We start from the raw sequence: 114365 nt of genomic DNA on the forward strand, positions 1-114365 counted from the left end.
AGCACGCTGGGCATCAGTGACCGACAACGGCGGAATCTTCGGACCAGGACGACTCATACCCAAACCAACGACAAACCTCTGACTCAGGTCACTAGCCGGCGTCGCCGCCGTTGTTCCCGCCCCCGCCGAGCCGGCGGCGGCGCTTCGCGGAGCGGCGCAGCAGCTCGCCCGCGCCGAGGGTCACGGCCGCCACGGCGCGGACCCAGCCGGGGCCGCCGCGCGCCGCCCACACCACGCACACGCACCCGCCGACGGCGATCACCAGGACGCCGAGCAGTACCAGAAAAGTCATCTTCCCCGCCTTCAAGGTCGTCCCCGTCCCGGAATTCTGCCAGGTCGGGGCCATCGGGTCGGAGCGTGTCGCGGCGGCCCGGGGGGAGGCGCCGAAGAACACCGCCATCTGACCTTCCGTCAGATTGGAACGTGTTCTAGTCTGCCGCGCATGGGCATCGGAATCACGCAAGAGCAGCGGGAGTTGGCCGACGCCGTGCGCGGCTGGGTGGGGCGGGCCGTGCCGCCCGAGGAGGTGCGCAAGCTGCTCGACACCCCGCCGCGGACCGGTGAGCGGCCCGGCTACTGGGACGGGCTCGCGGCGGCCGGACTGCTGGCGCCGCACCTGGAGGGCGGGACCCTGCTGGACCTGGCCGTCGTGGTGGAGGAGGCCGCCCGGGGGGCGCTCCCCGGGCCGTTCCTGCCGAGCGCGCTGGCCTCCGTACTCCTGGACCGGGCCGGGGCCGAGCCGCTCGACGGCCGGGTCGGGGCGGTCGCCCTGGGGCCCGGCGGTGTCACCGCCGTCGCCGTCGAGGGGGGCGGGTACCTGCTGGACGGGCTCGCGCCGCCCGTGCTGGGCGCGGGCGAGGCCGACCTCGTACTGGTCGCCGCCGAGGCCGGGCACGGCACCCGCTGGTTCGCCGTGGACGCCGCCGCGCTGGACGTCCGTACCCACGAGGGCGCCGATCCGACCCGGCCCACCGCCGAGGTGCGGGCGCGCGGGGTCCTCGTCCCGGCCGGCCGGCTGCTGGAGCTGGACGCGGACCTGGTCCGGGACCTGGCCTGCGTCCTGTTCGCCGCCGACGCCTGCGGCACCGCCGCCTGGGCGGTGCGCACGGCCGCCGAGTACGCGAAGGTGCGCGAGCAGTTCGGGCGGCCCATCGGACGGTTCCAGGGCGTCAAGCACCTGTGCGCCGACATGCTGGTCCGCCTGGAACAGGCCCGCGCCCTCGCCTGGGACGCGGCGAACAGCGCGGACGAGAGCCCCCGGGTGCGTTCCCTGGTGGCCGCGCTCGCCGCCGGGACCGCCCTCGACGCCTCCTACTCCTGCGCCAAGGACTGCATCCAGATCCTCGGCGGCATCGGCTTCACCTGGGAACACGACGCCCACATCCACCTGCGCCGGGCCCTCGTCGCCCGTCAGCTCCTCGGACCCGGCGACGGCCACCGCATCCGGGCCGTCGGCCTCGCCGCGGGCGGCGCGCGCCGCGAGCTGCGGCTGGAGCTGCCCGAGGCCGCCGAGGCGTACCGGGAAGGCGCCCGCGCCGCCGCCCGGGACGCGCGCGGCCTCGGCCCGGCCGCCGCCCGCCGCGCCCTCGCCCCGACCGGCTACGCGGCCCCGTACCTGCCCCGCCCCTACGGGCTCGGCGCCGGACCCCTGCAACAGCTCGTCGTACAGCAGGAACTGAAGGCGGCCGGCGTCGTGCTCTCCGACCTCGGCATCGCCACCTGGGTCGTGCCCTCGCTGCTCGCCTACGGGACCGACGCGCAGCGCGAGGCCCACGTCCTGCCCACGCTGCGCGGGGACACGACCTGGTGCCAGCTCTTCTCCGAACCGGGCGCCGGATCCGACCTGGCCTCCCTGCGCACGAGGGCTGAACGGCTGGAGGACGGCTCCTGGAGGGTCAACGGACAGAAGGTGTGGACGAGTTCCGCGCACACCGCCGACTTCGGCATCCTCCTCGCCCGCACCGACCCGGCCGTCCCCAAGCACAAGGGCCTCGGCTACTTCGTCGTCGACATGAAGAACACCCCCGGCATCGACGTCCGCCCCCTGAAGGAGATCACCGGCGAGGCCCTCTTCAACGAGGTGTACTTCGACGACGTGCTCCTGCCCGCGGACGCCCTCGTCGGAGCCCCGGACGGGGGCTGGAAGGTCGCCCGCAACACCCTCGGCAACGAACGCGTCCACATGGCCGACCAGATGACCTTCGACACCGGCCTGGAGGCGCTCCTCGCCCGCGCCGCCGACCTCGACGGCTCCTACCGGGCCAGGATCGGCGCCCTGGCCGCCGAGGCGCACGCCCTCGCCTGCATCGGCCTGCGCACCACCCTCCAGCAGGTGTCCGGGCTGGAGCCGGGCGCGGGCGCATCCGTACGCAAACTCGTCCAGACCCCCCACCAGCAGCGGACCGCCGAGCTCGCGCTCGAACTGCTGGGCCCGGCGGGCGCGGTGCGGGAGGGGGCGGGGGAGCGGGCCGTGCACGGCATGCTCATGTCCCGCTGCCTGACCATCGCCGGGGGCACCACACAGGTCCAGCTCAACGTCGTCGCCGAGCGCATCCTCGGCCTCCCGCGGGACTGAAGGGGAAGGGAAGGCACCACATGAAGGCCTACATCGTCGGCGTCGGCATGACGAAGTTCGAGAAGCCGGAATCGCGCGACTGGCAGTACTGGGACATGGTGCGGGAGGCGGGCGCGGCGGCGCTGGCCGACGCGGGCGTGGACTACGGGCTCGTCGAGCAGGTGCCCGTCGGCTACTGCTTCCAGGCCTCCACCGCGGGCCAGCGGGCCGCGTACGAACTGGGCCTGACCGGGGTGCCCGTCTACAACGTCAACAACAACTGCGCCACCGGCTCCACGGCCCTGATGATGGCCCGCCAGTTCGTCGAGGGCGGGCTGAACGACTGCGTCCTGGCCCTCGGCTTCGAGAAGATGAAGCGCGGCGCCCTCGGCGGCGGCGCCGACGGCGGCGACTTCAAGACGTCCCCGGTCGCCCGCCACTACGGGATCATGGCGGCCGGGCACGGCTTCGAGATGTCCCCGCCCACCGCGCAGATCTTCGGGAACGCCGCCCGCGAGCACATGGAGCGCTACGGGACCACGGCCGCGCAGCTCGCGGCGGTGGGCGCCAAGAACCACCGGCACTCCGCGGACAACCCGAACGCCCAGTTCCAGGACGTGTACACGGTGGAGGAGATCCTCGCCGCGAAGACCATCCACGACCCGCTGACCAAACTCCAGTGCTCGCCCACCTCCGACGGCGCGGCGGCCGCCCTGGTCGTCTCGGAGCGGTTCGTCGTCCGGCACGGGCTGCACGACAGGGCGGTGGAGATCGTCGCCCAGGCCATGACCACCGACACCGCGGACAGCTTCGGCGGATCCTGCATCGACGTCGTCGGCAAGCCCATGACCGCCGCCGCGGCCCGGCGGGTCTACGAGGCCTCCGGTCTGGGCATCGAGGACGTCGACGTCATCGAGCTGCACGACTGCTTCTCCGTCAACGAACTCCTCACCTACGAGGCGCTCGGCATGTGCGCCGACGGGGCCTCCGGCAAGCTCGTCGAGAGCGGCGCCACCACCTACGGCGGCCGCTGGGTCGTCAACCCGTCGGGCGGCCTGATCTCCAAGGGGCACCCGCTGGGCGCCACGGGCCTCGCGCAGGCCGCCGAGCTGGTCTGGCAGCTGCGCGGCGAGGCCGGGGCCCGGCAGGTCCCCGGAGCCGGGGTCGGGCTGGCGCACAACATCGGGCTGGGCGGCGCGGCGGTGGTCACCCTGCTGCGCCGCTGACGGGCCGGGGCCGCCCGGCCCGCCCCGCTCGGCCTTGCCCTGCCCGCCCCGCCCGCCCTGCCCCGCTCGACCTGCCCGCCCCGGCGAGCGGCGGGGGCGGGCAGGGCGGGCGGGGCGTCCCGCGGGGGCGGCGTGTCAGACGCGCACCAGGGCCGGCATCAGGCGCAGCGCGTTCTCCCGGTTCACGGCCCGGCGCAGCGCCGGGGTGAACGCCGGGTCGGCGGCCAGCGCGGGCACCGCGACGTCCGTGACCACGGAGGCCGGGCAGGCCGGCCAGTCGCTGCCGAAGAGGATCCGGTCCGGGGACACCGTGGCCAGCAGGGTGCCCGCCGGGGACAGCGGGCCGGCGGTGTCGTAGTAGAAGCGGTGCAGGTGGTCCCGTACGGCGGCGGGTTCCACGGGCGGGTCGAAGGAGTGCGCGAAGGCCTCCAGCCGGGCCGCGATGTGCGGGAGGAAGCCGCCGCCGTGGGGCAGGATCACCGACAGGTTCGGGAAGCGGTCCAGCGTCCGGTTGCGGATCATGTTCGCGGCGGCGCGGGTGGTGTCGAGGAGGAAGTCGCACAGGAAGTTCGGCAGCCCCGGCACGGTCGCCGCGCCGGGCGGGGCGCCGGGCGGGCCGCCGGGCAGGTTGTGCGGGTGGGTGTCGACGACCGCCGACCGCTCGTCGAGTTCGGCGAAGATCCCGTCGTAGGAGGGGTCGCCGAGGTAGACGCCGCCGTGGTTGGCGGTCACGTTCACGCCGACCGCGCCCAGCTCGTCCAGGCCGTACCGCAGCGCCCACGAGGACACCTCGGGGTCCTCCAGGAACAGCGGGGTGTGGAAGACGAACCGCCCCGGATGTGCCTGGACCACCTCCACCGCCGCCCGCAGGGTGACCTTCGTCGCCTCGCGCAGTTGCGCGGAGCTCTCGTAGCGGGCGTACATCATCGGCTTGAGCACGGCGGTGGCGATTCCCGCCCGGTCCATCAGCCCCAGCGCGGTCTCCGCGTCCCAGCGCGCCCACGGGGCCATCGCCTTCGGGTTCACCAGCCCCCGCCGCTCGGCCCACTCGCGCCAGGCGGGCGCGCAGAAGTGGTGGTGGACGTCGATCACGGCCCGGCTGCCGTCGTCCTCACCGCCCGCCGGGTCCGCCGCGTCCGGCCGTGCCGTTCCGCCGGCGGTGATACCGATCGCTCCGTATTCCGGCATGCGCGCATTCCCTTTCATCGGGCGCGAAAATGGGGATCACCGCACACCCTAGGGCGGGCTCCGGCCGCTTTCCGCCGGACATTCCCCGGAGGGAGCTTTAGGCTCCGAACGGGTCAACGCGGTTTCGTCCACGACGCGCCCGGGGAAAGGAGCCGACTGTCCGTTCCGGGAAAAGCGAAAGGTTTCTGCGCGTGACGACTGAACCGACTGCGGCGGTGAACGACGGCCTCGCGCTGGGCGAAGCGGTGAAGGCGGCGACCCTGAGTACGCCGGAGTACCGGCAGTGCCCCCATCCGGTCTACAAGGTCCTGCGCGAACAGGCCCCCGTCGCCCGGCTCACCCCCCGCCACGGGGTGGACACCTACCTCATCACCCGCTACGAGGACGCCCACGCGGCCCTCGCCGATCCCCGCATCGGCAAGGACATGCACGAGGCCATCGACCTCTACCACGCGCTCTTCGGGGACGCCTGCGAGACGCTCGACGACAACCTCCTCTTCGCGGACCCGCCCCGGCACACCCGGCTGCGCCACATCGCGAAGACCGCGTTCACGCCGCGCCACGTCAAGGACCTGCGCCCGCACATCGAGGAACTCGCGAACGAGCTCCTGGACCGGTGCCCGACGGACGAGCCCGTCGACCTCATGAAGGCCTTCGCGCTGCCGCTGCCCGTCATGGTCATCTGCGAACTGCTCGGCATCGTCGGGGTCGAGCGCACCGAGGTCCTGAAGTGGTTCTCGGTCGTGACGCGCTCCCGGTTCAGCAAGGACATGAAGGAAGACCTCGTAGAGGCCGAACACTGGCTGCGGGACTACTTCACCGAACACATCCGGTGCACCCGCGCGAATCCCACGGACGACTTCCTGACCGTCCTGGTGCAGACGCGGCACGAGGAAGAACCGCTGACCGACGACGAACTCGTCTCGATGATCTGGGTGCTGCTCTTCGCCGGGCACAAGACGACCACCCTGCAGATCGGCAATTCCGTCTTCAATCTGCTCACCCATCCCGAACAGCTGAGGGCGCTGCAGGAGAACCGCGAACTCCTGCCGCAGGCCATCGAAGAACTCCTCCGCTTCGAAGGCTCCGTGGAAACCTCCACCTTCCGGTACGCATTGGAGGACGTGGAAATCGGCGGAACGCTCATTCCGCAGGGCGCGATCGTGCAGATCGCCCTGACGGCCGCCAACCGCGACCCGGAGAAGTTCCCCGCGCCGGACACCCTGGACATCACCCGCGAACACCTCCAGCGCGAACACCTCGGCTTCGGCTTCGGCCCCCACTTCTGCCTGGGCGCCCCGCTGGCCCGGCTGGAGCTGGAGATCTGCCTCACCGCACTGCTCGACCGCTTCCCCGACATGGTCCTGGCGCTGCCGGACTCCGAGGCCGGGGACTGGCTCAAGGGGCCGTTCCCGGCCTTCCGGGGGCTGGAGAAGCTGCCCGTGGCGCTGGACCCCTCGCGGACGGTCGACGACTGGACCGCCCCGGCTCCCGGGCGGGGCGCCTGACACCGGGGCCCCCGCCCCGTAGGGGAAGGCCCTCCGCCTCAGCCGCCGGCGGAGTGCCTTCCCCTACGCGCGCCACGGCAGGCCGTGCGCCACGGTCCGCGCTGCGGACCCGGGCCACGGACCCGGGCCACGGACCCGGGCCACGGACCCGGGCCACGGACCCGGGCCACGGACCCGGGCCACGGACCCGGGCCACGGACCCGGGCCACGGTCCGCGCTACGGTCCGCGCTACGGGCCCGCGAGGGACGGGTCCACCACCGTTTCGCCCGTGGCCGCGCGGCGCATGCACTCCGCCAGCTCCGCGACCGGCCCGTCCCGCAGGACCAGCCCCGCGGCGCCCGCCGCCAGGGCCGCTTCCCGCAGCCCGGGGTGCGCCGAGCCCGTGGCGACCAGGACCCGGCACTCCGGATCGTCCTCCAGCAGGGCCGTCACCGAGGCGAGGTCCTCCACCAGCGCCACCGCCGGCCGGGCCGTCGCGGAGGTGACCACCTCGATGTCCGGCTGGAGGCCGAGATGGACCGCGAGGGCCGGGTCCGGCGGGTCGAGCAGGACGCGCAGGGAGCGGGCGGGCCGGTGCGTCACGGGCATTTCGTCCACCGGCGCAGCGTAACGCCCCCCACCTGGGGCAGGCGGCAACACGCCACCCCGCCGCCCAATCTGACGTGAAGTCAGGAGTCTTCCCAAGTGATCGGGCGTGCGTTATACATTCCTTCAACCGGCGCTAGAACGCGTTCTAGAACGGTTCCGCGTACGACCTCGGTGCGGCTGACGGTGCGGACGGCCGCGCCGAGGTCTTCCAAGGCAGCGGTGCTCGCGCGAGATCGCGGCGCCCCGACCCAGGGAGCAGCATCCCCATGCCGATCGATGCCGCCAAGGCCCTCGCCGCCGAACCCCGCCAGGGGGACATCGGCTGGGACCACAAGGACATCCAGCTCTACCACCTCGGCCTCGGTGCCGGGCTCCCGGCCACCGACCCCGACGAGCTGCGCTACACCCTGGAGTCCAAGCTCCACGTGCTGCCCAGCTTCGCGACCGTCGCCGGCGCCGGCATGGCCATGCTGGGCGGCCTCGCGGCCCCCGGCATCGACGTGAACCTCGCCGCCGTCCTGCACGGCGGGCACTCCATCGAGCTGCACCGCCCGATCCCCGTCAAGGGGCGGGCCACCTCCACCTCCAAGGTCGCCGCCGTCTACGACAAGGGCAAGGCGGCCGTGATCGTCCTGCGCTCCGAGGTCGCGGACGCCGACGGGCCGCTGTGGACCAGCGACGCGCAGCTCTTCGTCCGGGGAGAAGGCGGCTTCGGCGGCGAGCGCGGGCCCTCCGTCAGGGCCGGACAGCCCGAGCGGGCCCCCGACCGCACCGAGGAGCGCACCATCCGCGAGGAGCAGGCCCTGCTCTACCGGCTCTCCGGTGACTGGAACCCCCTGCACGCCGACCCGGAGTTCGCCAAGCTGGCCGGCTTCGACCGGCCGATCCTGCACGGGCTCTGCTCGTACGGGATGGCCCTCAAGGCCGTCGTCGACACCGTCCTCGGCGGCGACGTCTCCCGGGTCCGCGCCTACCGCACGCGCTTCGCCGGGATCGTCTTCCCCGGCGAGACGCTGCGCATCCGGATGTGGCAGGAGACCGGCCGGGTCCTGGTCTCGGTGACCGCCGTCGACCGGGACGACGCCCCGGTCCTCGCCGACACCGTCGTCGAACACGCGTAAGACCGTCCGACCTGCGACCACAGAAGGAGCCGCACCGTGCGCGCAGCACTGCAGAGCGAGATAGGCCAGGACAAGCTGGAGGTCGTCGACGACATCGAGGCCGTGGGCCTGGGCCCCGGCAAGGTGAAGATCCGCATCAGGGCCACCGGCCTGTGCCACTCCGACCTCTCCGCGATGAGTGGCGTACTGCCGCAGCCGGCCCCCTTCATCCCCGGCCACGAGGGCTCCGGGGTGATCGCCGACGTGGGTGACGGGGTCACCCACCTCAAGCAGGGCGACCGGGTCCTGGTCTGCTGGCTGCCGCCGTGCGGGCACTGCGCGGCCTGCAAGCGCGGGCAGGGCCACCTCTGCCTGGAGAGCCTCGTCAACGCGGGCACCCCCAACTTCCGGCGCGCGGGCGGGGACGTCTTCGGCTTCGCCGCCACCGGCACCTTCGCCGAGGAGCTCGTCGTCGACGCCAAGTGCGCCGTCCCGATCCCCGACGACGTGCCCTTCGACATCGCCGCCCTCATCGGCTGCGGCGTCACCACCGGGCTGGGCGCCGCCATCAACACCGCCAAGGTGGAGGCCGGTTCCTCGGTCGCCGTCATCGGCTGCGGAGGCGTCGGCATCTCCGTCATCCAGGGCGCCAAGCTGCAGGGCGCCGCGCAGATCGTCGCCGTCGACCCCGTCGCCTCCCGGCGCGAGGCGGCCCTGCGCTTCGGCGCGACGGAGGCCGTGGCCCCCGATGCCCTGGACGACGCCAAGAACCGGATCACCTCCGGGGAGGGCTTCGACTACGTCTTCGAGGTCGTCGGCAAGTCCGCCACCGCGCAGACCGCCTACAAGACGACCCGCCGCGGCGGCAGCGTCGTCATCGTCGGCGCCGGCGCCCTCGACGACACCTTCCAGGTCGACATGTTCTCGCTGTTCTTCGACGAGAAGAAGATCCTCCCGTCGATGTACGGGGGCGGGGACGTGCTCCGCTCCTACGAGCGCACCATCGCCCTGTGGCGGGCCGGCCGGGTCGACCTGGAGAGCCTGATCACCCACCGGGTCCGGCTCGCCGAGATCAACGACGCCCTCGACCAGATGCGCACCGGCGTCGCGCTGCGCACCTGCATCGAACTCTGACCCGCTCTGAGAGGAATCCGGTAGATGTCACTGCCACTTGAGGGGCTCAGCGCCGTCGTCACCGGCGCCGGCCGCGGTCTCGGCCGGGCCGAGGCGATCGAACTGGCCCGCCTCGGCGCGAGCGTGGTCGTCAACGACTTCGGCCAGAGCGGCCGGGACGGTTCGGGGGAGGCGTCCGCCGCCCCGGCCGAGGAGGTGGCCGCCGAGATCCGTGCGGCGGGCGGACGGGCGGTGGCGCACCTCGGTGACGTGGCCGACTTCGAGCAGGCCCGGGACCTGGTGGAACTGGCCGTCTCCCGGTTCGGCAGGCTGGACGTCCTCGTCAACAACGCGGGCATCCTGCGGGACCGGATGATCTTCTCCATGTCGGAGGAGGAGTGGGACTCGGTGATCCGGGTCCACCTCAAGGGTCACTTCAACACCACCCACTTCGCCGCCGCGCACTGGCGGGAACGCTCCAAGGCGGCGGGCGGCCCGGTCTACGGCCGGATCGTCAACACCTCCTCCGAGGCCTTCCTCGGCGGCTCGGCGGGCCAGCCCAACTACGCGGCCGCCAAGGGCGGCATCGTGGGCCTGACCACCTCGACCGCACTGGCCCTGGCCAAGTACGGGGTGACGGCCAACGCCATCTGCCCGCGCGCCCGCACCCGGATGACCGAGGACGTCTTCGCGGGCTTCCAGGAGCCGGAGGAGGGCAAACTCGACGCCCTCGCCCCCGAGCACGTCGCCCCGCTGGTCGGCTACCTGGCCTCGCCGGCCTCGGCGAAGGCCAACGGGCAGCTGTTCGTCGTGCACGGCGGGATCGTGGTCGTGATGGAACGCCCCAGGGTGGCGGCCAAGTTCGACACCGCCAAGGAGTCCTTCTCCTACGAGGAGCTCGACGGGCTCCTCACCCCGCACTACGACTCCCGCCCGCCGAACGAGACCTTCGCGGCCGCCGAGGTCCTGGGCCTCAAGCACGGCTAGACGGCCGGGGCCGACGGGGGCGCTTCGTCCCCGTCGGTGAGGAAACACACCCGGCGCAGATCGGCGGGCGCCAGGGGGCCGAGACCGAGGAGGTCCGGGTCGTCCCGGACCTCCTCCCAGAACTGCGCCTCGGTCGGCGCGGTCCCCAGGACCATCCACGGCGCGCCGTACCCGGTGCGCGCCACCCACACCCCGAGCCGACGGCGGCCGGAGCCGTACAGCTCCTCCCCGACGGGCGCCTCCTGCATCTCGGCGACCAGGCTCGGCGTGTGCCGGTGGGGGCATCCGGACTGCAGGTGCTCCCGCTCCCACCGGGCGGTGAGCCGCCGCGTCGCCGCGTCGGCCGCGGCGTCGGCGGCGTCCAGCGCCCCTTGGTCGGCGTTCGCGGCGGCGGGCCGGACCACGCGCACCAGCAGGTCCTGCCCGCAAGGCCGGTAGCTGAAGAGTCTGAAGACGTCGGTCTGGCTGCTCACGCGGCCATTGTGCCCGTACGGCGCCCCCGGGCTCAGCCCAGAGGCGCCTGCTGGAGGGGGACCGGGCGCAGGGGCGGGGCCGGGGCGGGGTCCAGACGGACCGGTGGGGGCGGGGACGCGGGCTGGCTGAGGCCGACGATCCCGCAGGGGACCTCCGGGGTGGCGTACGGGAGGTGCAGCCGGCCCTGCGGGGTCCACAGGCCGGTGCCGAGCCAGCCCACCGGGGCGCCGAGCCGGAAGACGCCGCGGTCGGCTGGCCGCCACAGCGCGAGCTCCGACCCTCCGATCCGCAGCGCGACCCCGCAGGTCTCCGGCATCAGGGCCTGGCCCGGCTGCACGGCGAAGGGGTGCGCGTCCGCGATGCGCAGGCACTCCGGGAAGCGGACCGGGCGGGCACTGCCCAGCACTCCCCAGCCGAGCCGGGGTTCGCCCGGGGCGTCGGAGCGGATCAGCAGCAGCCCGCTGTCGGGCGCCGCGAGCAGGAGCCGGTCGTCGCTGTCCTCGGCGATCTGGAGCAGCGGGCTGACCTCGCCGCCCCGCTCCAGGTCCACGGCGACGGCCTTGGTCCGGCCGTCCAGCTCGCGGTCCAGGGCCAGCAGGCGGCCGACCCGGTCCAGCCACACCCCGCCGGAGCAGCGCCCCGGCAGGACGGCGGCCCGGCGCGGCCCGCCGGGGGCTCCGGCGACCTGCCAGACGGTGCTCCGCGCGGGCCCCACCGCCAGGGCGTAGGCCCCGTGTCCGTCGGGGGAGGGCGGCAGCAGGCGGACCCGTACGCCCTCCTCGGCGGGCACCGCGCCGAGCTGGAGCTCCCCCGTGCGCGGCCCGGTCGCGGCGCCCGACGGGTAGAGCAGCGCGAACGCGTGCCGGTCGGCGACACGACGGTGGATCAGCACCCGCCCGTCGGTCAGTGCCAGCACCTCGCTGTCGGCCTCCTCCGGCTGCGCGAGCGGCAACGGCACCGCGTACGGCTCGGGTCCCCCCAGCGTCCACCGCTCCGGGTAGCGCGCCTGCCCCTCCCCGGCCAGCCGCGCGGCATACGCCCCGTCGGCGGCGATCGTGAACGGGGCGGTCGTCGTGATCTCGATGGCGCAGACAGTCATCCGGGCCGTCACCTCCGGATCAGGAAGCTAGTTTTCGAGGCTCCCGGGGTCGCGCACGACTCGGCGGGCTTCACACGTACGGGTGGCCGCGAGCCGATTCGCCGGTGGCGGGGGGTGTGGCTGTGCTGTTCCATATCGGGGCGTTTGGGGTCAGAGAGCACCCGGCCCCGCCCGACGCCCCCGCGCACCGCCACCGCCCTCCCCGTCCCGCAGCCCCCGCCGGGGGAGGAAGCCCGAAAAGATGGAGACGGTAACCTTGGCCTGTGCCTCGTCTCTCTGAAGTCATCGCCGCGCTGGACGCTCTCTGGCCCCCCTCGCGGGCCGAGCAGTGGGACGCCGTCGGCACCGTCTGCGGCGACCCCGATGCCGAGGTCACCCGGGTGCTCTTCGCCGTCGACCCCCTGCAGGACATCGTCGACGAGGCGGTGGAGCTGGGCGCCGACCTGCTCGTCACCCACCACCCCCTCTACCTGCGCGGCACCACCACCGTCGAGGCCGGCACCTTCAAGGGCCGCGTCGTGCACACGCTGATCAAGAACGACATCGCGCTGCACGTCGCCCACACCAACGCCGACACCGCCGACCCCGGTGTCTCCGACGCCCTCGCCGGCGCCCTCGACCTGCGCGTCACCGGCCCGCTCGTGCCCGACCCCACCGACCCGGACGGCCGCCGCGGCCTCGGCCGGATCTGCGAGCTGGACCACCCCGAGACCCTCCGCGAGTTCGCGGCCCGCGCCGCGTCCCGGCTGCCGTCGACCACGCAGGGCATCCGCGCCGCGGGCGACCCGGACGCGCTCATCCGTACCGTCGCCGTCAGCGGCGGCTCCGGCGACAGCCTCTTCGAGCAGGTCCGCGCCGCCGGCGTGGACGCCTTCCTCACCGCCGACCTGCGCCACCACCCGGCGTCCGAGGCCCGCGAGCAGAGCCCGCTCGCCCTCGTCGACGCCGCCCACTGGGCCACCGAGTGGCCCTGGTGCGAGCAGGCCGCCGCGCAGCTCGACGCGATCTCCGAGCGCCACGGCTGGGGTCTGCGGACCCACGTCTCGCGCACGGTCACCGACCCGTGGACGGCGCACGCGCCGTCCGTCACCTCCCCCTCTATCTCTGGAGCCCCCAACTGAACGCCGAGCCCGCCGACCAGATCCGACTTCTCGACGTCCAGGCCCTGGACGTCCGGCTGTCTCAGCTCGCCCACAAGCGCAAGTCGCTCCCGGAGCACACCGAGGTCGACTCCCTGACCAAGGACCTCAGCCAGCAGCGCGACCTGCTCGTCGCCGCGCAGACCCAGGCCAGCGACGCCGCCCGCGAGCAGACCAAGGCGGAGCAGGACGTCGACCAGGTCCGCCAGCGCGCGGTCCGCGACCAGCAGCGGCTGGACTCCGGCGTCGGCATCTCGGCCCGGGACCTGGCGAACCTCCAGAGCGAGGTCGTCTCCCTCGCCAAGCGGCAGGGCGACCTGGAGGACGTGGTCCTGGAGGTCATGGAGCGCCTGGAGGCCGCGCAGGAGCGCGTCACCGAGCTGAAGGAGCGGGTCGCCGCCCTGGAGGCCAAGCTCGTCGACGCCACCGCGCGCCGCGACGCCGCCACCGGCGAGATCGACACCGAGGTCGCGAAGATCGGCAAGGACCGCGAGGTCATCGTCGGCTCGATGCCCGCCGACCTGATGGCCCTGTACGAGAAGATCCGCGTCAAGCAGGGCGGCGTCGGTGCGGCCCGCCTGTACCAGCGCCGCTGCGAGGGCTGCCGCCTGGAGCTGGACATGGCCGAGGTCAACGAGATCAAGGCCGCGGCCCGCGACCAGGTCGTCCGGCACGAGAACTGCGGCCGCATCCTCGTCCGTGCGGCGGACTCGGGCATCTGATGCCGCGTTTCGTCGTGGAGGCGGACGGCGGTTCCCGGGGCAACCCGGGTCCCGCCGGCTACGGCGCGGTCGTCCTCGACCCGGCGACGGGGGAGACCCTGGCCGAACGCGCCGAGTTCATCGGCGTCGCGACGAACAACGTCGCCGAGTACAAGGGCCTGATCGCCGGACTGAGGGCGGCGCGTGAGCTGGCGCCGGACGCGACGGTCCTGGTCCGGATGGACTCCAAGCTCGTCGTCGAGCAGATGTCGGGCCGCTGGAAGATCAAGCACCCCGACATGAAGCCGCTCGCGGCGGAGGCCGCGAAGGTCCTTCCGCGCGCGCAGGTCACCTACGAGTGGATCCCGCGCGAGCGCAACAAGCACGCCGACCGGCTCGCCAACGAGGCGATGGACGCGGGCAAGCGCGGCGCGCAGTGGGAACCGTCCCGCTCCACGGCCTTCGCCGCCGCCCCGCCGTCCGGTCCCCCCGGCGACGCGACGAAGGGCGCGGCGGCCGTCCGCGCCGCGATGGCCTCCGGCGGTGCGCAGGGATCCCGCGCGGTGGCCGGGGCAGCCGGGGCGGACACCCTGTTCGGCGACCTCACCGAGCACGAACCCCGGCCCGACGCCGCCGCAGCAGCCGCGCAGGCTCGCGCGGCGGAGGCGGAAGCCGCCGCCGTCCGCGCCGCCGCCGTGGTGGCGCGCGACACCGACACGCTGTTCGGCGGGGCCGGCGCTGGGGCTGGGGCTGGGGCTCGCGTGCCCGCCGGCGCGCCCGCCACCGCCGGCACCGGCCCGCGCCCCGCGGCGGGGTCCGACGCCGAGCCGCCGCAGACCGCCGCAGGCACCGGCACCGGATGGGGCCCCGACATGGGCGCGCCCGCCACCTTCGTGCTGCTGCGGCACGGCGAGACCGCCCTCACCCCGCAGAAGCGCTTCTCCGGCAGCGGCGGCACCGACCCGGAGCTGTCCCCGGCCGGCCGCCGCCAGGCCGCGGCCGTCGCCGAGGCGCTGGCCGCGCGGGGCACCGTACAGGCCGTCGTCAGCTCCCCGCTGCGCCGCTGCCGGGAGACCGCCCAGGCCGTCGCCGACCGCCTCGGGCTGCCGGTCACGGTCGAGGAGGGCCTGCGCGAGACGGACTTCGGGGCCTGGGAGGGCCTGACCTTCGCCGAGGTGCGCGAGCGCTTCCCGGACGACCTCCAGGCCTGGCTGGACTCCCCGAAGGCGGCCCCGACCGGCGGCGGCGAGAGCTTCACGGCCGTCACCCGCCGCGTCTCGGCGGCCCGCGACCGGCTGCTGTCCGCCCACGCGGGCCGCACCGTGCTGCTGGTGACCCACGTGACCCCGGTCAAGACGCTCGTCCGCCTCGCGCTGGGCGCGCCGCCGGAGTCCCTGTTCAAGATGGAGCTGTCCGCGGCCTCCCTGTCGGCGGTCGCCTACTACGCCGACGGCAACGCCTCGGTCCGCCTCCTGAACGACACCTCGCACCTGCGGTAGCGGAGCGTCACGCGAGGCCCCCGCCCCACCGGGCGGGGGCCTCGCGCCGTGTCCGGCCGCAGCCGCCGCGACGGTCGTCAGTCCGCGCATGCTCCGGAGGAGCCCCAGAGCAGGAACTCGTCGCCGGCGGTGGGGTCCTCGACGAGGACCGCGTACCTGGCGTAGGGCCAGTCCGCCGCGTCCGCCGCCGCGGAGGCCAGGTCCCCGCAGGACTGCCGCGCGGCCTTCTGCGCCCAGTCGTCCCGGGTGGCCCCGTCCCATGCGGGCTTGGTCGCCCATACGTACATCACCCGGTTCCCGGGGTCGAACCCGACGCTCAGGTTGTCGTGGCCGAGCCGGTGGTAGCCGTCGTCGGGGGTGCCGGCGTTCCACGCCCGGATGATCGACGTGGCGATCCGGTCGGCGATGCGGATCTCGTCCGGGTCGCTGGAGGGCACCTGCGCGGTGGCGAGGCCTCCCGCGTCGGGGTACCAGCCGGTTGCCCGCCCCGCCCCGGGGGCGGTGGTGCGGTCGGTCATGGAGGTCGAGCAGGCGGTGTTGGTGCGGAAGTCGTCGGACCAGACGACGGCGGGACCTCCCCGGCGCCCGGTGTCGACGATCACGTAGGTGCGGTACGGGAGGTCCGGGTAGGCGGTACGGAGGTCCCGCAGCCCCAGGCAGGCGGTCCTGGCGACCTCGTGGATCGAACCGAAATCGAGTTCCCGGCCGCCGGAGGTGATGTACACCTCCCCCCGGGGCTGGTGGAAGGTGAGGGAAAAGTCCTGGTCGGGGTGGGTGGTGGCGTCGAGCCAGGCACCGGTGCCCATGGATCCCCGGGCGTCGTTCTCGGCCGGTGTCTGCGCGGCGCGGGCCTGTCGCCAGGTCGCGAGGGTCGGCGCGGTGTCCGTCGCGCCGGCGCCCGCGCCCGCGGCCGACGGGCTGCCGCTGCCGCCGCCGGCGGGGACGGGGGCGGCCGGGGTGCCGGTCGTGCGCGCCGCTCCGGCGGGGGCGGCGGTGGCGTCGGCCGGGGGACGGGCCGCCTGCTCGGCACGGGTGGCGGGCAGGGCGAGGAGTCCTCCGACGAGCCCGCCCACCGCGGCCGCACCGACGGCGACGCCGAGCAACAGACGCCCGCGGCGCCGGGCCGGCGCGCCGGGCCAGGCGGGGTCGTGGAGGGCGGGCACCTGCCATGCGGCGCGGACGGGATCGGCGGCCAGGGTCGGGGCGGTGCCGGGCACGAGGACCTGTGTCGCATGGGCGCAGAGCAGGTCCGTGCACCGTTCGGCGGCCCGCGCGGCCGTCGGCCGGTCGTCCGGCTCCTTCGCGAGGGCCTCCTCCAGGACCTCCCGCAGGGCTGCGGGCACGCCGCCGAGGTCGGCCTCGCCGGACAGGATGCGGAAGGCGACCACGTCGGGCGCGCCGGAGCCGAAGGGGAGCCGGCCGGTCGCCGCGTGGGCGACGAGGGCCCCCCAGGCGAACACGTCACCGGCCGGGCCCGCGGTGCCCGTGCGGTAGTGCTCCGGGCTGATCCAGCCCGGCGTACCGGTCATCACACCGGTCCGGGTGACGGAGGTGCCGTCGGCGGCGTGGGCGATGCCGAAGTCCAGGACCCTCGGCCCCGCCGGACTGAGGATGACGTTCTGCGGTTTCACGTCCCGGTGGACCACGTCCGCGCGGTGGATCGCGGCGAGGGCCTGCGCGGTGCCGGCCGCGAAGGCGTGCAGCGTGCCGCCCGCGAGCGGCCCGTACGCGTGCAGGTACTGGGCGAGGGTCGGTCCGGGCACGTACGCGGTCGCCAGCCACGGGGACCCCGTCTCCGTGTCGGCGGCCAGCAGGGGGACCAGGCAGGGCCCCTGGACGCGCGAGGACAGGGCGACCTCACGGCGGAACCGGGCCCGGAACTCCGGGTCCTGGGCCTGCGCCCGGTGCACGGCCTTGACCGCGACCCGTACGCCCCGGGGATCCAGACCGGCGTGGACGGTGCCCATGCCGCCCGTGCCGAGACGGCCGATGATCCGGTAGGGGCCGATCGTCGCCGGATCACCGGGGTGGGCGGGGTCGACCCGCCCGCCGGGGCCATGGGTGCTCACGGGTGCTTCCTTCTGTCCGCGCGGGCTCGCAGGCGGAGCGTCTCATTTCCGGGAGTTCCGATGGCGCGCTTTGGCGTTTTGTCCAGGCTGATCACCACCGAGCTCGGGGCCGCCGGGGATCGGATCGACGCGGTCACGCTCGCCAGGGGCGAGAAGGTCACCGGGGCCGTCACCGTCAAGGGGAAGATCACCGCGAAGACGGTCCGCTTCACGAACGGGCTGCTCGGGAGGAGCCGCAGCACCTCGGTGAAGCAGCCGCGGGCCCTGTTCCGGAAGCCGGGGAGGGATACGGCAGACGAGCCGGCCTGTACGCCGGGTTCTGTCGCCCGGAGACCTCGCGGTCGCCGGGGAGACGGCCATCCATCTAGGACCGGCGTTGCCGCCGGCCTCGTGCGGTCTACCCGCGAACATCGGGCGGGCAGCCCTCAAGCGTTCGCGCAGACCCGTCCGGGGACGGATCCTCTTGACCTTGCTCCAGGTGGGGTTTACCTAGCCGCCTGAGTCACCTCAGGCGCTGGTGGTCTCTTACACCACCGTTTCACCCTTACCGGGGACCGAAGTCCCCGGCGGTCTGTTTTCTGTGGCACTGTCCCGCGGGTCACCCCGGGTGGGCGTTACCCACCACCCTGCCCTGTGGAGCCCGGACGTTCCTCGGCGGGATCCTGGGACCCCGACGCGGCCGCCCGGCCGACTCGTCTGTCGTGTCGACCATGCTACCGGCTGTCCACGGCGGCTTGACCTTGACGCAGCGGCAGGGTTTCTACTGGGCGCCATGCGGATCGGAGAGATCGCCGCGCTCGTCGGGCTCACCACCCGCGCGATCCGGCACTACCACCATGTCGGGCTGCTTCCGGAACCGGAGCGGCGCCCCAACGGATACCGGACCTACACCGTGCGCGACGCCGTCCTGCTCGCACGGGTGCGCCGGCTCACCGAGCTCGGCCTCGGCCTCGACGAGGTGCGCGACGTGCTCGCCGACGACGCGGGGCGCGAGCCGGCCGAGGTACTCGCCGAACTCGACGCCGACCTCGCCCGCCAGGAGGCCGAACTGGGCTCGCGCCGCCGCAGGCTCGCGGAGCTGCTCGCGGCCGGGCCCGGGGAGGGGGATCCCGTCTCGCCCGCCCTCGACGCGCTGCTCGCACGGGCCCCGGCCACCACCTCCCCGTCCGCCGCCAAGGACCGCGAGCACCTCACCCTGCTCGACGTCACCGGAGCGGCCGGCGAGGAGATGTACGCCGCGCTCGCCCCGCTGGCCGCCGACCCGGGCGTCCTCGCCCTCTACGAGCGGCTCGACGAGCTGGCCGGGGCCCCCGTCGACGACCCCCGCGTCGGCCCCCTCGCCGACGCGCTCGTCGCGGCCGTCCCCGCCGGGCTGCTGGACGCGGTCCCGGCCGACGGACCGGTCGTGCCCGGCCTCCGGGAGGCGCTGCTCGCCGAGTACGCGCCTGCCCAGGCGGAGGTCGTCCGTCGCGTGATGGCGGCGTTCGTGGAACGGGGCCGGACGTGAGCGCCCTGCGTGCGGCGCGGATCGCGGCCGCCGCCGTGCTCCCGGGCGAGCTGCTCCTCGCCGCCTGCCTCGCCGCCGGGCTGCGGCCCCCCGGCTGGCTCCCGCCGGCCGCCGAGCTGCTGGTGTGCGCCGTACTGCTGCTGGAGGCGTGGGTGCTGCGGTCGCTGTACGCGGCGGCCCGCGCGCGGGGCCGGACCCCGCGCGAAGCCCGCCGGGACGCGGTCCGCGCCGCGGTCCCCGAGTCCGTGCGCCGCCTGCTGCTGCACGAGCTGCGGGCCATCGCCTCCCTCGGCCGCTGGGTGGTGCGCCGCACCCACGGGGTGCGTCCCGGGGACCTCGCCGCCGCGTACACCGGACCGCAGACGGCGATGATGTACGGACTGCTCTTCGTGTCGGTGATCGAGACCGTCGGGCTGGCCGTGCTGATCCCCTGGCCCGCGGTCCACCGGGTGGTGCTCGTCCTCGACGTGTACGGGGTGCTGCTGGTGCTCGCCCTGCACGCCGCCTGCGTGACCCGGCCGCACGTGGTGCGGCCCGACGGGTCGCTGCGGATCCGCTACGGAGCCCTGTTCGACCTGGCCGTCCCGCCGGACGCGGTGGCCTCCGTACGGGTGGAGCGGCGCTACCCGGAGGGCCGGCTCGTCACCCTCTCCGGGGACGGGGTGCTCGACCTGATCGTGGGCAGCCAGACCACGGTGACCCTGGAGCTGAACCGGCCGCTGGAGTTCCGCAGGCCGCTCGGCGCCCGCGCGTCGGCCCGTACGATCCGCTTCCACGCCGACGACCCGCGCGCCGTGGTCGGGGCGCTACGGCGACCCGCGCTCCCGTGACGGGCCCGGGTCCCTACACCGGGGCGAAGAGGATCTTCGAGGTGCCCGGGTCGGCCTGGGTGAGGCGGACCCGGATGCGGTCGCCGAGGGGCAGCGGTGCCGCCGGGGACTCGACGCGGCCCACCACCGCCGGGTCCTCCAGGTGGACGGTGCCCACCCGCGGCTCCTGCTCCTTGACGTCGATCACCGTCGCCTCGAAGGTCTCCCCGATCCGGTCCTTGAGCAGGGCCGCCTCCACCAGGTCCACGGACTCCCGCTCCACGGAGTTCGCCAGCCGGCTGCCCTCCGCCATCTCGTGCGGCAGCGCCTCCAGCGCCTCGACGGTCCACGACGGGGGCTCGGCCCCGGCCGACGCGGCCACGCACAGCTCGCCGGTGTACCGGTCGACCAGGCGGCGCAGCGGGGCGGTGCAGTGCGCGTACGGGGCCGCGACCGCGGCGTGCAGGGCCGGGTCAGGGGTCCGCCCGCCGGTGAACACCGTGTACCCGGCGCCGCGCAGCAGGGCCGTGCACTCCTGGAGGAAGGCGGCGTGCGCGGGCAGGCGCGGGTCGAGGGAGCGCACGAGCGCCGCGTACGGGACGTGGTGCGGCCAGTCGATGCGCAGGGCCTTCGCGGCCCGCCGCAGCCGGCCGACCGCGCCGTCGGGGGCGGCGGGGAGGGTGCGCAGGATGCCGGTGCCGGTGGCGATCATGAGGTCGGCCGCGGCCATGCCGGTCATCAGGGAGATCTGGGCGTTCCAGCCGTCGGCGGGCAGCGGGGCGCGGTAGGTCAGGGAGTACGAGCCGTCGGGCCCTTCGACGACCTCCTGCTCCGGGACGTTCAGGGAGATCCCGCCGCGCTCGGTCTCCAGGGCCTCCCGCAGCGTTCCGACGACCTTCAGCAGGGCCAGGGCGGGCTCCGCGGTGCCGGAGTCGATGGCCTTCTGGACGCCGTCGTAGTCGAGCCGGGCCCGGCTGCGGACCAGGGCCCGGCGCACCTCGGTGGTCTCGACGCGGCCGTCGGCGTCCAGGTCGAGGCGCCAGAGCAGGGCCGGGCGGGTCCGGCCGGGCAGCAGGCTGGCCGCGTCCTCCGAGAGGACGGCCGGGTGCAGCGGGATCCGCTCGTCGGGGAAGTAGAGGGTGTTGACCCGGCGGTGTGCCTCGGCGTCGAGGGCGCCGCCCGGGGTGACGAAGGCGGCGACGTCGGCGATGGCGTAGTGCACGCGGTAGCCGCCGGCCGGCCGCAGTGCCAGGTGCATGGCCTGGTCGAGGTCGACCGAGCCCGGGGGGTCGATGGTGAACACCGGCAGGTCGGTGGCGTCCTCGGCCGGCAGCCGCGGGGCGGCGGCGGCCCCTTCGGCCTCGGCGAGCACCTCGGCCGGGAAGGCGGCGGGCACCTCCAGCCGCGTGCGCAGGTCGCGCAGCGCGGCCCGCAGGGCAGCCCCCTCTGCGCCGGTCATGTGCAGGTGACGGCGTGGCATGGGTCGAGCGTAGGGCCGACGGGCCGGGGCGGCGCGGCGAGCGGTCTACCCTGGCTCGGGGGCCGCACCCCCTCGCGCCGCGTCTTGTCGAAGGAGAACCACCGTGCTCGTGCTGCTGCCGCCCTCCGAGGGAAAGGCCGCCGGCGGCTCCGGCGCACCGCTGGAGCCCGGTTCCCTGTCGCTGCCGGGGCTCGCGGGGGCGCGGGCGGCCGTCCTGGAGGAACTCGTCGGACTGTGCTCCGGGGACGAGCTGAAGGCGCGCGAGGTCCTGGGGCTGAGCGAGGGGCTGCGCGGCGAGGTCGCGAAGAACGCCGGGCTGCTCGACGCGCCGGCCCGGCCGGCCGGGGAGATCTACACCGGGGTGCTCTACGACGCGCTCGGCCTGGCCGGTCTGCCCGCCCCGGCGCGGGAGCTCGCGGAGCGGTCGCTGCTGGTGTTCTCCGGGCTGTGGGGCGCCGTGCGGGTGACCGACCGGATCCCGTCCTACCGCTGCTCGATGGGGGTCAAGCTGCCCGCGCTGGGCGCGCTGGGCGCGTACTGGCGCACCCCGATGGCCTCGGTGATGCCGGAGGCGGCGGGCGACGGGCTGGTGCTCGACCTGCGGTCCGCGGCGTACGGGGCGGCGTGGAAGCCGAAGGGGGAGACGGCGGGGCGGACGGCCACGGTACGGGTGCTGCACGCGCAGGTCGTGGACGGCGTGGAGAAGCGGTCGGTGGTGAGCCACTTCAACAAGGCCACCAAGGGGCGGCTGGTACGGGACCTGCTGCTGGCCGGGTCCGTCCCCGGGTCTCCGGCGGAACTCGTCACCGCTCTGCGGGACCTGGGGTACGCGGTCGAGGCGGAGGCGCCGGCGAAGCCGCTGAAGCCGTGGTCCCTCGACGTGGTCGTGAGCCAGATCCACTGAGGCCGGGGCCCCGGCCCGGCCGTGGACCCGCAGGCCGGAGCCCGGCCCCGTCGGCGGGCCGGGCGTGCGGTCGGGGGCGGCGGCCCCGGGGTCAGCGCCCCAGGGGCCAGGCGACGGTGGCGGGGGTCTGGTCGGCGGTGCCCGCGTACTGGGCGCAGGCGTCCGTGAGGGTTTCCAGGAGGGTCAGCGGGTCCGGGAGCGGGTGCCCCATGTCGCGCAGCCAGCCGACCGAGAAGTCCCCGGGGAGGGTGGCCGGGGGGAGGAGGACGTAGCTGCCGCGGCAGTGCCAGCGCAGGCCGGGGTGTTCGTCCATGGTCTCGGGGTGGCAGTCCAGTTCGCAGGGCCACCATTCGTCCTCGTCCTCCGGCGTCCCGCGGGTCGCCGTGAAGAAGAGCATCCGGGCCTGGTCCCCCGTGCCGCCCGATTCGGCGACCGGTCCGACCTCGATGCCGGCGGCCAGCAGGCGTTCCAGGGCGCTGCGTCCGGCTTCCAGCGGGACGTCGAGGACGTCGTGGACCATGCCGGTGGCGGTGATGAAGTTGGCCTGCGGCTGGTTGCGGGCCCAGCGTTCGATCTGCGCGCGGTCGGTGGTCGACTGGGTCTGCCAGGCGAAGGAGACCGGGTGCCGCGCGGGAGTGGGACAGCCGATGCGGTCGCAGGAACATCGGTAGCCGGCGGGATGCGCGGCCGGGGCGACCGGCAGTCCGGCGTCGGCGACGGCCAGGAGGAGGGCCTCGCGGGCACCCGCGGGGTCTTCGGTCGGGGCGGGTTTGCGGCGCCGGCGCAGCCACTGGGACATCCTGCTCTGCTCGCCGCGTTTGACGCGGCCGGACTCGGACCCCATCTATCCCCTCACCTCAACGTTGCCCCGGAAGACCATCCCATCGTCCCACCATCCTGAGTCCCGGGTGACCGCACCCCCCGATCGAGGTCCTCCCATAACCGCAGAATTCGGCCATATATTCTCCGCCGCCGGGTCAGGCCCCGGCGGCGGCCGGGCGGGTGGTGACGTATCCCACCCCGCGCAGCGCCGCGTCCACCAGCGCGTCCGTGTGCGCGTGCGTGAGCGGCGCGGTCCTCAGCAGCCACCGGTACGTCAGCGGTCCCACCAGCATCTCCACCAACAGGCGCAGGTCGGTGTCCGCAGGAAGCAGTCCGCCGTCCACGGCCGTGCGCAACCGGGCTTCGTACAGTGCGAGCTGGGGTTCGAGGAGCTGCCCGGTGAAGCGGGCTCCCAGCTCGGGGTCGGTCGCACCGGCGGCGGTGAGGGCGCGGGTGGGTGCCTCGTACCGCTCGTCGAGGAACTGGTCCACCGTGGCCCGCAGGACCGTCTTGAGGTCGGCCGCCAGGTCTCCGGTGTCCGGGAAGCCGGCCCACTCGCTCTCCGCCGCCGCCTCCCCGGACAGCGCCAGCGAGGCGTCCAGCAGGACGGCGGCCTTCGAGGGCCACCAGCGGTAGATGGTCTGCTTGCCGACGCCGGCCCGGGCGGCGATGGCCTCGATGGTCAGCTTGTTGTAGCCGGTCTCGCCCACCAGTGCGAGTGCGGCGTCGAGGATGGCGCGCCGCGAGCGTTCGCTGCGGCGGGAGGCGTCGGGGGACTTGCTCATGGCGCCCAACGTATCAATGCGAGACGTCTCGTCTTTCATCCATTCCGTAAACCACCCAATCAGTTCACTGCGCGGCCCCCGTTGAGGAGAGACGATTCTTTCCACAGACGCACGCACGTGAGTCCGCAGTCGTGAGGAGCCTTCTTTGCGCAGAGACGCCACACCCCGGCGCTACCTGATGTGCCCACCCGCACACTTCAAGGTCACGTACTCCATCAACCCGTGGATGGATCCCACGAAACCGGTGGACCTGCCCCTCGCACACGCCCAGTGGGAAGACCTGAGGGACCGCTACCGCTCCCTCGGCCACACCGTCGAGATCCTCGAACCGCAGCCCGGCCTGCCCGACATGGTCTACGCCGCGAACGGCGCCCTCGTCGTCGACGGCCGGGTGCTCGGCGCCCGGTTCGCCTACCCCGAGCGCGCCGCCGAGGCGGAGATCCACCTCGACTGGTTCCGGGCGAACGGCTTCACCGAGGTCCACGAGCCGTCCCACGTCAACGAGGGCGAGGGCGACTTCGCCGTCACCGCCACCTACATCCTGGCGGGCCGCGGCTTCCGCAGCAGTCCGCTCTCGCACGACGAGGCGCAGGAGTTCTTCGGCCGCCCCGTCATCGGACTCGACCTGGTGGACCCGCGCTACTACCACCTGGACACGGCGCTGTGCGTCCTCGACGGCGACGAGATCATGTACCACCCGCCGGCGTTCTCGCCGGGCAGCCGGGCCGTACTGCGGCGGCTCTTCCCGGACGCCCTGATCGTGGACTCCGAGGACGCGGCGGCCTTCGGCCTGAACTCGGTCTCCGACGGGCGCCACGTGCTGCTCCCGCAGGCCGCGGCCGGGCTGCTCGCACCGCTGCGCGAGCGCGGCTTCGAGCCGGTGCCGATGGACCTGGGCGAGCTGCTCAAGGGCGGCGGCAGCGTGAAGTGCTGCACCCAGGAACTGAGGCCCCGGGAGCAGTGACCCCGCCGGACTACGGGGCCTCGGTGGGCGGCGGCCACTCCTGACCCCAGTCGGCGTCGCGCGCCGCCTTGTAGAGGTCGCCGTGGCGCTTGGTGACGGTGGCCCGGGTCAGGCCGGCCGCCTCGCCGCTCTCCGGACCGCACAGGTCCAGCAGGACGAGCCCCTTCCGGATCTGCGGCCTCCGCGTGATCCGGAAGGGGACCGGGGTGACCGGGAAGCGGGTCGCGGCGACGTAGCTGAACTTCTCGTCCTCGTACGGGAGGGAGCCGCCCTTGATCTGCCGGTGCAGGGAGGAGCGGCTGACCCGCGCCGAGAAGTGGCACCAGTCCCGGCCCACCTCGATGGGGCAGGCGCCGTCGTGGGGGCAGGGCGCGGCGACCCTCATCCCGGCCTCGATCAGCTGCTCGCGCGCCTCGCGGACGCGCAGGTAGCCCTCGGGGGTGCCCGGCTCGATCAGTACCACGGCCTGCCCCGCGCGGGCCGCCTCGGCGACGACCGCCCGGCGGGCCTCGGGGGTGAGTTCGCCGAGCACGTACGACACCGTCACCAGGTCCGCGTCGGGGAGGCCGATGCCGCTGCCGATGACGGCCCGGCGCCAGTCGGCCCCGCGCAGCGCCTCGGAGGAGGAGCGCCCGGCCAGTTCCCTGCCGAGGGCGAGCGCGGGCTCCGCCCAGTCCAGCACCGAGGTGGTGCGGGGGCCGTCCCAGGTGGCGTCCACCGCCCAGGTCGCGGCGCCCGTACCGCCGCCGACGTCCACGTGCGAGCCCGGGACCCACTGGGGTGCGGCCTCCGCCAGCCCGTCCAGGGCGGCCCGTACGGCCTCGAAGGTGGCCGGCATCCGGTAGGCCGCGTACGCCGCAACGTCGGAGCGGTCGCGCAGGACGGGGGCGTCGGTGGGGGTGGTGCCCCGGTAGTTGGCGATCAGCCGCTCGACGGCGGCCGCGGCCTGCTTCGGCGGGAGTCCGTCGAGCAGCCCGGCGAGGGCGCTGCGGAGGGTCTCGGCGGTGGTGGGGGCGGAGGCGTTCACCAGCGAAGTTTACGGCGCCGGGCCCCGCGTCCGCTCACGCGGTCAGCGGCTCCCGCGGCTGCCAGGGGCGGCACATGCCGAGGAAGCAGCCCACCGAGAGCAGCGAGCAGCTCAGCTGGACCAATGCCATGGGCACCGCCGTGTGCTCGCCCGCGATCCCGACCAGCGGGGAGGCGGCCGCGCCGACGAGGAAGGAGGAGGTGCCCAGCAGGGCGGACGCCGAGCCGGCGGCGTGCGGGGTGCGCATCAGCGCCTGCGCGTTGGTGTTCGGCAGCACCAGGCCCATCGCCGACATCAGCACGAACAGGGCGGCGGCGACGGGCACCAGCCCGACCTCCCCGAACACCCCGGTGGACATCAGCAGCAGCGCCACCGAGGCCACCGTGATGGTCGCGATCCCGGCACCCAGGGCCTTGTCCAGGCTGACCCGGCCGACCAGCAGCTTGCCGTTGATCTGGCCGACCACGATCAGCCCGACGGAGTTGAGGCCGAACAGCAGGCTGAAGGCCTGCGGGGAGGCCCCGTAGATCTCCTGGATCACGAAGGGCGAGGCGGATATGTAGGAGAAGAGGACGGCGAAGGCGAAGCCGCCCGCCAGGGTGTACCCGGCGAAGACCCGGTCGCCGAGCAGCCCGCGCATGGTCCGCAGCGCCGAACCCACGCCGCCGGTCTGGCGCCGCTCGGGCGGCAGGGTCTCCTCCAGACTGCGCCAGACCACCACGGTCAGGGCCAGGCCGACGACCGTGAGCACGACGAAGACCCCGCGCCAGTCGGCGAAGCGCAGCACCTGGCCGCCGATGAGCGGTGCGACGATCGGGGCGGCCCCGGATATGAGCATCAGGGTGGAGAAGAACCGGGCCATCTCGACCCCGTCGTACAGGTCGCGCACGACGGCGCGGGCGATGACGACTCCGGCGGCGCCGGCCAGGCCCTGGACCAGGCGGAAGCCGATCAGCAGCTCGGTGGTCGGGGCGAGGGCGCAGACCGCGGTGGCGAGGACGTAGAGGACCATGCCCGCGAGCAGGGGCCTGCGGCGGCCCCACTTGTCGCTCATCGGGCCGATGACCAGCTGGCCCAGCGCCATGCCGGCGAGGCAGGCCGTGAGGGTGAGCTGGACGGTCGAGGCCGGGCTGCCGAGCGCGTCGGTGACCTCCGGAAGCGCCGGCAGGTACATGTCCATGGACAGCGGGGGGAGCGCGGTGAGCCCGCCCAGGACGAAGGTGACCAGCAGACCGGTGCGGCGCGCGGCCGTCAGGGGGACGGCCGCTGCGGGCGAGGGGGGCGGGGATCCGGGGGCGGCGCCCTGCGTGGGGGCCGCCGAGGGGCCTCTCTCCGACATGCCGAACTCCAGTCTTCTCATCCGATGTACGCACCCCTGACCGACCCATGCTCTCAGCTGTCGGAACGTCCCGAGCCGGACGTGCGGTGTGACGTACCCTGCGGCCCCATGAACGCACCGCTGAAGAAGACCGCCGTCGTGACGGGTGCCGGCTCCGGGATCGGCCGCTCCGTCGCCCTCGCCCTGGCCGGGGCGGGCTGGTCGGTGGCCGCGGCCGGGCGCCGGACCGGGCCCCTGGAGGACACGGCCGCCGCCGCCGGGCCGGGCGCGGACGTCCTGCCCGTACGGGCGGACGTGAGCGACCCGGCCGACGTGGCCGCGCTCTTCGCCGCGGTCCGCGACCACTACGGGCGCCTCGACCTGCTCTTCAACAACGCGGGCACCTTCGGCCCGTCCGGGGTCGCGCTGGAGGACATCTCCTACGAGGCCTGGCGCCAGGTCGTCGACGTCAACCTCACCGGCTCCTTCCTCTGCGCCCAGGCCGCCTTCCGGGCGATGAAGGAGCAGGACCCGCAGGGCGGCCGGATCATCAACAACGGATCCATCTCCGCCCACGTGCCCCGCCCGAACTCCGTCGCCTACACCGCGACCAAGCACGCCATGACGGGCCTGACCAAGTCCCTGTCCCTGGACGGGCGCCCGTACCGGATCGCCTGCGGTCAGATCGACATCGGCAACGCGGCCACCGAGATGACCGAGCGCATGCAGACCGGCATCCTCCAGGCGGACGGCCGACTGGCCGTGGAACCGGTGATGGACGCCGCCGACGTGGCCCGTACGGTCCTGCACATGGCGGAGCTGCCGCTGGAGGCCAACGTCCAGTTCGCGACGGTGATGGCGACGGCGATGCCGTACATCGGCCGCGGCTGACGGCCTGACGGCCTGACGGCCCGGCTGCACGGCCGTACGGCTGTACGGGAACGGCGGCGGGGCCGCAGCCGGCAGGGGCTGCGGCCCCGCGGCACCGCTCCCGGGGTCAGACGGGGTCGACCTGCCAGATGAAGCAGTCGGCCACCCTCTGCGGCTCCTTGCCGAGCAACGAGGTGAGGGTGCCGCGCAGTTCGGGGGTGCGCTCCTGCTCGACGGGGAGGACGATCAGACCGGCCTTCCAGTGGGCGAGGTCCCCGCGGGCCTCGTCGCGCATCTGCGGGGTGACCTCCGGCGGCGGGACGGCGCCCCAGCGCATGTCGCGCAGCAGGGTGGACAGCATCCGGGGCCTGGCACCGTAGATCCCGACGCGGTCGGGCCCGTCGGGCCCGTTGAAGTAGCCGCCGGCCAGCTTGAACCCGAAGCCGGTGCCGCTCTGCCAGCGCAGGGAGGCCGCGTAGCGGGGGTCGGGCAGCGGCACCGGGACCAGGGACCGGCCGTCCTTGAGGTAGTCCTCGTACAGGCCCCGGGCGATGAAGGCCGGTACGGGGTCGCGCTCCTCGGTGACCAGCGGCAGCGGCAGGACCGGCACCAGCGCGGCGGCCACGGCCAGGTACCCGACCACGCGGTGCTCGCGGGCGCGGAAGCCCACGATCCGGTCGAGGGCGAGGGCCAGCAGGATGCCGAAGACGGGCGCGCACACCATGGCGACCCGGCTCTCGATGACCGATTCGAGCAGCGGCAGGTGCCGCAGGACCCGCCAGGGCGCGGGAACGGTGAGGCCGAACTTGTCGATCTCCACCCGGGGACCCAGGGAGAGCACGGCGGTGGCCAGGGCGGTGATGCCGAGGGCGCGCACCACGGGCAGCCGCCACAGCCAGAGGGTGATCCCGGTAGCCAGGGCGAGCAGGGGCCAGCCGTAGAAGGCGTTCTGCTCGGTGGTGTTCAGCGAGAGCCTGCCCGCGGTCTCGGCGTTGCCGAACAGCGAGCGGGCCGAGTACTCGGTCAGGGCGCGCAGCGGGTTGCCGGCCCCGCCCTCGCCGTGCAGCACCGAGTGGTAGCTCTGCGGGCCGAAGAACTGCCAGTACAGGGGGAAGGCGACGAGCGGTACGGAGACGGCCGCCGTGATCGCCAGCCCCTTGGCCAGCGGCCGCAGCGCCGCGCGGGCGGTCGCGCGGTCGAAGTACGCGTGGACGAGGGCGAAGATCAGCATGCCCATCGCGGCCAGCAGGAACGGCTCCTCGCCGAGGAAGATCTGGTAGGCGGAGAACAGCCCGAGCAGCACGCCGTCGCGGACGACGTTCTTGCCCTCGCACAGCCGCAGCGCCCGGTCGATGATGACCGGGATCATGAAGAGCACGACGAAGTTCGGGTGGGCGTTGGCGTGCGAGACCATCGGCGGCGCGAAGGCGGCCAGGGCCCCGCCGACGGCGGCCGCCCAGCGGCTCTCCGTGAGGCGGCGGTGGATCAGCCAGTACCAGGACCAGGCGGTCACGGCGATGCCGAGGGTGAACACCAGGGCCAGCGTGACGGTCGGGCCGAAGAGCAGCGTGACCGGGGTGAACGGGACCGAAAGTCCGAGCATCACCGTGTTCCCCATCAGATTCACGCCGTCCGGCATGTTCTGGAAGTCGGTGAACAGGGGGTTCCGCAGGTGCGCGACATTGTCGGCGGTGACCCCGAAGAACCATTCCCACTGATTCTGGTCCTGGAGGGAATGGGCGAGGATCGACCCGTCCAGATCCCCCCACCACCCCTTGTAGAGGTAGAGGGAGGCCAGCAGGTACAGCGCGGCCACGACGATGCCGCCGGCATTCAGGCGCATCAGTTCGCCGAGCGTGCGCAGGTAGTCCAGGAGCTGGACCTTGGAACCGTCCTGGTGCGCCCAGCGGACCGGGACCTCGGCGACCGGCCACCCCTTGCGGCGGAAGTACTGGAGGATCTCCACGTCGATGGCCCAGCCGTCGAGCTTGGCGGCCCCGAAGGCCGCGCGGGCCTGGTCCCCGTCGAACAGCTTGAAACCGCACTGGGTGTCGCGGATCCCGCGGACGGCGACCAGCCGGATGACCCGGTTGCCGACCCAGCCGAGCACTTCGCGCAGCGCGCTCTGCTGGCGTTCCACGGCCGAGTCGCGGTGGGCGCGCGAGCCGATGGCGGCGTCGAGCTTCGGGTCGTCGGCCAGGGCCTTCTCCAGCCGGGCGAGCTCCTCCATGGGAGTCGCCAGGTCCGCGTCCATGATCAGCACGCGCCGCCCCAGCGAGGCCGCGACGCCGAGCCGCAGCGCGCTGCCCTTGCCCCGGTTCTGCTCCGACTGCACGAGCCGGATGCGGTGTTCGTCCACACCGGCCTTCAGGGCGACGGTGGCGGTCCGGTCGGGGGAGCCGTCGTCGACGACGATGACCTCCCAGTCCTCCGTACCGGTGCCGACGTGGGAGTCCAGGTAGGCCCGGACGACGTCCAGGGTGGGCCCCAGACGGTCTTCCTCCCGGTAGGCGGGGATGACCACGGACAGGCCGACGGACCCCGGTCCCTGGTCGGCGGGTTCGCCCGTGGCGGTGGCACCGTGGGCCCTGAGTATGCCGTTCTGCACGTACAAGCCATTCGTCGAGTTGTCCGGTCCGGGCCTGGAGACGCACCGCGAGGAAACAGCCGGCCGGGCCCCGTCACCAGCGCGGACACGTCGGCGGTGGAGGGGTGGAGGCGGCGGGGAATGACTCGCGAGACCCGGTCCGGGAACACGTCGTACGACGGCAGTCACGGACAGGCCCATCGAATTCGGCCATGTTCATCGCGGGGATATCGGTTCTACCCCGTGCGACCACGCATCGTTACCCCCCTCGGCGCGCGGTTCCAACTGCCCTTTTTTGTGGTCGAAAGGACAGACGGCCCGGACCAATATAGATCAACCTTGAACGGACGGTCCGTCGATCGGCCCGGAACGACGGGCCGCCGCAGGCTTCCCGGTGGTCCGGCGCCGGTTTTCGGTAACGGTGTCCGTGAATAAAGGCCGGGCAAAGCGGGGGGCGGATGGCGGTGCGTGAAATGTGTAGGGCCGCATTCCGGTTGGACCCGTCATGACGACTGGAGACACGGGCGCACATCGCGCCGGGCCGCCGCCTTCCGCACTGCGGCTGCTCGCGTACCCGGAGGCGGAGCTGCCCGGGGGGCTGGCCCGTCAGGTGGCGGGGATCGAGGGGCGGGTGTGGCCCGGGAGCCGGTTCGGGCACGACCCCGCGCTGCGGCCGAGGACGCTGCTGCTCGTGGACGGGGACGGCACGGTCGGGGCCTGCCTGACGTTGCTGTACAAGGAGGTCCCGTGCGGCGGGCGGGTCCGCCGGGCCGCCGGGCTGAGCGGTGTGGTGACCCGGCCCGAGTGGTGCGGGCGGGGGCTCGGGAGCCGGCTGGTGGCCGGGGCGCGGGCGGAGCTGGCCGCCGATCCGGCGGTGGACGTGGCCCTGTTCAGCTGCGACCGGCCGCTGGTGCCGTTCTACGAGCGGGCCGGCTTCGAGCGGCTGCCCGGCAGCGTGCTCGTCGGCGGCACCCCGGCCGAACCGCTGCCCACCGACGGGCCGGGCTTCGACAAGGAGGTGCTGGCCGCCTTCTTCGCCCCGGGGGCGGAGGGGGAAGCGGACCGGGCCGCCTGGACCGGGACCAGGATCCCGCTCCATCCGGGCACCGTCGACCGGCTCTGGTAGCGGAGAACGCGAGACGCCCGGCCGGTGGCCGGGCGTCGGGCGGGACGGCGGACGGGCGTCAGCCGCGGGCCGGGGTCGGTTCCTTCGGAGCCGGGGCCGCCTTGGCGCGGGCCGGCAGGAGGAACAGGCCCAGGACGACGACCAGGTACAGGGACCACACCACCAGCTGGTGGACCGTCGGGTCCGGCTGGAAGTTGAAGACGCCCTTGAGCAGGACCCCGTACCAGCTGTCTGGCGGGATCGCCGAGCTGATGTCGAAGGCCTTGTCGTGCAGGCCGTTCAGGAAGCCGGCCTCCTGGAGGTCGTGGACGCCGTACGCGAGCACGCCCGCGGCCACGATCACCAGCATGCCGCCGGTCCACTTGAAGAACTTCGCCAGGTTGATCTTCAGCGCGCCCCGGTAGAACAGCCAGCCCAGGAGGATCGCCGTCGCGATGCCCAGCAGCACCCCGATCAGCGGGGCCGAGGAGCCCTCGCCGCTGGCGCGGACCGAGGCCCACACGAACAGCGCCGTCTCCAGGCCCTCGCGGCCCACCGCCAGGAAGGCGGTGGCCACCAGCGCGCCGGTGCCCATCGCGAGGGCGGCGTCCAGCTTGCCCTCCAGCTCGCCCTTCAGGTGCCGTGCGGTCTTCTTCATCCAGAAGACCATCCACGTCACCAGGCCCACCGAGATGATCGAGAGGCTGCCGCCCAGGAGCTCCTGGGCCTCGAAGGTGAGTTCCTGGGTGCCGAAGGTCAGCAGTGCGCCGAACGCCAGCGAGATCGTGCAGGCGATGCCGATGCCGAGCCACACCGGACGCAGCGCGGCCCGGTTCTCCGTCTTCACCAGGTAGGCGACGAGGATGCAGACGACCAGGCTGGCCTCAAGGCCTTCGCGCAGGCCGATCAGATAGTTGCCGAACACGGCGTTTCCTCTCCGGCGGGGACTACGCGAACAGCGTCCGGCCCCACCAGTCGTCCTTGTCGCGGACGCCCGGCGGGACGGCGAAGACGGCCGAACCCACGTGCTGGATGTATTCGTTGAGCGCGTCGTTCTTCGCCAGCTGCCGCTGGATCGGGATGAAGCCCTTGCGGACGTCGCGCTGGTAGGCGAGGAAGAACAGGCCCGCGTCGAGGCGGCCCAGTCCGTCCGTGCCGTCGGTGAAGGAGTAGCCGCGGCGCAGGATCGTCGCCCCGTCGTTGGAGTCCGGGTGCGCCAGGCGCACGTGGGCCTCCGGCTTCATCGCCTTCAGGAACGGCTCGTCGCGCTCCTTGGACTTGCCGACCGGCGCGCCCTCGCCCTTGTCGCGGCCGAAGACGTCCTCCTGCTCCTGAAGGGAGGTCCGGTCCCAGGTCTCGATGTGCATCCGGATGCGGCGGGCGACCAGGTACGAACCGCCGGTCAGCCAGGCGCTGCCGTCGTTCGCGCCGACCCACACGTGCTTGTCGAGGGCGGCGGTGTCGGTGCCCGAGACGTTACGGGTGCCGTCCTTGAAGCCCATCATGTTGCGCGGGGTCTGCGCGTCCGGGGTGGTCGAGGAGGTCTTGCCGAAGCCGAGCTGCGACCAGCGGACGGCGACCTTGCCGAAGCCGATGCGGGCGAGCTGGCGGATGGCGTGCACCGCGACCTGCGGGTCGTCGGCGCAGGCCTGGACGCACAGGTCGCCGCCGGAGCGGGCCTGGTCCAGGTTGTCGCCGGGGAAGGCCTCCAGGTCCACCAGGGCCTCGGGGCGCTTGCCCTCCAGGCCGAAGCGGTCCTTGGCGAACAGGCCCGGCCCGAAGCCGATGGTCAGGGTGAGGCGGGAGGGCTTGAGGCCCAGGGCCTCGCCGGTGTCGGTCGGCGGGGCCTCGGGCAGGCCCTCGTAGGCGTCGCCGACCGGCAGGCCGGCCGTCATCAGACGGGCCGCGGCGGTCCACTCCTTGAGGAGCTGGACCAGCTCGTCGCGGCTCTTGGTCTTCACGTCGAAGGCCGCGAAGTGCAGCCGGTCCTGGACGGCGCTGGCGATGCCGGACTGGTGCTCGCCGTGGAACGGCACCGCCGCCCCCGCGGAGGCCGCCGGGGCCATGTCCGAGCCGCCGCCCAGCGCGGCGACCGTGCCGCCGGCCGCGGCGGCGCCGATCGCGAGACCGGCTCCGCCCCAGCCCAGCACGGAGCGCCGCGAGGGGGTACCCGCGCCGGTGGAGGACTCTTGCGACACCTGGTCGGTCATGCTGTTTCTCCCGCCTCTGCCTGGATCCCGGTACTACTTGGCGACCGCTGCGGCGAGCTTGGAGAGCGGCTCGGCGAGGGAGTTGACCCCGTCCGAGAGCTCCTTGCGCTCCGCGTCACCGACCTTGTCGTAGGAGGTGAACTCGTAGCCGTTCTTGTCGGCGCGGTACTTGTCCAGCAGGGTGCTCAGCGACGCGAACTGGGTGTCGAGCTGCTTGACGAGCTCGGCGTCGTTCTTCTGGGCGGTCGGCTTGAGGAGCTCGTACGCCTTCTGGGCGCCTTCGAGGTTGGCCTTGAAGTCGACCAGGTCGGTGTGGGAGTAGCGCTCCTCCTCACCCGTCACCTTGCCGGTGGCGACCTCGTCGAGCAGCTCCTTGGCGCCGTTGGCCATCGAGGTCGGGGTGATCTCGGCCTGGCCGACCTTCTTCTGCCACTCGGTGAGGTCGGTGATCAGGGTGTCGGCGAGCTTCTTGTCCTCGTCGCCGATCTTGCCGTCCTGGAAGAGGGACTTCTCCAGACGGTGCCAGCCCGTCCAGTCCTTGGCCGGGTCCTGGCCCGCCTCCAGGCCGTCCTCGCGGACGTCGACCTTCGGGTCGATGTCACCGAAGGACTCGGCGACCGGCTCGGTGCGCTCCCAGCCCAGACGGGAGAGGGCGTAGGCCTTCTTCGCGGCGTCCAGGTCGCCGGCCTTGACGGCGTCGGCGAAGACCTTGGCCTTCGGCAGCGTCTCGTCGGCCTGCTCCTGCACGTACTTGCGGTACGAGGCGACCGCGGCGTCCAGCTCGGGGCTGCGCTTGTCGCCGCCGCCCTGGCCGGTGGCCTTGACCTTGGTGCGGATGCCGTCGCCCTTCATGCCGGGCTTGCAGGCGAACTCGTAGTCGCCCGCCTTGATCTCGGCGGTGATGGTGGCCTTGGTGCCGGGGCCGATGTTCTCGCGCTCGGCGACGATGCGGTCGTCCGGGAAGAGGACGTAGAGCTCGGTGACCTTGGAGCCCTTGTTCTCGACCTCGATGGAGACCTTGCCGGCCGGGAACTCGGTCTTGGAGACCTCGCAGGCGCTGTCCGTCGCGTTGACCTTGATGGCGCCGGAGCCGCTGTCGTCGCTCTTGTCCGCGCAGCCGGTGACGGCGGTGAGTGCGACGACGACGGCGGCCGCGGAGAGGACGGTGAGACGGGCGGGGCGCATGGGGGCTCCTGGCGGGGGTGGAGGCTGGTTGAGCCTCGGCGAGGCTCGGTGAGGCGGACCTAACTTAACCGAGGCTTACCTGACCGATACCCGCTCGTCCAGTGATTCAGCTCTCACCTTCCGGTCCCGGACACGAGCCCGTCACGGCCCCTCCATGACCGTCTCAAGCGAAGGTCAAGCGCGGGTCAAGTCGCCGTCGGCGTTCAGCGGGCCGGAAAGGTTACCGGCCGGTTCTCCCTTGGCCTCCTCCCGCACGGGGACCACCAGCGGGGTCCCGGTGCGGGGGTGCGGGAAGACCTCCACCGGCTGCCGGTAGACCCGGCTCAGCAGTCCGTCCCCGAAGACCTCCGAGGGGGGCCCGGCCGCCGCGATCCGGCCGTCGTGCAGCACGGCGGCCCGGTCCGCGTACGCCGCCGCCAGCCCGAGGTCGTGCAGGACGACGACCACCGCGTCCCCGGCCGCGGCCCGCTCCCGGCAGACCCGCAGCACCAGCTCCTGGTGGCGCAGGTCCAGGGCGGCCGTGGGTTCGTCGAGCAGCATCAGCGGAGCCCGTTGGGCCAGTACGCGGGCCAGCGCGACCCGGGCCCGTTCGCCGCCGGAGAGCGCGGAGAAGGGGCGTGCGGCGAAACCGGTCACCTCGGCGGCGGCCATCGCGTCGGCCACCGCCTCCTCGTCGGCGCCGGCCAGGTCGGTGCCCGCCCAGGGGGCGCGGCCCATCCGGACCACCTCCGCGACCGGGAACGGGAAGGACAGCGCGGCCGACTGGGGCAGCACCGAGCGGCGCAGGGCCAGTTCGGGGGCCGTCCACTCGGACACCGGGCGCCCGTCGACGCGTACGGTCCCCGAGTGCGCGGGCAGATCGGCGGCCAGCGCCCCCAGCAGGGTGGACTTCCCCGCGCCGTTGGGGCCGACCAGGGCCAGCACCTCGCCCGCGTACGCGCTCAGCCCGATCCCGGCGAGCACCTCGCGCTCCCCGAGCCGCACGTGCAGGTCCTCGGCCCGGGCCAGGACCTCGCCGGCGGCGGGCCGGGCGGGCACGGTGCGCGGGCGGCGGCCGAAGAGGGCGGCCCGGCCGCGGCGGAGGGCGCTCATGCCCAGCCTCCCTGCCCGCGCCGGGTGCGGCGCAGCAGCCAGAAGAAGAACGGACTGCCGATCAGGGCGGTGAGCACGCCCAGCGGCAGCTCGGCGGGCGCGGCGACCGTACGGGCGGCCAGGTCGCCGCCGGTCAGGACCACGGCACCGGCGAGCGCGCTGCCGGGTACCAGGAAGCGGTGTCCGGGGCCGTTCGCCATCCGCAGCAGGTGCGGGACGAGCAGGCCCACGAAGGTGATGACCCCGGCCACGGCCACGGCGGCCGCCGTCAGCAGGGCGACGACCAGGATCAGGGCCAGGCGCAGCCGTTCGACGTCGATCCCGAGGTGCCGGGCCGGGCGTTCGCCGAGGGCGAGGAGGTCGAGGCGGCGCGCGTACAAGGGCGCGGCGAGCAGTCCGGCGAGCGCGCAGGGCAGGACGGCGAGCACCTTGGGCCAGGTGGCCTGGGCGAGGGAGCCGAGTTGCCAGAAGGTGATCTGGTTGACCTGGCCGCTGTCGGCGAAGAAGACGAACAGGCCGATCAGGGCGCCCGCGAAGGCGTTGACGGCGATGCCGGTCAGGATCAGGGTGACGACCTCGGTGCGGCCGCCGTTGCGGGACAGCAGGTAGACGGCGCCGACCGTGACCAGCCCCGCGACGAAGGCGCATGCGGTGACGGTCCAGTTCCCGAGGAAGCCGAGGCCCAGTCCGATCGCGGCGACCGCGCCCACGGCGGAGCCCGCCGAGATGCCGATCACGCCGGGTTCGGCGAGCGGGTTGCCGAACACCCCCTGCATCAGGGCGCCCGCGCAGCCGAGGGCGGCGCCCACGAGCACCGCGAGCGCGACGCGGGGGAGGCGTACGTTCCACAGCACGCTCTCCCCGACACGGTCGAGGGGCGCGCCGCCGAGGCCCAGGTGGTGCTGGACGGAGGCGAGTACGTCGGTGGTGGGGATGCGGTACGCGCCCACGCCGGCGGAGACGAGGGCGAGGAGCAGCAGGACGAGCGCCAGCGCGCCGGTCAGCACCGGCGTCCTGCGCGAACGCGGCCGGTCCGGCTCCCCGGGGGCGGAGCCGGGGGCCGGGCCGGCCCCGGCGGTGCGCGGGGGATCGCAGGAGAGGGCCACCTCAGGCGCCCTTGCCGTAGAGCTGGGCGACCAGGGAGGAGAGCACCTGGTCGGTGCGGGGGCCGTAGTTGAGGAGGACGCCGTCGTCGACGGTGACCACGCGGCGGTCCGTCCCGGCCGGGGTCTGGGCCACGCCCGGGATCCTGACCAGGCCGTCGACGCCGCCTACGGATTCGAGGCCCTTGGTCATGACGAGGATCGCGTCGGGTGCGGCGGCGGCCAGCGCCTCGCTGGTGATCGGGGTGAAGTCCTTGCCGAGTCCGGACTCCTTGCCGGTGTCCACCGCGCCCGCCGCCTCCAGCAGCGGGGCCGCGCCGGAGTCGGAGCCGCCGAGGAGGTAGACGGACGCGGTGCCGCGCAGGTAGAGGAAGGCGACCCGGGGCTTCTTCGCCGATCCGGCGGGAACGCCCTTGCGGGCGGCGGCGATCCGGTCGGCGGTGCGTCCGTTCAGCCGCGTGCCCGCGTCGCCCACGCCGAGCGCGGCGGCCACCGCGTCGATCCGCTTCGGTACGTCCTCCAGCGATGTGGCGGGAGCGAGCACCAGGACGGGGACGCCGGCGTCACGGATCTGCCGGACGGCTTCCGCGGGGCCGGTGGTGGTCTCGGCGAGCACCAGTGTGGGACGCAGCGACAGGACGCTCTCGGCGGAGACGTCGTGGCCACGCGTCACCACGGGCAGGGCTGCGGCCTGTTCGAAGGTGGCGGTGATGTCCCGGGCGACGACCTGCCCGCCGAGGCCGAGGGTCTGGACGATCTCGTTGAGGCCGCCGGTCAGCGGGATGATCCGGTCCGCGGAGGTGACGGTGACCTGCGTCCCGTCGGCGGAGGGGACCGTCACCGGCAGCGCGGGCCGCGGAGTGCCGGCCAGCGGTTCCACCCGGTCCGGGAGGGCGGCGGCGGGACGGGCCGGGGAGTCCGCGGGGGCGGCCGTCCCCGCGCAGCCGGTCACGGCCAGTGCCAGGGCGGCCACGGCGCCGGCGAGGCGGGGGAAGCGGAGTGGCGTGGCGGGCGTGGGCACGGAGGCACCGTCCTGATCGTCCGGCTGGGGCGGGGAGGGAAGTGAGGTCGCGTCGACGACGGGGTTCCCCGCTCGACCGAGATAGCTTAGGTTAGCCTAACCTTACTTTCCGGGCCCTGGAAGGGGACGTCCATGTCCGCACGACCCACCCGCGCGTTCACCGTGGCCCTGCTGGCGGCCCTGCTCGGGGCGCTGCTCCCGGCCTCCGCCGCCCACGCGGCGAGCCGTACGGTGCAGGGGGGGGCGGCCCTGCTCGGGGCGCTGCTCCCGGCCTCCGCCGCCCACGCGGCGAGCCGTACGGTGCAGGGGGGCCGGCTCGACTGGGGCATCAAATCCTCGTTCCAGAGTTACGTCACGGGGCCGGTGGCGAAAGGCGGTTTCCAGCTGAAGAGCGGAGCCGCCACCGTGGGCGGCAGCCTGTTCCGCTTCCATTCGGCGGCCGGCTCCTACGACCCCGACTCCGGCGAGTTCAACGCCGCCTTCTCCGGCGGCGTGAGCTTCCAGGGCCACCGGAAGCCCGACGGCGCGTACGAGCTCGACATGACCGTCAGCCGTCCGTCCGTACGGATATCCGGCGGCACCGGCACCCTCTACCTCGACGTGGCCGGCAAGGCCAAGGACACCGGCGCGGTCACCGAGGAGTCCCAGGTGCCCTTCGCCACGCTTTCCCTCGGCGGCATCGACATGTTGGGGGGCGGCACCCCGATCGCCCTGACCAACGTGCCCACGACCCTCACGGCCCAGGGCGCCAAGGCCTTCGCCGGCTACTACCCGGCCGGCGCTCCGCTCGACCCCGTCTCGCTCTCCGCCGACGTCGTCACCGCCGCGCAGGGCGCCCCGTCCGGCCCGCCCCAGGCGCCCGCGCAGACCCCCGGCGCTCCGTCCGGATCCCCGCGGGGGCAGGGCGCGTTCGCCGACGCCGCCGTGGACTGGGGAGTGCGCCGCACCTTCCGCGAGTACGTCACCGGTTCGACGGGCCAGGGCGGGTGGACGCTCGCCGAGGGTGCCCAGGACGGCGGCGCGCTGTTCCGCTTCCCGCAGGGCACGGGGACGTACGACGGCCAAAAGGGAGCGCTCGACGCGGCGTTCGCCGGTACGGTCCACTTCACGGGGGCCCATCTCGACCTCATGCTCGGCAAGGTGAACGTCAAGGTCGAGAACGGCAAGGGGGTCCTGACCGCCGACGTGACCACCGGCGGCGAAACGAAGAGTGCCGTGGCGCTCGTCGAGTTCGACGCCAAGGGCCTGAAGACCGAGGGGAAGCTCGCCACCTTGACCGAAGCCCCGGCCACCCTCACCGAGGGCGGCGCCCAGGCCTTCAACTCCATGTACCGGCCCGGCACCGAGATGGACCCCGTCTCGCTGGCCGTCGCCCTCGACGGCGGCGCCACCCTGCCCGCCCTGCCCGACCTGGGCTCCACGGCCGCCCCGTCGCCCGCGCCGCAGACCGCCTCGGCCCCCGCCCCCGCCTCCCCGGCCCCGGGCGCCGCGCGCGACCGGTCCTCCCCGGCCGGGCCGTACCTCGGCCTCGCCGCCGCGGTCCTGGTCCTGGCCGGCGCCGGCGGGTTCCTGGTGCTGCGCAAGCGCCGGGCGGCGGCGGCCGACCCGGCGCCCGCCGATGCTCCGTAACGCCCCCGTCCCGCTTCGCGCCACCCGGCCCGACCCCGCCCGATCCTCCATCCCGCTCCGCCCGCCCCTCCATCCGCCCCGTGCACCCAGGGAGTTCCCGCCCATGTCGTCCCACCGCCGCCCGGCCGTCCTCGCGGCCGCCGTCCTCACCGCCGCGACCCTCGGCACCGCCGCCTTCGTCATACCCGCCACGGCGGCGGACGGCGCGCCGGCCGCCGGGGCGTCGGCCGCCGCCGCGCCGGTCCCGTTGACGGGCGGCACCCTCGACTGGGGCGTGCTGGGCAGCCTGCGCGCCTACGTCAAGGGCATCGGCTCGATCACCACGCACGACGGGGCCTCCGAGGTGCCGGGCGGCTTCCGCTTCGGCCAGGCGACCGGGCAGTACGACGAGACCGGAGGCCGCGTCGTGACCGCGGCCTTCAAGGGACGGGTCGTCTTCGACGGAACCGCCCACGGCTTCGTCGTCGCGATGGAGAACTTCCGCATCGACACCGGTACGAAGAAGCTGACGGCGGACGTCACCAGGAACAACGTCCTGACCCGCGACGTCCCGCTGGCGGACGTGGCCTTCACCGGAATGAACATGACCGGGCTCACCACCACCCTCACCCGCGAGTTCGCCGCGCAGTTCGACCGCCCGGCCTACGCGGGACAGGAGGCCGACAAACTGTCGGTGGCACTGGAGTTCCCGAAGCCCCCGGCCCCGAGCGACCCCCCGGGCACCTCGCCGTCACCGTCGGCCGGCAGCACCGCGCCGACGACGCCGAGCACCACCGTCAAGCCTTCCACGAAGGCCCCGACGAAGGCCCCGACGACGGCTCCGGCCGACGGTCCGCAGAAGATCCTGCGCGGCAAGCTGACCTGGGGGCTGAAGCAGTCCCTCCACGACTACGTCGGCGACCAGGGCGTCACGGCGTCCGGTGGCGCCACCAAGAACGGCAAGACCTTCGACTTCTCCTTCGGCAAGGGCGAGCTCGACGTCAAGAACCAGAAGCTGAACGCCTCCTTCGAGGGGGCCGTGCGCTTCGAGCTCCCCGCCCACCACCTCGACCTCGCCTTCGGCAACGTCCGGATCGCCGCCACGGGCAAGACGGGCACCCTGCTCCTCGACGCGAAGACGGCGCAGGGCACCGACAAGGACATCCCGTTCGCCACCCTCGACCTGTCGAAGGGCGACTACAAGACCAAGGGCGGCCTGCTGACGCTGGAAGGGGTCCCCGCGGTCTTCACCGAGAAGGGCTCCGCCGTCTTCGCGTACAACGGCGCCGTCGACGAGAAGTACAAGCCGGGCAAGCCGATGGACTCCCTCACCCTCTCGGTGGCGGTGGACAAGGACGTCGTCCTCCCGTCGACCGGGGGCGGCACCGGAGGCACCGGCAACACCGGGGGCTCGGGCACCACGGGCACCACCGGCGGCACCACCACCGGAGGGACGGTCGGCGGCTCCTCCGGCTCCTCCGGCGGCTCCGTGGGCGGGAACCTCGCCTCCACCGGCGCCGAGATCCCGGCCGGCGCCCTCCTCGGCACCTCCGCCGCGGTCATCGCCGCAGGCGCCGGCGCCGTGTACCTCGCGCGCCGCCGACGTACGGCCGGGAACTGACCCGTGCTTGAATGCCCGCGTGAACGATCTGGATGTGATCAAGGTCTTCTGCGCGGGTGACGGCCGGTTCGGCAACCTGCTCGGAGTCGTCCGCGACGGCCGGACCTGCCCCGAGGACGCGGACCGGCAGGCCCTCGCGGCCGAACTGGGCTACAGCGAGACGGTGTTCGTCGACGACCCCGAGCGCGGGGTCGTCGACATCCGTACGCCCGGCACCCGCATGTCCTTCGCGGGCCACCCGCTGGTCGGCGTCGCGTGGCTGCTGGACATCGAGGAACTCCAGCCGCCCGCCGGGTCCGTATGGGCCCGTGACGACGGGGAGTTCACCTGGATCACGGCCCGCCCCGAGTGGGTCACGGGCAAGCGCACCGAGCAGTACGCGAACCCCGCCGAGGTCGACGCGCTGCCCGCACCGCCGCCCGGCGAGGGCTGGCTGTACGCGTGGGCCTGGGAGGACGAGACCGCCGGGCGGATCCGCGCCCGCGGCTTCCCGCGCCGCCCCGACGGGGCCATCACCGAGGACGAGGCCACCGGCTCGGCGGCGATCCTGCTGACGGCCCAGCTGAACCGCGCCCTGAACATCACCCAGGGGGCCGGCTCCCAGATCCTCACCGCCCCGGGCCCCGACGGCACCGTCGAGATCGGCGGCCGCGTCCGCTTCGCGGAGCCCCGCCAGCCCTAGGGCCTCCGTCGAGTCCCGATCACCCCATCGTGGGCTTCGCCGTCTTCGCCGCCCTCCACCGCGGGACCCTGACGCCACTGCTCGAACACGGGTTCCGCTGGTGTCACTTCGAGGGGTGAAGCGTCAGCCCTCCGGCCGGGCCGGAGGGCTGATTCCCCGGGGGGCGCGGATCAGGCGCTCAGCCGGAACTGCTCGCCCAGCTCCCGGAAGACCGCGCCGTTGAAGTCGAAGGCGCGCTTGCACTCGTCGATGATCCGCTGCTTCTCCAGGTCGTCCGCGGCGATCGCGTCCAGCAGCTCGCGGTAGGTCCGCTTGAAGGCGGCCGGGTTCGCGATGTCCGCGAAGACGTAGAACCGCACGCCGTCGCCCTTGCGCTCGAAGCCCCAGGTGCGCTCCGCCTTGTCCCGGATGATCTGGCCGCCCGAGAGGTCGCCCAGGTAGCGGGTGTAGTGGTGGGCGACGTACCCGCCCGGCCAGGAGGCCGCGCACTCGGCCACGCGTGCCGCGTAGGCCGCGGTCGCGGGCAGCGCCACGACCGACTCGCGCCAGCCGGGGCCCAGCAGGTGGGCCAGGTCGCGCTCGATCTCGGCGACGCGCATCAGCTCGGGACGGATGAAGGGCCCGGCCACCGGGTCCTCCCGGAGCGCTCCGGCCGCGTCCTCCAGCGCCCGGTACACGAACCAGAGCTGCTCGGTGTAGCGGGCGTACGCGTCCACGCCGAGGCGGCCGCCGAGCAGGTCGCTCATGAACGTCGAGGTCTCGGCTTCGGTGTGCTGCTCATGCGAGGCGACACGGATGACCGTGGAGAAGGCGTCCAAGGCGGACCTCCGGAAAGAGGAATCGGGCGCGGCGGCACGGTGCCGCCACGCCCGATCTTCCTGCTTAGGCTTGCCTAAGTCAATGCGTTCCCGACGTCCTGTCGGTAAAAAACGGCCCGGCCGCGGACCGTCTCCCGCGCTAGGGAAGGGTCAGGATCTCGGTCCCCGAGTCGGTCACCACGAGCGTGTGCTCGAACTGCGCGGTGCGCTTGCGGTCCTTCGTGACGACCGTCCAGCCGTCCTCCCACATGTCGTACTCGTGGGTCCCCAGCGTCAGCATCGGCTCGATCGTGAAGGTCATGCCGGGCTCGATGACGGTGGTCGCGTGCGGGCTGTCGTAGTGCGGGACGATCAGGCCGGAGTGGAACGAGGAGTTGATCCCGTGCCCGGTGAAGTCGCGGACCACGCCGTACCCGAAGCGCTTCGCGTACGACTCGATGACCCGGCCGATGACGTTGATCTGGCGGCCCGGCTTGACCGCCTTGATCGCCCGGTTCAGGGCCTCGCGGGTGCGCTCCACCAGCAGCCGGGACTCCTCGTCCACCTCGCCGCACAGGTAGGTGGCGTTGTTGTCGCCGTGCACCCCGCCGATGTACGCGGTCACGTCGAGGTTCACGATGTCGCCGTCCTTCAGGACGGTCGAGTCGGGGATCCCGTGGCAGATGACCTCGTTGAGCGAGGAACACAGGGACTTCGGGAAGCCCCGGTACCCCAGCGTCGACGGGTAGGCGCCGTGGTCGCACATGAACTCGTGCGCGACCCGGTCCAGCTCATCGGTGGTCACCCCCGGGGCGATGTGCTTGGCGGCCTCCTCCATCGCCCTGGCGGCGATCCGGCCGGCGATGCGCATCGCCTCGATGGTCTCGGCCGACTGCACCTCCGGTCCGGTGTACGGGGTGGGCATCGGCTTGCCCACGTACTCGGGCCGGCGGATGTTACCGGGAACGGAACGGACGGGAGAGAGCTCGCCTGGTACGAGCAGCGACTGGCCAGACATGCAAGCGAGTGTATCCAGCGGGTATGGGGCAGCATGGCGGACAGAGGAAGGAGCCGACGATGGCCCTGTTCAAGAAGCGCCAGGTGGGAAAGCCCGGCGAGTGGTTCTACTGCCTGGTGCACAAGAAGGTCGAAGAGGGCCCGGAATGTCCGGCCAAGGACCGCTTCGGCCCGTACGCCACGCCCGAGGAGGCGAGGCACGCCATGGAGACGGCGCAGGAGCGCAACCTCGAATGGCAGAACGATCCCAAGTGGAACGACAAGACCCGCGAAGACGAAGAGGGCACGACTCCCTGACCGGCTCCCTGATCCCCTGACCCCCTGCGGCCCCCCGCCCCCCTGCCCCTCACCAGCGGCTGGGGGGCGGCGCGGTCAGCTGGTCGGCCAGCCGCGCCAGCCGCTCCCGCAGCCGCCGCGGTCCGCGCCGCACCGGCAGGCCGTTCTCCCCGGCCGCGGCGCTGACCAGGTGCTGCACCGTGTCCAGGTCCAGTTCCGCAGTGGCGGCGGGCACCGACAGCGCGTCGTGCGCCAGCGTGCCCAGATCCGGGTCCCCGCCGTCCAGGGACAGTACGGTCGCCCCCGCCCGGCGGGCGTCGTGGACCCGCTCCAGTAGCCCGGCGCCGGGCCGCTCCGGCGCCACCACCAGCAGCGTGTGCCCGCGCCGGGCCCCCTCCAGCCGGCCCAGCCCCGCCGAGAGGTGCGGCGGCGCGTCCGGCCGCACGTGGTGGCGCACCAGCGTCGGCGCCAGCTCCGGCAGCCCCGACCAGGCGGCCTCGTCCACCAGGTGGGCCGCCAGGTGCCAGGGCTCGTACTGCTCGGTGCCCACCAGGAGCAACGGCCCCCCCGACGGCACCACGGACCGCCGCAGCGAACCGGCGAACCGCCGCGCCTCGCCGGGCCAGTGCGTCCCGGCGAGCACTTCGCGCAGCAGCGCGACCCTCACGGCATCCATGGCGGCATCCTGCACCACACGGGCGGACACGGGGGGCGTACCGGCACTTCCCACCCCTTCGGACCTGGCGTACTCGGCAGTACCCTCGCCCCCATGACTTCCTCAGACAGCACGCAGAAGCCGCCGGCCAAGGACCCCTGGGACCTGCCGGACGTCTCGGGCCTGACCGTCGGCGTCCTCGGCGGCACCGGCGACCAGGGCCGCGGCCTCGCCTACCGCCTGGCGCGGGCCGGCCAGAAGGTGATCATCGGCTCCCGCGCCGCCGACCGCGCACGCGCCGCCGCCGACGAACTCGGCCTCGGCGTGGAGGGCGCCGACAACGCCGAGTGCGCCCGCCGCAGCGACATCGTGATCATCGCGGTGCCGTGGGAGGGCCACGCCAAGACCCTCGAAGCCCTCCGCGAGGACCTCGCGGGCAAGCTCGTCGTCGACTGCGTCAACCCGCTCGGCTTCGACAAGCAGGGCGCCTACGCCCTCCGCGTCGAGGAGGGCAGCGCCGCCCAGCAGGCCGCCGCCCTGCTGCCGGACTCCCGCGTCACCGCCGCCTTCCACCACCTCTCCGCCGTCCTCCTCCAGGACGCCTCGGTGGAGGAGATCGACACCGACGTCATGGTCCTCGGCGAGTCCCGCGCCGACACCGACCTCGTCCAGGCCCTCGCGGCCCGCATCCCGGGCATGCGCGGCGTCTTCGCGGGCCGACTGCGCAACGCCCACCAGGTCGAGGCCATGGTCGCCAACCTGATCTCCACCAACCGCCGCTACAAGGCCCACGCCGGCCTCCGCCTCACCGACGTCTGACCCCCCCCTCCCGGGGCCGCGCGTCCGCAGCGGGGCCCCGGGCGGCGGTTCAGGTTCAGCCCCTGCGCCCGGGACGCGCCTCCAGGGTCCCCAGATGGGCCAGCACACCGTGGTGGAACCGCTCCACGGCGTCGTCGACGCTGCGGATGAACCCGGACTCCGCGTTGCCCCTGGTGGTGCCCGTTCCCTTGACGAGGGTCAGCCGGAATCCGGTGAGCTGCGCGCCGTCCTTGGGCAGCAGGTCCGCCGGCTCGGGCCGCAGCCTTTCCAGGGTGCCGCGCGGCCCGTTCGTCCCCTCCACGAGGCTCTCCACGTGCAGATCGGCCGGGGCATCGGCCAGCAGCCGCAGCAGGCGCTTCGTCGTGGACAGCGGATAGGAGCCGGCCGGTGCCGGAACGTCCACGGAGGTACGGACCTTCGCCGTCCGCAGGTCCGCCGTCACCGCGATGACCCGTTCCGTCCCCTCGATCCGAAGTTCAGCCGTCAGCCGGCCCTCGGAGCAGAGCCTCTCCGCCGCCGCCACCCGCCTGGCCAGCGGATCGCTGCCGCGCCGTGCCCGCTGAACCGGCAGCGCCTTCTGCCCCAGCTCTCCGCCGAGGCGCAGACAGACCTGGCGGATCAGCCGCTCCCAGCTCTCGACGACCTCCACCGCACGCGGATCGCCGATGGTGAGGGTCTCGTCGTCGATCCCCCTGCGCACGGGAACCCACGAGGGCCCCATGTTCTGGAAGCCGTGGCAGCCGGAGTTCTCGTGCTGGAGGTACTCCAGAAGTTCCTGCAGCAGCCAGGCGTGGGCGGCGTTGGCCACCCCCTCGTGCCGGATCAGCATCTGCGTCTGGTGGGTCACCTCCGCCCACGACAGGTGCCACAGGCTCACCTTGTGCTTGCGCCGGCGGTCGATCTTGACGTCCACCACGGGGGCCCCGTCGAGCGCCACGTCGTTGGAGAGCGTGATCACGGCCTCGTAGCCGCGGCGCGCGGCGATGTCCACGTACTCCTGCACCTGCTCGGCCTTGAGCGGATTCCCGTTGGTCTTGGTCTCGACGAGCGCCGTCCACAGCTTGCCCGCGCGCTCGACCCGGATCACGCCGTCCGGGCGCCGGGGCGTCTCGCCGTGCGGCAGGGACACCTCGGTGAAGGTCTGCATCCGCCCGGCGGGCGCACCGAACCCAGCGGTCAGCCGACGGCCCAGCTCCGGCACCTGCGCCATGACGGCCAGCAGCACCGAGGTCGCACGCACCTCGCGTTCCCGGTCGCTCTTGAGGGCCGGGACGGGGAAGAGCCGCGCGGGCCGCCAGGAGTCGTTCTCGGCGAGGGTCTTTCCGGCCGCCTTGGGGAGCGTGACCTTCTTCCTGGTCGTACGGGCGCTCCTGCCGCGGGTCTGCGTCGGAAGGACGGGCACCGCGGGTTCCCCGGGCACGTCGAGGGTGCCTACCGGGTCGGCCACGGGGTCCGCGGCGTTCTCGACGGTTTCCCTGACGAGGTCCTCGTCAGTTGCCCCGGGGGCCTTCTCCATGGCGTCCGGGGCACCCGTCGAGGAGTCCGCAGCGCCGTCGGCCTCCTCGACCACGACGCCGAAGTCCGTGGCGAGTCCGGCCAGCCCAGTCTCGTATCCCTGTCCCACGGCGCGGAACTTCCACTCCTCGCCGCGCCGGTACAGCTCCCCGAAGATGAAGGCCGTCTCCACGCTCGCGTCGTTGATGGAGAATCCCACCAACGGCTCACCGGACCGGTCGGTGACCGTCATCCGCAGATCGTCGAGGTCGCCGAAGCGGGCGCCGCCGTACTGGCTGGCCGCCACCACGATCCGGGCCACATCCTTGGGTACCGCCGTCAGATCGACACCGATGCGGTCCTCGTCGCCGCTGTCGGTGGGGGTCTTCCCCAGGAGCTGCACGCTCCCGTCCGGGGCGGCGGGATTGTTGTAGAAGTAGAAGTCGTTCTCGCTGCGGATCTTGCCGCTCTCGTCCACGAGCAGCACGGAGACATCCGCGTCCCCGGCACCCGACGCGCTGGTCCAGCTCAGACTCACGACGACCGAGCCGACGTCCTCGCTGAGGGCGTTCAGACCAACGTTCGCACCCTTCTGGATCTCCTGCATGGTGTTCCCCCCACCCGCCCGGATCCGCCGGTCCGTGCGAACCGGGACGCGGGCGCTTGCTCTTCGCTCGCACGATCTGTTCGGCGCGCCGGGCGAACCGTAACCGGGAGCAGTGCGGAAGATCAGGCAAAGCGGGAAATCAGCCCCTCGACGATGGGGGACACTGGAAGGGTTCGACCCCCTTCCAGTGTCGCCGAGGAGCTGTTCCGGATGCCCCGCCTTGCCGTGTTCGCCGTTGTCGTCTGCCTCCTGGCCGTGGCCGCCGCCGTGGTCGCCTTCGTGGAGGGCAGCTTCCTCGGAATCGTCTGGGTGCTGCTGGCCGGGCTGACGTCCAACATGGCCTGGTTCTACGTGCGCAAGGCCAAGGCCGACGAGCAGCGCCGGGCGCAGCAGACCGCCTAGGACCCGCCCGCCGGGCTTGACCCTCACGTGGCGTGATGCCGCATCGTCGGGGGCGTGGAAGAGCACCTGACCGTGGGGCGCGTCGCCGAGCTGGCCGGCGTGAGCGTCCGCACGCTTCATCACTACGACGAGATCGGCCTCGTGCCGTCGTCCGCGCGGACCGCGACGTCACCGCGGTGGAACCGTCGGCCGTCGTGCGGGCGCAGCGGCCCCCGGGCGCGGCGCCGTGCGTGGCCGCCGGTGCGGAGAACCTCCCGTTCGAGGACGGGTCCTTCGACGCCGCGATGGCGGTCAGCACCGTCCACCACTGGCCGGACCCGATCGCCGGGCTGCGCGAGATGAAGCGGGTGGCCCGCCGCGTGGTGGTGTTCGCACTCCGCGACGACCTCGCCTCGGGCCGCTGGGCCGACCGCAACCGCGACCTCGTCGCCCTCGACGCGGCGGAGCTGGGCCTGCGCCTGCTCGTGGCCTGACCCCGGCCGGCGGGGCGGGGGCCATCTGGGGCCCGTCGGCAGAGTGGCGCCCGGTCCCGCCGCTTTGCCGAAAGGACCTCAGCCGCCGGAGACCGTGCAGAGGCCGTCCGGGTCCTGCCAGAAGCGGTACAGGTTGTGGCCGCAGTAGGTCTCCAGCTCCGAGACGCCCAGACCGCGCAGGATGCCGTCCACCGCGCCGAAGAAGAACGCGTTCACCTCCGGGATCCACAGCAGCGCGAAGACCCCGATCAGCGCGAAGGGCGCCAGCGGCGCCAGTTCGCGGCGGGCCCGGTGCGAGAGCCAGGGCTCGATCACGCCGTAGCCGTCCAGCCCCGGGACCGGAAGGAAGTTCAGGATCGCCGCCGAGACCTGGAGCAGCGCCAGGAACGCCAGCGCGAAGCGGAACGTGAACGGGACGCCGTCCAGGGCGTCCAGCCAGAACGGCGCGGTGCAGACGGCCGCGAACAGCACGTTCGTCAGCGGGCCCGCGGCGGAGACCAGGCTGTGCTTCCAGCGGCCCCGGATCCGGTCCCGCTCGATGTACACCGCTCCGCCGGGCAGGCCCAGCCCGCCCAGGATCACGAACACGACCGGCAGCACGATGCTGAGCAGCGCGTGCGTGTACTTCAGCGGGTTCAGCGTCAGGTAGCCCTTCGCGCCGACCGTTATGTCACCGCCGTGCAGGGCGGTGCGGGCGTGCGCGTACTCGTGCAGGCACAGCGAGACGACCCACGCGGACGTCACGAACAGGAACACCGCCAGCCCCGGGCTGGCGGCGTACCCGGTCCACACCGCCCAGCCGGTGACCGCCATGACGGCGACGATGCCGAGGAATACGGAACTGATCTGCCGCTCGCCGCGGCTGCCCTGGTGACCCATGCGGCGAAACCTATCCCGGTGACCGGGCGGGCCCGGCTCCGGGTCCGGGGACAATGGGCCGGTGCGCTACGCGATCCTCGGTACCACCCAGGCCACCCACGACGACGGGACCACCGTCGCCGTGGGCGGCGCGCGCCTGCGGGCGCTCCTGACCGCGCTCGCCCTGCGTCCGGGGCGGGCGGTACCGGCCGCGCTGCTCGTCGGCGAGGTCTGGGACGCCGACCCGCCGGCCGAGGCCGTGCCCGCGCTCCAGGCGCTGGTGGGGCGGCTGCGACGGGCGCTGGGGCACGCCGCCGTGCGCTCGGGCCCGGGCGGCTACCTGCTGGACGCGGAGCGCGAGGACGTCGACGCCTTCCGCTTCGAACGGCTCGTACGGGCCGCCGCCGACGTGCCGGACCCGGCCGGGGCGGCGGCCCTGTACGACGAGGCCCTCGCGCTGTGGCGGGGCCCGGCGCTGGCCTCGCTGCCCGAGGCGACGGCGGAGGCCGCGCGCTGGGAAGCCGTACGGATGGACGCGCGGCGGGGCCGGCTCGGTGTGGCCCTGGCGCTGGGCGAGGCGGAGGCGGCCCTGCCGGAACTGGCCGAGCTGTGCGCCCGGCAGCCCCTGGACGAGTCCCTGCAGGTGCTGCGGATCAGGGCCCTGCGGGCGGCGGGCCGGCCGGCGCAGGCACTGGCCGCCTACGAGGCCGTCCGCCGTGACCTGTCGGCCCGCCTCGGCACGGACCCGGGCCCCCAGCTCCGCGCCCTCCACGCCGAACTCCTGGACCCGGCCGCGGCGCCGGGCACCCCGGCCCGGCACGATCCCGCCCCGGGCCCCGTCCGGGGGGCCGAGGCGTCCGCCCCGACCGGTGCCACCCCGGCCCCGGCCCCCGACCGGGCACCCCAGCCCCAGCCCCCGCACCCGGCCGCCCCGCACCCGGTAGCCCAGGCGACGGCCGCCCCGCACCCGGTCACCCCGCACCCGGCCGCCCCGGCGACGGCCTTCGCGGCCTGGGGCAAGCCGTCCCGGGGCCCTGTCCACGGGACCGGGGAGTCCGTCCCGGCCCCGCCGGCCGAGGTCGCTGCCGACCCCGCGGCGGCCCGGCCCCCGGGCGGAGCCACCCCGCCGGCCGCCCCGGCGACGGGCACCGGCCGCGCGCACCGGGACCAGCCCCAGCCCCAGCCCCCGGCCCCCGCCGCACCCGCACCGCAGGCCCCCGCCGGGAACCTGCGGGCGCGGCTCACCTCCTTCGTCGGGCGGGAGGGGGACATCCGCGTGCTCGGGGAGGACCTCGGGCGGGCCCGGCTCGTCACGCTCCTCGGGCCCGGCGGGGCCGGCAAGACGCGGCTGTCCCAGGAGGCCGCCGAGTGGCACGCCCCCCGCTCCGGGGCCTGGCCCGACGGGGTGTGGCTCGTCGAGCTCGCACCCGTGGACGACCCCGAGGACGTCGCCGAGGCCGCCCTCGCCGCGCTCGGCGCCCGTGAGACGAAGCTGCGCGGCGCCGCCGCCGAGGAACTGCGCGCGCTCACCGAGCGCGCCGGGGACGCCCCGCTCGACCGGCTCGCCGAACACTGCTCCCGCCGCCGGCTCCTGCTGCTCCTGGACAACTGCGAGCACGTCGTCGGCGCCGCCGCCGAACTCGCGGAACGGCTGCTGACCCACTGCCCCGGCGTACAGATCCTCGCCACCAGCCGCGAACCCCTCGGCGTGCCGGGCGAGTTCCTGCGCCCGGTCGAACCGCTGCCCGACCCCGTCGCGCTGTCGCTCCTCGACGACCGCGGATCCGCCGTACGGCCGGGCTTCAGCATCGCCGACGACCCGGACGCCGCGTCCGAGATCTGCCGCCGCCTCGACGGACTGCCGCTGGCCATCGAACTGGCCGCCGCGCGGCTGCGGCTGCTCACCCCGCGCCAGATCGCCGACCGGCTCGACGACCGCTTCCGCCTCCTCACCGGCGGCGCCCGCACCGTCCTGCCCCGCCAGCAGACCCTGCGTGCGGTCGTCGACTGGTCCTGGGACCTCCTCGACGCCTCCGAACGGGCCGTCCTCGCCCGGCTGTCGGTCTTCGCGGGCGGCTGCGACCTGGCCGCCGCCGAAGCCGTCTGCGTCGAGCCGGAGGACACCCTCGACGTCGCCGACGTCCTCGGCTCCCTCGTCGACAAGTCCCTCGTCGTCGCCGAACCCGACGAGCGCGTCGGCGGGATGCGCTACCGCCTCCTGGAGACCGTCGCCGAGTACGCGGCCGAGCGCCTCGACGGGTCCGCCGGCGACCGCCCCGCAACCGAGCGCCGTCACCTCGTCCACTACCGCGAACTCGCCCGCACCGCCGAGCCCCTGCTCCGCGGCCACGGCCAGCGCGCCGCCACCGAGCGGATCACCACCGAGTACGAGAACATCCGTACCGCCCTGCGCTGCGCCGTCGCCGGCCGGGAAGCCGACGAGGTGCTCTGCCTCGTCCACGCCCTGAGCTGGTACTGGCACATGCACGACCTGCGCACCGAGTCCCGCCACTGGGCCGAAGCGGCCGCCGCCCTGGGCCCCGACCCCTTCGCGGCGCCCGTGACCCCCGCCGAGCCCGTGTACGAGCAGCTCGTGGCCTCGCCCCCGCCCTACTCAGACGAGGCGCTCGCCGAGGCCTGGCGGGCCCTGCACCTGGTGCGGCTGGCCTCCCGGGACCAGAGCAGCGCCGGCTGGGACGCCCCGGAGGTCCGCGCCCAGGTCAAAGGCGTCCTCGCCGCCTACCGGCCCGGACTCCCGCAGACCTGCCGCACCCCCGGCTCCCTGTGGGTCTACGCCGTCATGATCACGGGCGATCCGGGGCTGCTCCAGCGCGTCGTCGACGAGACCGTCAGCACCGCCCGCGCGCTCGGCTACCGCTGGGAACTGGCCACCGCCCTCCAGCTCCGCGCCAACATCCTCGCCAACCGCGCCGACTGGGCGGGCGACGCCACCCGCGACGCCGAGGAGAGCCTGGCCCTCTTCCGTGAACTCGGCGACGCCTGGGGCTGCGCCGAGGCGCTCTCCGCGCGCGCCGAGGCCCTGGAGAAGCGCGGCGAGTTCGCCCTGGCCGGGCAGTGCTACGCCGAGGCGGTCGCCTACGCCGAACGCCTCGGCGCCAAGGCGCAGGTGACGGTCCTTCGGGTGAGGATGGCCGGAGTGCTCGCCGAGGGCGGCCGGACGGAGGAGGCCGAGGAGCTCCTCGACGAGATCACCGCCACGGCGCAGAGCTACGGCAACGAGGCCGTGCCCGCCGCCCGGATGTTCCTCGCCGGCATCTTCGGCCGCACGGGCCGGATCCCCGAGGCGCGCGCACAGCTGCAGAGCCTGCGGGAGGAATTCGCCTTCGGGGCGTTCGCCGTCTTCGACGGGTTCCTGCTGGGCACCATGGCCTGGCTCGACAACCAGGAGGGGCTGTACGCGGAGGCCCTCGAACGGCTGCGCCCGGCCATGGGGATGGTCCAGGACCCGATGGCCCGGCTGATGGCCCCGCACATGCCGGCGGTGTACCTGCTGATCGCCGCCTGCTCCCTGGTCTCGCTGGGCGGCTCCGGCGGCGCGTACGACGGCGCGCGGCTGATGGGGGCCTACCGGGCGCTGCTGCCGCCCGAGCACTTCTCCGTGGCCACCGAACGCGAGGACGCCGCCCGCACCGAGGAGCTGGCGCGGGCGGAGCTGGGGGACGCCGGGTACGAGGCCGCGTACGCCGAAGGCGGCGGCCTCACCCTGGAGGAGGCCACCGCCCTCATCTGATCCCCCGCCGTCCCCCGTGGGGTCCGTCCGGGACGCGATCCGAACGGACCGGCCGGCCTGGATCAGGTCTTCTGGCGGAACTTGCGGACGGCCAGCGGCATGGTGACGGCGGTGAGGCCCACCGACCAGGCCAGGGTGATCCACACGGAGTTCCCGAGGGGGGTCCCGTTGATCAGGCCGCGGGCCGCGTCGGCCAGGTTCGAGAGCGGGTTGACGTCCGTGAAGCTCTGGAGCCAGCCCGGCATCGTCGTCGGCGGGGCGAAGATCGAGCTGCCGAACTGGAGCGGCATCAGCACCAGCATCGCCATGCCCTGCACGGCCTGGGCGGTCTTCATGGTGAGACCCAGCAGGATGAAGATCCACATCAGCGAGGCGCCGAAGACGGCCGACAGCCCGATGGCGAGGAACAGGTCCAGGACCGAGGACTTGATCGACAGTCCGAGCAGGAAGCCCATCCCGAGCAGGATCGCGATGGCGACCATCATCCGGCCGAGCTCGACCACGATCTTGGCGATGAGCACCGAGGAGCGGGCGATCGGCATGGACCGGAACCGGTCCATCACGCCCTTCTTGAAGTCGTCGTTGACCCCGGTCCCGACACCCATCGCGATGTTCATGCCCATCATCGCCATCAGGCCCGGGACCACGTAGTTGACGTATTCGCCCTGGTTGCCCTTGCCGGAGATCGCACCGCCGAAGACGAACACGAACAGCAGCGTGAAGATGATCGGCATGAACAGGACGTCGAACATCGACTCAGGGTCCTGCTTGATCTGCAGGACGTTGCGGCGGGCCAGGGCGCCGATGTGCCGCAGGTTGCCGCGCAGGCCGATCCGGCTCTCGGCCGGGTGCGGCGGCCCGGCGGCCGGGGAGGCCGCCGGGGTGCTGGGCTTCGTCGTGGTTACGGTGCTCATGCCGCGACCTCCTCGGTCTGCTCGGTGGAAAGGGAGTCCTCGACGCTGGGCTTCTGGCCGGTGATGGACAGGAAGACCTCGTCGAGGCTGGGCAGGTAGGTGCCGATGTCGGAGATGGCGTACCCGCGGGCCGCCAGCAGGCCGACGACGGCGGTCAGCTGCTCGTCGGCCAGGATCGGCACCAGCAGCGTCCCCTCGTCCGGGACGGCCTGGGAGCCGGCGACGCCGTCCAGCCCGGTCTCGGCGAGGGCGCGGGCCATGCCCGGCAGGTCGGCCGGATCGGCCGGCCGGATGCGCAGGGTGCGCCCGCCGACGCGCGCCTTCAGCTCGTCGACCTTCCCGTTGGCGATGACCTTGCCGCGGTCGATGACCGTCAGCTCGCTCGCGAGCTGCTCGGCCTCCTCCATGTACTGGGTGGTGAGCAGCACGGTGGCGCCCTCGGCGACCATCCGCTGCACCTCGTCCCACACCTCGTTGCGGGTACGGGGGTCCAGGCCGGTGGTCGGCTCGTCCAGGTAGAGCACGGCCGGGCGGCCGATCATCGAGGCCGCCAGGTCGAGGCGCCGGCGCATGCCGCCGGAGTAGTTCATCACGGCCTTCTTCGCGGCCTCGGTCAGGGAGAACCGCTCCAGCAGCTCGTCGGCGCGGGTCCGGGCGTCCTTGCGGGACAGGTCCAGCAGCCGCCCGATCATGTAGAGGTTCTCCCAGCCGGAGAGCTTCTCGTCGACCGAGGCGTACTGGCCGGTCAGGCCTATGGTGCGGCGCAGCTGCCGGGGCTGGCGGACCACGTCGAAGCCCGCGACCCGGGCGGTGCCGGCGTCCGGGACGATCAGGGTGGACAGGCAGCGGACCAGGGTGGTCTTGCCCGCCCCGTTGGGGCCGAGGACACCGAGGACGGTGCCTTCGCGCACGTCCAGGTCGACCCCGTCGAGGGCCTTGGTCTCGCCGTAGTGCTTGACCAGTCCCCGGACCTCCACGGCGTGGGGAGCGTTGTCGTTTCGCGTCATGTCCACCATGGGACCACCCGCCGCTGACAAAGCTCCGACAGCCGACCGACAGGTGACCGACGGGAAGCCGACGGCCCGCCGACGTCGTGTCGGCGGGCCGTCGGTCACCACCCGGCGGGGCCGCGCGGCCCCGGCGGACTCAGTGGAAGGCGTGCTCCGGCTGCGGGAACGTTCCGCCGACCACGTCCTCGGCGAAGGCCTTCGCCGCGTCCGTCATCGTGCTCCGCAGGTTCGCGTACTGCTTCACGAACTTCGGCATCTTCCCGCCGGTCAGGCCCATCATGTCGGTCCACACCAGGACCTGCGCGTCGCACTCCGACCCGGCGCCGATACCGACGGTCGGGATGTGCAGGGACCGGGTGACCTCGGCGGCCAGCTCGGCCGGGACCAGTTCCAGGACCACCGCGAACGCGCCCGCGTCCTGCGCTGCCTTGGCGTCGCGCAGCAGCTGGTGCGCGGCCTCGTCGCTGCGGCCCTGCACCCGGTAGCCCATGGCGTTCACGGACTGCGGGGTCAGGCCCAGGTGGGACATGACGGGGATGCCGGACTGCACGATCAGCTCGGTCTGGGCCAGCGACCGCTCGCCGCCCTCCAGCTTGACCGCGCCGACCCCGGCCTCCTTGACCAGCCGGGTCGCGCTGCGCAGGGCCTGCACGGCGCCTTCCTGGTACGAGCCGAAGGGCAGGTCGCCGACGATCAGGGCCCGGCTGGTGCCCCGTACGACGGCCGCCGACAGCAGGGTCATCTCGTCCATCGTCACGGGGACGGTGGTCTCGTAGCCGAGGTGGCAGTTGCCCATCGAGTCACCGACGAGCATCACCGGGATGCCGGCCTCGTCGAAGACGGACGCCGTCATGGCGTCGTAGGCGGTGAGCATGGGCCACTTCTCGCCGCGCTCCTTGGCGAGGGCGAGGTCGCGGACGGTGATGCGCCGGGTGCCCGCACCTCCGTACAGGGTGGGGGAGGAGGCTTCGCGGGCAGGCGAAACGGCGTGCGTCATTGCAACTGCTCCTTGTGTCATCTCGAGGCGCCCTCACGGCGTCCCCGGACTCACCCACCATGGTGGCACCCTCGGCGCCGTGCGCGGAAGTGGCCGGGTTCCGACGCGCTGACCCGTACGTCACACTCCTGGCCCGCCTCCGGGCGCGCACGAGCCAATGTGCGCGTTTCGTGACAAGCGGAACCCTTGCCGCACGGCCGTTCGTCCTCCCGGTCGTACGGCCGCGAGGACGGCACGGAAGGCTCCGTACATCGCCTAGGGTCAAGGGGCGGAGACGGAGCGCGAGCACGGCAGCGAGGACATGGCATGGCACAGGCGTACATGACGGAGACGGGGAACGGCGGCGCAGAGCCCGGACCCTCCGGATCCCGTCTCCGACGCCGACTGGCCGGGCTGCGCCACGACCGGGGCATCTGGCGGCGCGGGATCGTCACCGCCGCCCTGGCCGCGCTGATCTCCCTGATCATGATCTTCCACGCGGAGCTGCCCAACGACATCGGGAACCTCGGCAGCCTCACCGAGACCTTCCTGCCCTGGCTGGGCCTGGCCGTGCCGCTGCTGCTGGTCGCCGCCGTGGTCCGCAAGTCCGCCACCGCGCTGATCTCGATACTGCTGACCGCCGTGGTGTGGGTGAACCTCTTCGGCGGGCTGATCACCGACAAGTCGGGCGGCGGCGGCAACCTCATGGTCGCGACCCACAACGTCGACGCGGACAACCCCGACCCGCGCGGCACCGCCGCGTCCGTCGCCAAGTCCGGGGCGGACGTGCTGGCCCTGACCGAGCTCACGGGCGACGCCGTCCCCGTCTACGAGAAGGCCCTGGCGGACACGTACAAGTACCACGCGGTCGAGGGCACCGTCGGCGTGTGGAGCAAGTACCCGCTGACCTCCAGCAAGCCCGTCGACATCCGCCTCGGCTGGACCCGCGCCATGCGCACCACCGCGGCCACCCCCTTCGGCGAGGTCGGCGTCTACGTCGCCCACCTGCCGTCGGTGCGCGTCAAGCTCAACGCCGGGTTCACGGCCAACCAGCGCGACAACAGCGCCGACGCGCTGGGCGCGGCCCTCGCCTCGGAGGGGCTGAAGAAGGTCGTCCTGCTCGGCGACCTCAACGGCACCATGAACGACCGCTCCCTGTCCGAGGTCACCTCGCAGATGCGCTCCACCCAGGGCGCGGCCGGCCACGGTTTCGGCTTCAGCTGGCCCGCGCAGTTCCCGATGGCCCGGATCGACCAGATCATGGTGCGCGGCATCAAGCCGGAGGCCTCCTGGACCCTGGCCCGCACCGGCAGCGACCACCTCCCGGTGGCGGCCCGGCTGACCGTCCGGCCGTAGCCCGTCGCCTGTCGCCCGTCGCCCGGTCCACGCCGAGGGCCCCGGCCGCTCCTCTCGGGAGCGGCCGGGGCCCTCGGCGTACATACGGGCGCAGGAGCTACGCGTGCTCGCGCCAGCCGTTGGTGATGGGCAGGCGGCGGTCCTTGCCGAAGCCCTTCGCCGAGATCTTGGTGCCCGGCGGGTACTGGCGGCGCTTGTACTCCGCCGTGTCCACCATGCGCAGGGTCTTCGCGACCAGCTCGCGGTCGAAGCCGGCCGCGACGATCGCCTCCAGGCCCTGGTCGCGGTCCACGTACAGCTCCAGGATCGCGTCGAGCACCGGGTAGTCCGGCAGCGAGTCCGTGTCGACCTGCCCCGGGCGCAGCTCGGCGCTCGGCGGCTTCACGATCGAGTTCTCCGGGATCGGCGGGGTCTCGCCGCGCTCGGCGGCGGCCCGGTTGCGGTACTCGGCGAGCCGGAAGATGTCCGTCTTGTAGACGTCCTTGATGGGGCCGTAAGCGCCGACCGAGTCCCCGTAGAGGGTGGAGTAGCCGACGGCCAGCTCGGACTTGTTGCCCGGGGCCAGCACGATGTGTCCCTCCTGGTTGGAGACCGCCATCAGCATGGTGCCGCGCAGCCGGGACTGGAGGTTCTCCTCGGCGAGGCCGGTGAGGCCCAGCGAGCCCATGTACGCGTCGAACATCGGCTCGATCGGGACGGTCCGGAAGTTCAGGCCGGTCCGCTCGGCCAGGTCGGCCGCGTCGCCCTTGGAGTGGTCCGAGGAGTACTTCGAGGGCATCGAGATGCCGTACACGTTCTGCGCGCCGATCGCGTCGCAGGCGATGGCCGCGACGAGGGCGGAGTCGATGCCGCCGGAGAGGCCGATCAGGACGGAGCGGAAACCGTTCTTCTTGACGTAGGCGCGCAGGCCCACGACGAGCGCGTCGTAGATCTCCTCGTCGTCGTCCAGGCGGTCGGCGTAACCGCCGGCCACCACCGCCTCGGACGGGGCCGGCGGCTCCTCGGAGAGGATCACGCGGTCGATGCGCAGGCCGTCGTCGACGACGCCCTCCGGGGCGTCGGACCGCGCGGCCGGCAGGTCGAGGTCGACGAGGACGCAGCCCTCGGAGAACTGCGGGGCGCGGGCGATGACCTCGCCGGCGGCGTCCACGACGATCGAGTCGCCGTCGAAGACCAGCTCGTCCTGGCCGCCGATCATCGCCAGGTACGCCAGGGTGCAGCCGGCCTCCTGGGCGCGCTTGCGCACCAGTTCGAGGCGCAGGTCGTCCTTGTTCCGCTCGTACGGGGAGGCGTTGATCGAGACCAGCAGCCCGGCCCCGGCGGAGCGGGTGGCGGGCACCCGGCCGCCCTCCTGCCAGAGGTCCTCGCAGATGGCCAGCGCCACGTCGACGCCGTGCACCCGGATGACCGGCTGCGTGTCGCCCGGAACGAAGTAGCGGAACTCGTCGAAGACGCCGTAGTTGGGGAGGTGGTGCTTGGCGAAGCGCAGGACGACCTCGCCCCGGTGCAGTACGGCGGCCGCGTTCTCCGGGGAGCCGGCGGGCCGGCCCAGGCGGGGCGCGGCCTTCTCGGTGCGGTCGAGGTAACCGACGACGACCGGCAGCTCGCCGAGACCCTCCTCGGCGAGCCGCCGCGCGAGGTCGCGCAGCGCGGCGCGGGAGGCCTCGACGAAGGAACCGCGCAGGGCGAGGTCCTCGACGGGGTACCCGGTCAGCACCATCTCCGGGAACGCCACCAGATGGGCGCCCTGCTCGGCGGAGTGCCGGGTCCAGTGGACGACCGAGTCGGCGTTCGCGGCGATGTTGCCGACGTGCGAGTCGATCTGATTCAGAGCGAGGCGTAGTTGAGGCACGGGGCCCAGTGTAATCGTCTTTCTGACGCGATGTCCTGGGCCCCGGGTGCTTTCACAGGGTCGGATGCGTCACCCGACGGGTCCGGTGAACTTCGCGTCCGGCATCAGGATGCCGGGGGAGAGCTCGGCGCTGACGCTGCGCGTGCCCTCGGGGACCTCGAAGGCGGCGGTGCCGGTGGCGGACTCGCCCGGCTGGATCGTGCCCTGGATCCGCTTGGGCAGCCGGCCGTCGAAGACGAGCCTGCCCTCGGCTCCCTTGTCGTCCGTGAGGCTGGGCATGGCGTAGATGACGTCGTGGGGCTGCTTCGAGGTGTTGGTGATGGTGAAGGACACCTCCACCGCGTTGCCGACCGGCAGGTACTTGTTCGAGCTGACGTACTGCTTCGGGACGGAGAGGCTCACCTTGATCCCGTTCGGGTACGTGAACGTCTGGCCGAACGCGATCGGCGTGCTGATGCCGGGTCCCGTGGAGGGCATGTCGGGCGGCAGGGTGAAGCCGGACGGGGAGGACCGGGGGCGCGGGGACGCGTCCGGGTCGTACTCCGGGTCGTACTGGGGGTCGTCGTACCAGTCCGTGTCCTGGTGGTGGTCGGTGCGGTCCCGCGACGTGTCGACGATGGCCATGGTGAAGAGGAACCCGCCGACGGTGGCGGCGAGGCCCAGCAGGCCGAGGGCGATGCCGACGATGGACATCACCTTGCGCGGGGCGCCGCGGTTGGCGCGCACCAGGCCGGCGATGGAGATGCCGATGCCGGTGAGGGCGATGCCGGCGCCGGCCCAGAACACGAAGGGGACCAGGCCCACCCCGACGGCGAGGGTGGAGAGGATGAGGCCCGCCACGGCCTGGCCGTTGGAGGGCGCGGCGGGTGCGACGGGGTAGCCGGGGACGCCGTGGCCGTAGCCGGGGTGGCCGTGGGCGGGGTGGCCGGGGCCGGCGAATCCCGGCTGGCCGGGCGCTCCGTAGCCGGGGCCCCCGTAGCCGGGGTGCCCGCCGGGCGGCGGCGGGGCCCAGGCGTTGGCCGGAGCGCCGTACGCCCCCGCGTCGGGCGCGGACGGGGCGGCCGGGACGGGGGTGACCGGTGCGAACGCCGACGGGGCGGGCGCGGGCTGCGGGGCGCCGGGGCCCGGGGTCGCCCAAGGATCCGCAGGCGCGGCGGGGGGTGCGGCGGGCATCCCGGCCGGGGGTGCGGCAAAGGGCGCGGCGGGCGTCCCGGCCGGGGGTGCGGCGGGAGGCGGGGTCTGAGACGGGGCGGGCTGCGGCGACGCGGCCGGGGCCGCGGGGGCCGTCTCGGGGGCGGGCGGCGCCTTGTCCAGGGAGGGGGTGGGGGCCTCGGGGGCGGGCGGCGCCTTTTCCAGGGAGGGCTTGGCCGCTTCCGGGGCGGCGGGCGCCTTTTCCAGGGAGGGCTTGGGGGCCTCCGGGGTGGCCGGGGCCTTGTCCGGGCGCGGCTCGGTCGCCTCGGGTGCCGGGGTCGTCCCGGGCGTCGCCGGAGCCGGGGCCTTCGCCAGGGACGGCCCCGGCGGCGGTATCGGCGTTCCCTCGGGCTCGGTCGGGCGGTCGGGCGGGTTCGGGGGCGTGCTCATGCCTTGCGGAGTCCCTCGGAAGTGCGGTGTACGGCGTACAGGGGCCTGCGCCAGCCTGCCACGCGCTCCGCCCGCCTCCAACCGGATACCCCGTCCGGCCCCGGCCCCCGGGGGAAATCGACCGAACTGCCGCCGATCGGGCCCGGCGCCCCGGGAACGCTCCCGTACCCTGGCACGTTTCCCGGTCGGGGAGGCCGGCGGTCCCGCGAGGAGTCCCCGCGTCCACCCCGGATCTGCTGAGGATCACTCACACTATGCGCATGAATGCCCCCACAGGTGCCGGAAGCGCCGGCCGAGGCAAGGGCGCCGGCGGAGGGGGCGTGCAGGCCGTCGCCGTCCTCATCGGACTCGGCGCCGCCGCCTACACCGCCTGGGTGCTCGAAGTCGTGTTCTCCACCGGCGTCAATCCCATCGAGACGTACGTCAGCGAGCTCGCCGCCCAGGACCAGCCGCTCGGCGGCCTCTTCCGGGCCACCGACTTCACCGCCGGCCTCCTCGCCTTCCTCGGCGGCCTCCTCGCCCTGGCGCGCCTGCCGCGACACCCCGAGTCCCGCGGTCCCTGGGCCGTCGCCGGCTGGGCGGGCATCACCCTCTTCGGCGCCGCCACCGCCGCCGACGCCTGGCTGCCGCTGAGCTGCCAGCCGACCGTCGATCCCGTGTGCGCCGCCCGTGAGACCGCCGGTCTCGTCCCGGCCACCCACCAGGCGCACGCCGTCAGCAGCAGCCTCGCCATGACCGGCGCCCTCCTCGGGATAGTGGCCCTCACCGTCGCCGCCCGCCGCTACGGCCGCCTCGCGCCGCTCGCCCGGTTCGGCCCCGCCCTCGTCGCCCTGGAACTCCTCGCCACCGTCTGGACCCTGACCGCCATCGCCCTGTTCACCGCGGGGCACGGCACGTGGGCGCTCGGCGCGGGCCAGCGGCTGCAGGTGCTGCTGGTGGCGATCTGGCTCGGCGTGCTGGCCCACTCCGTGCACCGCGAGGGCCGCACATGACGCGAGGACCCCACGCGACGCGAGGACCGCACACCGGGACGGCCCCCGGCACCTTCGTCCGGGTCGACGGGATCCCCCTGCACGTGGTCGTCGAGGGCCGCGGCCCCGTCGTGGTGCTGAGCGCCGGGCTCGCCCTGGCCTGGTTCGACTGGGACCCCGTCGCCGCGCTGCTCGCCGCCCGGGGCCGCACCGTGGTCCGCTTCGACCGCCCCGGCCACGGGCTCAGCGCCCCCGCGCCCGGTCCCACGGGCGCCGCCGACGAGGCCCACCGGATGGCCGCCCTGCTGGACGCGCTCGGTCTGACCGGCCCCGTCACCGTCGCCGGGCACTCCCTCGCCGGGTTCCACGCCGAGGCCTTCGCCCGTCTGCACCCCGGCCGTACCGCCGCGCTGGTCCTCGTCGACTCCAGCGTCGAGGAGAGCCCCCGTACGAGGCTGCCCGCCGCCTGGCGCACCGGCGCCGCCCGTGCCCTCGGCCGGGCCGTGACCGCCGCCGGGATCCCGGCCGCGCTGGGACCCGCGGTCCGGCGCGGCGTCGTACGGGCCGGCCGGACGGGCGGGGCCGCGGACCCGGCCGCGCGGGACCTCGTGCGCCGCTGCTACCGCTCCGGCCGCGTCTGGCAGGGCGCGCTGCTGGAGAACGCCCGCTACCCCGACACCGCCGCCGAGCTGCTCGCCCTGCGCGCGGACCACCCGCTGGCCGCGCCCGCCACCGTCCTCGCCGGCCACGACGGCACCGCCGGCCGCGCGGCCCTGCGCTGGCTCGCCCGCCAGGCGGACCTCGCCGACCGGATCGGCGCCCGCTTCGAGGTGGCCGAGCCCTCGGGCCACCTCGTCATGCTGGACCGCCCGGACCACGTGGCCCGGGCGCTCCAGCACGCGGCGGCCCCGCCGGAGGCCCCGGACCCGCCGGACGCGACGACCCCGACGGACCCCGCGGACTGACCCGCGGGTACGCCGTTCACCCGCGCGGGGCCGCCCCGCGCTGCTTGAGCATGTCCGCCATCAGGGTGAGCTCCGACTGCTGCGCCGCGACCATGCCCTGGGCCAGCGCCCGCTCCGCCGGCGTCCGGCACTGCGCCGCGCAGCCCTGGGCCATCGCGACGCCTCCCTTGTGGTGGTCGGTCATCAGCTGGAGGTAGAGCACCTCTGCGTCCCGGCCGTTCGCCGCGCCGAGCCGGTCCAGCTCCTCCTTGGTCGCCATGCCGGGCATCAGCGCCCCGGGCTTGGTCGCGTGCTCCATGTGCCCCGCGTGCTCGCCGCCCCCTTCGGAGGCGGACATCCAGGACATCGGCGGCTCGTCGGCCAGCACCTTCGGCAGCCCCCACAGGTCCAGCCAGCCCAGCAGCATGCCGCGCTGGTTGGCCTGGGTGTTGGCGATGTCGTAGGCGAGGCCGCGCACCGGCTCGTCCTGGGTGCGGTCGCGGACGATGAAGGACATCTCCACCGCCTGCTGGTGGTGCACCGCCATGTCCCGGGCGAAACCGGCGTCCGGGGAGAAGAGCGCCGGAGTGGAGGAGGGGGCGGAGGAACCGCCCGAGCCGCCGTTCGCGGTGGCGACCGTGGCCCCCACCGCGAACAGCACCGCGAGGACTACGGCCGCGCCCGCGGCCCAGTACGTACGGGTCACTTGTCGGCCAGCCCGTTGGTGCAGGCGGCGCCCGGTTCGGGCGTCTGCGGGCCCTGCACGTACTTGGTGAAGAACTGCGCCACACGGGGGTCGTCGGCCTTGTCCACCGTCAGCTGCTTGCCCCACGCGCTCAGCATGATCGTCCCGGCCTGCTCCTTGTCCGGGCTCATCAGCGTGTACGGGGTCTTGCCCACCTTCCCGGCGAGCGCCTCGACGTCGCCCGGGGCGGCCTTCTCGTTGTACGTCACCCACACCGCGCCGTGCTCCAGCGAGTGCACGGCGTTGACCTCGGGGATCGGGTTCTTGTAGACGTCGCCGTTGCAGTTCATCCAGCGGGGGTTGTGGTCGCCGCCGACCGGCGGGTTCATCTCGTACTTGACCGGGGTCTCGACGTGGTTGCGGCCGAGCTTCTTGACGTCCCACTCGCGCTCGCCGCTCACGGGCGCCTTGCGCGCGGCGACCGCGTCCTTGTCCTTCTGCTTCTGCTCGATCAGCAGCCACGACCCGAAGCCGACGAGTCCGGCGACGATCACCGTGGAGATGCCGATGGCGAGGAACTTGTTGCGCCGGTCGCGTGCTTTCTCGGCGCGCCGCATCTCGGCTATGCGGTTCTGGCGGGAGGTGTTGTCCGACGTCCTGCTGGCCATGTGCCCTGGTTCCTTCTGCTGAGGGGGGTGTCGTGGTGGAGCCGTGGATGCGCCCGGGGCGCCGCGGCGCTCACGTCCGCAGTACTTGCAGGGAGTACAGGCCGGGCGCGCGCGCCAGGGTGCCGTCCGGCCGTACCGGCCCGGCCGCGGCGGCCGGGCGGACGGCGGGTGCCACCCGGTCCTGCGGCAGCGCCACGGCGGGCGGCGGGGCGGGCAGCACGGCCGGGGTCACGTGGGCCAGCGGGGAGCAGCCCGGCAGGTCGTACGGGGACACGCAGGCGGCGTGCGCGGAATGCGCTCCGGAACCGCCCGGGTGCGGTGGGTGCGCGGCGGCGGGCCGCGCGCACAGGAAGGCCACGCAGGCGGCCACGCCGAAGGAGATCAGCAGCAGGAGGGCAGCGCGGCGCACGGGCCGCCCGTGGCTCCCGCTCCGCGTGTGCTCCCAGCCCCCCATGGGCGCAGATGGTAATGCTCATGACGGCTCGGTGGTCAGTGCGGGGGTGTCATCGGCTTTCGGGGGTGCGTAATGTGGCGGAAACCACCAATGGCGATACTGGGCGGGCCCGACTGTGCGCCCCCCCGGTCCTTCGGGGCGGTGGTGCACGGATCGTCTGAACTGCGAGGATGAAGGCATGGACAAGCAGCAGGAATTCGTCCTCCGGACGCTGGAGGAGCGGGACATCCGCTTCGTGCGCCTGTGGTTCACCGACGTGCTCGGCTTCCTCAAGTCCGTCGCCGTCGCCCCGGCCGAGCTGGAGCAGGCCTTCGACGAGGGCATCGGCTTCGACGGCTCGGCGATCGAGGGCTTCGCCCGGGTCTACGAGTCCGACATGATCGCCAAGCCGGACCCGAGCACCTTCCAGATACTGCCGTGGCGCGCCGAGGCCCCCGGGACGGCCCGGATGTTCTGCGACATCCTGATGCCGGACGGCTCCCCGTCCTTCGCGGACCCGCGCTTCGTCCTCAAGCGCATCCTGGCCAAGACCTCCGACCTGGGCTTCACCTTCTACACCCACCCGGAGATCGAGTTCTTCCTGCTGAAGGACAAGCCGCTGGACGGCTCCCGCCCGGTGCCGGCGGACAACTCCGGCTACTTCGACCACACTCCGCAGAACGTCGGCATGGACTTCCGCCGCCAGGCGATCACCATGCTCGAATCCATGGGCATCTCGGTCGAGTTCAGCCACCACGAGGGCGCCCCCGGCCAGCAGGAGATCGACCTGCGCTACGCGGACGCGCTCTCCACGGCCGACAACATCATGACGTTCCGCCTGGTCATGAAGCAGGTCGCCCTCGAACAGGGGGTCCAGGCCACCTTCATGCCCAAGCCCTTCTCGGAGTACCCGGGCTCGGGCATGCACACCCACCTGTCCCTCTTCGAGGGCGATCGCAACGCCTTCTACGAGTCGGGCGCCGAGTACCAGCTCTCCAAGGTCGGCCGCTCCTTCATCGCGGGCCTGCTCAAGCACGCGGCGGAGACGGCCGCGGTCACCAACCAGTGGGTCAACTCCTACAAGCGCATCTGGGGCGGCTCCTCCCGCACGGCAGGCTCGGGCGGCGAGGCCCCCTCGTACATCTGCTGGGGCCACAACAACCGCTCGGCCCTGATCCGAGTCCCGATGTACAAGCCGGGCAAGACGGGTTCCTCCCGGGTCGAGGTCCGCTCGATCGACTCGGGCGCCAACCCGTACCTCACCTACGCGGTCCTCCTCGCGGCGGGCCTCAAGGGCATCGAGGAGGGCTACGAACTCCCGGCGGGCGCCGACGACGACGTCTGGGCCCTCTCCGACGCCGAACGCCGCGCGATGGGCATCGAACCCCTCCCGCAGAACCTGGGCGAGGCCATCTCCCTGATGGAACGCAGCGAACTGGTCGCCGAGACCCTCGGCGAACACGTCTTCGACTTCTTCCTGCGCAACAAGAAGCAGGAGTGGGAGGAGTACCGCTCGGAGGTCACCGCCTTCGAACTCCGCAAGAACCTCCCGGTGCTGTAACGCGAGCAGGGGCCGGCGGCGCTCGGCTGCCCGCCCCTGCTCGCCTCACCGGGGCCGGGCCGTATCCGGACTAGGTGAGCCAGGCCAGCAGCGCTTGCTTCTCATCCTGTTCGAGATTCATGAGATTCTCTGCGCGCTTGATGACCAGTGACGAATAGAGGCTCTTGATCTGCTCGACCGACAGTGGGCCGCGAAGGTTCTTCGAGTAGAGAATGCCCTTCGTGATGTAGTCGAGATGAGCACGCGAGACGGCGATGGGGAAATCGGCCTGCCTTGCGCGCCGAGTCATGTCGTTCACCCGGGCGAGGTCCAGCACCTGTTCGGACCAGTCGATTTCCCGAGAGGCCTGAGCGAGCCTGTCGTAGGCGGAGAGCAGCTGTTCTCGGTTGATCAGGGGGAGGTTCTTGTCCACCTGCTTGAGGGTGCGCGCTGCCTGCGGAATGCCCGTGTCGGATGCCGTTGCTCCGGCCGCGGCCGATGCGACGAAGTCTGCCGGCATGACGTATGCGGGAGGGCGGTCCGTGATGGTTACTCCCGTGGACGACGCTCGCACGAGTGATTTGAATGATTCGAACCCGAACCACCCGTGACTGACTTCCTGTCCGAATTCACGCTGGAGCTCCCACGCCAGGCTGGCCAGGTCGATCGGGCGGCTCAGGCCCTCCAGGCGCTCGCGCAAGTAGCGTCTGGCGGCTTCCTGCGACCCGGCCCCGCTCGCCACCTCGGCGTCGACCCGCTCCGGGGTCTTCTCCTGAGGCTCCTCGGAAGTGCCGTCCAGCGGCTCCTCGATGGCGACACTCGACAGCCTGTCGAGTTCCTCTCGGAGGTCCTGCGCGATGTCGTCCACGGCGGCCAGCAGGTCGGCCATCCTCTTGCTGAGGGTTCTCACCAGGGCGGGGGGCTCGCTTCCCGGCTTGTACGTGTCTTCGTGCGTCAGTTCCCCCCATCCGTCCTGGAGGAGCGTCCTGACTTGCAGCTCGCACGTCACGAGGTGCCACTCGACACTCAGGGAGATCGCGGTCTGGAGGTTCACGTGAACTGCCCTGTAGCCGCTGGGCTTCGGGGCGGCGGCATAGTCCTTCCAGGACTGCTCCTCTTGAGTGAGGACCGATTCGAAAGCTCCGCCTGCGACGGGAAGCGCCCTGATGAGCTCTTTCACCCTGGAGACGTCTGACTGGTTGTTGCAGGTGATCCGAAGTCCGACCAGGTCATCGATGATCTCTGGAATCTGACCCAAGCGTTGAATTGAATCCCGGTATTTTGGGAGGCTGAGCTTCCGCCAGGTTCGGGCCTTGCTCTTGACCCTCCGCCCGGTGATCCGCACACGGGCGCCTTCCATCTCGCTCAGGCTGTCTTCCAGATACTCGGAGAGTGCTCGTGCGGCGGCATCGCGGGCGGTGTCCAGGTATTTTTTCCTGTGCGCGTCGTACCAGTCGCTGAATTCCTGGTAGGAGAAAGGAAGCTCGTCGGCCAACTTGTACCCCTCACCTGAAGAACTGATCAAATGAAGAAAAGCGCGGCATCGCCCCGAATAAATCCGAATATGGGACGGTCGCCAGATAGCTTCACAGGCTACAGGGTGATCATGGTTTGAATAGGCCGATCGACAGGAAACGACGGAGCCCCGGCGGCCCGGAGTCGGTTCAGGGCTTCGCGCAGGTGAGGGTGACCGGGTCGCTGCGGCCCGTCAGGTTCGCGGACGGGACGTGGAGGGTGACGAAGCCGATCTGGGGGTCGCCGTTCACCGTGGGCGGGAGGTCGACCACCTTGAAGAGGGAGACGCTCTCGATGCCGGGGTCGAAGTGGGCCTTGCCCGATCCGATGGGGTCGGAGCCGGAGGCGAAGGTCCAGAAGTAGGGGACGTCGCCCTTGCCCGTGCCGCTGATCTTGCCGTCGAACTCGGCCCTGTTCGGCTTGGAGCAGTCGACCGTGGTGCCCGGTTTGGTGAGGGTGGCGACCGAGACCCGGGTGACCTGCACCTTGCCCTGCTTGCCGCCGCCGCGGTCCGGCTTCTGGCGGGGCGGGGTCAGGCAGTCGATGCGGGTGCCGTGGCCGGAGCCGCCGGCCTTGAAGCCGACGCTGTACCTGCCGTAGCGGACGTTGTCCTGCTGGAGGGAGCCCTCGTCGCCGATCCGGGTGCGCTGGCTGGTGCGCGGGCCGTTGATCGTGACGGACTGGCCCGGGTCGAAGCCCTCCAGGACGAGGGTGTACGAGGTGCCCCCGCCCTGCCCGCCCTGCCCGCCCTCCCCGGTCGCCACCAGTTCGCAGGACGCGGCCGCGGGCGGGGCCGCCGCCGGGGCGGCGAAGGCGGGGGTGGCGGCCGGGGCGGCGAGGAGCGGGGCGGCCAGGAGCGTGAGGAGGCGGTGCCGGTTCATCGTGCTGCCCTCCGTGCGGAGAAGCCCCCGATGCTCCCTCCAGGATATCGGCGGGCAGGTGGGGCGCACCTGCCCGCCGGGAGGTCAGGACGGTGGGGCCGGGGCGACGGCAGGATGCCAGGTGGCGGGGGGTGCGGCCGGGCGGGTGGTCGCCGTGTGGAGCAGGGCGTCCAGACCCAGGACCGCCGTGGTCGTGGTGCCGGCGGGGCCGAGGACCGCAGTGGGGGCGCCCGCGTACAGCATCCGGGACTCGGTCCAGGCGGGCGGCCCGCCGAGGGCCGCGGTGGCGACCGTACCGGTGTCGGCGCGGCCCGTCAGGGCGCGGCCCGCGGCGGCGACCGCCCCGTAGCCGGCCCGGCCGCCGGACTCGCCGAGGCCGGTGACCTGGGGGGCGCCCGGACCGGCCGTGACCAGGGCGGTCCGTACCACCCCGGAGTCGGGGCGGCGGAAGTAGAGGCGGACGCCCGCGCCGTCGCGGGCCGCCGAGAGGGGCACGGTGGTGGCGGGCAGGGCGGTGGGGTGGGGCCCGGTGAGCGGGGCCCCGGGGGACGGCTGGGTCCAGGCGAGGACCGACGTGGTCGTGGTGGCGTAGACGTGGCGCCGCCCGGCCGCGTCGGTGAGGGTCACGGGGTCGCTCTGCAGGTCCTCGCCGCCCAGCCGCTCCCAGTCGCCGAAGGCGCCCGACGGCTGCTGGACCCGGGCGCGCAGGGTGCGGTGGGTGTCGCGGAGGTAGACGGTGAGGCGCCCGCCTGCGTCGGCGACGGCCGCCGGGGCGCTGATGGCGGAGGTGCCGGGCTCGTCTCCCGGCTCGGGGGTGCCGAGGGACTGCCAGGGGCCGAAGGGGCCGTCGGGCGCGGACTGCAGGGCGCAGACGACCTCGCGCCGGTAGTCCGCCGGCCGGGGTCCGAGGGTGGTGCGGGTGGCGAGGACGGCGACGCGGCCGTCGGGGAGGCGGGCGGTGGTGGCGCCGGGGTCGATGCCGGTGCCCGGCAGCAGCGCGGGCCCGGTCCAGGTCCCGGCCGGGTCCCGGGACCACAGCGCCATCCGGCCGTCGAGCGCGGCGAAGGCCCACAGGCGGCCCGGGGTGCCCTCGACGAGCCAGGAGGTGGTGTCGGCGCGGGCGTAGCGCAGGGACTGGGCCCAGTTGCGGCCGGTGGGGCTGCCCGCCACCTTGCGGTCCCCGCAGCCCGAGGGGCTGCCGCAGTAGTCGGTGCGGTCCTGCCAGGCGTACGTCTTCAGGAAGCCGATCTTGGTTTCGGCGGTCTGCGGGTCCAGGGCGTGGGGGAGGGTGCCGTTGTGGTAGCCGAGGTAGTTCTGGACGGTGAAGCGCGGCCGGTCCGAGACGCGCTCGGCGTAGGCGGCCGTGGCCGCCTGCACGAAGCGGGCGCCGTACATGTGGTCCTGGTGGTCGGTGTACTTGCCGGTGTCCGCGTACCGGTTCGGCGTCGGGTCCTGCATGCGTATCGTCGTCGGCCGGTACCGCTCCAGGATCCCGGCTATCGAGTCCACGACCTGGTCCTTGGTGTACGTGAACGACTGCCGGACCGGGGTACCGGTGGTGAGCTGGGCGCCGAGCGCCGGTATCCGGCCGTTCCACAGGCCGCGCAGGCTGTCGGGGTTGTCGCCGGCCGGGCTGCGGGCCTCGCGCAGCTGCAGCCAGACGAGGTTGACGCGGGGCCGGGCGACGAGGACGTCCAGTTCCGCCTGTCCGCCGCCCGCGGTCGGTATGACCGTACGGGTCCACGCGCTGGTGCGGTCCCCGGTGGCCATCTGGGCGTACGCCGAGCGGATGCCGTTCTGCCGGGCCTCCGCGTAGCGCGCGCGGTCGGCGGGCTGCTCGGGGTCCCTGGCCTGGCCGCCGTGCGCCTCGTTGCGGCCGTCGGCCTCGCCGGAGGTGAGGTAGACGGTGGTGAGCGGGAGGCCGGCGAGGAGGGACCTGCTGAGGTCGGGGTTCATGAAGAACAGGTCGTCGTCGGGGTGCGCGACGATCTGCACCACCGTGCCGGAGGTGGTGCTGGCGGGGAGGACCGGGGTCCGGCCGGGCCGGTCGTTCTGGGTGGCCTCGGCCGAGGTCTGCCGGCCGGAGGCGATGGAGAGTGCGCCGGAGGCGCCCACGGTGAGCATGGGCACCACGGCCGCGAGGAGGAAACGGCGGCGGGATACGGGCATCGGTCACGCCTCGGGGTCGTTCCGGACGGGCAGGAAGAACCGCTGTGCAGTCAATGAGAGGCCAAAACGGGGGAGTTGGTTCACCGATTTCGCCGATGACGCGTGCTTTCCGGAAATGACCGGTTGTGATGCTGCACGGTGCGGGTGCGGACGTGCGCAAGTGCCCGGATCGTGGACGTGGTTGGCGGGCCCGGAACGCAAACAACACCCCGGGATGGGGTGTTGGAGGCGTTATGCGGCTTATGTGCCGCCTGTCCCGGATGTCTTCGGGTGATGTGCTACGGGGCCGTGCTGCGCGGGCCCACCGGCTGCCACGGCGCCAGGTACGCGTCGGCCTCGTCCGCCGACGAGGTGACGTAGAGGCGCGCGTCGAGCCCGACCACCGCCAGGCTGACCATGTTCTTCCCGGTCATCGTGCTGGACGGTGCGCCGGCGAACATCAGCGGCGAGCGCTGCCACGGCTGTCCGATGCCCACGTCCGAGCCGAGGCGCCCGCCCGCCGTGCGGCCGGCCAGCACGTGCCCGCTCGCCGTCACCGAACCGAAGCCCTGGAGCCCGCCGAGGTCGGTGAGGTTGTTCACCTTCAGGCCGCCTTCGCCCGTCATCAGGGCGGTGCGGACGTTGCCGGAACCGGGCTTGCGGAACCACAGCCGTACTCCGCCCTCGCGGGCCTCGGCCGTCAGCGGGAGCGTGGTGTCGGGCAGTCCGGTATGGGTGGCCGGGCCCAGCGGTGCACCCGGTTCCGGCTGCGTCCAGCCGATCACCGTCTTGGTGGTGGCGGCGAACACCATCCGGCGTCCGGCCCCGTCGGTCGCGGTGGCCGGGGTGCCGTGCAGGTCGGTCCCGCCGTGGTTCTCCCAGGGGCCCCAGCTCCCGTCGGCCCGCTGCGCGCGGCCGCGCAGACCGGAGGCGCCGTCGCGGACGTAGACGGCCGCGAGTCCGGTGCCGTCGACGGACACGGCGGGGGCGCTGATGTCGGAGGTCCACGTGTCGTCGGCGGCCTCGGGGGTGCCGAGGGACTGCCACTCCCCGAACTCCTCGGAGCCGGGGTCCCGCTGGACGGCGTAGACGACCTCGCGCCGGTAGTCGGCGGGCCGGGCGCCGAAGGTGGTGCGGGTGCCGAAGGCGGCTATCCGGCCGTCCGGCAGGGTGACGGTGGAGATCCCCTGGTCCATGCCGGTGCCCGGGAGCAGGCGGGGGCCGCTCCAGCTGCCGATCAGGCCGGCGCGGTGCCAGAGGGCGACCTGGCCGTCGAGGACCTTGAAGGCCCACAGGCCGTGGTCCCGGTCGGAGGTCAGCCAGGAGGTGCTGGTGTCGCGGGCGTAGTTGATGGAGTCCGTCCAGCGGTTGCCGGAGGGGTGGTCGGCGACCTTGAGGTCACCGCAGCCGGCCTCGCTGCCGCAGTGGTTCTGCCGGTCGAGCCAGGCGTAGGTGTCCAGGATGTCCAGCTTCTCCTTGGCCTCGCCGGGGTCCAGGGCGAGGGGGAGGGAGCTGTTGAAGTAGCCGACGTAGTTCTGCACGGCGAAGTGCGGGCGGTCCTTGACCTCCCGGGCGTAGTTCTCGGCGGCCATCTGCACGAACCGGGCGCCGTAGAAGTGGTCCTGGTGGTCGGTGTACCGCTTGGTGTCCGGGAAGCGGCCGGGGGTCGGGTCCTGCATCCGGATCGTCGTCGGCCGGTAGGTCTCCAGGACGCCCTCGATCGTCCGGACGACCTGCTCCTTCGTGTACGTGAACCGCTGCTTGACCGGGGTGCCGGAGGCGAGCATCGACTCCAGGCGCGCGACCCTGCCGTCCCACAGGCCGTGAAGGCTGTCGGGGGCGTCCCCGTAGACGTTGCCCGCCTCGCGCATCTGCAGCCAGACGAGGCTGACCTCGGGCTTGGCCTCCAGGACGTCGACCTCGGCGTGGCCGCCGCCCTTGGTCGCCACGACGTTGCGCTTCCAGGGGCTGCTGCGGTCGCCGGTGGCCATCTTGGCGTAGGCGGCGCGGATGCCGTTCTGCCGGGCCTCGGCGTAGGCGGGCTTGTTGGGCGGGGTGGAGGCCTCCTTGGCGGCGCCCGCGTTGATGCCGTCGGCCTCGCCGGAGGTGAGGTAGACGGAGGTCACGGGGTGGCCGGCGGCTATGGAGTACCGCAGGTCCGGGTTCATGAAGTACAGGTCGTCGTCGGGGTGCGCGACGATCTGCAGCACCCGGCCCGGGTCGGGGGTGCCGGCCGCGGTGGCGGTGGTCAGCCGGGAGTCGGCGCCGGTGGGCGCGTCGAGCGCGGCGTAGGCCTCGTTGCCGCGGAGCACGAGCATGCCGACGGCCGCGGCGGCCGCGCAGGCGGCCACGGCCTTGACGGTCCGGGCCCGGTGGAGCGCGGGGTGCGCGGGCCGGTGGTGGGCGGGCCGCCCGGAGGGGTGCGGGTACGCGGCCGGGCCCGGCCCGGTGGCCTGGCGGGGTACCTCGGGACGACCGGAACCGCCGCGGGGTACCCCGGGACGGCCGGAACCGCCGCGGGGTCCGTTCGCGTCGGAGGGTGCGGTGGTCGGTTCCGGTTCGAGACGCGGTGCCGCCGCGGTCGAGGGCGACCGGGGAGCGGGCGCGGCGGGCCGGCGCGGGGCCGGGACCGGAGGCGGCGTCGGGGCGGAGTACGGACGTCCTTCGGACATGGGGCTCCTCGCAACCGGTCGCACGGGGACCGGGCCCCTGACGCATAGATCTAAAAGTAACCAGAAAATCTGATAATCCGCCTCATGATATTCGCCACGACACGCCGGTGAGTCGAACGCCTGCTCCGGCTAGGCTCGCCCCAGGCCGGCCACCACCACCGGCAGCGCCGGCCGACCACCGGCGGCGACGCACTCGGGAGGCGGCGGGATGACAGTCCCGGGACGCAGGAGCAGCACCTTCATCCGACTGCTGCGCAGCGGGTTCACCGACCCGTCCGCCGCGGCCCGGCTCCTCGACGCCGACGCGCTGGCCGCCGTACGCACCGACCCGGTGCTCCTCGACGCCCTCGGCGCCACCGCCGACCCCGACCTCGCCCTCCTCGGCCTCGTCCGGCTCGCCGAGGCCCAGCCGGCCGAGCAGCTGCCCGTGCTCCTCGACACCCTGGTCAGCGCCAAACCCCTGCGCGACCGCCTCCTCGGCGTCCTCGGCGCCTCCGAGGCCCTCGCCGACCACCTCGCCCGCCACCCCCGCGACTGGCAGGCCCTGGTCACCTACGAGGCCGCCGACCTGCACCCCGGCCTCGCCGAGTTCGAGCAGGGCCTCGCCGACGCCCACGACCCCGTCGAGCTGCGCGTCGCCTACCGCCGCTGCCTCCTGTCCATCGCCGCCCGCGACGTCTGCGGCACCACCGACGTCGCCCAGGCCGCCGCCGAACTCGCCGACCTCGCCACCGCCACCCTCCGCGCCGCCCTGCGCATCGCCGGCGCCGCCGCCCCCGAGGACGCGCGCCAGTGCCGGCTCGCCGTCATCGCCATGGGCAAGTGCGGCGGCAACGAACTCAACTACGTCTCCGACGTCGACGTGATCTTCGTCGGCGAAGCCGCCAACGGCACCGACGAGGGCAAGGGCATCCAGGCCGCCACCCGCCTCGCCTCCCACCTCATGCGGATCTGCTCCGAGACCACCGTCGAGGGCACCATCTGGCCCGTCGACGCCAACCTCCGCCCCGAGGGCCGCAACGGCCCCCTGGTCCGCACCCTCTCCTCACACCTGGCCTACTACCAGCGCTGGGCCAAGACCTGGGAGTTCCAGGCCCTGCTCAAGGCCCGCGCCGTCGCCGGCGACGAGGCGCTCGGCGCCGAGTACATCGCGGCCATAACGCCCCTGGTCTGGCAGGCCGCCGAGCGCGAGAACTTCGTCGCCGACGTCCAGAAGATGCGCCGCCGCGTCGTCGACAACATCCCGGCCGCCCAGATCGACCGGGAGCTCAAACTCGGCCCCGGCGGGCTGCGCGACGTCGAGTTCGCCGTCCAGCTGCTCCAGCTCGTGCACGGCCGCAGCGACGCCACCCTGCACTCCGGCAGCACCCTCGACGCCCTCCACGCCCTGGCCGCCGGCGGCTACGTCGGCCGCGCCGACGCCGCCCAGCTCAACGACGCGTACCGCTTCCTGCGCTCCATGGAACACCGCATCCAGCTCTACCGGCTGCGCCGCACCCACCTCGTCCCCGAGGACGAGGCCGACCTGCGCCGCCTCGGCCGCTCCCTCGGCCTGCGCACCGAACCCGTCGCCGAACTCAACAAGGCCTGGCGCCGGCACGCCTCCGCCGTGCGCCGCCTCCACGAGAAGCTCTTCTACCGGCCCCTGCTCGACGCCGTCGCCCAGCTCGCCCCCGGCGAGACCAGGCTCTCCCCCCGCGCCGCCGGACAGCGCCTCGAAGCCCTCGGCTACGCCGACCCGGCCTCCGCCCTGCGCCACCTCGAAGCCCTCGCCTCCGGCGTCAGCCGCAAGGCCGCGATCCAGCGCACCCTGCTGCCCGTCATGCTCGGCTGGTTCGCCGACTCCGCCGACCCGGACGCCGGGCTGCTCAACTTCCGCAAGGTCTCCGACGCCCTGGGCAAGACCCCCTGGTACCTGCGCCTGCTGCGCGACGAGGGCGCCGCCGCCGAGAACCTGGCCCGCGTACTGTCCGCCGGACGCCTCGCCCCCGACCTCCTCATGCGGGCCCCCGAGGCCGTCGCCCTGCTCGGCGACGCCGGAGGCCTGGAACCGCGGACCCACGAGGCCCTCGAACAGGAGGTGCTCGCCGCCGTCGGCCGCGCCGAAAGCGGCGAGGCCGCCGTCACCGCCGCCCGCGGGGTCCGCCGCCGCGAACTCTTCCGCACCACCGCCGCCGACATCATCGCCTCCTACGGCACCGAGGACAGCCCCGCCGAGGAGGACCCCGGAGCCCTCGTCGACCGGGTCGGCGGCGCCGTCTCCGACCTCACCGCCGCCACCGTCGCCGGCGCACTGCGCGCCGCCGTCCGCGACCACTGGGGCGAGACCCTCCCCACCCGCTTCGCCGTCATCGGCGTCGGCCGCTTCGGCGGACACGAACTCGGCTACGGCTCCGACGCCGACGTCCTGTTCGTCCACGAACCCCGCGAGGGCGTCGACGAACAGGAAGCCGCCAAGGCCGCCCAGACCGTCATCGCCGAGATGCGCCGCCTCCTGCAGCTCCCCACCGCGGACCCGCCGCTGCTCATCGACGCCGACCTGCGCCCCGAGGGCCGCTCGGGCCCCCTCGTGCGCACCCTGTCCTCGTACGCGGCCTACTACCGCCGCTGGTCCCTGACCTGGGAGAGCCAGGCCCTGCTGCGCGCCGAGCCGGTCGCGGGCGACGACGACCTCGGCCGCCGCTTCATCGAGCTGATCGATCCCCTGCGCTACCCCGTCGAGGGCCTCGGCGAGGACGCCGTGCGCGAGATCCGCCGGCTCAAGGCCCGGATGGAATCGGAACGGCTGCCGCGCGGCGCCGACCCGACCCTGCACACCAAACTCGGCCGCGGCGGCCTCAGCGACGTCGAGTGGACCGTCCAGCTGATCCAGATGCGTCACGCCTGGGCCGAACCGGGCCTGCGCACCACCCGCACCCGCCAGGCCCTGGCCGCCGCCCACGCCGCCGGGCTGATCCCGACCGAGGAGGCGCAGGTGCTCGACGAGGCCTGGGTGCTCGCCACCCGGGTCCGCAACGCCGTCATGCTGGTCCGCGGCCGGGCCGGGGACACCTTTCCCGCCGACGCCCGCGAACTGGCGGCGGTCGGCCGCTACCTCGGCTACCCGGAGGGCAGGGTCGGCGAGATGCTCGACGACTACCGCCGCATCACGCGGCGCGCCCGCGCGGTGGTGGACGAGCTCTTCTACGGGGCGTAGGCGCCATCCTACGGAGCCTGGGAGCGGGCGGGGTCCAGCAGCGTGGCGAAGGGGATCTCGGTGACCGCGGAGTCGTACTGGTCGACGCCGTACCTCTCCGAGGACTCGGCGTCGGCCGATACGTGACCCTTGGAATCGCGCGGGGAGATCAGAACGTAGATGCCGCTGTTCGGCGCGCCGAACGACCGGTACGTATTGACGTACCGGGGCCTGCGCGTCACGTTGATGATGTTGTTGTTGTGGCGCACCCTCGCGTGGTACATGACGTAGTCGAGGCATCTGACGGCGGCGCAGTCGAAGAACCTGTCCGTCTTCTGCTGCCAGGAGAAGACCGGATATCTGAGTTCGTCGTTGACCTTTCCGCGGTCCCCCCTCATGAAGATGACCGTCACGGTGGCCATGACGAGGTCGTACGGTGCGCCCGTGGGGATCTGGACCACTCGCTCCGTGGTGTAGTCGGCTCCCGGCGCAGCCCAGGAGTCCACCGGTACGACCAGGCCGCTGTTGATCACCTGGTACCCGGTGGGCTGCACGTGGAGCTCCAGGTCCGCCCGGCCCTCCGTGTCGGCACGCCATTTCTTCTGCTCCACCGCGGTCTTCTTCCCGTCGAACACGGATTCCCGGCCGTACACCTGGTAGCCGCTGTTGAGGATGTAGGCCGGAACGGCCCCGTCGTTCGCCACGTGGAGCTTCACCGGAAGGTAGACGACGGGACGGTTCGGATCCCGCTTCGGTGTTCCGAACGTCGCCTGGACCTTGAAGTGGAAGAGCGCGGCGTGCGGCTGGTACAGGGCCGAGTAGGCGAAGTTGGCCGAAGCCAGCAGGGCCGTCGCCGCCACACCCGCCGTGAAGCTCCTGGGATAGGGGATCCCCTTCCATGTCCGCGCCCGCCAGACCGTCCACGCCGCCCAGACCGCCCAGAGCGACAGCGCGAGGAACACCGGCAGGTACGGCGTCCACTCCCGCTCCTGGAACCAGACGGCCAGCAGCAGCGCCTGCGTCGCCACCGCGATGAGTACGCCCACCAGCACGAGGGCGCCCGAGTACCGCAGCGTCCGTTTCCCCCAGAAGTCGCACACCGCGGCCGCCGCGACCACCTGGAGCGCTCCGGAGAGCACGAGGAGCATCCCGGTCAGACGCCCCGAGAAGGTCAGTGCCCCCAGCGCGTCCACCATGCCGATGTCGGCGAGCAGGAGGGCCGAGACGAGCAGCCCGGCCGTCAGGAGCGCGATCGTGGCGCGCCGGCGTCCCGTGCGGTCGGGCCAGACGGTGCCGTCCGCCCCGCGCCAGGTGACCGAGGCCCGGTCCTCCAGGTCCATGCCGGGCGGCAGCCCCGCGCGGCACAGCTGTCTGCGCAGATCGCGTCGCGACCAGGCGCTGCCCGCCGGCCCGCCGTCGACGGTCACCGCGCGCAGACCGCGTTGGTCCGGCGCCTGGACCACCACCCTGTGCGTGCTCATGGCCCCAGGCTCACGGCCCCGCCCGGGGCGCGCACCCGGGGTTACTCCGACCGCCGGGTCCCGGCCCGACGGCCTCGCCCCCGCCGTCGGCATCGTCCTCGTGGCCCTCGTCCCGGCCGTCTTCCCCACCCGAACCCCCTGAAGGAGCAGAGCCGTGCCCACTGCCGACACCGTCCTCACCGGAGCCCGCGTCCGCACCCTCGACCCCGCCCGCCCCGAGGCCGGCGCGGTAGCCCTCGGCGGCGGACACGTCCTCGCCGTCGGTGACGGGAGCGACGTACGCGACTGGCGAGGACCCGGCACCCGGGTCATCGACCTCGGCGGCGCCACCCTCACCCCCGGCCTCACCGACGCCCACAGCCACCCCGTCTGGGGCATCGAGATGTCCACCGGTGCCGACCTCACCGCCGTCCGGGACCTCGACCAGCTCCGCGCGGCCCTGCGCGCGGCCCCCCGCACCGGCGGCTGGGTCCTCGGCTGGGGCCTCGACCACAACGCCTTCGGCGGCCGCCCCGTCCACCGGGACCTGATCGAGGACTCCCTCGGCGGAGCCCCCGCCTTCCTGCGCCTCTACGACGGCCACTCCGCCCTCGCCAACGGCCCGGCCCTCGCCGCCGCGGGGATCACCGGCCCCCGCGCCTTCGCCCAGCGCTCCGAGATCGTCTGCGACGCCGGCGGAGCACCCACCGGACACCTCGTCGAGCACGCCGCGATGTCCCTCGTCGGAGCCCTCGCCCCCACACCCCGGTCCGCCGAGCGCCGCGCCCGCCTCCTCGCACTGCTCCGCGACATGGCCGCCACCGGCCTCACCGGCGCCCACGTCATGGACCTCGGCGACGGGGACGTACCCGCCCTGCTCGCCACCGTCGAGTACGAGGGCCACCTCCCGCTGCGGCTGCGCCTGGCCCCCTGGTGCATGCCGGGGGCGGACGGGGACGCCCTCGCGGAACTGATCGCCCTCCAGGGCCGGGGCGGACGCCACTGGCAGGTCGGCGGGGTCAAGCTCTTCATGGACGGCACCGTCGAGGGCGGCACCGCCTGGCTCGGGCACGCCGACTGCCACGGGCAGGGCACCGAGGCCTTCTGGCCCGACCCCGACGCCTACTCCCGGGCCGTACGGGTCCTCGACGCGGCCGGGGTGGGCACCGCCACCCACGCCATCGGCGACGCGGCCGTCCGCCACGTCCTGGACACGGTCGCCGCCCTGGGGCCCCGGGCGCGCATGCGGCACCGGATCGAACACATCGAGACGGTCCCCGACGACCAGCTGGAGCGGTTCGCCGAGATCGGGGTGATCGCCTCCATGCAGCCCCCGCACACCGCCTACACCCGGGCCGACCACACCGACGAGTGGTCGAAGCGGCTCGGTGACGAACGCGCCGGACGGGCCTGGCGCTGCCGGGACCTGCGCGACGCGGGAGCCGTCCTGGCCCTCGGCTCGGACTGGCCCATCGCCCACCACGACGCCCGGCAGGTCCTCGCCACGGCCCTGCGCCCCCGCGGCGCGGCTTCCCACGGACGGGCCCTGACCGGGCTGATGGCCCTGGAGGGGATGACCTCGCACGCGGCGCTCGCGGCCGGAGAGCAGGCGGTGGCGGGAAGGATCGCGCCCGGTCTGCGCGCGGACCTGACGGCCTTCACCGTCGACCCGGTCACGGCGGGCCCGGACGAGCTGGCCGAGGCCCCGATCCGGCTGACGGTGTCGGGCGGCCGGATCACCCACGGGGAGCCCGGAGCCGACACCCCCTAGCGGCGGAAGCGGTTCAGCAGTGCCGCCGACGCGGGGTGCGGGCCGGTGTGCACCGGCTGGCGCGGCAGCCGGTGCGGCAGCGAGCCGTACCAGATCCGGGTGACGGCGAACCCGAAGGCCAGGCACGTCATCCCGCCGACGGCGTCGAGCCAGAAGTGGTTGGCGGTGGCCACGATGACGACGAGGGTCGCGGCCGGGTACAGCAGGCCCAGGATCCGGGCCCACGGCGCGGACGCGACCGCGAAGATCGTCAGCCCGCACCAGAGCGACCACCCTATGTGCATGGACGGCATCGCGGCGTACTGGTTGGACATGTGCTTGAGGTTGCCCGAGGCCATCGAACCCCAGGTGTGGTGGACCAGCACGGTGTCCACGAACCGCTCCCCGTTCATCAGCCGGGGCGGCGCGAGCGGGTAGAAGTAGTAGCCGACCAGGGCGACGCCCGTGGTGGCGAACAGCACGAGCCGGGTGGCCGCGTAACGGCCGGGATGGAAGCGGTAGATCCACACCAGCACGCCGATGGTCACGACGAAGTGCAGCGTGGCGTAGTAGTAGTTCATCCCCACGATCAGCCACGTCACTGAGTTCACCCCGTGGTTGATCGAATGCTCGACGGCGATCCCCAGACCGCGCTCGACGCTCCAGATCCAGTCGGCGTTCGCGAGGGCGGCGGCCTTCTGCTCCGGTACGGCGTTGCGGATCAGCGAGTAGGTCCAGTAGCTGACCGCGATCAGCAGGACCTCGAACCAGATGCGCGGCCGGCGCGGCAGGCGCAGCCGTGCGAGGAGGGTGCGCTCGGACTCCCGGCGGACCTCGCCCTCGCTCACGATGGGCGACGAGACGTCCGTCCGGGTTTCCAGTGTCTTCACGCTCGCTTCACCCATGGGGAGAGAGTCTGCCAGATGCCTTCTCGCCTCCGATCATCCCTCCGGACGGTCTTCGGCGCCCGCGCTCAGCCCTGCGGACTACCCGCGGACCCGGGGCCCCCTAGGGCCTGCGGCGCTGCCCCGGCCCGGAGGCCGTGGAACCGCGGACCACCAGTTCCGGGAGGAAGACGAACTCGCTGTGCGGGGCCGGCGTACCGCCGATCTCCTCCAGCAGCGTGCGCACGGCGGCCTGTCCCATGGCCAGCACGGGCTGGCGGATCGTGGTCAGCGGCGGATCCGTGAACGCTATGAGGGGGGAGTCGTCGAAGCCGACCACCGACACGTCCCGCGGGACCGCGAGGCCCTGCTGCCGGGCGGCCCGGATCGCCCCGAGCGCCATCATGTCGCTCGCGCAGACGACGGCCGTGCAGCCCCGCGCGATGAGCGCGGACGCGGCGGCCTGCCCGCCCTCCAGGCTGTACAGGGAGTGCTGGATCAGCTCCTCGACCTCGGAATCGTCGAGCCCGAGCCGTTCCCGCATCCCGAGCCGGAAGCCCTCGATCTTGCGCAGCACCGGCACGAACCGCTTGGGCCCGACGGCCAGGCCGATCCGGGTGTGCCCCAGCGCGGTCAGGTGGGTCACGGCGAGCTGCATCGCCGCCCGGTCGTCGGGGGAGACGAAGGGCGCCTGCACCTTGTCGGAGAAGCCGTTGATGAGGACGTACGGGACGCCCTGGCCGCGGAGTTGGTCGTAGCGGCCCATGTCGGCGGTGGTGTCGGCGTGCAGCCCGGAGACGAAGATGATGCCGGAGACCCCGCGGTCCACCAGCATCTCGGTCAGTTCGTCCTCGGTGGACCCGCCGGGCGTCTGCGTGGCCAGCACCGGCGTGTACCCCTGCCGGGTCAGCGCCTGTCCGATGACCTGCGCGAGCGCCGGGAAGATGGGGTTGTCCAGCTCGGGGGTTATCAGCCCGACCAGACCCGCGCTGCGCTGGCGCAGCCGCACGGGCCGCTCGTAGCCGAGCACGTCGAGCGCGGCCAGCACGGACTCGCGGGTGCCTGCGGCCACACCGGGCTTGCCGTTGAGCACGCGGCTGACTGTGGCTTCGCTGACCCCCGCCTGGGCTGCGATGTCGGCTAGCCGTGCGGTCACGGGATTGGACTGTACCGGTCCCCGGCTCACAACGCCCACCACGTGCAGGAATCCGTCGGGAGCAGAACCGTGCGGCCGTCCGTCTCCACCGGTGAGCTGGAGAGGACGGGCCGGCCGGGGGAGGGGATCTCCAGTGCGGTCGGGCGGGTGTTGAGGGTGCAGGCGAAGCCGGGGCGGGTGAAGAGGAGGACGCCCGCGGGGGAAGGGAGCCAGGTCAGGGGGCCCGCGTCCGGGGAGCCGAGGCCGGGCAGGGCCCGGCGCAGCTCCAGCGCGGCCCGGTACAGCTCCAGCGTGGAGTGCGGGTCGCCGGTCTGCGCGGCCACGCTCAGCCCCGCCCAGTCCGCCGGCTGCGGGAGCCAGCTGCCGCCGGGCCCGAAGTCGTACGGCGGACACGGCCCGGACCAGGGCAGCGGGATCCGGCAGCCGTCGCGCAGACCCTCCTGCCCGGCGGAGCGGTGGAAGGCCGGGTCCCGGCGGACCTCGTCGGGCAGGTCGGTGACCTCGGGCAGGCCCAGCTCCTCGCCCTGGTAGACGTACGCCGACCCGGGCAGGGCCAGCATCAGCAGCGCCGCCGCCCGCGCCCGCGCGAGGCCCCGGGCGCCGCCGCCGTAACGGGTCACGTGCCGCACCACGTCGTGGTTGGACAGCACCCACGTCGTCGGCGCCCCGACCGAGGCGGTGGCGGCGAGGGACTCGTCGATGACGGTGCGCATCCGCTCCGGGTCCCAGGGGCAGTTGAGGAAGCGGAAGTTGAAGGCCTGGTGCAGCTCGTCGGGGCGGACGTACAGGGCGAGCCGCTCGGAGGTGGGTGCCCAGGCCTCGGCGACGCCGATCCGCTGGCCCCCGTAGGAGTCGAGCAGGCGGCGCCAGGAGCGGTGGATGGCGTGGACGCCGTCCTGGTCGAAGAAGGGGAGGGCCTCGGTGCCGATCAGGGTCGCCTGGGCGCCGCGGCCGATGTCGGGCAGGCCGGGGGCCTTGACCATGCCGTGGGCGACGTCGACGCGGAAACCGTCCACGCCCAGGTCGAGCCAGAACCGCAGGACGGAGGAGAACTCCGCCGCCACCTCGGGGTGCTCCCAGTCGAGGTCCGGCTGCTCGGGGGCGAACAGGTGCAGGTACCAGGAGCCGTCCGGGACGCGGGTCCAGGCGGGGCCCCCGAAGACCGACTCCCAGTCGTTGGGCGGCAGCGCGCCGTCGGCACCCCGGCCGGGGCGGAAGAGGTAGCGGGCGCGGGCGCCCGGCTCGTCGGCGAGGGCGTCCAGGAACCAGGGGTGGCGCTCGGAGGTGTGGTTCGGGACCACGTCGACGATGACCCGCAGGCCCAGCTCGTGCGCGGCCCGTACGAGGTCGTCGGCGGCGGCGAGGTCCCCGAAGAGGGGGTCGACGGCCCGGTAGTCGGCGACGTCGTAGCCGCCGTCCGCCTGCGGGGAGACGTAGAAGGGGGTCAGCCACACGGCGTCGACGCCGAGCCGGGCCAGGTGGGGGAGCCGCTCGCGCACCCCGCGCAGGTCTCCGACGCCGTCGCCGTCGCTGTCGGCGAAGGACCGTACATACACCTGATAGATGACGGCATCGCGCCACCAGCCGCGGCTCGCGGTCGGGTTGCTGGAAGCGCTTGCAAGCGGGAGGGCCGTCAGCTCATGGGTCATATCGGGGTCAACGCGGGTACACACCCCCTGGTTGCGGGCCCGTGGAATCGAAGCGGGTTCGAACTAACAGCAAGCTGCGGCAACCGTAGGGACACACGGATGTAACGATCAGCTCGTCTTGCAGAAATTTGCCGCAAGGTCTTTCGGTCGGCTTTCAGGCTTGTTACGTTCTCGGCAACTCGGGACCGCGAGGGCGCGGCCGGGATCATCGAAGGAGTTCATATGCGGCGTGGCATAGCGGCCACCGCGCTGGTCGCGACCCTGGCGCTCGCGGCGACGGCTTGCGGCGGTGACACCAAGGGCGACGGTGGCGACACGAAGGCCGGCGGCGAGCTCTCCGGCACGGTCACCTGGTGGGACACCTCGAACGACGCCGAGAAGGCGAGCTTCCAGAAGATCGCCGAAGCCTTCACGGCGAAGCACCCCAAGGTGACCGTCAAGTACGTCAACGTGCCCTACGGCGACGCCCAGAACAAGGTCAAGAACGCCTTCAGCAGCGGCTCCGAAGCCCCTGACGTGATCCGCGCCGACGTCGGCTGGGTCGCCGACTTCGCCTCGCTCGGCTACCTCGACGAGGTCCCGGCCGACACCGCGAAGAAGGTCGACGCCGAGTTCCTGTCGCAGGCCGCCGCCAGCGGCAAGTACGAGGGCAAGACCTACGCCGTCCCGCAGGTCATCGACACCCTCGGCCTCTTCTACAACAAGAAGATGCTCGCCGACGCCGGCGTCCAGCCCCCCAAGACCCTGGAGGAGCTGAAGACCGCCGCCGCCGCGATCAAGGCCAAGACCGGCAAGACCGGCCTCTACCTGCGCGGCGACGACTCCTACTGGTTCCTGCCCTTCATCTACGGCGAGGGCGGCGACCTGGTCGACGCCAAGTCCAAGACGGTCACCGTCGACAACGCCGCGGGCGTCAAGGCCTTCAAGGCCGCCCGCGACCTGGTCACCTCGGGCGCGGCGGTCACCAACGCCACCGACGGCTGGACCAACATGCAGACCGCCTTCAAGTCCGGGGAGGTCGCCATGATGATCAACGGCCCCTGGGCCGTCGCCGACAGCTACGCGGGCGACCAGTTCAAGGACAAGGCCAACCTCGGCGTCGCCCCCGTCCCCGCGGGCTCCGCCAAGGCCGGCGCCCCGCAGGGCGGCCACGACCTCGCCGTCTACGCCGGGTCGAAGAACACCGCCGCCGCGCACGCCTTCGTCGAGTACATGACCTCGCAGGAGGTCCAGGTGCAGTCCGCCAAGGAGCTCAGCCTGCTCCCGACGCGCACGGCCGCCTACGAGCAGCCCGACGTCAAGGCCAGCGAGATGGTCCAGTTCTTCAAGCCCGCCGTGGACAAGGCCGTCGAGCGCGCCTGGATCCCGGAGAACGGCTCCCTCTTCGAGCCGCTGAAGGTCGAGTACACCAAGGCGGTCACCGGGGCCTCCAGCCCCGAGGACGCGGCCAAGGCGGCCGGCGTCGAGTTCCGCAAGATCCTCAAGGGCTGGAAGTAGCGAGGACGATGGCTGCCGACACCAGCCAGTCGGTGGCGAAGGCCGCGGGCGCGGACGCCGGGGAGAACTCCGGCGCCGCCCGCGGCCCCAGCCGCGCGACTGCCAACGGAAATCCCCGGCCCGGCCGCGGCCTCGGCCGCGCCCTCGCCACGCACTGGTACGCCTGGGCCATGGTCGCCCCGGTGGTGCTCGTCCTCGGCGTGATCATCGGGTGGCCGCTCGTCCGGGGCGTCTACCTGTCGCTCACCGACGCCAACGAGCGCAACGTCTCCCGCACCATCGGCGTGCGCCACATCGAGGCGACGTACGAGTTCGTCGGGCTCGACAACTACACGGCCGTGCTCGGTGACCCGGTCTTCTGGCAGCGGCTGGTGTGGACGGTGCTGTGGACCGTCGCCTGCGTCTCCATCACCTTCGTCCTGGGCCTCGCCCTGGCCACCATGCTCAACCGGCAGTTCCGGGGGCGTGCCGCCTACCGGATGGCCCTCATCCTGCCCTGGGCCGTCCCCGGCTTCGTCTCCGTCTTCGCCTGGCGGTTCCTCTTCAACCGCGACAACGGCATCCTCAACAAGGTCCTCGACGGCGGCGGCATCTCCGCCGTGCCGTGGCTCGACGACCCCACCTGGGCCAAGTTCTCCGTCATCGCCGTCAACGTCTGGCTCGGCGTCCCCTTCATGATGGTCGCCCTGCTCGGCGGCCTGCAGTCCATCCCCGGCGAGCTCTACGAGGCCGCCGAGATGGACGGCGCCCGGCCCTGGCAGCGGTTCCGGCACATCACCCTGCCCGGACTGCGCGCCGTCAGCATGACCGTGATCCTGCTCTCCACCATCTGGACCTTCAACATGTTCCCGGTGATCTTCCTGCTGACGCGGGGCGGTCCCGGCGACTCCACCGAGATCCTGGTGACCCAGGCCTTCCGCGAGGCCTTCATCGCGAGCCCCCGCGACTTCGCCGGCTCCGCGACCTGGGGCGTCCTCATCCTCGCCCTGCTCATGATCTTCGCGCTGGTCTACCGGCGCTCGCTGCGCAAGCAGGGAGAGGTGTGGTGACCGTGACCACCGCCGACCAGACCGCCCGCGAGAAGACCGCCCGCGACGAGGGTGCCCGCGGCAAGACCGCCCGTGCCCGCGGCAGCCGCTCCCCGCTCGCCTCCGTCGGCCTGCACGCCACGCTCCTCGTCGCGTCCGTCGTGGCCGTGTTCCCGGTGCTGTGGATCCTGCTGACCTCGCTCAAGCCCGCGAAGTACGCGATCACCACGGACTTCGTGAAGGAACCCAACCTCGGCAACTACCGCTACCTGCTGGAGGACAGCCACTTCCTGGCCTGGTTCGGCAACTCCGTCCTGGTCGCCGGCGTCACCACCGTCCTCGGCGTGTTCATCGCCGCCACCACCGGATACGCCGTCAGCCGCTTCAAGTTCCCGGGCATGAAGCCCCTGATGTGGACGCTGCTCATCACGCAGATGTTCCCGATGGCCATCCTCATCGTCCCGCTCTACAACCTCATGGGCGACCTCGGGCTGCTCAACCAGCCCCTCGGCCTGATCATCACCTACCTCACCATCGCCGTGCCGTTCTGCGCGTGGATGATGAAGGGCTTCTTCGACACCATCCCGGTCGAGATCGACGAATCCGGCCGGGTCGACGGACTCAACCCCTTCGGCACCTTCTGGCGCCTGATCCTGCCGCTCGCCAAGCCCGGCCTCGCCGTCACCGGCTTCTACGCCTTCATCACGGCCTGGGGCGAGGTCGCCTACGCCTCCGCCTTCATGGTCGGCGACGAGAACCTCACCCTCGCCGGCGGACTCCAGACCTTCGTCACCCAGTACACCTCCAACTGGGGTGCCATGAGCGCGGCCTCCGTACTCATCGCCATCCCGGCGGCGATCTTCTTCCTCTTCGCCCAGCGTCACCTCGTCGCCGGGATGACAGCGGGCGCCACCAAGGGCTGACCACCCGCGCCCGCCCCCGCATCACCGGCCCGATCTCTCCAAGGACGACATGACCCAGCACCTCGCCGAAACGCTCTCCACCTCCAGCGGCACCCTGCCCGGCTGGTGGAGAGAAGCGGTGATCTACCAGGTCTATCCGCGCAGCTTCGCCGACTCCAACGGGGACGGCATGGGGGACCTCGAAGGCATCCGCACCCGCCTGCCCTACCTCAAGGAACTCGGCGTCGACGCCGTCTGGCTGAGCCCCTTCTACGCCTCCCCGCAGGCCGACGCCGGCTACGACGTCGCCGACTACCGGGCCATCGACCCCATGTTCGGCAGCCTGCACGACGCGGACGCCGTGATCCGCGAGGCCCACGCGCTCGGGCTGCGCATCATCGTCGACCTCGTCCCCAACCACTGCTCCGACCAGCACGAATGGTTCAAGCAGGCCCTCCGTGAAGGCCCCGGCAGCCCGCTGCGCGAACGCTTCCACTTCCGCCCCGGCCAGGGCGAGAACGGCGAGCTGCCGCCCAACGACTGGGAATCCCTCTTCGGCGGACCCTCCTGGACCCGCGTCGCCGACGGCGAGTGGTACCTGCACCTCTTCGCCTCGGAACAGCCCGACTTCAACTGGGAACACCCGGCCGTCCAGGACGAGTTCCGCTCCATCCTGCGGTTCTGGCTCGACCTCGGCACCGACGGCTTCCGCATCGACGTCGCCCACGGCCTCGTCAAGGCCCCCGGCCTGCCCGACCTCGGCCGCAACGAACAGCTCAAGCTGCTCGGCAACCAGGTCCTGCCCTTCTTCGACCAGGACGGCGTCCACGAGATCTACCGCTCCTGGCGGACCGTCCTCGACGAATACGCCGGGGACCGCATAGGCGTCGCCGAGGCCTGGACCCCCAGCGCCGAGCGCACCGCGCTCTACCTGCGGCCCGACGAGCTCCACCAGGCCTTCAACTTCCACTACCTGAACACCGGCTGGGACGCGGACGCGCTGCGCGCCGCCATCGACGACTCCCTCGACGCGATGCGGCCCGTCGGCGCCCCCACCACGTGGGTGCTGTCCAACCACGACGTGGTGCGGCACGTGACCCGCTACGGCGGCGGGGAGCAGGGCCTCGCCCGCGCGCGGGCGGCGGCGCTGCTGATGCTGGCCCTGCCCGGGTCGGCGTACGTCTACCAGGGCGAGGAACTGGGCCTGCCCGAGGTCACCGACCTGCCCGACGAGGTCCGCCAGGACCCGTCCTTCTTCAAGGAGAACGGCCAGGAAGGCCTGCGCGACGGCTGCCGCGTACCGATCCCGTGGTCGGGCGCCGAGGCCCCGTACGGCTTCGGCGACGGCGGCAGCTGGCTGCCCCAGCCCGCCGCGTGGGCGGGGCTGAGCGTCGAGGCGCAGACCGGCGACCCGGCGTCGACGCTGGAGCTCTACCGGACGGCGCTGCGCATCCGCCGCGAGCGGCCGGAACTGGGCGCGGGCGACGCCGTGGAGTGGCTGCCCGCCCCCGCCGGGGTGCTGGCCTTCCGGCGCGGCGGCTTCGTCTGCACCGTCAACACCACGGGCGAACCCGTACGGATGCCCGCGCCCGGGACGGTGCTGCTCGCCAGCACGGCCCCGGCCGGGGACGCGGACCTGCTCCCGGCCGACAGCGCGGTGTGGTGGCTGGGGTGACCTCCCCGCTCCGGCTGACGGACATCGCCGCGCAGGCCGAGGTCAGCGAGGCGACGGTCAGCCGTGTGCTCAACGGCAAGGCGGGCGTGGCGGCCGGCACCCGGCACCGGGTGCTGGCCGCGCTCGACCTGCTCGGCTACGAGCGGCCCGTACGGCTGAAACGGCGCAGCAACGGGCTGGTGGGCCTGCTCATCCCCGAGCTGACCAACCCGATCTTCCCGGCGTTCGCCCAGGTCATAGAGCAGGCGCTGGCCGGGCACGGTTACACGCCGGTGCTCTGCACGCAGACCCCGGGCGGGGCCACCGAGGACGAGCTGGTGGAGCAGCTGGAGGAACGCGGGGTCACCGGCATCGTGTTCCTGTCCGGGCTGCACGCGGACGCGTCGGCCGACCCCGCGCGCTACCAGCGGCTGGCGGCGCGCGGGGTCCCGTTCGTCCTGATCAACGGCTTCAACGAGGCCATCAGCGCCCCCTTCGTCTCCCCGGACGACCGGGCGGCCGCCGACATGGCCGTGCGGCACCTGGAGGAGCTGGGCCACCGCCGCATCGGCCTCGCGATCGGGCCGACGCGCTACGTCCCCTCCGCCCGCAAGGAGCAGGGCTTCCTCGCGGCGGTGCCGGGGGCGGCGGCCGAGGGGCTGGTCCAGCGCACCCTGTTCACGGTCGAGGGCGGCCACGCGGCGGGCGGCGCCCTGCTGGACCGGGGCTGTACGGGGGTGGTCTGCGCGAGCGACATGATGGCCCTCGGCGTCATCCGCGCGGCCCGCGAACGGGGGCTGCGGGTCCCGCAGGACGTCTCGGTGGTCGGCTTCGACGACTCCCCGCTCATCGCCTTCACGGACCCGCCCCTGACCACGGTCCGCCAGCCGGTCCGCGCGATGGCCACGGCGGCGGTCGGCGCCCTCCTGGAAGCGGTGGCCGGCACCCCGGTCCAGCGCACGGAGTACGTCTTCCAGCCGGAACTGGTGGTACGCGGCTCCACGGGCCCGGGGCCGGAGGGGGGCTGAGGGGGCTGGGGGGGGGCTCCGGCGCGGGCTCGCCATCGCCCCCTCGACCCCCTGGGACGGGTCGGGGCCTGCCCACCCGCCCCCGGGTGCGGGTCGGGGCTTCGGGGGGCGGGGCCTTACCCGGCCCGGATCAAGGAGGGTTTGGGGGTTTCCCGTCAGTCTCATCGTCCTTCCGCGTCGGGCCGGGCTGTCAAGGGCGCTCCTTCGTCGCGTCACTTCGCGATGGCCTTCGGCCACCCTTGACAGCCCGTCCCGCCACGGAATGCCAAAGACTGCCGGGAAACCCCCAAAAGAACGGTTACCGGGGAAGTGAGGGAGGGGCGAGTGTCCCAGAGATGTGCGAGCGGTCTCCGCCCAGTCCCGTATTCCGGCCCCGAATAGCCATCGGTCTTTGGCCCGGGGCGCGCCAGACCACCCGACACGCTCCCTCCATCACGCGAGCGCGGCCTTTCGGGGGGCCTGACGGGTCGCTGCAGGAGCGTGAGGACGACGAAGCCGTCGTCAGAGTCCGGCAAAGCGCCCGTCGACCTTCAGGCGCGCGCCCGAGCGCCGATCGACGCTCTGGGCGGCTTGAAGCGTGAACCCCTCAACCGAGGCTGTCTGTGCGCTCGGCCAACGCGCGGAGTTCGTCCGATGCGGCCCGACCCGCGACGAGCAGGAGGTCCCTCACGACCGCACGCGACTCCGCATGCGTATGGATCATCTCGGGTGCCAGTTCCTCGGCACGCAGCAGACAGTCCAGGGAGTCGGCGTACTGACGGCGCTGGGCGTGCGCTCGCCCCAGGTCCATCAAAAGGCGTGCCTGCCGCTCCGAGGACAGCCCATCCGTGCGGAGTTCCTTGGCGATGTCGAGCGCTTCCCCGGCGTCGCCGAGGTCGACTGCGGTCGAGACGGCCTGGACCTCCACGTTCGTGGGGCCGAATTCGAGATTGAAGTCGTTGCGATCTTCGCCCAGTTGTCGGCCGACGCTGCGGGCCGCATCGATCTGCTGCCGGGCGGACGACCTCTCGCCCGAGCGGGCGTGCACGAGTGCCAGCATCAGGTGCAGTGAACCCAGCAGGGAAAGGTGTTGAGGATGGGGCTCGTTGGCCTCCACGTGGCGCTGAAGGACGCCTATCGCGGTGGCGGCGGCATGTTCGGCCTGGGCGAGGTGGTTCAGGCGAACGAAGGCGTGGCACAGCCGGTAGGTGCCGGCGAACACACCCAGTGGATCACCTGACAGCTCTGCTGCGCGGATCGCCCGGTCCGCCGCGATCCACGCGGCATCTGCCTCGCTCTGGCGGACGAAAGCTGCCGAGAGGGCTTGGTACGTCCGGGCCAGCAGGTCATGCAGTTCGGGTTCGTGTTCGGTCGGCGCCGTTCGGCAGGCCCGTTCCAACCTGGTAACCAGCGGGCCGATCGACGCGCTCAGTTCGGCGAACCGGCCGCTGTGCGTGAGTTCCCAGATCCTGTCCACCGACGATCGGAGGTCGGGGAGGGTGTCGGGATCGAAGCCTTGGTGCGGCTTCAGGAGAACATCGAGGGCGGGGTGCCCGGTGAGCACCAGGCGGGCCTGATCAAGGTCGTTCGTTCCCGGCTCGGGCGCCGGCCCGGCCTCGGGCGGCGGTGGGGCGTCGGGTTGGAGGACCTGGAGCGGCACGCCGAGGCCGTCAGCGAGGAGACGCAGCACATCCAGGCGGTTCACGGGCTGGATGCCCCGCTCGACCTGGGAAAGCCAGCTCGCCGTGCGGCCGATGGCCGCGGCGAGTTCCCCCTGCGTCTGGCCGTTCTGTTTGCGCAGATCGGCCACTCGCGCGCCGAAGGCGCGCCGCTCCTCGGAACTCACTGTTGTGCTGCCACCTTCCCGGCGATCGCGTTGAGGAACGCGACCTCGACACCGGCAAGATACTGCTCCCGCTCGGCGAGGAAGTGCTTCGTGTGCGGCTGCGCCTCATGGGCGTCGAACGCGGCGCGATCCGCGTACAGCTCGTAGAACACGCGCACCAAGGGCTCGCCCTCCGGTACGTGCACCACGTAGGTCAGCGTTCCCGGTTCGGTGGTCTTGATGCCCTCCAGGGTGATCGCGCACAGCTCGTCGAACGCCATCGCGGCTTCCTGGTCGCGCAGCGAGAAGCGCACCACCAGGCCGAATCCATCGCTCATACGTGCTCCTTTCGAGTCGCAGACAGTCTCGCAGGCGCACAGGTCTTCTGCGAGTAGCAGAAATTCTTGACTCACAGAAATGCTGCGAGTAATTTCGTAGTCATGCTGTTACTCGATGTGATCGGGCGCTTCCCCTCCACTCACCTCCGACTGATTTTGCAGTCCCGTATCGACAGGAGTCTCACCATGTTCTGTGCCTCGGCCCCCTCGGGGTCGGCGTGATGACGGCGGAACCCGCCAGGTGGCATGAAGAGCCCGTGGTGCTGCCCGTGAGGGGCGGTCGCCCCGTGCCCCGGCCGGTAGCGGGGTGCCCGGAGTGCGAGCGGTTGGCGGTCCTGCGGAAGGCCGCCGTGCAGGAGAGGGACGAATCCGTGGTCGTCGACTGCAACGTGCTCCTGAGGATGCACGGGACGGGGCACTGATGGACATGCAGACGTGGCGGGACGGGTGGGTGCGGGCCGCCGACGCGGCCGAGGCCGTACGGACTTCCCTGGCCGCGCTCGGGGTTTCCGAAGACGCGTGGCGCGGCCTCCGTCCCCTGGTCACGGAGGCCGGTGGGCCGTTGGTCGATCTCGGCACCGTCCGGGCAGAGGCGGCGGAGCGGCTCGCCGAGGCGCTGCGGGCCGTGATGACCACCGACGTCGACACGTACCCGTAGGGTGCCGGCGGCCTCGGTCGGGTCAGGGCTTCCGGGGCGGGGCCGGTGCCGGGGTGGGAGGGGTTTCGCAGGTCAGGTCGTGGGGCGGGAGGGTGCCCGTGGTCAGGTAGGTGGTGAGCGCGCGGGTCGCGCAGGGGTTGGTGCCGTTGACGATGTGGCCCTCGCCCCCGGCGACGGTGACCATCCGGGAGCCGTGCAGGGCGCGGTGCATGGCGAGTGCGCCGGGCAGGGGGGTGCTGGGGTCCCACTCGTTCTGCAGGATCAGGGCGCCGGCCTCGTTGTCCACCGTCGTCGGGGGTTCGCTGCCCTGCCCCCAGAAGGCGCACGGCTTGATGTTGGACGCGAAGTCGCCGTAGAGGGGATGGCGGGCCTTGTCGCGGACCGCGTCGAGGCGGTACCGCTCCGGATCGTGCGGCCACGTGCGGCTGTCGCCGCACAGGACGGCCCAGGCGCTCGCCGTGTCGTTGTCCGGGGGGACCTCCCGGGTGGCGGTGGCCGCTGTCGAGGGGGCCGCCGCCTTCAGGGCGGCGATCCATTCGGCCGCCTTCTCGACGTGGGCGAACCTGGCGTGCTGCGCGCGGATGCCATCGCCGGTGAGGGGTGTGCCGGCGGAGTCGACGGGCTCGCGGTCGGCCCGCGCGACCAGGTCCCAGAAGGTCCTGCGGACCTCGGCGGGCGTGCTGCCCAGGCCGTACGTCGTGTGCCGCAGGGCGGTCCATTCGCTCCAGCGGGCGAAGGCGGCGTCGGCCCCCTCGGCCATCCCCTGGAACATGCCCTGCCAGACCCGTGTGGGGTCGGCCGCGCTGTCCAGCACGAACCGGTCGGTGCGTCGGGGGAACATCTGTGTGTAGACGGCGCCGAGGTAGGTGCCGTAGGAGAACCCGAGGTAGGAGATCTTCCGCTCGCCGAGCGCGGCCCGGACGGCGTCCATGTCGCGTGCGGTGTTGCGGGTGGTGAGGTGGCGGAGGGTGTCGCCCGCCTTCGCCCGGCACTTGTCGGCCACCGTACGGGCCCACTCCACGTCCTTCGCGAACGTCTCGGCCCGGTACGGGCGTTCGTGGTCCTGCTCGTCCGCGGTCAGACCGCAGCCGACGGGAGAGCTCCGCCCGACGCCCCTCGGGTCGAAGCCGATGAGGTCGTAGCGGCTCCGCACTTCCTCGGAGAGGTCCACCGCCGGGTCGACGGGCAGGTCCAGGCCCGGTCCGCCGGGGCCGCCGGGGTTGAGCAGGAGGACGCCCCGGCGTTCCTCCGGGTGGCTCGCCCTCAGGCGGGACACCGCGATGTCGATCTTCCTGCCGCCGGGATCGGCGTAGTCCAACGGCACCGTGAGCGTCGCGCACTGCAGGGCCGCGGGGGCCGGCGCGCCGCAGCGCTGCCACCGGAGCGGTGCCGGGGCGGAGGAGGCGGCCGCGGGGGTGAGCGTGGAGAGGAAGGCCGCCGCTGCGATGCCTGCCGCGAGGAGGGGTGTTGTTCGTCCGGTTCGCATGAGGGGTCTCCTGGTCTGCGGGGTGGACGCCGATCCTGGCCCGCCGGGCGGCGGGTGCGCATCGCGGCAACGCGGGAGGAGGAGTTCCCCCGATCGGGGGAGGCCGGTGGGGAACTGGCTGGCCATACTGGCGGATCATGATCAAAGCAATCCGGCCGCTGCTGCGCGGCTCCACGTACACGGGTGCGCTCTTCGCCTACGGCGGCCTGCTGTCGGGCCTTGCGCTCCCGCCCCTCATCGCCGTCACCTGGGCGCTGGCTCCGGGGCCGGTGGGGACCGCCCTGGCCCTGGTGGTCTGGGCCGCGCTGATCGGCGCGGCGGGGCTGGCCCGCACCACGCGGCGGGTGCTGATCGTGGGCGCCCGCAGGCTGCTGGGGGTCCCGTTGCCGGATCCGGTGGCCGCGGACGCGGGCCGTCCCGACCGCTGGCGGACCCCGCTCTGGGTGCTGCTGCACGTGGCGCTGGGGTGGACGGGGGCGCTGGTGAGCGGGGTGCTGCTGTTCGCCGGGCTGACCCTTCCGGTGGGCTGGTTCCGCGCGGAGGCGGGGCTGAGCCTGTTCGGCCGGACGGTACGCGTGGCGGGCGGCGGCTGGGGAAGCTGGGCGACGGCGTTCCTGTGCCTGCTGCTGGCGGCGGCCGGGTGCGCGGCGGTGACCGGTGCCCTGCGGTGGCTGGCGCCGAGGCTGCTGGGGCCGTCGGCGGCCGAGAGGCTCGCGCTGGCGGCCGAGCGGGAACTGCGGCTGGCCGAACGCAACCGACTGGCCCGGGAGTTGCACGATTCGATCGGTCACACGCTGACCGCCACCACCATCCAGGCGGCGGTCGCGGGCGAGGTGATGTCCGCCGACCCTGCGGCGGCGCGGGCCGCCCTGCGCAGCATCGAGGAGTCGGCGCGGGCCGCGCTGGAGGACCTGGACCACGTACTGGGCGTGCTGCGCGAGGAGGAGGCGCAGACGGCGCCGACCCGGACCCTCGCCGACCTGCCCGAGCTCCTGGACCGGTTGCGGCACGCGGGCGCGGTGGTGGAGCCGGACCTGTCCGGCGATCTGGCGGGGGTGCGCGGGGCGCTCTCCCGGGCGGCGTACCGGATCCTGCAGGAGGCCCTGACCAACGCGTTGCGGCACGGGGCGGGCGGGCCGGTGGAGGTCCGGGTGGCGCTCACGCCGGCCGCGCTGGAGATCGGCGTGGTCAACCGGACCGGGCCGGCCCGGGGCTCCTTCCCCACGTCGGGGCACGGTCTGCCCGGCCTGACCGAGCGCGTACGGCTGTTGCACGGTGAGATGGAGGCGGGCCCGGACGGTCCGGGGCAGTGGAGGCTGGCGGTCCGGCTGCCGGTCCGGGCGGCGGCGTGAGCGGCGCCGACGGGAGTCCGGCCCCCGTCACCCTCCTGATCGCCGACGACGACGAGGTGACCCGCAGCGGTCTGTGCACGCTGCTCGCGGCACAGCCGGGGATCGCGGTGGCCGGGGAGGCCGCCGACGGGGTCGAGGCGGTCGAACGGGCCCGGCTCCTGCGGCCCGACGTGGTCCTGATGGACGTGCGGATGCCGCGCCGCAACGGGATCGAGGCCACCCGGCTGCTGCTGGCCGGGCCGGAGGAACCGCCGAAGGTCGTGGTGATCACCACCTTCGAGAACGACGGCTACGTCACCGCCGCGCTCGGCGCCGGGGCCAGCGGGTTCGTCCTCAAGCGGCTCCCGGTCCGGCAGATCGCCGAAGCGGTAAGGGTGGTCGCCGCGGGCGAGGCGGTCCTCTTCCCGGCGGCGCTGGGCCGGATGGTCGCCGCGCGCCCGCGCGGCTCCGCCGAGGCGTTGCCGAAGGCGGCGCTGACGGTCCGTGAGGAAGGGGTGCTGCGGCTGATGGCGACCGGCCTGTCCAACCCGGAGATCGCCCAGTCGCTCACGGTGAGCCTGGAGACGGTGAAGACGCACGTCGGGAACGTGCTCACCAAGCTCGGCGCGCAGAACCGGACCCACGCGGTCGTGATCGCGTACGAGTCCGGTCTGGTGGTGCCGGGGTTCGCCGGCTGACGGGCAGGGTCGGGGGAGCGGACCCGGAAACAATTCTGCAATCTCTTGCGCAAGCTCTTGCAACACGCCTGGGCGGCCCCTACGGTCAGCGGCAATCCCCCACCTCTCCGCCAGGAGGCCCCCGTGCCCCGCACCGCAAGAGCCCGCAGAGCCCACAGAGCCCGCAGGGTTCCCAGGAGCCTGGTCGCCGCAGTCGCGCTCACCGCCGCCACCCTCACCGTCCAGGCCCCGCAGGCGCAGGCGGCGCCGCCCGGCGGGAAGGACGTCACCGCCGTGCTGTTCGAGTGGCGGTTCGACTCCGTCGCCGCCGCCTGCACCAGCACCCTCGGGCCCGCCGGGTACGGGTACGTCCAGGTGTCGCCGCCCCAGGAGCACATCCAGGGGCCCCAGTGGTGGACCTCGTACCAGCCCGTCAGCTACAAGATCGCCGGACGGCTCGGGGACCGGGCCGCCTTCCAGCGGATGGTCGGCGCCTGCCACGCCGCCGGCGTGAAGGTGGTCGCGGACTCCGTCATCAACCACATGGCCGCCAACGACGGCGTGGGTACCGGCGGTTCCCCGTACACGAAGTACGACTACCCCGGCCTCTACTCCGGCGCAGACATGGACGACTGCCGGGCGACGATCTCCGACTACCAGAACCGCGCCAACGTCCAGAACTGCGAGCTGGTACAGCTCGCGGACCTCGACACCGGCGAGGAGTACGTGCGCGGGCGGATCGCCGGGTACCTCAACGACCTGCTCTCCCTGGGCGTGGACGGCTTCCGGATCGATGCCGCCAAGCACATGCCGGCCGCCGACCTCGCCGCCATCAAGTCCCGGCTGACCAACCCGGGTGCCTACTGGAAGCAGGAAGCGATATACGGGGCCGGGGAAGCCGTCCAGCCCACCGAGTACCTGGGCAACGGGGACGTGCAGGAGTTCCGCTACGCCCGTGACCTCAAGCGGGTGTTCCAGAGCGAGAACCTCGCCTACCTGAAGAACTTCGGGGAGGCCTGGGGCTACATGCCGGGCGGCCAGGCCGGGGTCTTCGTCGACAACCACGACACCGAGCGCGGCGGCGACACCCTCAACTACAAGAACGGGTCCGACTACACCCTCGCCAACGTCTTCATGCTGGCCTGGCCCTACGGCTCGCCCGACGTCCACTCCGGCTACGAGTGGACCGACAAGGACGCCGGACCCCCCAACGGCGGCACCGTGAACTCCTGTTACACCGACGGATGGAAGTGCCAGCACGCCTGGCGGGAGATCTCCTCCATGGTCGCCTTCCGCAACGCCGCCCGGGGCCAGGCCGTCACCGACTGGTGGGACAACGGCGGCGACCAGATCGCCTTCGGCCGCGGCGCCAGGGCCTACGTGGCGATCAACCACGAGACGGCCCCCCTCACCCGCACCTTCCAGACCTCCCTCCCCGCCGGCTCCTACTGCGACGTGCAGAGCGGCCGTCCGGTGAGCGTGGACTCCGGCGGCCGGTTCACCGCCACCCTAGGCGCGGGCACCGCCCTCGCCCTGCACGTGGACGCCCGTAGCTGCGCGGCCGCCCCGGCCGCCGGCGCCTCGTTCGCCGTCAACGCCACCACCGTGCCCGGCCAGGACGTCTACGTCACCGGCGACCGTCCCGAGCTCGGCAACTGGAACACCGGGGCCGCCCTCAGGCTCTCCTCCGCCGCCTACCCCGTCTGGAAGCTCGACGCGGCCCTCCCCGCCGGGACCGCCTTCGCCTACAAGTACGTCCGCAAGGACGCCGCCGGGAACGTCACCTGGGAGAGCGGCGCCAACCGTGCCGCCACCGTCCCGGCCAACGGCACGGTCACGCTGACCGACACCTGGCGCAACTGACCCGCCACCCGGCCCACCCCGCCCCGTACCCGAGGAGACCCGCCTTGATACGCCCCGCCGCAGGAGCGCTCGCCGCCGCGCTGGCCGTGACGCTCCTGCCCGCCCTCCCCGCGACGGCGGTCGCCGCCGACCGGGCGCCGGCCCCGCCCCCGGACGCGAAACTGGCCGCCGAGCCGGCCCGGCACGACCTCACCCGCGAGCAGTTCTACTTCGTGCTCCCGGACCGCTTCGCGAACGGCGACCCGCGCAACGACCGGGGCGGCCTGACCGGCAGCCGTTCACAGACCGGCCTGGACCCCACGGACAAGGGCTTCTACCAGGGCGGGGACCTCAAGGGACTCACCGACCGGCTCGACTACATCAAGGGGCTCGGCACCACCGCGATCTGGATGGCGCCGATCTTCAAGAACCAGCCCGTCCAGGGCACCGGCAAGGACGAGTCCGCCGGCTACCACGGCTACTGGATCACAGACTTCACCCAGGTCGACCCGCACTTCGGCACCAACGCCGATCTGACGCGGCTCATCGACACGGCGCACCGCAAGGGGATGAAGGTCTTCTTCGACGTCATCACCAACCACACCGCCGACGTCGTCGACTACCGGGAGGGCTCCCACGACTACCTGTCGAAGGGGGCCTTCCCGTACCTGACGAAGGACGGGGTGCCCTTCGACGACTCCACCGCGTCCGCCGCGGGAGGGGCCGGAAAGGACTTCCCCAAGACCGGCCCCGGCACCTTCGCCCGCACCCCCTTCGTGCCCGAGGCGAAGAAGAACCTCAAGGTGCCCGCCTGGCTCAACGACCCGGCGATGTACCACAACCGGGGCGACTCCACCTTCGCCGGGGAATCCTCCGGCCAGGGCGACTTCTCCGGTCTCGACGACCTGTGGACCGAGCGCCCCGAGGTCGTCAGCGGGATGGAGAAGATCTACGAGAAGTGGGTCCAGGACTTCGCCGTCGACGGCTTCCGCATCGACACCGTCAAGCACGTCGACACCCCCTTCTGGACGCAGTGGGCCACCGCCCTCGACGCGTACGCCGCCCGGCACGGCCGGAAGAACTTCTTCATGTTCGGCGAGGTCTACTCCGCCGACACCGCCGTCACCTCCCCGTACGTGACGCGGGGGCGCCTCGACGCCACGCTCGACTTCCCGCTCCAGGACGCGATCCGCGCGTACGCCTCCCAGGGCGCGGCGGCCCCCCGGCTGGGCTCCGTACTGGCCGACGACTACCGGTACACCACGGACAAGGCGAACGCGTACGAGCAGGTCACCTTCCTCGGCAACCACGACATGGGCCGCTTCGGGACCTTCCTGAAGCAGGACCGGCCGGGGGCCGGGGAGCAGGAACTGCTGGACCGCTACCGGCTCGCCAACGAGCTGATGTTCCTCTCCCGGGGCAATCCGGTGGTCTACTCCGGAGACGAGCAGGGCTTCACCGGCTCCGGCGGTGACAAGGACGCCCGCCAGCCGCTGTTCGCCACCCGCATCGCCGACTACCTCGACGACGACCAGCTCGGGACGGCGCGCACCCACGCGAGCGACGCCTACGATCCGGGACACCCGCTCTACCGGCAGATCAGCGCTCTCTCGAAGCTGACGAAGGACCACCCGGCCCTGCGGGACGGCGTCCAGAGCGAACGCCTCTCCGACGGTTCCGTCTACGCCTTCGCCCGCACCGACACCCGCAGCCGTACCGAGTACCTGGTCGCCGCCAACAACGGCGCCGAGGCCCGGACCGTCGAGCTCGACGCCCCGGCCGGGGCCGAGTACCGCACCCTGTACGGCGGCACCGCCCTGATCCGCGCCTCCGCGGCCGGCAAGCTCACCGTCACCGTCCCCGCCCTCGGCTCGGTGGTCCTCCAGGGCGCCGCCCCCCTCGCGCCCCCCGCCACCAAGCCCGCGCTGACCCTCAAGGCCCCGGCCGCCGGCGCCGCAGGCACCGTCGAACTGTCCGCCGACGTCACCGGCGGCGGCCTGAACCGCGTCGTCTTCGCGGCCCAGACCGGCACCGGCCCCTGGCAGGTCCTCGGCTCCGCCGACCACGCCCCGTACAAGGTCACCCAGCACATCACGGCCCCGGTGGGTACCGCCCTGCGCTACAAGGCCGTCGTGGTCGACGCCTCCGGCCGCACCGCGAGCGCCCTCGCCGGATCCGTCTCCGGCCAGGTCCCGCCCGCCCCGGTCCCCACCGCCACCCAGCGCGACTACGCCGTCGTCCACTACAACCGCCCCGACGGCGACTACACGAACTGGCGGCTCTACGCGTGGGGCGACCTCGCCGACGGCGAGGCCACGACCTGGCCCGAAGGCCACGCCTTCACCGGCCGCGACGCCTACGGCGCCTTCGCGTACGTCCGGCTCAAGCCCGGTGCCTCCTCCGTCGGCTACCTCGTCATCGACAAGGACGGCACCAAGGACGTCGCCGCCGACCGGACGGTCGACCTGACCAAGACCGGGGAGATCTGGCTCGAACAGGGCAAGGAAGCCGTCCGCACCGACCGCCCCGCCTACCCGCCGCAGGACCGGACCAAGGCCGTCCTGCACTACCAGCGCCCCGACGGCGCATACGACGGCTGGGGCCTGCACGTGTGGACCGGCGCCGCCACCCCCACCGACTGGTCCAAGCCGCTGCTCCCCACCCGCACCGACTCCTACGGCGCCGTCTACGAGGTCCCCCTCGCCCCCGGCGCCACCAGCCTGAGCTACATCCTCCACAAGGGCGACGAGAAGGACCTCCCCACCGACCAGTCCCTCGACCTCAAGGCCACCGGCCACGAGGTGTGGATGCTGGGCGGCCGCGCCCCCTACCTGCTCCCGCAGCCCGCCGGATCGGCCGCCGCCCTCGACCTCACCAAGGCCGAAGCCGTCTGGATCGACCGCGACACCCTCGCCTGGAACGCCCCCGCGGCCGCCGCCTCCACCCAGCTCCTCGCCTCCCCGCAGGGCCGGATCACCACGGACGGCGGCGTCCTCCACGAGGGCGGCGCCGCATGGCTGCGGCTGACCCGGACCGAGCTCACCCCCGCCCAGAAGCAGAAGTTCCCGCACCTCGCCCCGTACACCGCCTTCACCGTCGACCCCCGCGACCGCGGCCGGGTCCGCGAAGCCCTGCGCGGACAGCTCGTCGCGAGCGCCCGCGCCGCGAACGGAGCCGTCCTCGCCGCCACCGGCGTCCAGCTCGCCGGCGTGCTCGACGACCTCTACAGCACCGACGCCCCCCTCGGCCCCGTCTTCAAGGACGGCCGCCCCACCCTCTCCGTCTGGGCCCCCACCGCCCGGCAGGTCTCCCTCGAACTCGACGGCCGCACCGTCCCCATGCGCCGCGACGACACCACCGGTGTCTGGTCGGTGCGCGGCGAACGCTCCTGGACCGGCAAGCCCTACCGCTACGCCGTCACCGTCTGGGCGCCCAGCACCCGCCAGATCGTGCGCAACCTGGTCACCGACCCCTACTCCACCGCCCTGACCACCGACTCCACGTACAGCCTGGCCGTCGACCTGGCCGACCCGAAGCTCGCCCCGCCCGGCTGGCGCGATCTGCGCAAGCCCGCACCGGTGCCCTTCAACAGCGCGCAGATCCAGGAGCTCCACATCCGCGACTTCTCCATCGCGGACGCCACCAGCAAGCACCCCGGCCAGTACCTGGCCTTCACCGACACCGACTCCGCCGGCATGCGCCACCTGCGCGAACTGGCCGCCTCCGGCACCTCGTACGTCCACCTGCTGCCGGCGTTCGACTTCGGCACCGTCCCCGAGGACCCCAAGGACCGCACCGCACCCGCGTGCGACCTGAAGGTCTACGCCCCCGACTCCGAGTCCCAGCAGGCCTGCGTGGCCGCCGCCGCCGCGAAGGACGGCTTCAACTGGGGCTACGACCCGCTGCACTACACCGTCCCCGAGGGCTCGTACGCGAGCGATCCCAACGGCACCGCCCGCACCGTCGAGTTCCGCAGGATGGTCCAGGCCCTGGGCGGGGCGGGTCTGCGCACCGTGATGGACGTGGTCTACAACCACACCGTCGCCTCCGGGCAGTCCGACAAGTCCGTGCTCGACCGCATCGTGCCCGGCTACTACCAGCGCCTCCTTGCCGACGGCAGCGTCGCCAGCTCCACCTGCTGCTCCAACACCGCCCCCGAGAACGCCATGATGGGCCGCCTCGTCGTCGACTCCGTCGTCACCTGGGCCAGGCAGTACAAGGTCGACGGCTTCCGCTTCGACCTGATGGGCCACCACCCGAAGGCGAACATCCTGGCCGTCCGCAAGGCCCTCGACGAGCTCACCCCCGCCAAGGACGGGGTCGACGGGAAGAAGATCGTCCTCTACGGGGAGGGCTGGAACTTCGGAGAGGTCGCCGACGACGCCCGCTTCGTCCAGGCCACCCAGAAGAACATGGCCGGCACCGGCATCGCCACCTTCTCCGACCGCGCCCGCGACGCCGTGCGCGGGGGCGGCCCCTTCGACGAGGACCCGCGCGTCCAGGGCTTCGCGTCCGGACTGTTCACCGCCCCCAACGGGTCCCCGGCGAACGGCACCCCGGCCGAACAGCGCGCCCGCCTCCTGCACGACCAGGACCTGATCAAGATCGGGCTCTCCGGCAACCTGGCCCCGTACGTCTTCACGGACTCCGCCGGCCGCCGCGTCAAGGGCTCCGACGTGGACTACAACGGCGCCCCCGCCGGCTACGCGGCCGCCCCCGGCGACGCCCTCGCCTACGTGGACGCCCACGACAACGAATCCCTCTTCGACGCGCTGGCCTACAAGCTCCCGGCGGGGACGTCCACCGCCGACCGGGCCCGCGCACAGGTCCTCGCCATGGCCACGGCCGCCCTCTCCCAGGGCCCGGCGCTCTCCCAGGCCGGCAGCGACCTGCTCCGCTCGAAGTCCCTGGACCGCAACTCCTTCGACAGCGGAGACTGGTTCAACGCCATCCACTGGGACTGCCGCGCCGGCAACGGCTTCGGCCGCGGCCTGCCGCCCGCCGCCGACAACCGCGCCAAGTGGCCCTACGCGAAACCCCTGCTCACCGCGGCCGTCCCCGGCTGCGCCGACACCGACGGGGCCTCGGCCGCCTACCGCGACCTGCTGCGCGTACGGACGACGGAACCGGCCTTCGCCCTGACCACGGCCGCCGCCGTCCAGGAGCGGCTGGGCTTCCCGCTGTCGGGCCCCGAGGAGACCCCGGGCGTGATCACGATGACCCTCGGCGACCTCGTCGTGGTCTTCAACGCCACCCCGGACGCGCAGACCCAGCGCGTCCCGGCCCTCGCCGGGACCCGCTACGCGCTGCACCCGCTCCAGGCGGGCGGCTCGGACCCGGTGGTGAAGCGTTCCGGGTACGACGCGGGGACGGGAGCGTTCACCGCCCCGGCGCGTACGGTCGCCGTCTTCAAGAGGGCCTGACCGCAGGGCGGGACGGGACGGTGCCGGCCGCGGTCCGGCACCGTCCCGCCCGCCCCCCCCGGGGTCAGACCCAGATGCGGACGGCTTCCATCCGCCGCGACTGGCCGGTGGTGCCCACGTAGACCGGGTTCCCGCCGGCCGCGTTCAGCCAGCCGTAGTCCGCCACGTGCGCCTGCGCGGCCACACTGCCGTTGCCGACCTGGAGGCCCAGCGCCTCCATGCGCCGCGACTGGCCGGTGGTGCCGACCGTCACCGCCTTGCCGTCGGCGGCGCACGCCCAGCCCTGCCACCCGATGTCCGCCAGGTGGGCGTTGGCGCAGACACCGCCCGTGCCGCTGGTCGCGATCACCGCCGCCTCCATCCGGCGGCTCTGCCCGGTGGTCCCGGCGACCGCGCCGTCGCACACCGCGCCCTGCCATCCGATGCCCTCGACGTGGGCGGCGTAACAGACCTTCCGGGCGGCCGGGGCCAGCGACTTCTGCCGGGCGGCCGCCGCCTGTACGTCCGCGATCACCGACGCGGGCGCCTCGACGGCCGAGGCGGGAGCCGCCGCCGAAGGAGCCGGGGCGGGCGCGGCCGGCTGCGTCTGGGCGGTGGCCACCCCCGTGGCCCCCAGCACCCCCGCCAGCGTGACGCCCAGTAGGACCCCGGCGGCCCTGCTCATGGAATTCCTCATGGTGTTCCCCTCCTGGTACCGACTGGTCGGGACCATCTCTACCGGCGCCCCGGAGCCCGCCGATACCGGTTGCGGACCCTGCGGCCGAGAGGGGACGGAGCATGGCGCACGCCGGACGGTTGCGCCCGCGGGACCGGCTGTGCCTCAGACGTCGAGCCGGAGCTCCAGCAGGACCACCCCGTACACCCGGCCGTCCTTGCCCTGCTTCGAGGGGAACTCACCGACGACCCGGTAGCCCGCGCCCTGGTAGTACGCCAGCAGCCGCGGGTTGCTGGACACGCAGTCCAGGCGCGCCCGCTCCCGCCCGGTCCGGGCGATCCGCCGCTCCGCGTGATCGAGGATCCGCAGTCCGGTTCCCGGGGGAGCGGCCTCCCGCTCCACCATCAGCCGGTGCACGTAGCCCGCCACCGGCGGCTGGACCCCCCAGGCGTCCTCGTCGGACCACCACAGCTCGTACGCGCCCACGACCCGGCCGTCGGCGTCCTCGGCGAGCCACACCTCGCCGTCGCGCATCACGGCGCGGAAGTGCGCGGTGTCCTTGTCGCCCGGCTTCCACTGGTCGATCCCCTGCTTGCGCATCCACCGGGCCGCCTGGTCGTACAGCTTCACCAGCGTGCCGGCGTCCTTCTCCCCGGCCTGCCGGAACAAGATCCCGTCGTCAATGATCACGCGGGCATTATCGCCTCCGGGACCCGGCCCTCACCCGCCCGCGGCAGGACCCGGCACCAGCCCGGCCAGCCGCCCCACCAGCTCACCGAAGGGCCCGTCGGCCGGCTCGTCGGCCAGGATCCGTACGAGGATGCCGGCCATCTCCGCGTCGTACGCGGCGCTCACGGCGGCCAGCGCCGCGAAGTCGTGCACCAGCTGCAGCTCCAGCTCGGCCCGCGGGATCCGGCGGCCGTCCAGCCAGATCAGCGCCGTCGACTCGGCGAGCGACACCCAGGACCGCACCACGAGCTCCAGCCGCGCGGGCGGCGCCACGATGCCGAGGTGGCTGACGATCTGCTCGTACGCCGCCTGCCGCACCTCGTCGATCATCGCGTTGGTCCGGCTGCTGCCGACCGCGGGACCGCCGCGCATCAGCGCCGAGAAGCCGGGCCCGTGGTCGTCGACGAACGCGAAGAACCGGCCCATCACCCGCAGCAGCCGCGCCCCCAACGGGCCCTCGTGGGGCTCGCGGAACCGATCGGCCAGCTCGTCGGCGGCCCGCCGCAGCGCGGCCTCGTACAGGCTCAGCTTGCCGGGGAAGTAGTGGTAGACGAGCGGCCGCGATATCCCGGCGGCCGCCGCGATCTCGTCGATCGACACATCGTCGGGCGACCGGTTGCTGAACAGCTCCAGGGCGACCCCGATCAGCTGCTGCCGCCGCTCCTCGACACCCATTCTGCGTCGCACCCCGGTTGTCATGCCGACACCCTACTTCTCCCCGCGGGCGGGCCGTCCCCTGCGCCGTCGCTACAGGTCCAGGGCCAGCCGCCCGCCCGCCGCCCGCGAAACGCACAGCAGCATCGAGTCCGCGCGCTCCGCGTCGGTGAGGAGTTCGTCGCGGTGCTCCACCTCGCCCTCCAGGACCCGGTGTTGGCAGGTTCCGCAGAAACCCTGCTCGCAGGAGTACGGGGTGGCGGGCAGGGCCCGGCGCACCGCCGTCAGGGCGGATTCGCCGGCCGCGACCTCGACCGTGGCGCCCGAGCGGCGCAGTTCCACGGTGAAGGGCCGCGCCGGGCCGGGCGCCGCCGGGGCGAACCGCTCCAGGTGCACCGCCGAGGGGTCGGCGGCGGCCTCCGTGACGGCCCGCATCAGCGGTTCGGGCCCGCAGCAGTAGACCAGGGTGCCCGGCGCCGTGCGGGCGAGCGCGCCGAGGTCGGGCAGGCCCGTCTCGTCCTGCGGCGCGATCGTGACCCGGTCCCCGTAGGCGGCGAGTTCGGGCAGGAACGGCATCGAGGCGCGCGAACGCCCCCCGTACAGCAGGGTCCAGTCGGCGCCCGCCGCGGTGGCGGCGCGGAGCATGGGCAGGATCGGGGTGATCCCGATGCCGCCCGCGACGAACGCGTAGGACGGGGCGGGGAGCAGCGCGAACCGGTCGCGCGGGGGCCGCAGTTCCAGTACCACCCCCTCCACCAGCCGGGCGTGCGCCTCGCGCGAGCCCCCGCGGCCGTCCTCGACGAGCCGGACCGCGATGGTGTACCGCCCCGCGTCGGCCGGGTCCCCGCACAGCGAGTACTGGCGCACCAGCCCCGAGGGCAGGACGAGGTCGACGTGGGCGCCCGGGGTCCAGGCCGGCAGCGGGTCCGTCGCCGAGGCCGACTCCAGTGTCAGCAGCACCACCCCGTCGGCCGGTTCGCGGCGGGCGGTGACGCGGGCCCGCAGCAGCCGGCGCGGGGAGTGGCCCGACACCGGGACCTCCAGCGCGGGGAGCGGCCACAGCGGGGAACGGCCTATCCGGGCGCGCAGCGCGCGCCGGGTCAGTACGGCGGCACCCACGAGCGCCGTCACGGCGAGGGTCCGCTTCACGGCCGCACCCCGCCGTTCGCGCCGGGAGAGGCGGCCAGGTAGGCCACGGCCTGCGCGGTGGAGCCCTCCTGCGAGGGGTGGTAGGCGCGGGAGAGGTAGGTCGGGATCGACTTCAGCATCGCCCCCGCGGAAGGCAGCACCCCCTGTCGGCCGGCCCGGAGGAACTGGCCGAGGGAGGCCTTCGCGGCGGGCGGCGAGGGGTCGTTCTCCATGAAGAAGCGGGCGCCGCGCTGCCAGAGGAAGACCAGGGCGGTGAAGGCGGTGGCCCAGGTCCGGGCCCGGCGGCGGTAGTTGCCGTCCACGTGCATGAAGAGGTCGAAGGCCACCGAACGGTGCTCGACCTCCTCCGCGCCGTGCCAGCGCAGCAGGTCCAGCATCATCGGGTCCGCGCCCCGGCGGTCGAGTTCCCCCGCGTTGAGGACCCAGTCGCCCAGGAACGCCGTGTAGTGCTCGATGGCCGCGATCATCGCGACCCGTTCCATCAGCCACCACTCGCGGGCCCGGCCCGGCGGCAGGGTCCGGTCGCCGAGCAGCTTCTCGAACAGCCAGTCCACCTGGGCGGTGTACGGGGTGGGGTCCAGGCCGAGGCGCCTCAGGTGGGGGAGGACGTCGTCGTGCGCGGTGGCGTGCATCGCCTCCTGCCCGATGAAGCCGATGACGTCCGCGCGCAGCCGCTCGTCCGTGATGTACGGGAGCACCTGCTTGTAGACGTGCACGAACCAGCGTTCACCGGCGGGCAGCAGCAGGTGCAGCACGTTGATGGTGTGCCCGGCGAAGGGGTCGCCGGGCAGCCAGTGGAGCGGGGTGTCCTCCCACGAGAAGGACACGTTCCGCGCGTGGAGGTCCGTGTGTTCCGTCGTCACGGGGACGGGAGCGAGCGGCCTATTAGACATGGCGTCAATGTACTGATGGGTACGGGAGAGGAAAACCCCTCGGGCGCCACGAATACGAGCGTCCCCGCTGCCGGACACCCCCTAGCGGAGCACCCCCGCCTTCGTGCCGTCCGTCAGCTTCCCCGACAGGTCCACCTGGGCGCCCTCCTGCGCCCTCACGGCCAGCCGGTTGCCGTTCGCCGACCCGCTCACCCCGCCACCGGACACCGACAGCGACGCGAACTGCGCGCTGCCCGCCGCCAGGACGTACCACTGACCCGCGCGGGACTTCCACAGCACCCCGGCCAGCACCCGCGGCTCCCGCGGCCCGCACGCCGCCGAGCCCTCCGCCTTGGCCGCCTGGGCCGCGAGCGGCGCGCCCGGCGCCAGGAACTGCGCCTGCACCCGGTCGGCCGTGCCCTGCCAGGTCTCCGCCCGGGTGCACAGCCAGGTGGCCGCCCCGTCGCCCTCGGGCAGCGGCTGCTTCGCGTACGTCCAGGCGTTGACCGTGCGCACCCCGTGCGAGCGCACCGAGGGCAGCAGGCACGCGATCCGCGCCCACTCGCCCAGCTCCGCGCCCTCCGTGACGTCGCGCGCCGCACCCGGGGCACCCGAGGTCAGCCGGGCCGGGGTCAGCTCGCCCAGGTCCGTCACCAGCCGGGTCGCCCCGTCCCCGGTCAGCGACAGCGCGTTCCAGCTCGTACAGCTCCCGCCCGGCGCGGGCCCCACCACCGGCGGGGTGATCCCCTCCGGGGTGAGCTTCAGCGCCGTCGGGGCCTCGGTGGGCTTGAGGAGGTCGCGCAGGGCGGCCCCGGTGACCCAGGGGGCCGTCAGGTAGCGGACGTTGTTGTCGACCCGGCTGAGCACCAGCCCCGTCGCCGTGTCCGCCGACGCCCCGTCCGTCCGGGCGAAGTCGAGGGCCGCGCCCGCCGTCCCGGAGCGCGGCTCGGCGTAGCGGACCACGCGCAGCCCGTCGTACAGCAGGACCACCACGGCCTGGTCGACGACGCCCGCGAACAGCAGCTGCGGCGGGCCCATCGGCGGCCCCGACGGGGTGCCCGGGGTGGCCGAGACCACCACCGACCCGCCGGGCCGGGCCCACACCGCCAGCGCCCGGCGCAGCAGCTCCGCATCCTCGGCGCGGTCGCCGCGCGCGGGCCAGGCGGAGAAGTCCGTACGGGAGGACGTGCGCCACACGGTGGGCGCGACCCGCACCAGCCGGCCCGGATCCAGGGCCTGTTCCGCCGCCGCGTTGCGCGCGTACGGCGGGGCGGCGGGCCCGTCGGAGCCCCAGCCGCCGCCCGGCAGCGCGAGCAGCGCCCCGCACACCGCGAGGGCGGCCGCCCCGGCCAGCGAGGCCCGTGCGAACCGGCGCCGGCGCAACAGGTCGGTGGGCCGGGCCTGGAGCACGCACGGGTCGAACTCGGGGGAGGTGAACAGGGCGTCGTGCGCCGGGTCCCCGGATTCCGCGACGGCCGCCCCCGGATCGGCGACCCCGGCCTCGGCGAGCACCCGCAGCACGTCCGCCTCCGGGAGCCCCTCCAGCGCCCGCAGCACGCAGGCCGCCCGCCCGGGGCCGTTCAGCGTGGCCAGCCACTGGTCCAGGGCCAGCTCCTCGGCCCCGCCGGCCCGCGGGAACAGGCGCAGCCCCCACACGCGGGGGAGCGGAGAGGGCAGCTGCCCGCGCAGCGGGAACGCCCGGAACGTCAGCGGGATCCCCGCCTCCAGGGCGGAGCGCAGCACGCGCAGCCGCACGTACGCGTACCCCGACTCGGCCCCGCCCGCCCCGCCGCGCGGGGCCGGGACCCCGCCCCGCACCTCGCCGGATCCGGCGCCGCGCCGCCCGCGCGGCAGGGCCCGCTGGGTCAGGGCGTGGGCCGTGAGCACCCGGCGGTTGCGGCCGAAGGCGGGTGGCAGCACCAGATAGGCGAGCCGCACCAGCCGCGGGTAGTGCTCGACGATGGCGGCCTCGGCCTGCTCGACGTCGGGAGGCAGGGGGCGGGTGGCGGTATCCGGCGCAGTCACGTTCAACAGAACGAGCGAATCGTCGGATGGTCACCCGCCCCCAGCTCACACGTTCGGACGAACCGGGGCGCCCGCGGGGTGACCCGTCAGACGATCAGCCCGGCGCGCAGCGCCTCGACCGTCTCGTCCGGGACGCCCAGGCCCTCGCGCACGTACTTCTCCATCGAGCCGTACCGGACGCGCACCTCGTCGAGCCCCGCCTCCAGGTAGGAGGGGAACACCCCGATCAGCGCCAGCGCGATGTCCGGGTCCCCGCCCTCCGCCGTGAATCCCTCGATCATCGGGGCGAAGGCCGCCTTCACCGCCGGGTTCACCGACAGGTATTCGGCCATCAGGGTGTCCTCGTCGGCGCCGAGCAGCGCGAGGATCACCGTCGCGCCCCAGCCCGTACGGTCCTTGCCCGCCGTGCAGTGGAACAGCAGGGGACCAGCCTGCGGGTCGGCGGCCTCCGCGAGCAGCGTGCGGTACGCGGCGTGCGCGGAGGAGGTGGAGACGAACGAGCGGTACACCGAGCCGAACAGGGCCTGCGCCTTGCCGCCGCCCAGGTGCTCCTCCGCGACCGCCGGATCGGCGAGGAGGTCCTTGAGCTGGGTGGCGGCGGGCATCCGGCCCTCGTTCATCTTGTCGGCGAGCACGTCGCGCACCAGCAGCCGGGCCCCTTCCGGTATCCGGTCGGGGTGGTCGGCGCGCTCGGCGTCGCTGCGGAGGTCGATGACCGTGCGCAGCCCGAGCGCGGCCACCGCCGGGTCGGCGTCGAGGTCGAGCCGGTCGAGGGCGCCCGAACGCAGTACGAGGCCCGGGCGGACGCTGCGGCCGCCGGCGAGCGGGGTGCCCCCGAGGTCGCGGAGGTTGGCGACGGTGGTGGAGGGGGTGGCGGTCATCGTGGCGGCTCCAGCGGTGTGCGGGGGTACGGGTCGTGCGGTGTGCGGCCCGCACGGGTGCGGGTCGCCGGGGGTGTGGACCGGGAGGGGATGACTCGTGTCATCCGCTGCGGATCACGGCCGTCGCCGTATACGGCTCACGTTAGGGCGATTTTCCGATGACGCGATCCGGAAAGACGATCGGCGGCGACCGAGACCCCGATCCCGATGCCCAGGGCCACCAGGTGCCCCGCGTCGGTGAAGGTCCGCTCCCGCCGCAGCACCGGCCGCACGGCGAGCGCCAGTAGGCCGGCCCGCGCCACGTTGCGCACGGCCCCGCGCGGCAGGGCCGAGGTCAGGGCGCCGAGCACGGCGTTGAGCCCGTAGCTCGCGCCCACGTCCAGGGCCCGGCGGGTCTCGCGGTCGGCGGTGCGCCGCAGTGCCCCGTAGACGAGGAGGGTGGCGGCGGTGTGGCCGAAGAGGAACACGGCGGCCGTCCACCAGGCGCCGTACGCGTACTCCGCGTAGCCCAGTACCGCGAGCAGCAGGAGGGCGTAGGGCAGCGGCATCGGCTCCTCGACCACGCAGGCGCTGGTCAGCAGGGTTTCCCAGCGTCCCGCGTCGAGGTTGTCGACGTTGGTCGAGCAGGCGCGCAGCACCCGCTCGCGCTCCGCCGGACCCAGCCGTTCCAGGGCGTGCGAACCGAGCTGCACCCCGCCCGTGTAGAGCGCGCCCAGCGGCGATGACCATGACCGTGGCAGTGGCTTCACCCGACCATGATCGGATACGGCCCCGTTGCGCGGGCCACCGGGCCCCGTGGGAGCATGACGGGGACATGCCTCCCTCCCGATCCGGCGCCCCTCTGCGCGCCACGCGGGCCGCGATGTTCGCGGCGGTGTGCGTCGCCTTGGGTGCGCTGGGGCATTCGTCCATGTCTGCGGAGGTCATCCCGTTCGGATGGCTTACGGGCGCCTTTGTGGTGACCGCCCTGCTCGCCTGGCCGGCCACCGGACGGCGCTGCGGGCCGGCCGGGATCAGTGCCGCGCTGCTCGCCGTCCAGGGCGCGCTGCACCTCGCGTTCTCCGCGAGCGACGGGCTTACGGCGGGGTCGGCGGCATCACGGACGCCCATGCCCATGCCCATGCCCATGACGGGTGCGGAGCCGATGCCGGGGCACCACCACGTGCCGGGCATGGGAACGCACGCCTCCACCGCCGCGGCCGACCTGGCCGGAGGCATCGCCGACGGCCTCGCGACGGCCGGCCCGGCGACCGGCGGCCAGGCCGCCGGCGCGATGGCCGGCATGGCGGACATGACGGGGATGACGGGCATGGCCGACATGGCGGGCCACGGCGTCGCCGGGACGGCCGGCCTGGCGCACATGGCCGCGATGGCCGGGCACGGCGGTCTCGGGATGATCGCCGCGCACGTGCTCGCCGGACTCTTCTGCGCCGCCTGGCTGGCCCGGGGCGAGGCCGCCGTCTTCCGGCTGGCCGGGGCCCTCGGCGCGGCCACGCTGCACGCGGCCCGGCCGCTGGCCCGCGCGCTCGCGCTGGTCCGGACCCGGGTGGCCCTCGTACCGGCGCCGCCCGCGCACCGTCCCCCGTACGAACGGCCGCGCCGGCTGCGCGGGGCCGTCCACGCCCACACCGCGGTCCGCCGGGGCCCGCCCGGGTGGCGAACCACCCGCACCACGGCCCCCGGCCTTCCTGCCCGCGCCTGACCGGCGCACCCTCCTTCGGCGAGGTGGGCGAGACCCGGGGCCCTCCACCCACGTCTTCGCCAACCCCTTAGGACCGACATGTCCCTCGACGAGCTCCGGGGCGTCCCCGCCCGGGACCCCGAAGCCCCTGCCGAAGCCCCTGCCGAAGCCTCGGCCGACGCCTCGGCCGGCACCCCTGCCGAAGCCCCGGCCCCGTCCGCGCGGCGCACGGGCGGGGGCGGCTGGGCCGCCCTGCGCCCGCTGCTCCTGCGCATGCACTTCTACGCCGGCCTGCTCATAGCCCCGCTGCTGTTCCTCGCCGCCACCACCGGCCTGCTGTACGCCGGGTCCTGGCAGGCCGAGAAGATCCTCTACTCCCACGAGCTGACGGTGCCCCACGTCGGCGAGGCCTCCGTACCGCTCAGCACCCAGGTCAAGGCCGCCCGCGGCGCCGTGCCCGAAGGCAAGGTGCTCGGCGTCTGGCCCGCGCCCGAGGCCGACGCGACCACCCGGGTGATCATGGAGCGTCCGGGGCTGGAGGAGGGCAAGACCCTCACCGTCTTCGTCGACCCGTACACCGCCGACGTGCGCGGACAGCTCACCACCGCCGGTGACGCGCTGCCGCTGCGCGCCTGGCTGAGCGAGTTCCACGCCGGCCTGCAGCTCGGCGAGTTCGGCCGTAACTACAGCGAGCTCGCCGCGAGCTGGCTGTGGGTGGTCGCGCTGGGCGGACTCGCGCTGTGGATCGGCCGTCGCCGCTCCCGCAGGGCCGACCTCGTCCTGCCCGACCGCAAGGCCACCGGCCGCCGCAAGACCCTGTCCTGGCACGGAACCGTCGGACTGTGGGCCGCCATCGGCCTCGTGGGCCTCTCCGCCACCGGCCTGACCTGGTCGAAGTACGCGGGCGAGAACATCGGGCAGCTCCAGGACCGGCTCGGCGGGGCCACCCCCTCCGTGGCCGCCACCCTCGCCGGGGGCGCCGCGGGCGGCTCCGACGAGCACGCCGGGCACGTCATGACCGAGGGCATGGAGATGCCCCCGCCGCCGCCCACCGCCGACATCGGCATCGACCGGGCGGTGGCCGCCGCCCGGGGCGCCGGGGTCACCGAGAGCCTGCGTGTGACCCTGCCCGCCAAGGGCAAGGGCTACGTCGTCAAGGAGAACGACAAGACCCTGCCGGTGCACCTGGACTCGGTCGCCGTGGACCCCGCCGACGGCCGGATCATGGACGAACTGCGCTTCGCCGACTACCCGCTCCTCGCCCAGCTGACCCGCTTCGGCATCGACCTCCACATGGGCCTCACCTTCGGGATCGCCAACCAGATCGCCCTGGCCGCGCTCGCCCTCGCGGTGATGTTCCTCGTGGTGTGGGGCTACCGGATGTGGTGGATGCGCCGGCCCACCAAGGAACGCCGGCTCTCCGCGGGCCGCGCGCAGCCGCGCGGTGCCTGGCGGAAGCTGCCGGTGACCACGCTGCTCCCGTTCGCCGGCGTGACGGCGGCCGTCGGCTGGTTCGTCCCGCTGCTCGGGATCAGCCTGGTGGCGTTCCTCGCGGTCGACGTGGTCCTCGGCTTCGTGGCGGCCCGCCGCCACCCGGCCGGGGCGCCGCGGGGCTGACGCACCCCCGGGGCTGACGGCCCGGCGGGTGCGACGGCCCGCCGGGCCCAGGGCCCCGGCAACGCCCGGTGGGCCCGTGCTCCCCTTCGCGAGTGCGGGCCCACCGTCGTGTCAGGCCGTGGCCGGCGCCCCGGTCAGGGCGCGTACTTGTAGCCCACCCGGCGCACGGTCTGGATCGCGCCGCGGTGCGCCGCGCCCAGCTTGCGGCGCAGCCGGGCGATGTGGACGTCGACCGTCCGGCCGTCGCCGACGTGGCCGTAGCCCCAGACCGTGGTCACCAGCTGGTCCCGGCTGTGGACCCGGTGCGGGTGGGCGACCAGGTGGGCGAGCAGTTCGAACTCCAGGTACGTCAGGTCCAGCACCTCGCCGTCGACCTCGGCGGTGCGCTGCGCCGGGTCGATGCGCACGAGCGCGTCACCGGCGACCGCCGGGGAGGCGGACGCGGCTCCGGCCGGAGCGGCGGGGGCGGGAACGGACTGGGGGGCGAAGGCGATCGGGTGCTGGTCGGCCGGTACGAGGACCAGGTAGCCGACCATCGGCGGCTGGCCCGGCAGTGCCGGCAGGGTGTGCTGGGGCGCGGGCAGCCAGGTGGCGCCGGGCGGGAGCAGGTCCACGACCCGGGCCACCTCGTTCCGGTCCACGGACCGCAGCCGGTGGCGCGGACTGGGGGGGAAGGCCGGGGGAGCGGAGGTCGCAGCGGAAGCGGCAGAAGCGAGGGAACGGGTGTTCGCCATGAGTGGTCAGCTCTTTCACGCGGAGTGGACGGCAGGAGACGTACGCAGGTCGTCGTCGTTGTCGTTGTCGTACCGCGCAGACCGAAGGCCCCGGGGAGGGTCTGCTGGAAGGTCCCGGAGGCGTTAGAGGGCCGGCGCGTTCTTCGCGCGGCAACACACCCGGTCGAAATCGTGATCCTGACGGGACGGCCAGAACGGCTCCAGGTCGCTGCGACCTGTCGAGGAGTGCGGGTGGCTGGCCATGGGTGTCATTCAAGCAGATGTACGGGGCCCAGGGCAGGCCCCGTCTCACCTCGTGGATCGGAATCTCATATTCAGCAATCAAGCTGTCGTCAGGAGGTCATATTCCCGACATACCGTCAGCCCGCCAGCCGCTTCCGCCAGT

92 protein-coding genes, 1 other RNA gene and 1 pseudogene (1 of these 94 running past the window's edge) are annotated in these 114365 nt (G+C 73.3%); 41 read left to right on the forward strand and 53 right to left on the reverse strand.

Annotated features, from left to right (window positions below):
* Positions 1-91: 91 nt before the first annotated feature.
* The gene (locus ACZ5D2_RS24585) at positions 92-292 is read right to left on the reverse strand and encodes a hypothetical protein (protein WP_371678740.1); all 201 of its coding nucleotides are present in this window, start codon (positions 290-292) and stop codon (positions 92-94) included.
* A gap of 150 nt (positions 293-442) precedes the next feature.
* On the opposite strand from ACZ5D2_RS24585, the gene ACZ5D2_RS24590 reads away from it, so the two are divergent.
* Together ACZ5D2_RS24590 and ACZ5D2_RS24595 are read left to right on the forward strand one after the other, a co-directional pair.
* Entirely contained in the window at positions 443-2575 is a 2133-nt protein-coding gene (locus ACZ5D2_RS24590) for an acyl-CoA dehydrogenase (RefSeq protein WP_468931992.1), read from the forward strand.
* Between the two features lie 20 nt (positions 2576-2595).
* Positions 2596-3780: a lipid-transfer protein gene (locus ACZ5D2_RS24595; protein WP_266838778.1), complete on the forward strand. Its 1185-nt coding sequence runs from the start codon at positions 2596-2598 to the stop codon at positions 3778-3780.
* A 135-nt stretch (positions 3781-3915) separates the two neighbouring features.
* Here the strand turns inward: ACZ5D2_RS24595 and ACZ5D2_RS24600 are convergent, their stop codons facing one another.
* A complete protein-coding gene (locus tag ACZ5D2_RS24600) occupies positions 3916-4968 on the reverse strand; it encodes an amidohydrolase family protein (RefSeq protein WP_371678742.1) in 1053 nt (350 codons plus the stop codon).
* A gap of 191 nt (positions 4969-5159) precedes the next feature.
* Between ACZ5D2_RS24600 and ACZ5D2_RS24605 the strand changes: the two genes are divergently transcribed.
* Positions 5160-6476, forward strand: a complete 1317-nt coding sequence (locus tag ACZ5D2_RS24605) for a cytochrome P450 family protein (protein ID WP_371678743.1) — start codon at positions 5160-5162, stop codon at positions 6474-6476.
* Between the two features lie 229 nt (positions 6477-6705).
* Here the strand turns inward: ACZ5D2_RS24605 and ACZ5D2_RS24610 are convergent, their stop codons facing one another.
* Complete coding sequence (locus ACZ5D2_RS24610; protein WP_371681289.1) at positions 6706-7065, reverse strand: response regulator; 360 nt, start codon at positions 7063-7065, stop codon at positions 6706-6708.
* A 266-nt stretch (positions 7066-7331) separates the two neighbouring features.
* On the opposite strand from ACZ5D2_RS24610, the gene ACZ5D2_RS24615 reads away from it, so the two are divergent.
* Genes ACZ5D2_RS24615 through ACZ5D2_RS24625 form a run of 3 tightly spaced genes read left to right on the forward strand, consistent with a single transcriptional unit; the run spans position 7332 to position 10265 of the window.
* On the forward strand, positions 7332-8186 hold the full coding sequence (locus ACZ5D2_RS24615) for a MaoC/PaaZ C-terminal domain-containing protein (RefSeq protein ID WP_371678744.1): 855 nt from the start codon (positions 7332-7334) through the stop codon (positions 8184-8186).
* 36 nt (positions 8187-8222) lie between these two features.
* Positions 8223-9299, forward strand: a complete 1077-nt coding sequence (locus tag ACZ5D2_RS24620; protein WP_468931997.1) for a Zn-dependent alcohol dehydrogenase — start codon at positions 8223-8225, stop codon at positions 9297-9299.
* A gap of 24 nt (positions 9300-9323) precedes the next feature.
* On the forward strand, positions 9324-10265 hold the full coding sequence (locus tag ACZ5D2_RS24625; RefSeq protein ID WP_371678746.1) for a 3-oxoacyl-ACP reductase: 942 nt from the start codon (positions 9324-9326) through the stop codon (positions 10263-10265).
* Here the strand turns inward: ACZ5D2_RS24625 and ACZ5D2_RS24630 are convergent.
* Both ACZ5D2_RS24630 and ACZ5D2_RS24635 read right to left on the reverse strand, forming a co-directional pair.
* Positions 10262-10738, reverse strand: a complete 477-nt coding sequence (locus tag ACZ5D2_RS24630; RefSeq protein ID WP_468932001.1) for a hypothetical protein — start codon at positions 10736-10738, stop codon at positions 10262-10264. The genes ACZ5D2_RS24625 and ACZ5D2_RS24630 overlap by 4 nt on opposite strands.
* Before the next feature lie 32 nt (positions 10739-10770).
* Entirely contained in the window at positions 10771-11838 is a 1068-nt protein-coding gene (locus ACZ5D2_RS24635; RefSeq protein ID WP_371678748.1) for a hypothetical protein, read from the reverse strand.
* A 263-nt stretch (positions 11839-12101) separates the two neighbouring features.
* On the opposite strand from ACZ5D2_RS24635, the gene ACZ5D2_RS24640 reads away from it, so the two are divergent.
* From ACZ5D2_RS24640 to ACZ5D2_RS24650, 3 genes are read left to right on the forward strand one after another with little or no spacing between them, the layout of a single operon-like run.
* Positions 12102-12959, forward strand: a complete 858-nt coding sequence (locus ACZ5D2_RS24640) for a Nif3-like dinuclear metal center hexameric protein (RefSeq protein ID WP_371678749.1) — start codon at positions 12102-12104, stop codon at positions 12957-12959.
* Positions 12956-13699: a zinc ribbon domain-containing protein gene (locus ACZ5D2_RS24645; protein ID WP_371681290.1), complete on the forward strand. Its 744-nt coding sequence runs from the start codon at positions 12956-12958 to the stop codon at positions 13697-13699. The genes ACZ5D2_RS24640 and ACZ5D2_RS24645 overlap by 4 nt, the downstream gene beginning before the upstream one ends.
* On the forward strand, positions 13699-15177 hold the full coding sequence (locus tag ACZ5D2_RS24650) for a bifunctional RNase H/acid phosphatase (RefSeq protein ID WP_468932006.1): 1479 nt from the start codon (positions 13699-13701) through the stop codon (positions 15175-15177). The genes ACZ5D2_RS24645 and ACZ5D2_RS24650 overlap by 1 nt, the downstream gene beginning before the upstream one ends.
* 77 nt (positions 15178-15254) lie before the next feature.
* Here ACZ5D2_RS24650 and ACZ5D2_RS24655 read toward each other — a convergent pair whose 3' ends face one another.
* Both ACZ5D2_RS24655 and rnpB read right to left on the reverse strand, forming a co-directional pair.
* Positions 15255-17246, reverse strand: a complete 1992-nt coding sequence (locus ACZ5D2_RS24655) for a serine/threonine-protein kinase (protein ID WP_468932009.1) — start codon at positions 17244-17246, stop codon at positions 15255-15257.
* Between the two features lie 292 nt (positions 17247-17538).
* Positions 17539-17941, reverse strand: an RNA gene (rnpB, locus tag ACZ5D2_RS24660) — RNase P RNA component class A.
* A gap of 77 nt (positions 17942-18018) precedes the next feature.
* Between rnpB and ACZ5D2_RS24665 the strand changes: the two genes are divergently transcribed.
* Positions 18019-18753, forward strand: a complete 735-nt coding sequence (locus tag ACZ5D2_RS24665; protein WP_371678753.1) for a MerR family transcriptional regulator — start codon at positions 18019-18021, stop codon at positions 18751-18753.
* Positions 18750-19583: a hypothetical protein gene (locus ACZ5D2_RS24670; RefSeq protein WP_468932013.1), complete on the forward strand. Its 834-nt coding sequence runs from the start codon at positions 18750-18752 to the stop codon at positions 19581-19583. The genes ACZ5D2_RS24665 and ACZ5D2_RS24670 overlap by 4 nt, the downstream gene beginning before the upstream one ends.
* A 13-nt stretch (positions 19584-19596) precedes the next feature.
* Here ACZ5D2_RS24670 and ACZ5D2_RS24675 read toward each other — a convergent pair whose 3' ends face one another.
* Positions 19597-21042 carry an RNB domain-containing ribonuclease gene (locus ACZ5D2_RS24675; protein WP_468932015.1) on the reverse strand — a complete coding sequence of 482 codons (1446 nt, stop codon included), beginning with the start codon at positions 21040-21042 and terminating at the stop codon, positions 19597-19599.
* Positions 21043-21145: 103 nt separating this feature from the next.
* Between ACZ5D2_RS24675 and yaaA the strand changes: the two genes are divergently transcribed.
* On the forward strand, positions 21146-21946 hold the full coding sequence (gene yaaA / locus ACZ5D2_RS24680; protein ID WP_371678756.1) for a peroxide stress protein YaaA: 801 nt from the start codon (positions 21146-21148) through the stop codon (positions 21944-21946).
* A gap of 91 nt (positions 21947-22037) precedes the next feature.
* On the opposite strand, the gene ACZ5D2_RS24685 is transcribed toward yaaA, so the two are convergent.
* Both ACZ5D2_RS24685 and ACZ5D2_RS24690 read right to left on the reverse strand, forming a co-directional pair.
* Positions 22038-22790 (reverse strand): bifunctional DNA primase/polymerase, encoded by a 753-nt coding sequence (locus tag ACZ5D2_RS24685; RefSeq protein WP_371678757.1) that lies wholly within the window; start codon positions 22788-22790, stop codon positions 22038-22040.
* 133 nt (positions 22791-22923) lie between these two features.
* Positions 22924-23553: a TetR/AcrR family transcriptional regulator gene (locus ACZ5D2_RS24690; RefSeq protein WP_468932020.1), complete on the reverse strand. Its 630-nt coding sequence runs from the start codon at positions 23551-23553 to the stop codon at positions 22924-22926.
* Positions 23554-23698: 145 nt separating this feature from the next.
* On the opposite strand from ACZ5D2_RS24690, the gene ddaH reads away from it, so the two are divergent.
* Positions 23699-24517: a dimethylargininase gene (gene ddaH / locus ACZ5D2_RS24695; protein ID WP_371678759.1), complete on the forward strand. Its 819-nt coding sequence runs from the start codon at positions 23699-23701 to the stop codon at positions 24515-24517.
* 10 nt (positions 24518-24527) lie between these two features.
* Here ddaH and ACZ5D2_RS24700 read toward each other — a convergent pair whose 3' ends face one another.
* Positions 24528-25544: a small ribosomal subunit Rsm22 family protein gene (locus tag ACZ5D2_RS24700; protein ID WP_468932024.1), complete on the reverse strand. Its 1017-nt coding sequence runs from the start codon at positions 25542-25544 to the stop codon at positions 24528-24530.
* Between the two features lie 34 nt (positions 25545-25578).
* The gene (locus tag ACZ5D2_RS24705; protein ID WP_468932026.1) at positions 25579-26883 is read right to left on the reverse strand and encodes a multidrug effflux MFS transporter; all 1305 of its coding nucleotides are present in this window, start codon (positions 26881-26883) and stop codon (positions 25579-25581) included.
* Between the two features lie 108 nt (positions 26884-26991).
* Between ACZ5D2_RS24705 and ACZ5D2_RS24710 the strand changes: the two genes are divergently transcribed.
* The gene (locus ACZ5D2_RS24710) at positions 26992-27753 is read left to right on the forward strand and encodes an SDR family oxidoreductase (protein ID WP_371678762.1); all 762 of its coding nucleotides are present in this window, start codon (positions 26992-26994) and stop codon (positions 27751-27753) included.
* A 106-nt stretch (positions 27754-27859) separates the two neighbouring features.
* Here ACZ5D2_RS24710 and ACZ5D2_RS24715 read toward each other — a convergent pair whose 3' ends face one another.
* Positions 27860-30340 (reverse strand): dolichyl-phosphate beta-glucosyltransferase, encoded by a 2481-nt coding sequence (locus ACZ5D2_RS24715; RefSeq protein WP_468932031.1) that lies wholly within the window; start codon positions 30338-30340, stop codon positions 27860-27862.
* Positions 30341-30824: 484 nt separating this feature from the next.
* On the opposite strand from ACZ5D2_RS24715, the gene ACZ5D2_RS24720 reads away from it, so the two are divergent.
* Positions 30825-31445, forward strand: coding sequence for a GNAT family N-acetyltransferase (locus ACZ5D2_RS24720; RefSeq protein ID WP_371678764.1), 621 nt, complete (start codon positions 30825-30827; stop codon positions 31443-31445).
* A 58-nt stretch (positions 31446-31503) separates the two neighbouring features.
* Here ACZ5D2_RS24720 and efeU read toward each other — a convergent pair whose 3' ends face one another.
* The 6 genes from efeU to ACZ5D2_RS24750 form a co-directional block, all read right to left on the reverse strand.
* Positions 31504-32349, reverse strand: coding sequence for an iron uptake transporter permease EfeU (gene efeU, locus ACZ5D2_RS24725; RefSeq protein WP_371678765.1), 846 nt, complete (start codon positions 32347-32349; stop codon positions 31504-31506).
* 22 nt (positions 32350-32371) lie between these two features.
* Positions 32372-33634: an iron uptake transporter deferrochelatase/peroxidase subunit gene (efeB, locus tag ACZ5D2_RS24730; protein WP_371678766.1), complete on the reverse strand. Its 1263-nt coding sequence runs from the start codon at positions 33632-33634 to the stop codon at positions 32372-32374.
* Between the two features lie 33 nt (positions 33635-33667).
* The gene (efeO, locus tag ACZ5D2_RS24735; RefSeq protein WP_371678767.1) at positions 33668-34819 is read right to left on the reverse strand and encodes an iron uptake system protein EfeO; all 1152 of its coding nucleotides are present in this window, start codon (positions 34817-34819) and stop codon (positions 33668-33670) included.
* Between the two features lie 174 nt (positions 34820-34993).
* Positions 34994-35911, reverse strand: a complete 918-nt coding sequence (locus ACZ5D2_RS24740) for a heme ABC transporter ATP-binding protein (RefSeq protein ID WP_371678768.1) — start codon at positions 35909-35911, stop codon at positions 34994-34996.
* Complete coding sequence (locus tag ACZ5D2_RS24745) at positions 35908-37017, reverse strand: FecCD family ABC transporter permease (RefSeq protein WP_371678769.1); 1110 nt, start codon at positions 37015-37017, stop codon at positions 35908-35910. The genes ACZ5D2_RS24740 and ACZ5D2_RS24745 overlap by 4 nt, the downstream gene beginning before the upstream one ends.
* A 1-nt stretch (position 37018) precedes the next feature.
* On the reverse strand, positions 37019-38035 hold the full coding sequence (locus ACZ5D2_RS24750; protein ID WP_371678770.1) for a heme/hemin ABC transporter substrate-binding protein: 1017 nt from the start codon (positions 38033-38035) through the stop codon (positions 37019-37021).
* 132 nt (positions 38036-38167) lie between these two features.
* Here ACZ5D2_RS24750 and ACZ5D2_RS24755 point away from each other — a divergent pair, with 132 nt between their 5' ends.
* The 3 genes from ACZ5D2_RS24755 (at position 38168) to ACZ5D2_RS24765 (ending at position 41946) form a co-directional block, all read left to right on the forward strand.
* Positions 38168-39664 (forward strand): HtaA domain-containing protein, encoded by a 1497-nt coding sequence (locus ACZ5D2_RS24755; RefSeq protein WP_468932038.1) that lies wholly within the window; start codon positions 38168-38170, stop codon positions 39662-39664.
* A gap of 103 nt (positions 39665-39767) precedes the next feature.
* Positions 39768-41264, forward strand: coding sequence for an HtaA domain-containing protein (locus ACZ5D2_RS24760; RefSeq protein ID WP_468932041.1), 1497 nt, complete (start codon positions 39768-39770; stop codon positions 41262-41264).
* Between the two features lie 19 nt (positions 41265-41283).
* The gene (locus tag ACZ5D2_RS24765) at positions 41284-41946 is read left to right on the forward strand and encodes a PhzF family phenazine biosynthesis protein (RefSeq protein ID WP_468932044.1); all 663 of its coding nucleotides are present in this window, start codon (positions 41284-41286) and stop codon (positions 41944-41946) included.
* A gap of 170 nt (positions 41947-42116) precedes the next feature.
* On the opposite strand, the gene ACZ5D2_RS24770 is transcribed toward ACZ5D2_RS24765, so the two are convergent.
* Both ACZ5D2_RS24770 and map read right to left on the reverse strand, forming a co-directional pair.
* Positions 42117-42764: a biliverdin-producing heme oxygenase gene (locus tag ACZ5D2_RS24770; RefSeq protein ID WP_371678774.1), complete on the reverse strand. Its 648-nt coding sequence runs from the start codon at positions 42762-42764 to the stop codon at positions 42117-42119.
* Positions 42765-42903: 139 nt separating this feature from the next.
* Positions 42904-43761, reverse strand: coding sequence for a type I methionyl aminopeptidase (gene map / locus ACZ5D2_RS24775; RefSeq protein ID WP_371678775.1), 858 nt, complete (start codon positions 43759-43761; stop codon positions 42904-42906).
* Positions 43762-43820: 59 nt separating this feature from the next.
* Between map and ACZ5D2_RS24780 the strand changes: the two genes are divergently transcribed.
* Positions 43821-44057: a hypothetical protein gene (locus tag ACZ5D2_RS24780; protein WP_371678776.1), complete on the forward strand. Its 237-nt coding sequence runs from the start codon at positions 43821-43823 to the stop codon at positions 44055-44057.
* A gap of 49 nt (positions 44058-44106) precedes the next feature.
* Here ACZ5D2_RS24780 and ACZ5D2_RS24785 read toward each other — a convergent pair whose 3' ends face one another.
* On the reverse strand, positions 44107-44712 hold the full coding sequence (locus ACZ5D2_RS24785; RefSeq protein ID WP_371678777.1) for a hypothetical protein: 606 nt from the start codon (positions 44710-44712) through the stop codon (positions 44107-44109).
* A gap of 93 nt (positions 44713-44805) precedes the next feature.
* Between ACZ5D2_RS24785 and npdG the strand changes: the two genes are divergently transcribed.
* The gene (gene npdG / locus ACZ5D2_RS24790) at positions 44806-45510 is read left to right on the forward strand and encodes an NADPH-dependent F420 reductase (RefSeq protein ID WP_371678778.1); all 705 of its coding nucleotides are present in this window, start codon (positions 44806-44808) and stop codon (positions 45508-45510) included.
* Positions 45511-45565: 55 nt separating this feature from the next.
* On the opposite strand, the gene ACZ5D2_RS24795 is transcribed toward npdG, so the two are convergent.
* Positions 45566-47611 carry a TerD family protein gene (locus tag ACZ5D2_RS24795; protein ID WP_468932051.1) on the reverse strand — a complete coding sequence of 682 codons (2046 nt, stop codon included), beginning with the start codon at positions 47609-47611 and terminating at the stop codon, positions 45566-45568.
* A 210-nt stretch (positions 47612-47821) separates the two neighbouring features.
* On the opposite strand from ACZ5D2_RS24795, the gene ACZ5D2_RS24800 reads away from it, so the two are divergent.
* Positions 47822-48013, forward strand: coding sequence for a hypothetical protein (locus tag ACZ5D2_RS24800; RefSeq protein ID WP_371678780.1), 192 nt, complete (start codon positions 47822-47824; stop codon positions 48011-48013).
* Positions 48014-48168: 155 nt separating this feature from the next.
* Positions 48169-48486, forward strand: a pseudogene (locus ACZ5D2_RS24805) (class I SAM-dependent methyltransferase); the annotation flags it as partial.
* 78 nt (positions 48487-48564) lie between these two features.
* On the opposite strand, the gene ACZ5D2_RS24810 reads toward ACZ5D2_RS24805, so the two are convergent.
* Entirely contained in the window at positions 48565-49365 is an 801-nt protein-coding gene (locus tag ACZ5D2_RS24810) for a site-2 protease family protein (protein WP_371678781.1), read from the reverse strand.
* Between the two features lie 61 nt (positions 49366-49426).
* On the opposite strand from ACZ5D2_RS24810, the gene ACZ5D2_RS24815 reads away from it, so the two are divergent.
* The gene (locus ACZ5D2_RS24815) at positions 49427-53095 is read left to right on the forward strand and encodes an AfsR/SARP family transcriptional regulator (protein WP_468932056.1); all 3669 of its coding nucleotides are present in this window, start codon (positions 49427-49429) and stop codon (positions 53093-53095) included.
* Between the two features lie 62 nt (positions 53096-53157).
* Here ACZ5D2_RS24815 and ACZ5D2_RS24820 read toward each other — a convergent pair whose 3' ends face one another.
* The 3 genes from ACZ5D2_RS24820 to panB form a co-directional block, all read right to left on the reverse strand.
* Positions 53158-54009 (reverse strand): ABC transporter permease, encoded by an 852-nt coding sequence (locus tag ACZ5D2_RS24820; RefSeq protein WP_371678784.1) that lies wholly within the window; start codon positions 54007-54009, stop codon positions 53158-53160.
* Positions 54006-55016 carry an ATP-binding cassette domain-containing protein gene (locus ACZ5D2_RS24825; protein ID WP_468932059.1) on the reverse strand — a complete coding sequence of 337 codons (1011 nt, stop codon included), beginning with the start codon at positions 55014-55016 and terminating at the stop codon, positions 54006-54008. The genes ACZ5D2_RS24820 and ACZ5D2_RS24825 overlap by 4 nt, the downstream gene beginning before the upstream one ends.
* Before the next feature lie 139 nt (positions 55017-55155).
* Positions 55156-56016, reverse strand: a complete 861-nt coding sequence (panB, locus tag ACZ5D2_RS24830) for a 3-methyl-2-oxobutanoate hydroxymethyltransferase (RefSeq protein ID WP_266838742.1) — start codon at positions 56014-56016, stop codon at positions 55156-55158.
* Positions 56017-56322: 306 nt separating this feature from the next.
* Here panB and ACZ5D2_RS24835 point away from each other — a divergent pair, with 306 nt between their 5' ends.
* The gene (locus ACZ5D2_RS24835; RefSeq protein ID WP_371678786.1) at positions 56323-57351 is read left to right on the forward strand and encodes an endonuclease/exonuclease/phosphatase family protein; all 1029 of its coding nucleotides are present in this window, start codon (positions 56323-56325) and stop codon (positions 57349-57351) included.
* Between the two features lie 97 nt (positions 57352-57448).
* Here the strand turns inward: ACZ5D2_RS24835 and ACZ5D2_RS24840 are convergent, their stop codons facing one another.
* Together ACZ5D2_RS24840 and ACZ5D2_RS24845 are read right to left on the reverse strand one after the other, a co-directional pair.
* The gene (locus ACZ5D2_RS24840) at positions 57449-59203 is read right to left on the reverse strand and encodes an NAD+ synthase (protein WP_371678787.1); all 1755 of its coding nucleotides are present in this window, start codon (positions 59201-59203) and stop codon (positions 57449-57451) included.
* Positions 59204-59272: 69 nt separating this feature from the next.
* Complete coding sequence (locus tag ACZ5D2_RS24845; protein ID WP_468932064.1) at positions 59273-60784, reverse strand: DUF4190 domain-containing protein; 1512 nt, start codon at positions 60782-60784, stop codon at positions 59273-59275.
* A gap of 260 nt (positions 60785-61044) precedes the next feature.
* Between ACZ5D2_RS24845 and ACZ5D2_RS24850 the strand changes: the two genes are divergently transcribed.
* Both ACZ5D2_RS24850 and ACZ5D2_RS24855 read left to right on the forward strand, forming a co-directional pair.
* On the forward strand, positions 61045-61776 hold the full coding sequence (locus tag ACZ5D2_RS24850) for a DUF998 domain-containing protein (protein WP_371678789.1): 732 nt from the start codon (positions 61045-61047) through the stop codon (positions 61774-61776).
* Entirely contained in the window at positions 61773-62720 is a 948-nt protein-coding gene (locus tag ACZ5D2_RS24855) for an alpha/beta fold hydrolase (RefSeq protein WP_371678790.1), read from the forward strand. The genes ACZ5D2_RS24850 and ACZ5D2_RS24855 overlap by 4 nt, the downstream gene beginning before the upstream one ends.
* A gap of 16 nt (positions 62721-62736) precedes the next feature.
* Here the strand turns inward: ACZ5D2_RS24855 and ACZ5D2_RS24860 are convergent, their stop codons facing one another.
* The 3 genes from ACZ5D2_RS24860 to ACZ5D2_RS24870 all read right to left on the reverse strand — a co-directional run bounded on the left by ACZ5D2_RS24860 (position 62737) and on the right by ACZ5D2_RS24870 (position 64461).
* On the reverse strand, positions 62737-63405 hold the full coding sequence (locus ACZ5D2_RS24860) for a DUF305 domain-containing protein (protein ID WP_468932069.1): 669 nt from the start codon (positions 63403-63405) through the stop codon (positions 62737-62739).
* Positions 63402-64052: a DUF3105 domain-containing protein gene (locus ACZ5D2_RS24865; protein WP_371678792.1), complete on the reverse strand. Its 651-nt coding sequence runs from the start codon at positions 64050-64052 to the stop codon at positions 63402-63404. The genes ACZ5D2_RS24860 and ACZ5D2_RS24865 overlap by 4 nt, the downstream gene beginning before the upstream one ends.
* A gap of 70 nt (positions 64053-64122) precedes the next feature.
* The gene (locus ACZ5D2_RS24870) at positions 64123-64461 is read right to left on the reverse strand and encodes a hypothetical protein (protein WP_371678793.1); all 339 of its coding nucleotides are present in this window, start codon (positions 64459-64461) and stop codon (positions 64123-64125) included.
* A gap of 223 nt (positions 64462-64684) precedes the next feature.
* Between ACZ5D2_RS24870 and ACZ5D2_RS24875 the strand changes: the two genes are divergently transcribed.
* Complete coding sequence (locus ACZ5D2_RS24875) at positions 64685-66046, forward strand: glutamine synthetase family protein (protein ID WP_266838733.1); 1362 nt, start codon at positions 64685-64687, stop codon at positions 66044-66046.
* Between the two features lie 70 nt (positions 66047-66116).
* On the opposite strand, the gene ACZ5D2_RS24880 is transcribed toward ACZ5D2_RS24875, so the two are convergent.
* The 4 genes from ACZ5D2_RS24880 to ACZ5D2_RS24895 all read right to left on the reverse strand — a co-directional run bounded on the left by ACZ5D2_RS24880 (position 66117) and on the right by ACZ5D2_RS24895 (position 73241).
* Positions 66117-67520 (reverse strand): GTP pyrophosphokinase, encoded by a 1404-nt coding sequence (locus tag ACZ5D2_RS24880; protein ID WP_371678794.1) that lies wholly within the window; start codon positions 67518-67520, stop codon positions 66117-66119.
* A 169-nt stretch (positions 67521-67689) separates the two neighbouring features.
* Complete coding sequence (locus ACZ5D2_RS24885; protein WP_468932075.1) at positions 67690-68421, reverse strand: hypothetical protein; 732 nt, start codon at positions 68419-68421, stop codon at positions 67690-67692.
* Between the two features lie 84 nt (positions 68422-68505).
* Positions 68506-70590, reverse strand: a complete 2085-nt coding sequence (locus ACZ5D2_RS24890; RefSeq protein WP_468932078.1) for a PIG-L family deacetylase — start codon at positions 70588-70590, stop codon at positions 68506-68508.
* A gap of 278 nt (positions 70591-70868) precedes the next feature.
* The gene (locus ACZ5D2_RS24895; protein WP_371678797.1) at positions 70869-73241 is read right to left on the reverse strand and encodes a PIG-L family deacetylase; all 2373 of its coding nucleotides are present in this window, start codon (positions 73239-73241) and stop codon (positions 70869-70871) included.
* A 208-nt stretch (positions 73242-73449) separates the two neighbouring features.
* On the opposite strand from ACZ5D2_RS24895, the gene ACZ5D2_RS24900 reads away from it, so the two are divergent.
* Positions 73450-76437 carry a bifunctional [glutamine synthetase] adenylyltransferase/[glutamine synthetase]-adenylyl-L-tyrosine phosphorylase gene (locus ACZ5D2_RS24900; RefSeq protein ID WP_468932082.1) on the forward strand — a complete coding sequence of 996 codons (2988 nt, stop codon included), beginning with the start codon at positions 73450-73452 and terminating at the stop codon, positions 76435-76437.
* Positions 76438-76445: 8 nt separating this feature from the next.
* On the opposite strand, the gene ACZ5D2_RS24905 is transcribed toward ACZ5D2_RS24900, so the two are convergent.
* Positions 76446-77897 carry a hypothetical protein gene (locus tag ACZ5D2_RS24905; protein WP_371678799.1) on the reverse strand — a complete coding sequence of 484 codons (1452 nt, stop codon included), beginning with the start codon at positions 77895-77897 and terminating at the stop codon, positions 76446-76448.
* A 154-nt stretch (positions 77898-78051) separates the two neighbouring features.
* On the opposite strand from ACZ5D2_RS24905, the gene ACZ5D2_RS24910 reads away from it, so the two are divergent.
* The gene (locus tag ACZ5D2_RS24910; RefSeq protein ID WP_468932086.1) at positions 78052-79647 is read left to right on the forward strand and encodes an amidohydrolase; all 1596 of its coding nucleotides are present in this window, start codon (positions 78052-78054) and stop codon (positions 79645-79647) included.
* On the opposite strand, the gene ACZ5D2_RS24915 is transcribed toward ACZ5D2_RS24910, so the two are convergent.
* The 3 genes from ACZ5D2_RS24915 to ACZ5D2_RS24925 form a co-directional block, all read right to left on the reverse strand.
* Positions 79644-80531, reverse strand: a complete 888-nt coding sequence (locus ACZ5D2_RS24915) for a phosphatase PAP2 family protein (protein ID WP_371678801.1) — start codon at positions 80529-80531, stop codon at positions 79644-79646. The two genes, ACZ5D2_RS24910 and ACZ5D2_RS24915, sit on opposite strands and share 4 nt — an antisense overlap.
* 103 nt (positions 80532-80634) lie before the next feature.
* Positions 80635-81666, reverse strand: a complete 1032-nt coding sequence (locus tag ACZ5D2_RS24920) for a LacI family DNA-binding transcriptional regulator (protein ID WP_371678802.1) — start codon at positions 81664-81666, stop codon at positions 80635-80637.
* Positions 81667-81692: 26 nt separating this feature from the next.
* The gene (locus ACZ5D2_RS24925; RefSeq protein WP_468932091.1) at positions 81693-83315 is read right to left on the reverse strand and encodes a glycoside hydrolase family 13 protein; all 1623 of its coding nucleotides are present in this window, start codon (positions 83313-83315) and stop codon (positions 81693-81695) included.
* A 222-nt stretch (positions 83316-83537) separates the two neighbouring features.
* Here ACZ5D2_RS24925 and ACZ5D2_RS24930 point away from each other — a divergent pair, with 222 nt between their 5' ends.
* Genes ACZ5D2_RS24930 through ACZ5D2_RS24950 form a run of 5 tightly spaced genes read left to right on the forward strand, consistent with a single transcriptional unit; the run spans position 83538 to position 89424 of the window.
* Positions 83538-84812: an extracellular solute-binding protein gene (locus tag ACZ5D2_RS24930; protein WP_266838704.1), complete on the forward strand. Its 1275-nt coding sequence runs from the start codon at positions 83538-83540 to the stop codon at positions 84810-84812.
* Between the two features lie 8 nt (positions 84813-84820).
* Positions 84821-85861, forward strand: a complete 1041-nt coding sequence (locus tag ACZ5D2_RS24935) for a carbohydrate ABC transporter permease (RefSeq protein WP_266838703.1) — start codon at positions 84821-84823, stop codon at positions 85859-85861.
* On the forward strand, positions 85858-86763 hold the full coding sequence (locus tag ACZ5D2_RS24940) for a sugar ABC transporter permease (protein ID WP_371678804.1): 906 nt from the start codon (positions 85858-85860) through the stop codon (positions 86761-86763). Before ACZ5D2_RS24935 ends, ACZ5D2_RS24940 begins: the two co-directional genes overlap by 4 nt.
* Positions 86764-86812: 49 nt before the next feature.
* On the forward strand, positions 86813-88417 hold the full coding sequence (locus ACZ5D2_RS24945; RefSeq protein WP_371678805.1) for a glycoside hydrolase family 13 protein: 1605 nt from the start codon (positions 86813-86815) through the stop codon (positions 88415-88417).
* Positions 88405-89424: a LacI family DNA-binding transcriptional regulator gene (locus ACZ5D2_RS24950; protein ID WP_371678806.1), complete on the forward strand. Its 1020-nt coding sequence runs from the start codon at positions 88405-88407 to the stop codon at positions 89422-89424. Before ACZ5D2_RS24945 ends, ACZ5D2_RS24950 begins: the two co-directional genes overlap by 13 nt.
* A 586-nt stretch (positions 89425-90010) precedes the next feature.
* Here ACZ5D2_RS24950 and ACZ5D2_RS24955 read toward each other — a convergent pair.
* Both ACZ5D2_RS24955 and ACZ5D2_RS24960 read right to left on the reverse strand, forming a co-directional pair.
* Positions 90011-91249, reverse strand: a complete 1239-nt coding sequence (locus ACZ5D2_RS24955; protein ID WP_468932098.1) for a helix-turn-helix domain-containing protein — start codon at positions 91247-91249, stop codon at positions 90011-90013.
* Positions 91246-91566 (reverse strand): putative quinol monooxygenase, encoded by a 321-nt coding sequence (locus ACZ5D2_RS24960; RefSeq protein ID WP_468932101.1) that lies wholly within the window; start codon positions 91564-91566, stop codon positions 91246-91248. Before ACZ5D2_RS24960 ends, ACZ5D2_RS24955 begins: the two co-directional genes overlap by 4 nt.
* Positions 91567-91987: 421 nt before the next feature.
* Here ACZ5D2_RS24960 and ACZ5D2_RS24965 point away from each other — a divergent pair, with 421 nt between their 5' ends.
* Positions 91988-92224 (forward strand): hypothetical protein, encoded by a 237-nt coding sequence (locus ACZ5D2_RS24965; RefSeq protein WP_468932104.1) that lies wholly within the window; start codon positions 91988-91990, stop codon positions 92222-92224.
* Between the two features lie 22 nt (positions 92225-92246).
* Here ACZ5D2_RS24965 and ACZ5D2_RS24970 read toward each other — a convergent pair whose 3' ends face one another.
* Complete coding sequence (locus ACZ5D2_RS24970) at positions 92247-93710, reverse strand: alpha/beta fold hydrolase (RefSeq protein WP_371678810.1); 1464 nt, start codon at positions 93708-93710, stop codon at positions 92247-92249.
* A 137-nt stretch (positions 93711-93847) separates the two neighbouring features.
* Here ACZ5D2_RS24970 and ACZ5D2_RS24975 point away from each other — a divergent pair, with 137 nt between their 5' ends.
* The 4 genes from ACZ5D2_RS24975 to pulA all read left to right on the forward strand — a co-directional run bounded on the left by ACZ5D2_RS24975 (position 93848) and on the right by pulA (position 102983).
* Entirely contained in the window at positions 93848-95062 is a 1215-nt protein-coding gene (locus tag ACZ5D2_RS24975; RefSeq protein ID WP_468932107.1) for a sensor histidine kinase, read from the forward strand.
* Complete coding sequence (locus ACZ5D2_RS24980; protein WP_371678812.1) at positions 95059-95739, forward strand: response regulator transcription factor; 681 nt, start codon at positions 95059-95061, stop codon at positions 95737-95739. Before ACZ5D2_RS24975 ends, ACZ5D2_RS24980 begins: the two co-directional genes overlap by 4 nt.
* 180 nt (positions 95740-95919) lie before the next feature.
* Positions 95920-97581, forward strand: a complete 1662-nt coding sequence (locus tag ACZ5D2_RS24985; protein ID WP_468932133.1) for a carbohydrate-binding module family 20 domain-containing protein — start codon at positions 95920-95922, stop codon at positions 97579-97581.
* Between the two features lie 44 nt (positions 97582-97625).
* Positions 97626-102983, forward strand: a complete 5358-nt coding sequence (gene pulA, locus ACZ5D2_RS24990; RefSeq protein ID WP_468932111.1) for a pullulanase-type alpha-1,6-glucosidase — start codon at positions 97626-97628, stop codon at positions 102981-102983.
* Positions 102984-103047: 64 nt separating this feature from the next.
* On the opposite strand, the gene ACZ5D2_RS24995 is transcribed toward pulA, so the two are convergent.
* The 8 genes from ACZ5D2_RS24995 to ACZ5D2_RS25030 all read right to left on the reverse strand — a co-directional run bounded on the left by ACZ5D2_RS24995 (position 103048) and on the right by ACZ5D2_RS25030 (position 110697).
* Positions 103048-103659, reverse strand: a complete 612-nt coding sequence (locus ACZ5D2_RS24995) for a hypothetical protein (protein WP_371678815.1) — start codon at positions 103657-103659, stop codon at positions 103048-103050.
* Between the two features lie 144 nt (positions 103660-103803).
* Positions 103804-104328 (reverse strand): GNAT family N-acetyltransferase, encoded by a 525-nt coding sequence (locus tag ACZ5D2_RS25000; protein WP_371678816.1) that lies wholly within the window; start codon positions 104326-104328, stop codon positions 103804-103806.
* A 30-nt stretch (positions 104329-104358) separates the two neighbouring features.
* Positions 104359-105066 carry a TetR/AcrR family transcriptional regulator gene (locus tag ACZ5D2_RS25005; protein ID WP_371678817.1) on the reverse strand — a complete coding sequence of 236 codons (708 nt, stop codon included), beginning with the start codon at positions 105064-105066 and terminating at the stop codon, positions 104359-104361.
* 48 nt (positions 105067-105114) lie between these two features.
* Positions 105115-106170, reverse strand: coding sequence for a PDR/VanB family oxidoreductase (locus ACZ5D2_RS25010; RefSeq protein WP_468932115.1), 1056 nt, complete (start codon positions 106168-106170; stop codon positions 105115-105117).
* The gene (locus ACZ5D2_RS25015; protein WP_371678820.1) at positions 106167-107063 is read right to left on the reverse strand and encodes a metal-dependent hydrolase; all 897 of its coding nucleotides are present in this window, start codon (positions 107061-107063) and stop codon (positions 106167-106169) included. The genes ACZ5D2_RS25010 and ACZ5D2_RS25015 overlap by 4 nt, the downstream gene beginning before the upstream one ends.
* Before the next feature lie 81 nt (positions 107064-107144).
* Positions 107145-109067, reverse strand: a complete 1923-nt coding sequence (locus ACZ5D2_RS25020; protein WP_468932119.1) for a hypothetical protein — start codon at positions 109065-109067, stop codon at positions 107145-107147.
* An 86-nt stretch (positions 109068-109153) separates the two neighbouring features.
* The gene (locus tag ACZ5D2_RS25025) at positions 109154-109948 is read right to left on the reverse strand and encodes a tyrosine-protein phosphatase (RefSeq protein ID WP_371678822.1); all 795 of its coding nucleotides are present in this window, start codon (positions 109946-109948) and stop codon (positions 109154-109156) included.
* A gap of 137 nt (positions 109949-110085) precedes the next feature.
* Positions 110086-110697, reverse strand: coding sequence for a rhomboid-like protein (locus ACZ5D2_RS25030; protein WP_266838684.1), 612 nt, complete (start codon positions 110695-110697; stop codon positions 110086-110088).
* Between the two features lie 65 nt (positions 110698-110762).
* Here ACZ5D2_RS25030 and ACZ5D2_RS25035 point away from each other — a divergent pair, with 65 nt between their 5' ends.
* Together ACZ5D2_RS25035 and ACZ5D2_RS25040 are read left to right on the forward strand one after the other, a co-directional pair.
* Positions 110763-111650: a hypothetical protein gene (locus tag ACZ5D2_RS25035; RefSeq protein WP_468932123.1), complete on the forward strand. Its 888-nt coding sequence runs from the start codon at positions 110763-110765 to the stop codon at positions 111648-111650.
* Positions 111651-111728: 78 nt separating this feature from the next.
* The gene (locus ACZ5D2_RS25040; RefSeq protein WP_371678824.1) at positions 111729-113246 is read left to right on the forward strand and encodes a PepSY-associated TM helix domain-containing protein; all 1518 of its coding nucleotides are present in this window, start codon (positions 111729-111731) and stop codon (positions 113244-113246) included.
* Positions 113247-113380: 134 nt separating this feature from the next.
* On the opposite strand, the gene ACZ5D2_RS25045 is transcribed toward ACZ5D2_RS25040, so the two are convergent.
* Positions 113381-113980 carry a winged helix-turn-helix domain-containing protein gene (locus tag ACZ5D2_RS25045; protein ID WP_371678825.1) on the reverse strand — a complete coding sequence of 200 codons (600 nt, stop codon included), beginning with the start codon at positions 113978-113980 and terminating at the stop codon, positions 113381-113383.
* Positions 113981-114339: 359 nt separating this feature from the next.
* Positions 114340-114365 carry the 3' portion of a DUF6891 domain-containing protein gene (locus tag ACZ5D2_RS25050; protein WP_371678826.1) on the reverse strand. It continues 883 nt past the right edge of the window, so only the last 26 of its 909 coding nucleotides appear in the window; the start codon falls outside the window, past its right edge — the gene reads right to left on this strand; it ends in the stop codon at positions 114340-114342.

The sequence above is a fragment of the Streptomyces sp. NPDC031479 genome, from assembly GCF_055581065.1.

What these genes read in the sequence shown, in the direction of transcription:
- ACZ5D2_RS24585 (WP_371678740.1), bottom strand. Translation starts at nt 292, where the DNA reads ATGACTTTTCTGGTACTGCTCGGCGTCCTGGTGATCGCCGTCGGCGGG.
- ACZ5D2_RS24590 (WP_468931992.1), top strand. Translation starts at nt 443, where the DNA reads ATGGGCATCGGAATCACGCAAGAGCAGCGGGAGTTGGCCGACGCCGTG.
- ACZ5D2_RS24595 (WP_266838778.1), top strand. Translation starts at nt 2,596, where the DNA reads ATGAAGGCCTACATCGTCGGCGTCGGCATGACGAAGTTCGAGAAGCCG.
- ACZ5D2_RS24600 (WP_371678742.1), bottom strand. Translation starts at nt 4,968, where the DNA reads ATGCCGGAATACGGAGCGATCGGTATCACCGCCGGCGGAACGGCACGG.
- ACZ5D2_RS24610 (WP_371681289.1), bottom strand. Translation starts at nt 7,065, where the DNA reads ATGCCCGTGACGCACCGGCCCGCCCGCTCCCTGCGCGTCCTGCTCGAC.
- ACZ5D2_RS24615 (WP_371678744.1), top strand. Translation starts at nt 7,332, where the DNA reads ATGCCGATCGATGCCGCCAAGGCCCTCGCCGCCGAACCCCGCCAGGGG.
- ACZ5D2_RS24625 (WP_371678746.1), top strand. Translation starts at nt 9,324, where the DNA reads ATGTCACTGCCACTTGAGGGGCTCAGCGCCGTCGTCACCGGCGCCGGC.
- ACZ5D2_RS24635 (WP_371678748.1), bottom strand. Translation starts at nt 11,838, where the DNA reads ATGACTGTCTGCGCCATCGAGATCACGACGACCGCCCCGTTCACGATC.
- ACZ5D2_RS24650 (WP_468932006.1), top strand. Translation starts at nt 13,699, where the DNA reads ATGCCGCGTTTCGTCGTGGAGGCGGACGGCGGTTCCCGGGGCAACCCG.
- ACZ5D2_RS24665 (WP_371678753.1), top strand. Translation starts at nt 18,019, where the DNA reads ATGCGGATCGGAGAGATCGCCGCGCTCGTCGGGCTCACCACCCGCGCG.
- ACZ5D2_RS24675 (WP_468932015.1), bottom strand. Translation starts at nt 21,042, where the DNA reads ATGCCACGCCGTCACCTGCACATGACCGGCGCAGAGGGGGCTGCCCTG.
- ACZ5D2_RS24685 (WP_371678757.1), bottom strand. Translation starts at nt 22,790, where the DNA reads ATGGGGTCCGAGTCCGGCCGCGTCAAACGCGGCGAGCAGAGCAGGATG.
- ACZ5D2_RS24690 (WP_468932020.1), bottom strand. Translation starts at nt 23,553, where the DNA reads ATGAGCAAGTCCCCCGACGCCTCCCGCCGCAGCGAACGCTCGCGGCGC.
- ACZ5D2_RS24705 (WP_468932026.1), bottom strand. Translation starts at nt 26,883, where the DNA reads ATGTCGGAGAGAGGCCCCTCGGCGGCCCCCACGCAGGGCGCCGCCCCC.
- ACZ5D2_RS24710 (WP_371678762.1), top strand. Translation starts at nt 26,992, where the DNA reads ATGAACGCACCGCTGAAGAAGACCGCCGTCGTGACGGGTGCCGGCTCC.
- ACZ5D2_RS24720 (WP_371678764.1), top strand. Translation starts at nt 30,825, where the DNA reads ATGACGACTGGAGACACGGGCGCACATCGCGCCGGGCCGCCGCCTTCC.
- efeB (WP_371678766.1), bottom strand. Translation starts at nt 33,634, where the DNA reads ATGACCGACCAGGTGTCGCAAGAGTCCTCCACCGGCGCGGGTACCCCC.
- efeO (WP_371678767.1), bottom strand. Translation starts at nt 34,819, where the DNA reads ATGCGCCCCGCCCGTCTCACCGTCCTCTCCGCGGCCGCCGTCGTCGTC.
- ACZ5D2_RS24740 (WP_371678768.1), bottom strand. Translation starts at nt 35,911, where the DNA reads ATGAGCGCCCTCCGCCGCGGCCGGGCCGCCCTCTTCGGCCGCCGCCCG.
- ACZ5D2_RS24755 (WP_468932038.1), top strand. Translation starts at nt 38,168, where the DNA reads ATGTCCGCACGACCCACCCGCGCGTTCACCGTGGCCCTGCTGGCGGCC.
- ACZ5D2_RS24760 (WP_468932041.1), top strand. Translation starts at nt 39,768, where the DNA reads ATGTCGTCCCACCGCCGCCCGGCCGTCCTCGCGGCCGCCGTCCTCACC.
- map (WP_371678775.1), bottom strand. Translation starts at nt 43,761, where the DNA reads ATGTCTGGCCAGTCGCTGCTCGTACCAGGCGAGCTCTCTCCCGTCCGT.
- ACZ5D2_RS24780 (WP_371678776.1), top strand. Translation starts at nt 43,821, where the DNA reads ATGGCCCTGTTCAAGAAGCGCCAGGTGGGAAAGCCCGGCGAGTGGTTC.
- ACZ5D2_RS24785 (WP_371678777.1), bottom strand. Translation starts at nt 44,712, where the DNA reads ATGGATGCCGTGAGGGTCGCGCTGCTGCGCGAAGTGCTCGCCGGGACG.
- npdG (WP_371678778.1), top strand. Translation starts at nt 44,806, where the DNA reads ATGACTTCCTCAGACAGCACGCAGAAGCCGCCGGCCAAGGACCCCTGG.
- ACZ5D2_RS24795 (WP_468932051.1), bottom strand. Translation starts at nt 47,611, where the DNA reads ATGCAGGAGATCCAGAAGGGTGCGAACGTTGGTCTGAACGCCCTCAGC.
- ACZ5D2_RS24800 (WP_371678780.1), top strand. Translation starts at nt 47,822, where the DNA reads ATGCCCCGCCTTGCCGTGTTCGCCGTTGTCGTCTGCCTCCTGGCCGTG.
- ACZ5D2_RS24810 (WP_371678781.1), bottom strand. Translation starts at nt 49,365, where the DNA reads ATGGGTCACCAGGGCAGCCGCGGCGAGCGGCAGATCAGTTCCGTATTC.
- ACZ5D2_RS24820 (WP_371678784.1), bottom strand. Translation starts at nt 54,009, where the DNA reads ATGAGCACCGTAACCACGACGAAGCCCAGCACCCCGGCGGCCTCCCCG.
- ACZ5D2_RS24825 (WP_468932059.1), bottom strand. Translation starts at nt 55,016, where the DNA reads ATGACGCGAAACGACAACGCTCCCCACGCCGTGGAGGTCCGGGGACTG.
- panB (WP_266838742.1), bottom strand. Translation starts at nt 56,016, where the DNA reads ATGACGCACGCCGTTTCGCCTGCCCGCGAAGCCTCCTCCCCCACCCTG.
- ACZ5D2_RS24835 (WP_371678786.1), top strand. Translation starts at nt 56,323, where the DNA reads ATGGCACAGGCGTACATGACGGAGACGGGGAACGGCGGCGCAGAGCCC.
- ACZ5D2_RS24845 (WP_468932064.1), bottom strand. Translation starts at nt 60,784, where the DNA reads ATGAGCACGCCCCCGAACCCGCCCGACCGCCCGACCGAGCCCGAGGGA.
- ACZ5D2_RS24850 (WP_371678789.1), top strand. Translation starts at nt 61,045, where the DNA reads ATGAATGCCCCCACAGGTGCCGGAAGCGCCGGCCGAGGCAAGGGCGCC.
- ACZ5D2_RS24855 (WP_371678790.1), top strand. Translation starts at nt 61,773, where the DNA reads ATGACGCGAGGACCCCACGCGACGCGAGGACCGCACACCGGGACGGCC.
- ACZ5D2_RS24865 (WP_371678792.1), bottom strand. Translation starts at nt 64,052, where the DNA reads ATGGCCAGCAGGACGTCGGACAACACCTCCCGCCAGAACCGCATAGCC.
- ACZ5D2_RS24875 (WP_266838733.1), top strand. Translation starts at nt 64,685, where the DNA reads ATGGACAAGCAGCAGGAATTCGTCCTCCGGACGCTGGAGGAGCGGGAC.
- ACZ5D2_RS24885 (WP_468932075.1), bottom strand. Translation starts at nt 68,421, where the DNA reads ATGAACCGGCACCGCCTCCTCACGCTCCTGGCCGCCCCGCTCCTCGCC.
- ACZ5D2_RS24890 (WP_468932078.1), bottom strand. Translation starts at nt 70,590, where the DNA reads ATGCCCGTATCCCGCCGCCGTTTCCTCCTCGCGGCCGTGGTGCCCATG.
- ACZ5D2_RS24895 (WP_371678797.1), bottom strand. Translation starts at nt 73,241, where the DNA reads ATGTCCGAAGGACGTCCGTACTCCGCCCCGACGCCGCCTCCGGTCCCG.
- ACZ5D2_RS24900 (WP_468932082.1), top strand. Translation starts at nt 73,450, where the DNA reads ATGACAGTCCCGGGACGCAGGAGCAGCACCTTCATCCGACTGCTGCGC.
- ACZ5D2_RS24905 (WP_371678799.1), bottom strand. Translation starts at nt 77,897, where the DNA reads ATGAGCACGCACAGGGTGGTGGTCCAGGCGCCGGACCAACGCGGTCTG.
- ACZ5D2_RS24915 (WP_371678801.1), bottom strand. Translation starts at nt 80,531, where the DNA reads ATGGGTGAAGCGAGCGTGAAGACACTGGAAACCCGGACGGACGTCTCG.
- ACZ5D2_RS24925 (WP_468932091.1), bottom strand. Translation starts at nt 83,315, where the DNA reads ATGACCCATGAGCTGACGGCCCTCCCGCTTGCAAGCGCTTCCAGCAAC.
- ACZ5D2_RS24930 (WP_266838704.1), top strand. Translation starts at nt 83,538, where the DNA reads ATGCGGCGTGGCATAGCGGCCACCGCGCTGGTCGCGACCCTGGCGCTC.
- ACZ5D2_RS24935 (WP_266838703.1), top strand. Translation starts at nt 84,821, where the DNA reads ATGGCTGCCGACACCAGCCAGTCGGTGGCGAAGGCCGCGGGCGCGGAC.
- ACZ5D2_RS24945 (WP_371678805.1), top strand. Translation starts at nt 86,813, where the DNA reads ATGACCCAGCACCTCGCCGAAACGCTCTCCACCTCCAGCGGCACCCTG.
- ACZ5D2_RS24960 (WP_468932101.1), bottom strand. Translation starts at nt 91,566, where the DNA reads ATGAGCGATGGATTCGGCCTGGTGGTGCGCTTCTCGCTGCGCGACCAG.
- ACZ5D2_RS24965 (WP_468932104.1), top strand. Translation starts at nt 91,988, where the DNA reads ATGGACATGCAGACGTGGCGGGACGGGTGGGTGCGGGCCGCCGACGCG.
- ACZ5D2_RS24970 (WP_371678810.1), bottom strand. Translation starts at nt 93,710, where the DNA reads ATGCGAACCGGACGAACAACACCCCTCCTCGCGGCAGGCATCGCAGCG.
- ACZ5D2_RS24975 (WP_468932107.1), top strand. Translation starts at nt 93,848, where the DNA reads ATGATCAAAGCAATCCGGCCGCTGCTGCGCGGCTCCACGTACACGGGT.
- ACZ5D2_RS24995 (WP_371678815.1), bottom strand. Translation starts at nt 103,659, where the DNA reads ATGAGGAATTCCATGAGCAGGGCCGCCGGGGTCCTACTGGGCGTCACG.
- ACZ5D2_RS25005 (WP_371678817.1), bottom strand. Translation starts at nt 105,066, where the DNA reads ATGACAACCGGGGTGCGACGCAGAATGGGTGTCGAGGAGCGGCGGCAG.
- ACZ5D2_RS25015 (WP_371678820.1), bottom strand. Translation starts at nt 107,063, where the DNA reads ATGTCTAATAGGCCGCTCGCTCCCGTCCCCGTGACGACGGAACACACG.
- ACZ5D2_RS25025 (WP_371678822.1), bottom strand. Translation starts at nt 109,948, where the DNA reads ATGACCGCCACCCCCTCCACCACCGTCGCCAACCTCCGCGACCTCGGG.
- ACZ5D2_RS25035 (WP_468932123.1), top strand. Translation starts at nt 110,763, where the DNA reads ATGCCTCCCTCCCGATCCGGCGCCCCTCTGCGCGCCACGCGGGCCGCG.
- ACZ5D2_RS25040 (WP_371678824.1), top strand. Translation starts at nt 111,729, where the DNA reads ATGTCCCTCGACGAGCTCCGGGGCGTCCCCGCCCGGGACCCCGAAGCC.
- ACZ5D2_RS25045 (WP_371678825.1), bottom strand. Translation starts at nt 113,980, where the DNA reads ATGGCGAACACCCGTTCCCTCGCTTCTGCCGCTTCCGCTGCGACCTCC.